The sequence below is a fragment of the Paenibacillus sp. OAE614 genome (assembly GCF_040546645.1).
In the GTDB taxonomy this organism is placed as follows: Bacteria; Bacillota; Bacilli; order Paenibacillales; family Paenibacillaceae; genus Paenibacillus_AQ; species Paenibacillus_AQ favisporus.
This window is the reverse complement of record NZ_JBEPOD010000001.1, coordinates 6096772-6212114: the sequence shown is the minus strand read 5'-3', so window position 1 is coordinate 6212114 and position 115343 is coordinate 6096772. Positions and strand designations below refer to the sequence as shown.

The 115343-nt window shown below is 55.1% G+C and carries 96 protein-coding genes, 3 pseudogenes and 1 riboswitch (1 of these 100 running past the window's edge); of the genes and pseudogenes, 72 read left to right on the top strand and 27 right to left on the bottom strand.

Annotated elements, in window-relative coordinates; genetic code table 11:
- From ABIE48_RS28500 to ABIE48_RS28485, 4 genes are all read left to right on the top strand, one after another.
- A protein-coding gene (locus ABIE48_RS28500; RefSeq protein ID WP_192715954.1) for a glycoside hydrolase family 31 protein crosses the window boundary here: on the top strand, nt 1-1496 show its 3' portion. 955 nt of this gene lie to the left of the window's left edge; 1496 of the gene's 2451 nt are visible here — the last part of the coding sequence; its start codon lies beyond the left edge, outside the window; the stop codon is at nt 1494-1496.
- Between the two features lie 375 nt (nt 1497-1871).
- Entirely contained in the window at nt 1872-4964 is a 3093-nt protein-coding gene (locus tag ABIE48_RS28495; RefSeq protein WP_192715953.1) for a DEAD/DEAH box helicase, read from the top strand.
- Between the two features lie 102 nt (nt 4965-5066).
- Complete coding sequence (locus tag ABIE48_RS28490; RefSeq protein ID WP_192715952.1) at nt 5067-5843, top strand: hypothetical protein; 777 nt, start codon at nt 5067-5069, stop codon at nt 5841-5843.
- Nucleotides 5840-6682: a M15 family metallopeptidase gene (locus ABIE48_RS28485; protein WP_192715951.1), complete on the top strand. Its 843-nt coding sequence runs from the start codon at nt 5840-5842 to the stop codon at nt 6680-6682. Before ABIE48_RS28490 ends, ABIE48_RS28485 begins: the two co-directional genes overlap by 4 nt.
- Before the next feature lie 132 nt (nt 6683-6814).
- On the opposite strand, the gene ABIE48_RS28480 is transcribed toward ABIE48_RS28485, so the two are convergent.
- The 3 genes from ABIE48_RS28480 to ABIE48_RS28470 all read right to left on the bottom strand — a co-directional run bounded on the left by ABIE48_RS28480 (nt 6815) and on the right by ABIE48_RS28470 (nt 10425).
- Nucleotides 6815-7555: a GTP pyrophosphokinase gene (locus ABIE48_RS28480; RefSeq protein ID WP_105445654.1), complete on the bottom strand. Its 741-nt coding sequence runs from the start codon at nt 7553-7555 to the stop codon at nt 6815-6817.
- Between the two features lie 241 nt (nt 7556-7796).
- Complete coding sequence (locus tag ABIE48_RS28475; protein WP_089549100.1) at nt 7797-8165, bottom strand: hypothetical protein; 369 nt, start codon at nt 8163-8165, stop codon at nt 7797-7799.
- Between the two features lie 133 nt (nt 8166-8298).
- Nucleotides 8299-10425, bottom strand: a complete 2127-nt coding sequence (locus ABIE48_RS28470; RefSeq protein WP_192715950.1) for an ATP-dependent helicase — start codon at nt 10423-10425, stop codon at nt 8299-8301.
- A 304-nt stretch (nt 10426-10729) separates the two neighbouring features.
- Between ABIE48_RS28470 and ABIE48_RS28465 the strand changes: the two genes are divergently transcribed.
- The 3 genes from ABIE48_RS28465 (at nt 10730) to ABIE48_RS28455 (ending at nt 12483) form a co-directional block, all read left to right on the top strand.
- Entirely contained in the window at nt 10730-11077 is a 348-nt protein-coding gene (locus ABIE48_RS28465; protein ID WP_354520120.1) for a zinc ribbon domain-containing protein, read from the top strand.
- Nucleotides 11017-11538 (top strand): hypothetical protein, encoded by a 522-nt coding sequence (locus ABIE48_RS28460; protein ID WP_354520118.1) that lies wholly within the window; start codon nt 11017-11019, stop codon nt 11536-11538. The genes ABIE48_RS28465 and ABIE48_RS28460 overlap by 61 nt, the downstream gene beginning before the upstream one ends.
- A gap of 84 nt (nt 11539-11622) precedes the next feature.
- A complete protein-coding gene (locus tag ABIE48_RS28455) occupies nt 11623-12483 on the top strand; it encodes a TrmB family transcriptional regulator (protein WP_163880496.1) in 861 nt (286 codons plus the stop codon).
- Between the two features lie 127 nt (nt 12484-12610).
- Here the strand turns inward: ABIE48_RS28455 and ABIE48_RS28450 are convergent, their stop codons facing one another.
- Nucleotides 12611-13246, bottom strand: a complete 636-nt coding sequence (locus ABIE48_RS28450; protein ID WP_145026768.1) for an NUDIX hydrolase — start codon at nt 13244-13246, stop codon at nt 12611-12613.
- 132 nt (nt 13247-13378) lie between these two features.
- Between ABIE48_RS28450 and ABIE48_RS28445 the strand changes: the two genes are divergently transcribed.
- Nucleotides 13379-13684 (top strand): hypothetical protein, encoded by a 306-nt coding sequence (locus tag ABIE48_RS28445; RefSeq protein ID WP_145026766.1) that lies wholly within the window; start codon nt 13379-13381, stop codon nt 13682-13684.
- Between the two features lie 129 nt (nt 13685-13813).
- Here the strand turns inward: ABIE48_RS28445 and mscL are convergent, their stop codons facing one another.
- Nucleotides 13814-14287 carry a large conductance mechanosensitive channel protein MscL gene (gene mscL, locus ABIE48_RS28440; protein ID WP_145026764.1) on the bottom strand — a complete coding sequence of 158 codons (474 nt, stop codon included), beginning with the start codon at nt 14285-14287 and terminating at the stop codon, nt 13814-13816.
- A 172-nt stretch (nt 14288-14459) separates the two neighbouring features.
- A riboswitch (purine riboswitch) is annotated at nt 14460-14559 on the top strand.
- 125 nt (nt 14560-14684) lie between these two features.
- Between mscL and ABIE48_RS28435 the strand changes: the two genes are divergently transcribed.
- Both ABIE48_RS28435 and ABIE48_RS28430 read left to right on the top strand, forming a co-directional pair.
- A complete protein-coding gene (locus ABIE48_RS28435; RefSeq protein ID WP_076172869.1) occupies nt 14685-15263 on the top strand; it encodes a xanthine phosphoribosyltransferase in 579 nt (192 codons plus the stop codon).
- 38 nt (nt 15264-15301) lie between these two features.
- Nucleotides 15302-16660 (top strand): nucleobase:cation symporter-2 family protein, encoded by a 1359-nt coding sequence (locus ABIE48_RS28430; RefSeq protein WP_192715948.1) that lies wholly within the window; start codon nt 15302-15304, stop codon nt 16658-16660.
- Nucleotides 16661-16809: 149 nt separating this feature from the next.
- Here ABIE48_RS28430 and ABIE48_RS28425 read toward each other — a convergent pair whose 3' ends face one another.
- The 4 genes from ABIE48_RS28425 to ABIE48_RS28410 all read right to left on the bottom strand — a co-directional run bounded on the left by ABIE48_RS28425 (nt 16810) and on the right by ABIE48_RS28410 (nt 19823).
- Entirely contained in the window at nt 16810-17751 is a 942-nt protein-coding gene (locus tag ABIE48_RS28425; protein WP_192715947.1) for a diacylglycerol/lipid kinase family protein, read from the bottom strand.
- Between the two features lie 140 nt (nt 17752-17891).
- Nucleotides 17892-18230, bottom strand: coding sequence for a DUF4870 domain-containing protein (locus tag ABIE48_RS28420; protein ID WP_076172872.1), 339 nt, complete (start codon nt 18228-18230; stop codon nt 17892-17894).
- Between the two features lie 185 nt (nt 18231-18415).
- The gene (locus ABIE48_RS28415) at nt 18416-18709 is read right to left on the bottom strand and encodes a transposase (RefSeq protein WP_076172873.1); all 294 of its coding nucleotides are present in this window, start codon (nt 18707-18709) and stop codon (nt 18416-18418) included.
- Between the two features lie 94 nt (nt 18710-18803).
- On the bottom strand, nt 18804-19823 hold the full coding sequence (locus ABIE48_RS28410; RefSeq protein WP_192715946.1) for a serine hydrolase domain-containing protein: 1020 nt from the start codon (nt 19821-19823) through the stop codon (nt 18804-18806).
- A 381-nt stretch (nt 19824-20204) separates the two neighbouring features.
- On the opposite strand from ABIE48_RS28410, the gene ABIE48_RS28405 reads away from it, so the two are divergent.
- From ABIE48_RS28405 to ABIE48_RS28335, 15 genes are all read left to right on the top strand, one after another.
- On the top strand, nt 20205-20393 hold the full coding sequence (locus ABIE48_RS28405; protein ID WP_036651115.1) for a hypothetical protein: 189 nt from the start codon (nt 20205-20207) through the stop codon (nt 20391-20393).
- Between the two features lie 222 nt (nt 20394-20615).
- A complete protein-coding gene (gene map / locus ABIE48_RS28400) occupies nt 20616-21368 on the top strand; it encodes a type I methionyl aminopeptidase (protein ID WP_192715945.1) in 753 nt (250 codons plus the stop codon).
- Nucleotides 21369-21782: 414 nt separating this feature from the next.
- The gene (gene coxB, locus ABIE48_RS28395; RefSeq protein ID WP_076172876.1) at nt 21783-22826 is read left to right on the top strand and encodes a cytochrome c oxidase subunit II; all 1044 of its coding nucleotides are present in this window, start codon (nt 21783-21785) and stop codon (nt 22824-22826) included.
- A 73-nt stretch (nt 22827-22899) separates the two neighbouring features.
- Nucleotides 22900-24750, top strand: a complete 1851-nt coding sequence (ctaD, locus tag ABIE48_RS28390; RefSeq protein WP_076172975.1) for a cytochrome c oxidase subunit I — start codon at nt 22900-22902, stop codon at nt 24748-24750.
- Nucleotides 24747-25373 (top strand): cytochrome (ubi)quinol oxidase subunit III, encoded by a 627-nt coding sequence (locus ABIE48_RS28385; RefSeq protein ID WP_145026736.1) that lies wholly within the window; start codon nt 24747-24749, stop codon nt 25371-25373. Before ctaD ends, ABIE48_RS28385 begins: the two co-directional genes overlap by 4 nt.
- A 4-nt stretch (nt 25374-25377) precedes the next feature.
- Nucleotides 25378-25698, top strand: coding sequence for a cytochrome C oxidase subunit IV family protein (locus ABIE48_RS28380; RefSeq protein WP_076172878.1), 321 nt, complete (start codon nt 25378-25380; stop codon nt 25696-25698).
- A gap of 98 nt (nt 25699-25796) precedes the next feature.
- Nucleotides 25797-26711, top strand: coding sequence for a cytochrome c oxidase assembly factor CtaG (gene ctaG / locus ABIE48_RS28375; RefSeq protein WP_145949704.1), 915 nt, complete (start codon nt 25797-25799; stop codon nt 26709-26711).
- A gap of 28 nt (nt 26712-26739) precedes the next feature.
- On the top strand, nt 26740-27204 hold the full coding sequence (locus tag ABIE48_RS28370) for a DUF420 domain-containing protein (RefSeq protein WP_105445641.1): 465 nt from the start codon (nt 26740-26742) through the stop codon (nt 27202-27204).
- A 402-nt stretch (nt 27205-27606) separates the two neighbouring features.
- Entirely contained in the window at nt 27607-28551 is a 945-nt protein-coding gene (locus tag ABIE48_RS28365; protein ID WP_354520111.1) for a DUF4850 domain-containing protein, read from the top strand.
- Nucleotides 28552-28759: 208 nt separating this feature from the next.
- The gene (locus ABIE48_RS28360) at nt 28760-29476 is read left to right on the top strand and encodes a hypothetical protein (RefSeq protein WP_354520109.1); all 717 of its coding nucleotides are present in this window, start codon (nt 28760-28762) and stop codon (nt 29474-29476) included.
- A gap of 52 nt (nt 29477-29528) precedes the next feature.
- The gene (locus ABIE48_RS28355; protein ID WP_116232716.1) at nt 29529-29939 is read left to right on the top strand and encodes a GntR family transcriptional regulator; all 411 of its coding nucleotides are present in this window, start codon (nt 29529-29531) and stop codon (nt 29937-29939) included.
- Nucleotides 29940-30878, top strand: a complete 939-nt coding sequence (locus ABIE48_RS28350; protein ID WP_192715943.1) for an ABC transporter ATP-binding protein — start codon at nt 29940-29942, stop codon at nt 30876-30878.
- Entirely contained in the window at nt 30856-31758 is a 903-nt protein-coding gene (locus tag ABIE48_RS28345) for an ABC transporter ATP-binding protein (RefSeq protein ID WP_192715942.1), read from the top strand. Before ABIE48_RS28350 ends, ABIE48_RS28345 begins: the two co-directional genes overlap by 23 nt.
- Nucleotides 31751-33040 (top strand): ABC transporter permease, encoded by a 1290-nt coding sequence (locus tag ABIE48_RS28340; RefSeq protein WP_192715941.1) that lies wholly within the window; start codon nt 31751-31753, stop codon nt 33038-33040. Before ABIE48_RS28345 ends, ABIE48_RS28340 begins: the two co-directional genes overlap by 8 nt.
- A gap of 84 nt (nt 33041-33124) precedes the next feature.
- On the top strand, nt 33125-34330 hold the full coding sequence (locus ABIE48_RS28335) for a TraB/GumN family protein (protein ID WP_192715940.1): 1206 nt from the start codon (nt 33125-33127) through the stop codon (nt 34328-34330).
- A gap of 126 nt (nt 34331-34456) precedes the next feature.
- Here the strand turns inward: ABIE48_RS28335 and ABIE48_RS28330 are convergent, their stop codons facing one another.
- The 3 genes and pseudogenes from ABIE48_RS28330 to ABIE48_RS28320 form a co-directional block, all read right to left on the bottom strand.
- Nucleotides 34457-35551, bottom strand: coding sequence for a sensor histidine kinase (locus tag ABIE48_RS28330; protein ID WP_192715939.1), 1095 nt, complete (start codon nt 35549-35551; stop codon nt 34457-34459).
- Nucleotides 35544-36225 (bottom strand): annotated as a pseudogene (locus ABIE48_RS28325) (response regulator). Before ABIE48_RS28325 ends, ABIE48_RS28330 begins: the two are co-directional and overlap by 8 nt.
- A gap of 123 nt (nt 36226-36348) precedes the next feature.
- On the bottom strand, nt 36349-36915 hold the full coding sequence (locus tag ABIE48_RS28320; protein WP_192715938.1) for a class I SAM-dependent methyltransferase: 567 nt from the start codon (nt 36913-36915) through the stop codon (nt 36349-36351).
- 323 nt (nt 36916-37238) lie between these two features.
- On the opposite strand from ABIE48_RS28320, the gene ABIE48_RS28315 reads away from it, so the two are divergent.
- A complete protein-coding gene (locus tag ABIE48_RS28315; protein WP_192715937.1) occupies nt 37239-38729 on the top strand; it encodes a glycoside hydrolase family 43 protein in 1491 nt (496 codons plus the stop codon).
- Nucleotides 38730-38818: 89 nt separating this feature from the next.
- On the opposite strand, the gene ABIE48_RS28310 is transcribed toward ABIE48_RS28315, so the two are convergent.
- Nucleotides 38819-39958 carry a GntR family transcriptional regulator gene (locus ABIE48_RS28310; RefSeq protein WP_192715936.1) on the bottom strand — a complete coding sequence of 380 codons (1140 nt, stop codon included), beginning with the start codon at nt 39956-39958 and terminating at the stop codon, nt 38819-38821.
- 433 nt (nt 39959-40391) lie between these two features.
- Between ABIE48_RS28310 and ABIE48_RS28305 the strand changes: the two genes are divergently transcribed.
- From ABIE48_RS28305 to ABIE48_RS28200, 22 genes and pseudogenes are all read left to right on the top strand, one after another.
- Nucleotides 40392-41777 (top strand): ABC transporter substrate-binding protein, encoded by a 1386-nt coding sequence (locus ABIE48_RS28305; RefSeq protein WP_192715935.1) that lies wholly within the window; start codon nt 40392-40394, stop codon nt 41775-41777.
- A gap of 88 nt (nt 41778-41865) precedes the next feature.
- Entirely contained in the window at nt 41866-42759 is an 894-nt protein-coding gene (locus ABIE48_RS28300; protein WP_192715934.1) for a carbohydrate ABC transporter permease, read from the top strand.
- A 13-nt stretch (nt 42760-42772) separates the two neighbouring features.
- On the top strand, nt 42773-43591 hold the full coding sequence (locus tag ABIE48_RS28295; RefSeq protein ID WP_076172898.1) for a carbohydrate ABC transporter permease: 819 nt from the start codon (nt 42773-42775) through the stop codon (nt 43589-43591).
- 65 nt (nt 43592-43656) lie between these two features.
- Entirely contained in the window at nt 43657-46413 is a 2757-nt protein-coding gene (locus tag ABIE48_RS28290; RefSeq protein WP_192715933.1) for an alpha-mannosidase, read from the top strand.
- A gap of 30 nt (nt 46414-46443) precedes the next feature.
- Nucleotides 46444-46719: pseudogene (locus ABIE48_RS28285) on the top strand (mandelate racemase); the annotation flags it as partial.
- 409 nt (nt 46720-47128) lie between these two features.
- Nucleotides 47129-47497: pseudogene (locus ABIE48_RS28280) on the top strand (enolase C-terminal domain-like protein); the annotation flags it as partial.
- A 12-nt stretch (nt 47498-47509) separates the two neighbouring features.
- Entirely contained in the window at nt 47510-47656 is a 147-nt protein-coding gene (locus tag ABIE48_RS28275) for a hypothetical protein (protein ID WP_354520785.1), read from the top strand.
- A gap of 26 nt (nt 47657-47682) precedes the next feature.
- Nucleotides 47683-48543, top strand: a complete 861-nt coding sequence (locus ABIE48_RS28270) for an NAD-dependent epimerase/dehydratase family protein (RefSeq protein ID WP_192715931.1) — start codon at nt 47683-47685, stop codon at nt 48541-48543.
- A gap of 210 nt (nt 48544-48753) precedes the next feature.
- A complete protein-coding gene (locus ABIE48_RS28265) occupies nt 48754-53100 on the top strand; it encodes a glycosyl hydrolase family 28-related protein (protein WP_354520103.1) in 4347 nt (1448 codons plus the stop codon).
- A gap of 255 nt (nt 53101-53355) precedes the next feature.
- Nucleotides 53356-54474, top strand: a complete 1119-nt coding sequence (locus tag ABIE48_RS28260; RefSeq protein WP_192715930.1) for an ABC transporter ATP-binding protein — start codon at nt 53356-53358, stop codon at nt 54472-54474.
- Entirely contained in the window at nt 54471-57422 is a 2952-nt protein-coding gene (locus ABIE48_RS28255; RefSeq protein WP_192715929.1) for an extracellular solute-binding protein, read from the top strand. Before ABIE48_RS28260 ends, ABIE48_RS28255 begins: the two co-directional genes overlap by 4 nt.
- Nucleotides 57419-58390, top strand: a complete 972-nt coding sequence (locus ABIE48_RS28250) for a carbohydrate ABC transporter permease (RefSeq protein WP_354520100.1) — start codon at nt 57419-57421, stop codon at nt 58388-58390. Before ABIE48_RS28255 ends, ABIE48_RS28250 begins: the two co-directional genes overlap by 4 nt.
- A gap of 4 nt (nt 58391-58394) precedes the next feature.
- A complete protein-coding gene (locus ABIE48_RS28245) occupies nt 58395-59261 on the top strand; it encodes a carbohydrate ABC transporter permease (protein ID WP_145161229.1) in 867 nt (288 codons plus the stop codon).
- Between the two features lie 26 nt (nt 59262-59287).
- Complete coding sequence (locus tag ABIE48_RS28240; RefSeq protein WP_192715928.1) at nt 59288-61303, top strand: YIP1 family protein; 2016 nt, start codon at nt 59288-59290, stop codon at nt 61301-61303.
- A 64-nt stretch (nt 61304-61367) separates the two neighbouring features.
- Nucleotides 61368-63521 (top strand): DUF5696 domain-containing protein, encoded by a 2154-nt coding sequence (locus ABIE48_RS28235; protein WP_192715927.1) that lies wholly within the window; start codon nt 61368-61370, stop codon nt 63519-63521.
- A complete protein-coding gene (locus ABIE48_RS28230) occupies nt 63518-64414 on the top strand; it encodes a carbohydrate ABC transporter permease (RefSeq protein ID WP_116234551.1) in 897 nt (298 codons plus the stop codon). The genes ABIE48_RS28235 and ABIE48_RS28230 overlap by 4 nt, the downstream gene beginning before the upstream one ends.
- On the top strand, nt 64411-65388 hold the full coding sequence (locus ABIE48_RS28225) for a carbohydrate ABC transporter permease (RefSeq protein WP_076172909.1): 978 nt from the start codon (nt 64411-64413) through the stop codon (nt 65386-65388). The genes ABIE48_RS28230 and ABIE48_RS28225 overlap by 4 nt, the downstream gene beginning before the upstream one ends.
- Before the next feature lie 120 nt (nt 65389-65508).
- Entirely contained in the window at nt 65509-66876 is a 1368-nt protein-coding gene (locus tag ABIE48_RS28220) for an ABC transporter substrate-binding protein (protein ID WP_192715926.1), read from the top strand.
- 265 nt (nt 66877-67141) lie between these two features.
- Nucleotides 67142-68695, top strand: a complete 1554-nt coding sequence (locus ABIE48_RS28215) for an extracellular solute-binding protein (RefSeq protein ID WP_192715925.1) — start codon at nt 67142-67144, stop codon at nt 68693-68695.
- 18 nt (nt 68696-68713) lie between these two features.
- Nucleotides 68714-70351: a response regulator transcription factor gene (locus ABIE48_RS28210; RefSeq protein ID WP_192715924.1), complete on the top strand. Its 1638-nt coding sequence runs from the start codon at nt 68714-68716 to the stop codon at nt 70349-70351.
- Entirely contained in the window at nt 70344-72161 is a 1818-nt protein-coding gene (locus tag ABIE48_RS28205; RefSeq protein ID WP_145026679.1) for a cache domain-containing sensor histidine kinase, read from the top strand. The genes ABIE48_RS28210 and ABIE48_RS28205 overlap by 8 nt, the downstream gene beginning before the upstream one ends.
- A 107-nt stretch (nt 72162-72268) precedes the next feature.
- Entirely contained in the window at nt 72269-73588 is a 1320-nt protein-coding gene (locus ABIE48_RS28200) for a family 43 glycosylhydrolase (RefSeq protein ID WP_222125614.1), read from the top strand.
- A 132-nt stretch (nt 73589-73720) separates the two neighbouring features.
- Here the strand turns inward: ABIE48_RS28200 and ABIE48_RS28195 are convergent, their stop codons facing one another.
- Together ABIE48_RS28195 and ABIE48_RS28190 are read right to left on the bottom strand one after the other, a co-directional pair.
- The gene (locus ABIE48_RS28195; protein WP_145026675.1) at nt 73721-74836 is read right to left on the bottom strand and encodes a GntR family transcriptional regulator; all 1116 of its coding nucleotides are present in this window, start codon (nt 74834-74836) and stop codon (nt 73721-73723) included.
- 90 nt (nt 74837-74926) lie between these two features.
- Nucleotides 74927-75805, bottom strand: a complete 879-nt coding sequence (locus tag ABIE48_RS28190) for an AraC family transcriptional regulator (protein ID WP_145026673.1) — start codon at nt 75803-75805, stop codon at nt 74927-74929.
- Between the two features lie 139 nt (nt 75806-75944).
- Between ABIE48_RS28190 and ABIE48_RS28185 the strand changes: the two genes are divergently transcribed.
- A complete protein-coding gene (locus ABIE48_RS28185; RefSeq protein ID WP_192715923.1) occupies nt 75945-76916 on the top strand; it encodes an alpha-L-fucosidase in 972 nt (323 codons plus the stop codon).
- Nucleotides 76917-76941: 25 nt separating this feature from the next.
- Here ABIE48_RS28185 and ABIE48_RS28180 read toward each other — a convergent pair whose 3' ends face one another.
- The gene (locus ABIE48_RS28180) at nt 76942-77772 is read right to left on the bottom strand and encodes a helix-turn-helix transcriptional regulator (protein WP_145026669.1); all 831 of its coding nucleotides are present in this window, start codon (nt 77770-77772) and stop codon (nt 76942-76944) included.
- Between the two features lie 157 nt (nt 77773-77929).
- Between ABIE48_RS28180 and ABIE48_RS28175 the strand changes: the two genes are divergently transcribed.
- Both ABIE48_RS28175 and ABIE48_RS28170 read left to right on the top strand, forming a co-directional pair.
- Nucleotides 77930-78685, top strand: a complete 756-nt coding sequence (locus ABIE48_RS28175; protein ID WP_192715922.1) for a sugar phosphate isomerase/epimerase family protein — start codon at nt 77930-77932, stop codon at nt 78683-78685.
- 18 nt (nt 78686-78703) lie between these two features.
- The gene (locus tag ABIE48_RS28170; protein WP_192715921.1) at nt 78704-79834 is read left to right on the top strand and encodes a Gfo/Idh/MocA family protein; all 1131 of its coding nucleotides are present in this window, start codon (nt 78704-78706) and stop codon (nt 79832-79834) included.
- 193 nt (nt 79835-80027) lie between these two features.
- On the opposite strand, the gene ABIE48_RS28165 is transcribed toward ABIE48_RS28170, so the two are convergent.
- Nucleotides 80028-81554 carry an FAD-dependent monooxygenase gene (locus tag ABIE48_RS28165; protein ID WP_192715920.1) on the bottom strand — a complete coding sequence of 509 codons (1527 nt, stop codon included), beginning with the start codon at nt 81552-81554 and terminating at the stop codon, nt 80028-80030.
- 325 nt (nt 81555-81879) lie between these two features.
- On the opposite strand from ABIE48_RS28165, the gene ABIE48_RS28160 reads away from it, so the two are divergent.
- Together ABIE48_RS28160 and ABIE48_RS28155 are read left to right on the top strand one after the other, a co-directional pair.
- Nucleotides 81880-82011, top strand: a complete 132-nt coding sequence (locus tag ABIE48_RS28160; protein ID WP_256993005.1) for a hypothetical protein — start codon at nt 81880-81882, stop codon at nt 82009-82011.
- A 473-nt stretch (nt 82012-82484) separates the two neighbouring features.
- Nucleotides 82485-82616 carry a stalk domain-containing protein gene (locus tag ABIE48_RS28155; protein WP_145027414.1) on the top strand — a complete coding sequence of 44 codons (132 nt, stop codon included), beginning with the start codon at nt 82485-82487 and terminating at the stop codon, nt 82614-82616.
- Nucleotides 82617-82755: 139 nt separating this feature from the next.
- On the opposite strand, the gene ABIE48_RS28150 is transcribed toward ABIE48_RS28155, so the two are convergent.
- The 10 genes from ABIE48_RS28150 to ABIE48_RS28105 all read right to left on the bottom strand — a co-directional run bounded on the left by ABIE48_RS28150 (nt 82756) and on the right by ABIE48_RS28105 (nt 92349).
- Nucleotides 82756-83829, bottom strand: coding sequence for a phage baseplate protein (locus ABIE48_RS28150; protein ID WP_192715919.1), 1074 nt, complete (start codon nt 83827-83829; stop codon nt 82756-82758).
- Nucleotides 83830-83873: 44 nt separating this feature from the next.
- Entirely contained in the window at nt 83874-84662 is a 789-nt protein-coding gene (locus tag ABIE48_RS28145; RefSeq protein ID WP_192715918.1) for a glycerophosphodiester phosphodiesterase family protein, read from the bottom strand.
- A gap of 42 nt (nt 84663-84704) precedes the next feature.
- Nucleotides 84705-86039 (bottom strand): ABC transporter substrate-binding protein, encoded by a 1335-nt coding sequence (locus tag ABIE48_RS28140; RefSeq protein ID WP_354520091.1) that lies wholly within the window; start codon nt 86037-86039, stop codon nt 84705-84707.
- Between the two features lie 47 nt (nt 86040-86086).
- Entirely contained in the window at nt 86087-86827 is a 741-nt protein-coding gene (locus ABIE48_RS28135) for a carbohydrate ABC transporter permease (protein WP_084204006.1), read from the bottom strand.
- A gap of 187 nt (nt 86828-87014) precedes the next feature.
- Nucleotides 87015-87893, bottom strand: a complete 879-nt coding sequence (locus ABIE48_RS28130; RefSeq protein ID WP_089549057.1) for a carbohydrate ABC transporter permease — start codon at nt 87891-87893, stop codon at nt 87015-87017.
- A complete protein-coding gene (locus ABIE48_RS28125) occupies nt 87890-88939 on the bottom strand; it encodes an ABC transporter ATP-binding protein (protein ID WP_145026659.1) in 1050 nt (349 codons plus the stop codon). Before ABIE48_RS28125 ends, ABIE48_RS28130 begins: the two co-directional genes overlap by 4 nt.
- Before the next feature lie 166 nt (nt 88940-89105).
- Nucleotides 89106-90194, bottom strand: a complete 1089-nt coding sequence (locus ABIE48_RS28120; RefSeq protein ID WP_260867085.1) for an alcohol dehydrogenase catalytic domain-containing protein — start codon at nt 90192-90194, stop codon at nt 89106-89108.
- A 112-nt stretch (nt 90195-90306) separates the two neighbouring features.
- Complete coding sequence (locus tag ABIE48_RS28115) at nt 90307-91068, bottom strand: DeoR/GlpR family DNA-binding transcription regulator (protein WP_076172929.1); 762 nt, start codon at nt 91066-91068, stop codon at nt 90307-90309.
- A gap of 86 nt (nt 91069-91154) precedes the next feature.
- Nucleotides 91155-91883, bottom strand: coding sequence for an MgtC/SapB family protein (locus tag ABIE48_RS28110; protein ID WP_076172979.1), 729 nt, complete (start codon nt 91881-91883; stop codon nt 91155-91157).
- 280 nt (nt 91884-92163) lie between these two features.
- The gene (locus ABIE48_RS28105; protein WP_354520726.1) at nt 92164-92349 is read right to left on the bottom strand and encodes a TetR/AcrR family transcriptional regulator; all 186 of its coding nucleotides are present in this window, start codon (nt 92347-92349) and stop codon (nt 92164-92166) included.
- A gap of 220 nt (nt 92350-92569) precedes the next feature.
- Here ABIE48_RS28105 and ABIE48_RS28100 point away from each other — a divergent pair, with 220 nt between their 5' ends.
- The 19 genes from ABIE48_RS28100 (at nt 92570) to ABIE48_RS28010 (ending at nt 115252) form a co-directional block, all read left to right on the top strand.
- On the top strand, nt 92570-92866 hold the full coding sequence (locus ABIE48_RS28100) for a hypothetical protein (RefSeq protein ID WP_076172932.1): 297 nt from the start codon (nt 92570-92572) through the stop codon (nt 92864-92866).
- 323 nt (nt 92867-93189) lie between these two features.
- Nucleotides 93190-93879: a VC0807 family protein gene (locus ABIE48_RS28095; protein WP_145026653.1), complete on the top strand. Its 690-nt coding sequence runs from the start codon at nt 93190-93192 to the stop codon at nt 93877-93879.
- A 3-nt stretch (nt 93880-93882) separates the two neighbouring features.
- A complete protein-coding gene (locus ABIE48_RS28090) occupies nt 93883-94476 on the top strand; it encodes a TetR/AcrR family transcriptional regulator (protein ID WP_192715916.1) in 594 nt (197 codons plus the stop codon).
- A gap of 162 nt (nt 94477-94638) precedes the next feature.
- Nucleotides 94639-96114: a spore germination protein gene (locus ABIE48_RS28085; RefSeq protein ID WP_192715915.1), complete on the top strand. Its 1476-nt coding sequence runs from the start codon at nt 94639-94641 to the stop codon at nt 96112-96114.
- On the top strand, nt 96107-97189 hold the full coding sequence (locus ABIE48_RS28080; protein ID WP_192715914.1) for a Ger(x)C family spore germination protein: 1083 nt from the start codon (nt 96107-96109) through the stop codon (nt 97187-97189). The genes ABIE48_RS28085 and ABIE48_RS28080 overlap by 8 nt, the downstream gene beginning before the upstream one ends.
- Before the next feature lie 19 nt (nt 97190-97208).
- Nucleotides 97209-98321: a GerAB/ArcD/ProY family transporter gene (locus tag ABIE48_RS28075; protein ID WP_192715913.1), complete on the top strand. Its 1113-nt coding sequence runs from the start codon at nt 97209-97211 to the stop codon at nt 98319-98321.
- Nucleotides 98322-98476: 155 nt separating this feature from the next.
- Complete coding sequence (locus ABIE48_RS28070) at nt 98477-98926, top strand: Dps family protein (protein ID WP_192715912.1); 450 nt, start codon at nt 98477-98479, stop codon at nt 98924-98926.
- A gap of 75 nt (nt 98927-99001) precedes the next feature.
- Nucleotides 99002-99421, top strand: coding sequence for a pyridoxamine 5'-phosphate oxidase family protein (locus ABIE48_RS28065; protein ID WP_192715911.1), 420 nt, complete (start codon nt 99002-99004; stop codon nt 99419-99421).
- Nucleotides 99422-100656: 1235 nt separating this feature from the next.
- Nucleotides 100657-101580 (top strand): ABC transporter permease, encoded by a 924-nt coding sequence (locus ABIE48_RS28060; protein WP_260869478.1) that lies wholly within the window; start codon nt 100657-100659, stop codon nt 101578-101580.
- 15 nt (nt 101581-101595) lie between these two features.
- Complete coding sequence (locus ABIE48_RS28055; protein ID WP_192715910.1) at nt 101596-102504, top strand: carbohydrate ABC transporter permease; 909 nt, start codon at nt 101596-101598, stop codon at nt 102502-102504.
- Nucleotides 102505-102545: 41 nt separating this feature from the next.
- Entirely contained in the window at nt 102546-104165 is a 1620-nt protein-coding gene (locus ABIE48_RS28050) for a type 2 periplasmic-binding domain-containing protein (protein WP_116234272.1), read from the top strand.
- 279 nt (nt 104166-104444) lie between these two features.
- Complete coding sequence (locus ABIE48_RS28045) at nt 104445-106745, top strand: glycoside hydrolase family 3 N-terminal domain-containing protein (protein ID WP_483312671.1); 2301 nt, start codon at nt 104445-104447, stop codon at nt 106743-106745.
- Between the two features lie 23 nt (nt 106746-106768).
- The gene (locus tag ABIE48_RS28040; RefSeq protein ID WP_186326069.1) at nt 106769-106936 is read left to right on the top strand and encodes a hypothetical protein; all 168 of its coding nucleotides are present in this window, start codon (nt 106769-106771) and stop codon (nt 106934-106936) included.
- Between the two features lie 211 nt (nt 106937-107147).
- Entirely contained in the window at nt 107148-107780 is a 633-nt protein-coding gene (locus ABIE48_RS28035; protein WP_145026633.1) for a TetR/AcrR family transcriptional regulator, read from the top strand.
- A 47-nt stretch (nt 107781-107827) separates the two neighbouring features.
- Nucleotides 107828-109309: a DHA2 family efflux MFS transporter permease subunit gene (locus tag ABIE48_RS28030; protein ID WP_145026630.1), complete on the top strand. Its 1482-nt coding sequence runs from the start codon at nt 107828-107830 to the stop codon at nt 109307-109309.
- Between the two features lie 200 nt (nt 109310-109509).
- Nucleotides 109510-110073, top strand: a complete 564-nt coding sequence (locus ABIE48_RS28025; RefSeq protein WP_145026628.1) for an NADPH-dependent FMN reductase — start codon at nt 109510-109512, stop codon at nt 110071-110073.
- Nucleotides 110074-110548: 475 nt separating this feature from the next.
- Complete coding sequence (locus ABIE48_RS28020) at nt 110549-111859, top strand: hemolysin family protein (protein WP_145026626.1); 1311 nt, start codon at nt 110549-110551, stop codon at nt 111857-111859.
- Between the two features lie 2 nt (nt 111860-111861).
- Nucleotides 111862-113037, top strand: a complete 1176-nt coding sequence (locus tag ABIE48_RS28015; protein ID WP_145026624.1) for an AI-2E family transporter — start codon at nt 111862-111864, stop codon at nt 113035-113037.
- Nucleotides 113038-113296: 259 nt separating this feature from the next.
- Nucleotides 113297-115252, top strand: coding sequence for an ATP-dependent DNA helicase (locus ABIE48_RS28010; RefSeq protein ID WP_192715908.1), 1956 nt, complete (start codon nt 113297-113299; stop codon nt 115250-115252).
- Nucleotides 115253-115343: the final 91 nt, after the last annotated feature.

Below are 115343 nucleotides of genomic sequence, written 5' to 3'. Positions count from 1 at the left end.
GCATGATCCGCGAGCTGCGGGAGATGGGGATCCGGATCGTGCCGATTGTGGATCCCGGCGTCAAGAAGGATGCGAAATACCCGATTTATCAGGAAGGGATCCGGGAGGACCATTTCTGCAGGAAGCTGGAGGGGGATCTGTTCTTCGGCGAGGTATGGCCGGGGACAAGCGCCTTCCCGGATTTCACCGACGACCGCACGGCGAAGTGGTGGGCGGATCAGCATGCCTTCTATACCGAACTCGGCATCGAAGATATCTGGAACGACATGAACGAACCGGCGGTGTTCAACGAATCCAAGACGATGGATCTGGACGTGATGCACCGCAACAACGGCAAGCCGCTGACGCATGAGGAACTGCACAACATCTACGGCCTGCTCATGTCCAAATCGACCTTTGAAGGGTTGAAAGAGCAGCTGGACCGCCACCGTCCGTTTGTGCTGACCCGCGCCGGGTATGCGGGCATCCAGCGCTATGCGGCCGTCTGGACGGGAGACAACCGGAGCTTCTGGGAGCATATGGCCATGGCCATGCCGATGGTGCTGAACATGGGGCTCTCCGGCCTGGCGTTCGCGGGTCCGGACATCGGCGGCTTCGCCCACCATACCTCCGCGGAGCTTCTGATCCGCTGGACGCAGATGGGCGTCTTCTTCCCGTACTGCCGGAACCACTCGGCGCTCGAAACGGTGCGGCAGGAGCCGTGGTCGTTCGGGGAAGAGGCCGAAGCTATCCTGCGGGAGTACATCGGCCTGCGATACCGCTGGATGCCGCAATTGTACAACCTGTTCCATGAGGCGGCCGTGACCGGGCTGCCGGTCATTCGCCCGCTCATTCTGGAGTATCCGCACGATCCGAACGTAACGAATCTGTGCGATCAATTCCTGCTCGGCGACAACGTGCTGATCGCGCCGGTCTATCGTCCGGACACCGACCATCGTGCCGTATACCTGCCCGAAGGGACTTGGCTGGACTACTGGACCGGCGAAGCGCATGAAGGCGGGCGGTATATCCTGGCCCACAGTCCGCTCTCCGCTTTGCCGGTCTACGTGAAAGCCGGCAGTATTATCGCGGAAGGTCCGCTGAAGCAGCATGCGGAAGACGGAGCGGATGATGCGGTGACATTCCATGTGTACGGCGCAGATGCGGAAGGTGACTTTGCGGCCTCTTACCGCCTGTATGAAGATGACGGGGTGAGCTACGGGTACGAAGTCGGAGCTTACAGTGAGCTGGAGCTGAAGGTGCGGGCCGAGCAAGGCCGGCTTGTCCTGTCGTATGCTTACCCGCATCGGCAGTATGAAGCGAATCGTGAAACCCTCCGCTTTGTGCTGCGCCGGCCGAAGTTCCGCCCGGCTGAAGTCGAAGGGCTCGGGCAGGTGACGCTTGAGCAAATGGAGCAGGGGGCGCTCGGCTGGGCCGTCGATGGCCAGAGCGGCGACCTGATCATTCAGGCCCAGGATCGGCCCGAAGGCGGACAGTGGGCGGTCATCTCCGCCTGATCAGCCTATATACAGATCCATGGTGGATTCAAGCCGGAACCGGTTCAGGGAGATTAGTGCTCCCGGGACGGTTTCCGGCTTTTTTAGTTTTTTTAGATATAAGAAAATTTAATTTTCCGAGAGTCGTCTTTCTGGTATTTCCAGAAAAACGGCGTTAAATGCGGTCCGGCTTCGTTGAATGCTCGTCAATGAGACGCTTTTACTCTGATGCTGCATGATCGGGTCAGGCAGAGGGCAGGCGGCACCATGGTGAGCAAAAAGCATAAAAAAATAGTGAAAAATGCCTAAAAAAGACCCGGATCTCGTTTTTAAATTCATGCGTTTTCGTATAAGATGGAAGTATATGTGTAATTACGGATACGACAGGAGACTACCATGAATCAACCGCTTTATGGCGTATGGCTTGGCGATGTGTTTTTTTGTTTTTCAGGAGAGATGTCCGAACCGAGAGTGGATGCATGGAGCAAAGTGGTCAAGCAGCTGACGCTGACGGACGGGACGCGCCCTTTTGCCCAGGCTGCGCTCAGGCTGGCCGAGCTCAAGTACCCGTCCGCGCATGCGGCTCAGCGTACGAGCCGCCGGGGGGAACGGCGCCAGCTCATGGGCAGAACGCTGGAGGGACTTGCCCTAAGCGCCGCAGACGCCTTCAGCCTGCTTCTCGCGTGGGATGAGCCTTATATCCGGCAGGCGGGAATGGAGCCCGGGGCGGAGATGGGTTACTGGGCCCAAGCGGCTCGGTTCGCCCTGGAGCTGATGCTGCGCGGCAGTATCGCGCCGGGTACGGCCCCTGTGCCGACAAACGGCACCCGCCGCAAATCGGGCGAGCAGGCGCTGACGGCGGAATGGAAGCCGAGCCTGAACCAGGCGCAGGACGCGGAGCGGTTCCTGCAGCTGGCGGCGGCGATGCCGCCTGTGGCGCTTGGAGTACCGGCGCTATCCGGCAGGGATGCGATGACCAAGGAGGAAGCGGGGGCATTTTTGCTGCATTCGTTTATGGGCGCCATGATCCATGCACAGGTACGGGAAGTGATCCGTGAGAACGAGAGCAAATTTTCCCGCTACCATGCCGATTACCGGAGAGGATATTCCCCGGTGGCGGAGCTGTGGTGGAACAGTACCCTGACCGCCAGCCGGATGATCCCGGTTCAAGGGAGCACGGAAGAGATGGAGGAGCTGGCGTCCGCGGTTGGTGAGACGGGGGGGACCTCGATTCCGGCCGTGGAGAACGGGGATGCTTCGGCACAGGGCCGGATGCAGCTGGGACTGCGGCTCGAGCCCTGCCATACCGAGGAAGAGGAACGCTGGTGCGTCTCGTTCTGGGCTGAGTTTCAGGATGAGTTCGGGGCATGGATTCCCATCCGGGCCATCTGGTCGTATCGGGAACGGGATATCAGCCGCCGCGGCCGCGTCTTTCCGAATGTGCAGGAGCAAATGCTCCGTGCGCTCGGCGATGCGTCGAGGCTGTCCCCGGAACTGGCCGAAGCGCTGAGGGGCCCGGCTCCGGAAAGCCTTGAACTCACTACGGAGGAAATGATCGCCTTTGTCCGCCTCTCAGTTCCCAAGCTGACGAAAGCCGGAATCACGGTCCAGATGCCCTCCCGGTGGAGCCGGAAGGGGCGCCGCCGCGTGGGATTGTCGCTGAAGATGCTGGCGGAAAATGCAGGCGGAGGCGCGCCCGGCCATCCGGTCATCGGCCTGGAGCAGCTTGTCTCCTTCCGGGTGGAAGCCGCCCTTGAGGGCCACACCCTCACCCGGGAGGAATTGGCCGAGCTGGCCGAGTCGACCCTGCCGTACGTGAAATTCCGCGGGGAATGGATCGAGCTGGATTTGAAGGAAATCCGCCAGGTGCTGCGCTATATCAAGAAGCATGACGAAGGCGAAATGAATATGTCCGACTGGATGCATCTCAGTGCAGGAGAAGACGGTGAACGCACCTGGAAGGGCATTCCGGTGCTGGAGCTGGAGACGATGGGCTACCTGCAGTCCCTTCTTGGCGAGGAGGGGCCGAAGAAGGTGCCTGTCCGCCCGGTTCCCGCTTCGCTGCACGGCGTACTCCGTCCTTATCAGGAGCGGGGCTACCAATGGCTGGCGGCGATGCGGGACATGGGCTTCGGCGTCTGTCTGGCCGATGACATGGGCCTCGGGAAGACGGTGCAGGTGATTACCTGCCTGCTGGAGCAGCACAAGGAAGGGAATCCTCCCGTGCTGATCGTGTGCCCGACCTCGCTGCTCGGCAACTGGCAGCGCGAAATGCAGCGCTTTGCCCCCGGGCTCGAGCTGTACATTCATCACGGCAACCGCCGCCTTCACGGGGACGAATTTCTGGAACAGGCGCTTCGGCATGACGTCGTGCTGACAACCTACCATTTGGCCGGAAGGGACGGCTCCGACCTGGCCTCGGTGCTGTGGTCCACCGTCGTGCTGGACGAAGCCCAGTACATTAAGAACTACCGGACCAAGCAGGCGCAGAGCGTCATGAAGCTGTCGGCGCCTCACCGCATCGCGATGACCGGGACGCCGGTGGAAAACCGCCTCGGCGAGCTGTGGTCGATTTTCCAATTCCTCAATCCGGGTTATCTCGGTTCTTCCACATCGTTCCGGCAGCGGTACACGACAGGGGAGGTCGCGCCAGGGAAGCTGCAGGAGCTGCATAAGCTTGTATCGCCCTTCATGATGAGACGCCTGAAGAGCGATCCCGACATCCGCAAGGATTTGCCGGAAAAGCTGGAAATCAAATCTTACTGCACGCTGACCGAAGTGCAGGGAGCGATGTACCAATCGGTCGTGGACCAGATGATGGGCCAGATCGGACAGCAGACGGGGATCGCCCGGAAAGGGCTGGTGCTGTCTTCGCTGACGAAGCTGAAGCAGATTTGCGACTCGCCGCTTCTGCTCGGCAGGGAAGATGTGCGGGGCGCCAAGGCCGAGTCTTCCGGGAAAATGGAGCGGCTCTTCGATCTGCTTGACAACATCCGGGAAAATCAGGAGTCAGCGCTCATCTTCACGCAATACGTGGCAATGGGACATCTTCTGGTGTCCAGGCTGAAGGAGCGTTACGGCAGGACGCCGTTCTTCCTTCACGGCGGCGTGTCCAAACAGGAGCGCGACGACATGGTCATGGCCTTTCAGGAGGGCGAAGGCCCGTCCTTCTTCGTACTGTCGCTGAAGGCGGGGGGCGTCGGTCTGAATCTGACCCGGGCCAATCATGTGCTGCATTACGACCGGTGGTGGAATCCGGCGGTGGAGAATCAGGCGACGGACCGGGTATTCCGGATCGGACAGCAGAAAAACGTGCAGGTTCACAAGCTGATCTGTCAAGGAACGCTCGAGGAGCGGATCGACGAACTGATCGAGCATAAAAAGTCGCTCTCCGAGCAGGTCGTCGGTTCGGGAGAAACGTGGCTGACCGAGATGTCGGATCACGAGCTGAAGGAATTGATCATGCTGCAAGGGGAAGACTGGATGTAAATGTAAATCGGCGGCTTAGGGCTTCCTTAAGCAGGCTGCGGCTATCATGTTGATATTCGACGCTTCTGATTTTTTGGGGGCACTCCAAGGAGGGAACAAGGGATGAAGGCACAAGGTAAAGACCGAACGGAGCTGATCGTGGAAGCGGAACCCGGGTTGATCCGGGCTAAAGGGAAAACTGCAGAAGGCCGCGAGGAATGGACCCTCGGCATTCCGGTGACGGTAGACGGAGCTGCTCCCTCAGATTCCATCGTGGAGAGGCTGGCTGATTGCCCCGCCGACCTTTATTTATTGCTTCAGGGAAGCCAGCTGCCTTGGCTGGATGAGCTGCTGGGGCAAACCGCCCTGACCTGGGGCGAGGCGGTCTGCAGCTGCGGCGCAGACGGATGCCCCCATGCTTCGGAGTCGATGCCAGCCATCCGTCAGCGCTTGGCGGAGGAGCCGCTTCAGATGCTGGCACTGCTGGGGCTTCCCCGCGAGGAGCTGCTCGGCCGGGTCTTCGGCGACTGGGCTGGTTCCCTGCCCCCGGGTGACGCCAAGCTTGCCGACGGCGACCTGTCCTCCCTGGAGGAGAAGGGCAAAGGCGGCCCGTCTCCCGGCGAATGGCTGGCGGAAGCGGCCCAGCAGGGCATGCTGCATGAGCCGGGAGCGCCGTACCGGGAGGTGGCCGTCCGTCTGAAGGCGGTGCCCGCCAAGGATATGCCGGAGGAGGATTGGTCGGGCCTCCTGCCCAAGGTGACGGCAGCCCGGCAGGTGATCCGCTCGATCAAGACGCAGACTGCGGCGAGAGCCAAGGAGCAGCTGAAGCGGGTACCACCGGCTGCCCCTGGGCTGGCCCCAGCCCCGACTCCGGCTCCGGCTTCGGAGAACAGAGCATGACGGGGCCGTCCCGCGCCGGAAGCCGGGGCGCCTGCCTTCTGGCGGCGCTGATCCTCTCGGCGTCCGCTGTGCTCAGCGGCTGCGAGCGGTCGGAAGGGGCAGGACGGGAGAGCGGACAAGCCCTTCACGCCCCCGGAGGTTCGGATGCGGGAGGGCAGGCGGGCCTTGAGCGGGTCGCCGATCCCGTACTGGCCAAGCGCAGCGAAAATTCGCTGCAGGCTACGGCCCGGACCGTGAACGGGAAGCAGGTGGTGACTAATCCGGATGCGGTTACCGTGGTAGTCAACAAGCAGCGCAGCCTTCCGGAAGGGTATGCTCCTCCCGACCTCGTGGAACCGGACGTGCCCTTTACGTTCGACGGGCACTATGAGAAACGGCAGCTGCGAAAGGAAGCCGCCGCCGCGCTCGAAAGGCTGTTCGCCGGGGCGTCGCAGGCCGGCTTGGAGCTTCGTGCCGTCTCCGGCTACCGCTCGTATGAGCGCCAGCAGGCCGTTTACGGGCAGCATGTCCGGACCAAGGGGGCGGAGGAAGCCGCCCGTGTCAGCGCGGTCCCGGGGACGAGCGAGCATCAGACGGGCCTGACGATGGACGTTTCGAGCCCCAGCGTCGGCAACGTGCTGGGGGCTGTATTCGGCTCGTCCGAGGAAGGGCGCTGGCTTGCGGCGCATGCCGCGGAACACGGCTTTATCGTCCGATATCCCGACGGAATGGAGAGCGTGACCGGCTACGTGTACGAGCCGTGGCACATCCGCTATATCGGAACGGACCTGGCACCGGACATCGCCCGGAGCGGGCTTGCGCTCGAGGACTATTTTGACGAAGCGAACATGAAGCTGTAATGGCGTTCCATCTAGATATACGCCAATAAGCCGTCCCCTTAGTTCGGGGACGGCTTTTTTTCACTATTCAATCGTTATATAACTCGATCCATGGTCGCTGGTCTTTTTCGCAACCTCAAATTTCACCCGGTATTAGCTTTCTCCCTCGTGCATTTCATGCAGGGCTCCCTCGATCAAATCGCCGTTCTCCGCAAGAATCTCCTGGCGGAGCCGGAGCATCTGGTGATCCAGCTTGTCGGCGGCCTGGGAAGCTTCTTTCAGCTCGGCAACCACATGGGGCGGAACCTGCTTGTCATATTTGTAGAAAATAATATGCTCCATGCTCGCCCAGAAATCCATGGCCAAGGTCCGCATCTGGATTTCAACCTTCATCCAGCGGGTGCCTTCGATCAGAATCAGCGGCACGGCCACGATGACGTGCAGGCTCTGATAGCCGTTCGGCTTCGGATGGGCGATATAATCCTTGACCTCGATCAGCCGGATGTCGTCGCGGTGGGTTAAATGGTCAAGCAGCCGGTAAATGTCCTGGACAAACGCGCAGACGATCCGCATGCCGGCGATATCGTGGATATGATTCAGGATATTATCCATCGTCAGCTCATATCCTTTGCGCTCCATTTTGTTCATGATGCTCTTGGGTTCCTTGATCCGGACCTTGATATGTTCGATGGGGCTGTAACCGTCCTGCAGCTTCAGTTCGGTCTTGATCAGCTTGATTTTGCTCTGAAGCTCCTCCAGGGCCAGTTTGTACAGCATCGGAAGCTTCTTCCACTCTTCAAATTGACGGAGCAGGTTGTTATCTATATCGAGCTGATGGAGGTCTTTCAACGTTACGGGACTTACGACGAGCTGTTGGTTCTGCTGTTCGTTCATGCCAATCTCCTACCTATCTGCAAATTGGGGTGCTGTATAGAATGAAAGAAATGGCTGCTTTAGTTCATTCTATTTATGTATACATTTTACCTGAAAATAGGAGGGTGAAGCAAAGCAAGACGGCAGTGCAGCAATCCTGTAAAGGCCGCAAAAGCCCCTGCCATCCGCCCGAATTCCATGTACCGGGGTACCAGAAAGTCAGGCGGCGCAAGGGCCGGAAAGGGATATGGAAATCATCCCTTTATTTGTTCAGAGGAGATCCTTCATACCCTTCATCGTGGTAGTCGGTATGCTGCATTTTACCTAAAATATTCATATCCTCGATCGTGCGCCGCGTTTTTTCGTCCCCGATCTCATGCAGATAAGCATACACGGCGATCAGTCTATCGTTATACTCATCAGCCGCATCATCATGGTCGGCCGATTTATACGGAACAAAGGTGCGCTTGAACGCATACTCGTCTTCCTTGGTGAGATCCTCCAGCAAATCCCGCAGCTTTGACACTTCCGTCTCGGTCATCAGGACCTCATACTCGGCGGAGTCATTGGGCACATCTTGAATCAGCTGATGGCTCACAGAAATATAGTAACGCTTCTTATCGGTATCCATAAGGCAGATTCCTCCCTTATCCATGGCATCCGCGCATCCCGTGTATTGCAAGTCCCGGTGGATGCTCCGGACAAGCATGAACGCTTTTACTGCTTTTTACACGGGACCAGCCGGTTTGAATCAGGAAATCACCTCAGCGTCTGGGTGAAACGGGCTTGGGCGAGTCCTGATGGGGCAGGATGCCGAAAGCTTCATGCAAAAAACGGGAAGGCGCCGACGGCTTGCCGTGGTAGTACGCGGGCGAGCTGATATACAGCCTCTCCTTGGCCCGCGTGACCGCGACATAAGCGAGCCGCCGTTCCTCCTCCAGCGCCGCGGCCGCCAGCTGCTGCTCGTCCGTCAGCGCTTGCCCGGCTTTGATATCGGCCGGAGGCTGCTTCTTCAAGGCGGAGCTGTGCGGGAGAATCCCTTCACTGGCGCCGATCCAATACACCTGGCGGAACTCCAGCCCCTTGGCCCGGTGGATCGTCATGAGCTGAACGGCGCTGCCGTTCCGTTCCTCCCGGGCCGCTTCCATCTGCTCATGGCGAGCCGTCAGCTCGTCCGCATAAGCCACAAACTCCTCAATGGTATCAAAGCGTCCCGCCGCGCTCTCGAACTCCTCCAGCGTATCGCTCACCATCTCTTTATACTGGGTATAAATTAGAGGATCGCCCGCCTGAAGATACTTGTCGTAGAACTGTCTGCGCATTTCCTGAATGGCATAGGCCGGTTTGAGGGATTTCAGCGACTTGATGAACCGGATACGCTCTTTGACCGCCTCCTGCTGAAAAGGCTGAAGCCGTTCCCAACGGGCGAGATGGATGAGCGGGTACTTTTTGGCCTGGAGCTTCTCCTGCTGCCGGATATAAGCCATACCGTCCTCTTTCGGTACATACAAAGGACCCAGCACGCTCTGCAGCGATTCCTTCCGCCGGGGCGTCAGGCTCAGCCGCAGGTGATCCATCAGCGGTTTGATCAATGTCTGGTCATAGAACACCGGTGCGCTGCCGAACTGGACAAAAGGAATCCCACACAGCAGCAGCTGCTCCAGTACGGCACGGCTGCTGTCGGACGTCCGGTGCAAAATGGCGATATCGCCATAGTCCAGCCCGTCCCGGCCGACATGCTCCTGGATATGCTGAACGACCCAGCGGGCCTCTTCATCCGGGGTTGCAGGGTTCAAGTACGCAGGCTTGAAGCCGCGGGCTCCTGCCGCTAGCAGCTCCTTGGGCCGGCGCTGACGGTTATGCCGGACGAGGGCGCTCCCCAGGCCGAGAATCCGGCTGTCGCTCCGGTAATTGATGTTGAGATTCACGATTTTGGTGCCCGGATAGACGCGGTCGAACTCAAGGATCGATTCCTGCCGGGCTCCGTTAAACGAATAAATGGTCTGGTCATCGTCCCCGACGACCGCCAAATTGTGCCGGGGCTCGGCCAGCCGCCGGACCAGGTCGTACTGGATCGCGTTGGTATCCTGAAATTCGTCGACCATCAAATAATGAAAGCGGTCCTGCAGCCGTTTCAGCGTATCCGGGTTGTCGAGCAGCTTCCGGGCATGCAGGAGGATGTCGTCAAAATCCCACTGGTTCCGCTGTGCCTTCCAATCTTCATAGCCGAGCAGAATGCGTTTGACGGCGGATTCTTCTTTGGTTGCCTCAGGCAGGTCAGCCGGCCATCCGCCCTGCATTTTCCAGGCGGACAGCGCCGCCAGCAGCGTCTCGGGCTGATAGGATCCGGTGTGATCCAGGCGGCGCAAAATCATTTTCATAATGGTGTGCTGGGCTGTAAATTCGCCAAAAATTTGCTCGGTATATCCATGCTGGCGGAGCAGCAGCAGTCCGAAGGAATGGAACGTCCTCGCTTCTACGGCACGGGCCGCGGCTGCGGAAATGCCGGGCATGCGTCCGATTCTTTCCTTTATCTCCTTGGCGGCCTTGCTCGTAAAAGTGACCAGCAAAATCCGGGAACCCGGAATGCCGCGGACCGCGATCAGGTAAGCCGTCCGGGCGGCCAGAACGGTCGTTTTGCCGCAGCCGGCGCCCGCCAGGGCGAGCATTGGCCCGTCGCCGTGGCGTACGGCATCGATCTGCGGCGCGTTCAGCAGGATGCCCATCCGTTCCAGTTCGCGAAAGAAAAACGCGTCCGCGTCGCCTGCGCCCACCAGCTCCCGGCTGGTGGAGAGGGATGCGGGGCGTGCTTGGGGAACCGGAGAGGAAGAGGGCACCTTCGCAGGCACGCTATGTATCGAAACATTCAGATGTATGGGGGGCTGAGCCATCGATAGGACCTCCTTTTATGGCTGTAAGGGATTGCCTTTTTCACAAGTGCACTGTAAATTTGGTATGATATATGCACATCCGGAAAGGATGCGCCTGCAGCCGCTCGATTCCAAGCTCCCAGATTCAAGTCCGTTTGACGGCAGGCCCGGATTTCACAGGAAAGCTCCGGCATGGTATCTTGGTAATAGGCAGCCCGGGCAGCGGCCTGGGCGGATGATATGAGCTCAAGGGCACAGATTACTATTGTAAATGATCATTTGGAATGAATAAATGGGATGACATGGAAACTGGAGGAGAGAACTCATGAACATTATTCAGCGCCTCAAAGAAGGGGCTAACCGCGCTACGGAAAAGGCTCAGGGAACGCTGGAGGTCAGCAAGCTGAACAGCCAGATTGCCGACATCGAACGGGAAATGGGCATTCACTACAGAGAGATGGGAAAAGTCTTCTACGAAGGCTACCGCATTGGCGATATGAGCAAGGCCGAGAAGGAAATGGTCGACCTGTGCAAATCCTGCGACCTGCTTCAGGAAGAAATCGACGAGCTGCGTACCCGGATTGCCGAGCTGAAAAACGAGCGGCTGTGCAAATGCGGATACGTCGCCACGCTGGATGCCAACTTCTGTCCGTCCTGCGGAAGAAAAAGCTGACGGATGATGGGGTGAAGCCGAGCGAGCCCGCCAAACCGGTCGGTTTTGCTTTTGATGAAGAAGCGATTTTCGGTAGCAAGGCTCAAGATGAGCCATCCTACCGGGAAGAACCGGAGGAGCGGGAATATTCCGGCCAGCAGGAAGCCGCAGCCGCGGTGGAACAGGACTACGACTATGAGCTTCCGATGAGGGAAGCGTGGGATGATCTTGACCTTACCGACACCGACGAAAATGATCCGGAAGCGGAGCGGGAGCGGCGCCAGGCCGAGGAACTCGAACGCGAGCGGGAACGCCAGCTGGAGCTGGACCGCCGCATCCGTTATTGGAAGGAAAACAGCGGAGACGGCGATACGGGGGCTCGTGAAGAAGGTCCGCGCGATACGGTGAAATGCCAGATTTGCCGTGCAGACCTGCCTAAGGGCTCGAAGTGGTGCCCGAGATGCGGTGCGGAACAGATTTAGGGGTACGAGAAACAAACGATTACGCTTAATAGAAGCTTTTTTGGCGGACAGCGGTTTTAGGCAGCTTTGGGAGGACAAAACGTAATGGAACAACTGCTACATCATCTGCGGAATCTGGGATTCACGGAGATGGAAGCGAAAATAATGGTGGAGCTGGCGGGCAAAGGCCCGTCCTCCGGATATGAGGTGGCCAAGGGGCTGGGCGTGTCTCGTTCCAATGTGTACTCTACGCTGCAGCGGTTATGCCAGCAGGGATATCTGCACCGCAGCGAAGGGGACCCGGTCCGCTACAGCATGCTGAAGACGGAGGAGCTCACCCGGATGATCGCCGGGCAGATGAAGGAATCGCTTTCGTTCATCGAGAACCGGATGCCGCGGGTGGAGCCGGATCAGCAGCCCTTCTACAACGTGGAGGGGGACCGGAACGTCATGGAGGCGCTGGCCCGAGAGCTCGAGCGGGCGGAGCACGAAATCGTCGTCGACGTTTGGCGCGAGGAAGCGGCTTTGATGCGCAGCGAGCTGGAGCAGGCCGAGCAGCGGGGAGTGAAGCTGCTCTGGTCCTGTATCGGCAGCGATACGGGCATGGAGCGGCTGCTTCCCTGGCCGGCGTGGAATCAGGACGCAGGGGATCGGCACACCTTGAAAGGCCGCAAGTTCTCCTTCGTCATTGACCGCCGCTGGTGCATGCTGGGCATGCGCGGGGAGGACTGCGCGACGCAGGCGCTGGTCACCGAGCATCCCGTGATGGTGGAGCTGCTGCTTCACCATTTTACACAGGAAATGGTGCTCTACGAGGTGGAGCAGGATCTGGGCGGCGAGCTTGCGGAGCGGTACGGTCCGGCTTACGAGCGGATTTACCGCAAGTATGTGGAAGTCGATCCGCGCGAGGCTGACTCGGAAGTCATCGGGGATTTTGACGGTACTGAGGATTCGGAGGAAGTATAAAGCAAGAAAACGGGTACCGTTGAGACGGGACCCGTTTTGTCTAATGAAGTCCAGCGTTAGATGGTTCATGGCATGAACGATTTTCTGCGACACCGGGGTCTCGGAGTTTTGGGATGTGCTAATCCCGTTACAGTTCGCGCAGTTTCATAAAAACGGTGTGATAATAATCACTGTTATGCGGTACAAATTGCTGTAAGCTCACTGTACAGGCAAAGGTTTCGGCGTCGGAAGCGGGCCGCGGTTCCGAAAGGATGCCGGTTGCCTGCATTTCCCTGATCTCGCCTTTCGCCAGTTTGAGGGCATCGTCCAGGTCCGCTTCGTAGAGACCAGTCAATTCCTCGGCCTGCAGCCGGTAGGCGGCTAACGGCAGATCCAGCTTGGCGCCGAAGATGAAGCATCTCTCCCTGTCGATAAAAGCCTTTCCCCCGGCTGTCCCCCGATTCTCGTAATCGGCGGTTCCGAGCGGGATCAGCTGGTCCAGGCTGACGGTAACGCCGAGTTCTTCCTCGAGCTCCCGGACTGCATCGGCGACGGTTTCTCCAGCCGCCAGATGTCCGGCTGCGGTAATATCGTAATAACCCGGGAAGGTGTCTTTGGACGTCTGGCGCTTCTGGAATAGAACCTTACGTCCATCCGGTGTATCTCGCACGATCCAGCAGTGGAACGTATGGTGGAGATAACCCTTGGCATGAACCTCTTCGCGCGGAGCGGTGCCGATCCATTCGTGGTCGTCGTTATAAATGTCGAAGAACTCTTTCTTCATGTGGCGAAACCTCCATTCATATTTTTGAATTATGGAGGATTATCGGAAAAGTAGCAAGACTGGAGACAGGCTGCTGAAAATAAGCTTTTAAGTATAGCGTTTTGATCAAAACAGAGAAAGGAGGAAGCATTGATGGAATGCATCGTTCGGTTTGAGATCAAATATCCGGAAGGGAACAAGCAGCTGCGAGGCTTGATCTGGACGGGGGAGGACGGACGCCCCACCGAAGATCAGCTCATTCAAATGTTTAAGGACATGAAATATAACGTGAGGGCCTCCGAAAGGGAACAGCTGCAATTTGTTCCGCTCGACCCGGGCGCGGGGTATACGTCGATTCGGATCACGGAGCTGGACACCGGAAAAGAAAAGTACACGGAAGACCGTGATTTGAAAAACGTCATCAGCACGCTGATGCCAAAAGGACCGCTCGGCCTCTGATTCCGGAAGTGAATTCCGAAAGGGGCTGGCGGTCTTTTTTATAGAAAAGTATAACACCTGCAAACCATCAGGAGAGCAAGCTCTCCATCAAGTCCGTTCGGTCTCGGTCTGTCTACCTGCTGGGCCCCCTCAAGCCTGCTGCGGCTCGGGATCGGTATCCAGCACAGAGGTACAGTGCGCACAGCGTGTAGCTGCTGCAGGAATTTCCGACAGGCAGTACGGGCACTCTTTGGTCGTTTTCTCCGGCTCGGGCTTTTCATGCTCCCGGTTTTTGATCCAGTTGATGCCCTTAACAAGCAGAAAAATACAGAACGAGATAATCAGAAAATCGATCACCGTGTTCAGAAACTGCCCGTAAGCAATGACGGGTGCTCCGACCTCTTTCGCCTCCGCGAGCGTGTTCACCTTGCTGTCGTCCAGACGGATAATGAGATCGGCGAAGTCCACCCCGCCAAGAAGCACCCCAATCGGCGGCATGATAATGTCGCTCACGATCGAGGAGACGATTTTCCCGAACGCTCCCCCAATGATGACCCCGACGGCCAGATCGATCACATTGCCGCGCACTGCAAATTCTTTAAACTCATGAATAAATCCTTTCATTTTTCACCAAACCTCCTGAGTGTCATGTATCTATTCTAGCAGATTTTCTATAGGGCATTGTAACATTGAAACTGGTATTTGTTTCTGAAATGTTTTCAAATTGTCCATCAAATACCTCTTTATTTTTCAGCCCATTATGCGTTATACTTCATGCATTGTCATTTCATCAGTCTATGAATGAATATAGGTTTCTCGTATATGTGCAGGAATCGGCCTGCATGTCTCTACCCGATCACCGGAATGATCGGACTACGGGATGAACGATATTTTTCGGGCGCTTGTCCGGAATGTTTGAGTTTGTCCTGAGTCCGTCTGTTTCCGCCGATCAAGGCAGGGGAAGAGACGGGCTTTTTTGTATTTTACAGAGGAATGGAACGTCATCAAAGGGGGAAGCAAGTTGCAATTACTTAAGCAGAAAGTACTGGATGAAGGGATCGTGCTCAGCAATCAGGTGCTGAAGGTGGATTCGTTCCTGAACCATCAGATGGATCCTGTTCTGATGAAGGAAGTCGGCCGCGAGTTTACGCGCCGGTTTGCCGGAGAGGCCGTGAACCGGGTGCTTACGATCGAATCGTCCGGGATTGCCCCCGGAATTATGACCGCCCTGGAGCTGGAAGTGCCGATGATCTTTGCAAGAAAGCAGAAGTCATTGACGCTTCGTGACGATATTTTCGTGGAAAAAGTATACTCCTTCACCAAGCAGGAAACGAACGAAATTACGGTGGCCAAAAAGTTCATCCAGCCGGGGGACCGGGTGCTGATCATCGACGACTTTCTGGCGAACGGCGAAGCGGCCTTTGGACTGGCCCGGATCGTAGAGCAGGCGGGCGCGACCGTTGCCGGAATCGGCATCGTGATCGAGAAGGCGTTCCAGCCCGGCGGGCGGCTGCTGAAAGAAGCCGGCTACCGTGTCGAGTCACTGGTCCGCGTAGCGGCACTGGATGACGGCAAAGTGACTTTTGCAGATCAAGACTAGCTCATTTATAAACAATACGCGGGAGGAATGAAACCGGCATGGAACAGAATCATCAGGCTGACACGACTCAACTTACAGGCAAACGCCATCCGCTTAAAACCTTTTCGCTCGGGATTCAGCATGTGCTTGCGATGTACGCCGGTGCAGTCCTCGTACCTATGATTGTAGGGAGTGCACTGAATTTTACGACCGAGCAGTTGACCTACCTGATCTCGATCGACCTGCTGGCCTGCGGCGTGGCTACACTGCTTCAGGTATGGGGCAACCGGTTCTTCGGCATCGGGCTGCCGGTCATGCTGGGCTGTGCGTTCCAGGCGGTATCGCCGATGATCGCCATCGGTCTCAAGGACGGGGTCTCGGCCATTTACGGCGCGATCATCGCGTCGGGGATTTTCGTTGTTCTGTTCTCAGGGATATTCGGCAAGCTGATCAAGCTGTTCCCGCCGGTAGTCACCGGCTCGGTCGTCACGATTATCGGGGTGACGCTCATCCCGGTCGCGCTGAACGATCTGGGCGGCGGCCAGGGGGCCGAGGATTTCGGCAGTCCGCTGAATTTGTGCCTTGGCTTCGGCGTATTGATCTTTATCATTTTGATGAACCGTTTTGCTACCGGATTTTTGCGTTCTATTTCCGTGCTGATCGGCCTGATCGCCGGAACGATCGCCGCGGCGATATTCGGCCATGTAGATTTGGGACCGCTGAAGGAAGCCGGCTGGTTCCATGCGGTCAAGCCGTTTAACTTTGGAAAGCCGACGTTCCATGCCTCCTCGATCCTGACCATGATTCTGGTGGCGATCGTCAGCGTGGCGGAGTCCACGGGCGTCTTTATGGCGCTTGGCAAAATCGTCGGCAAAGACATTTCCTCCAAAGACCTGGCCCGCGGGTACCGCGCCGAAGGCATGGCAATCGTACTCGGCGGGATTTTCAATTCCTTCCCCTACACCACGTACTCGCAAAACGTCGGTCTGGTTCAAATGAGCCGCGTCAAAACGCGCGACGTCATTGTCGTGGCCGGCGGCCTGCTGATCGTGATCGGGTTTGTGCCGAAAATTGCGGCGCTGACCCAGCTGGTGCCGACATCCGTGCTCGGCGGGGCGATGGTCGCCCTGTTCGGGATGGTCGTCTCCTCCGGCATCCGCATGCTGGGCGGGCAGGTTGACCTGAACCGCTTTGAAAATCTGTTCGTTATCGCCTGCTCCGTCGGTATGGGGCTGGGTGTCAGCGTCGTGCCGGATCTGTTCAAGGCTATCCCGGAAGATCTCCGCATCCTCGTGGATAACGGCATCGTGGCCGGCAGTGTGACTGCGATTGTTCTGAATTTGATGTTCAACGGTTTTAAAGGCGGGGTCTCCTCAGCGGAAAAGGGAGAAGCCGCCCGGAATGAGCATGCCGCCTAATTCCTCTAAATAAAATAGAAGTTCAAAAGGCCCGCCCCGTGTTCTTACGGGGCGGGCCTTTGATTGTGCATCGATAGACGGTTTTTTTAGATATCAGAAAGTATAACCTTCGGGAGCTGGGCTTCCTGATATCGAAACAAAAACTTCCTCTAAATGCGGTCTGGCTTCTTGGGATGTACGTCGATAGACGGTTTAAGTGCCGAGAATACCCGGATGGCGCCAGGATCCGCCCGGAAGTCCATCGGGAGGGCGGATACGTCTTCGCCGTCGCCCTGCGCCAGGCGCGGGCGGTCAAACCTGATGCCGACCGTGTCTCCGCGCAAGAGGGTCACGATCGGCAGCTTCACATGCGTTCCCTTCAGGACCGTTGGGAACAGGAGCAGCAGCTGCAGCCGGGAGCAATCGTGGACCACGCAGACGTCCAGCATGCCGTCATCCGTCTTCGCCTGCGGATTGATGACCAGTCCGCCGCCGTAGCTGGGCACATTGCTGACCGCGGTCAGCCAGGCTGACGGATAGCTGACCGTCTGGCCGCCGCAGGTCACGCTTACGGGACCTGGCTTGAACGTGACCAGCGTATGCAGAACGCCGATGACGTAAGCGAGGCGCCCGGCACCGACGGCGTTGCAGATCTTTTTGTACCGGCTGCCGTTTACGTTCTCGCTCACCTGCGCATCGAAGCCGGCGGCCACCGCCGTCATGACGGGCACGCCTGCGACCGAGATGAGATCGGCCGCTCGGGCGCTGCCGGTTAGAATGAGCTTCAGCGCGGCGAGCGGATCGCGGGGGATGCCAAACCCCCGGGCGGTGTCGTTGCCCGAACCGGCGGGAATCACCCCAAGCGGGATGCCGGTCCGCTTCAATACCGGCAGGAGGCTGTGGATCGAGCCGTCGCCACCGATGACGACGATAGCGTTCCAGCTGCCGTGCTGATCCAGCGTTTCCGTCACCATCGCATCAACTTCCTCCGCACTATCAGTAAACAGCGATGCGTATGCAATCTTTTTCAAATCGAGAGCCTCGCGCACCCTTTTCCAGGTACGGAGGCTCCTGCCGTTGCCGGACTTTGGATTAATGATGAATAAGTACATTGCTTTTCCCCCAACGCCAACGTAAACCCTTCTTTCTTATTGTAAGAAGTCCGGACCGAAAAGGGAACGGTTTAGTCGGGCCGTATCTATGCTGCATTAGACGGGGCATATTGATAGGGCTAGCTTAGCGATGGGGCATATTACAGGTGCCGCAGCTGTTTTTCCGCGATGTCGCCGATCCAGGGGAGCTTCAGCCATTTTCCCTGCAAGGAGGTAAACAGCATGACCACCCACACGACGAGCGTCAGGATGGAGAGCAGGGCGGCAATGACCGGGCCGATCAGCGGGATCAGGCCGGACAGAATGTGGGCGATCATAATCGCGCCAAAAGTCAGAACGGACTGTAAGGCATGAAAGAGGACGAAGCGGCTGCGCTTCTCAACGGCAAGGAAGACGATGCCTCCGACAAAAGCGAACAGGTAGCAGAGCGTGGCGGCCATATTTTCCGGCAGACCGGTGGATGATTTGAAAGGGGACAAGATAGACCACTCCTTCTATACGGCAGGATTGTCTTCTATCATATGAACCCCGGAGACAAGTTATGAGCAATGAAAAAGGCACCCGGCCGCCTGGAGTTCAGGTAGCAGGATGCCCTTAATGATCTGTCCATTCAAGAGTCGGATCGGCTTAATAAAAGAGAGGCCTTAAGCGAGTGGGGCTGCTCTCACGCTTGGCCTCCGTGGCCACCTTGGCCGAACTGGCGCCGCGGGCCGACGATTTTCTCGCGTTTGTTGGTGTCGTTTTCTTTGGGAACCAGGCGCGGGTCCGTACGGCCCTCATGATGGTTATCGAATGTAAATTCGCTCAGCTTCCACTCCGTCGAGCCCAAAATCAGGTCAGCCGGGAACTCGTCGCCCCGGTGAAGCACTTCCTCTCTGCCCGCTTCGTTGGTATATACGCCGTCGACCTCAACTTTATCGTGGGAAATCGGCAGCATCCGTTTATCTTCATTAGTCATGACAAGTCCTCCTTCGTTCCATAGGAAATCCTTCAACGAACTGATTCTCATTTAAGTTACCCGGACCGGGAGCGGATTATCCCGCCGGACCTAATCATTCCATGCTGCCGAGAATATGCTGCTGAAGGAGGGACCGCGGGTTTCTCCAGCGGCTGACCTTGCTGTCCGCAGTGAACACCACTACCGCATCCAGCTCTGGAAAAAGGTAAATTTGCTGCCCGCCGTGACCATGGGCACAGCTGAACGGCTGACCGCACATCCGGCCTGTCCACCACTGATATCCGTAGTCGCCAAAGACGGGGTAACCGTCGAGCTGCCGGGTCAGCGCCTGTTCGAGCCATGCTTCGGGAATGACCGGGCGGTTCTGCCACAGGCCTTTATTCAGGCAGCACAGACCGAACTTGGCCATGTCACGGGCGGTCAGATACAAGCCGATATGGCCCATCGTATGGCCTTCGGGGCTGGAAGACCAGGCGGCATACTCGATCCCAAGCGGTCCGAACAGATGCTGGCGGGCGTAGCTGTATGCATCCGTGCCGCAGCATTCCGAGATCAGCACCGAGATCAGGTGCGAATCGATGCTTCTGTATTGGAAGACGCCGGCCATGTGCGCATCTACCGGCAGCGAGAGGGCGAATGATGTCCAGGCACGGCTGCGGTGAAATCGGTGGATCAACGGTTCGCCGAGCGTTTTGCCCGTCTGCCAGCGGAACCCCGTCGACATTGTAAGCAGGCGCCGAAGCGTCAGCACCTCCTCTAAGAGCGGGGCGGTCACATTCCGCGCATAGTCCCGCAGATAAGGCATCAGCGGTTCGTCCAGGCCGGGAAGCTCTCGTCTGCTCACGGCAATCCCTGCAAGGGTGGACGTAATGCTCTTTGTCGCCGAGCGGAGATCATGCAGAGTACCGGGTCCGGCTTCATTATAGTACCGCTCATAAATAAGCCTGCCGTGCCTGACGACGAGAAAGCTGCGCATTTTCGGATAACGCCTCAAGATCTGGGCGTGTGCCTCTTCAAGCGGCTCAGGCCTGACGTCTTCCTGCTCCGGCGAGGAGGTGGGGAAGGCAGGCGTGTGAAGCGGCGGGGAGGATAACAGCAGAACGGGACGATTCATTGGGACCGGCTCCTCTCTTCTGGATCGTTCTCCGGTACGGGCGATGGTTGACCGGTATCATTAACTTAACCCGAAATGCCGATATCCAATTAAACGGGCAGTTTGGAAAGTACTTTAATCCGGCAGGACTGCACTCGAAAAAAAGTAATTCCTTACATTTTTTTGGAAAGCTGTTTTCGGCATTAGAATATGATACAATGAAAGGAGTGATTCAATAACATCCTCTTAGGGTATTCTTAGTGTCAGATACCTTTAGCGGCAGCCGGGAGCGTTCAGCCCAAACCTATAACTGCAAATGACGACTTCACAGATGTCAGGTAAGGTCTTTTCGGCATTCTCAAACTGGAGCAATCCATTCAAGTGTTTTGGGAGGGAACTATCATGGCAACGAAAGGTCACAATGAAGTTAAAGAAAGTCTGCGCGAGATGACACGAATTTTCCGGCCCAAGGATCCGAAGAAGTTTGTTAAGGAGTACGTCCGGAAATATCATATTATGGGGGGATACGAAGAGGAATTAACCTCGGTTGTGGAACATGAGTTAGGGCGGATGAATTCGTCTGTTTCCTGACAAAGCTGGCCGTAACGAGCGTATCGCTTATTGAATTGCAGTGAAGATTTGGACACGATTAAGATGAAGCTGAAGAACAGCCTGATAACATGACCGTATTCCGCGGAACCTGCGCGGGATACGGTTTTTTGTATTTCATGTACCTGCCTCTGCGACTCCGGGCATATACTAAACCACGGTCTGATTCATTATTCTTTAGCATGGGGAAAGGACGTGCGGCGCTTGGAGATTACGCTGAAGAGCAGGGAAGAGATCGGATACATGCAGGAAGCAGGACGCATCCTTTCGTCCTGTCATCGGGGAGTTGCGGACAAAATCACGCCGGGCATAACGACAATGCAGATCAACGACTGGGTTGAGGAATATTTGGCCAGGCAGGGAGCCGTTCCTGAACAGAAGGGGTTTAAAGGATATCCTTACGCCACATGTGCTTCGGTGAACGATACCGTATGCCACGGCTTTCCCGACGAGGTTCCCTTGGCGGAAGGGGACGTGGTCACCATCGACATCGTAGTCAACAAAGACGGCTGGCTGGCCGACTCCGGATGGAGTTATCCCGTCGGCAAGGTCGGCAAACCGCTGGAGCGTTTGTTGAAGCGCACCGAAAAGGCGCTGTACAAAGGCATCGCGCAGGCCGTCGCGGGCAACACGATCGGAGATATCGGCTATGCGTTGGAGAAGGTGGCCAGGCGGAGCCGATACGGCATCGTCAAGCCATTGGTAGGCCACGGCATAGGCCGGTCGCTGCATGAGCCGCCGGACGTGCCGGCGTTTGGGAATCGTCACGAGGGGCTGAAGCTTGTTGAAGGGCTGGTCATCACCATCGAGCCGATTTTTACCCTCGGGCCTTCGGGGGCGGTGCTCTGGAATGATGACGGCTGGAGCGTGCAAACGGCGGACGGAAGCAGGGGTGTGCAGTTTGAGCACACGGTTGCCGTTACCCGGGACGGCCCGTTGATATTAACGCAGCAGTGACCCGGAAGGATTCGCCACAATTTGTCATATTTCGATCGACAAAAAGAACCTGTCCCCAGGTTCTTTTTTGTTTGAATTTGACGATTCAAAAATTCCATAACAGGTAAAAATGAATGTAATCGTTGAAACTTGGGTATACGAAGGAGGATGAACCGGGTTGCACGTAAAGGGGCTGGCAAGCGGGATGTAAACCCGATGAAAACGATTGCAAAAGCTTTTGTGGCGCGACTTTCGGCACTTTTCGAACAATTTGTGAACTAGGTTGGAAACATTGACAAAATAGTACTGGAAACTTATATTTAATAGGTGATTGTTTTAATTGACAGTAGCAAATCATTCGTGATAGTGCAGGTGAATGGCCGTTGAATGTGCTTTCAGCGGAGCCTGCGAAAATGGAAAAAGTGGGGTAGATCAATGATGAAACGGTGGCAGGCTGTAAAGCGACTTCTTCCCTTGCTCGCAGTATTTTCTCTGCTTTTAGCCGGGTGCGGCCGCGAGGACTTGTCGGTTCTGAGACCACAGGGACCGGTGGCTCAAGAACAGCTGGGATTGATGAAGCTCGCAATCTCAATCATGATTGTGGTACTCGTAATCGTTTTCGCGATTGCGGCATACGTGCTTGTGAAGTTCCGCAGAAGAAAAGGGCAGAACGGTGTACCTGAACAAGTTGAAGGTAACTTCAAGCTGGAAATCATCTGGACAGTGATTCCGCTCGTTCTGGTTATTATTTTGGCTGTTCCTACCGTACAGCAGATCTTTGCTTTCGGTGACGATCATTACAATGATAAGGACGCCGTACAGGTTAAGGTTACGTCGCATCAATACTGGTGGGAGTTCGAGTATCCGCAGTACGGTGTGAAAACGGCCCAAACCCTGGTCATTCCGACTGGGAAGAAGATTGCGTTTGAGCTGAAAACGGCGGATGTACTCCACTCGTTCTGGGTTCCTTCGCTCTCGGGTAAGATGGATACCAACCCGGATGGTACCATTAACAGATTTAGCTTCAGCGCCGATAAAGAAGGCGTTTACCGTGGTAAATGTGCGGAGCTCTGCGGACCTTCCCACGGTTTCATGGAATTCAAGGTTAAAGCGGTTAACGGAGATTCCTTCAATAACTGGGTGACTGCTATGAAGGCACCGGCTGTGCTTCCTGAAGATCCGGCTTTGGCAGAAACCTTCAAGAAACAATGCTTGTCCTGCCATGCTGTTGGCGACCAAGGCGGACCTGTAGGCCCTAACCTTACCGGCATCGGTTCCCGTGAATCGGTTGCAGGTATCTTGCTGAACGAAGGCCAAGATGGCGGGAAGCCAGTCAAAGAGAACCTGAAAGAATGGCTGATGGATCCACAAGCCGTTAAGCCAGGCAACAAAATGCCTAATCCGAAGGATCTCGGTCTGACTGACGAACAAATCGATGGTATTGCCGATTACTTGGCCAACTATAAATTGAATTACTAGTAACAGCAAGATTGAATAAGAGGGGGTACCAACCTTGGCTCATGCTCACAGTGTCAAGCGTCATACGGGCTTGATGGACTGGCTCACCACCGTGGACCACAAGAAGATAGCCATCCTGTATTTGCTTGCAGGCGGCTTGTTCTTCGGATTCGGCGGCGTGGAAGCCTTGCTGATCCGTCTGCAATTGATTAAGCCTATGAATGATTTAGTATCAGCGCAAACCTTTAACGAATTGATCACAATGCACGGAACGACCATGATCTTCCTTGGTGTCATGCCAGTGATCTTTGCATTGATGAATGCGGTAATTCCGCTGCAAATCGGCGCCCGTGACGTCGCTTTCCCATTCGTCAACGCACTTGGCTTCTGGACGTTCCTGTTCGGCGGAATCCTGCTGAACCTGAGCTGGATTATGGGCGGCGCGCCTGACGCCGGCTGGACGGCCTATACGCCGTTGTCGACTTCAACTTACAGTACAACGCACGGTGTCGACTTCTATACGGTCGGTCTCCAGATCGCCGGTCTCGGTACACTGATCGGCGGCATCAACTTCCTGGCAACGATCATTACGATGCGCGCACCGGGAATGTCTTTTATGCGGATGCCGATGTTCACATGGACATCTTTCATTACTTCCGCGATGATCCTGTTTGCTTTCCCTGCCATTACGGTAGGTCTGGTACTGCTCTCATTTGACCGTATTTTGGGAGCGAATTTCTTTGAAGTATCCAATGGCGGTAACCCCGTTCTTTGGCAGCATATTTTCTGGATCTTTGGTCACCCTGAAGTATATATTCTCATTTTGCCTGCTTTCGGGGTCATTTCCGAAGTTATTCCGACCTTTGCTCGCAAACGTCTTTTCGGTTACAGCTCGATGGTGTTCGCGACCATCCTGATCGCCTTCCTGGGCTTCATGGTTTGGGCTCACCACATGTTCACAACCGGTCTCGGACCGATTGCGAACGCGCTGTTTTCGATCGCGACGATGCTGATCGCCGTTCCGACGGGGATCAAGATCTTCAACTGGCTCTTTACGATGTGGGGCGGACAGATCCGCTTTACGAGCGCAAACCTGTTTGCCATTGGTTTCGTTCCTACATTCGTCATGGGTGGTGTTACCGGGGTCATGCTGGCATCTGCGCCTGCGGACTACCAGTTCCATGATACTTACTTCGTCGTTGCCCACTTCCACTACGTAATCGTAGGTGGTCTGGTATTCGGTCTCTTTGCGGGTCTGCATTACTGGTGGCCTAAAATGTTCGGCCGCGTACTCAACGAAACGATTGGTAAATGGACGTTCTGGTTCTTTGCAATCGGCTTCCATTTGACATTCTTCGTACAGCATTTCCTCGGACTCATGGGGATGCAGCGCCGTATCTTTACGTATCTGCCTAACCAGGACTTCGATACATTGAACTTGGTAAGTACGGTCGGGGCATTCCTGATGGCCGTCGGCGTTCTGCTGTTCTTGTTCAACTGTTTTATAACAGCCGCCAAGCCAAAAGGCGTGGCCAACGATCCTTGGGAAGACGGACGTACGCTCGAATGGGCGATTCCATCTCCGCCTCCTGAGTACAACTTTAAACAAATCCCGCTTGTACGCGGACTTGACGCTTACTGGAAAGAAAAAATGGCAGGCAACAAAGAGATGACTCCTGCAGAACCGCTGGGATCCATCCATATGCCTTCGCCAACGATTTTGCCTTTTGTAATGTCTGTTGGTATTTTCATCGCCGGTCTCGGACTGATGTTCAGCAGTGAGAAATTCAACAATTCCTTTATGAGCATGATCTTCAACAACTGGATCGTCGTCATTATCGGACTTGTCATTACGTTCGGATCGATGCTGCTTCGTTCGCTGTTTGACGATCATGGCTGGCATATCGAACCGGAAGAACTGGAAGAAGAGGGGGTTAAAGCATGACATCGGCACACGCAGAATCGGTAAACGGCTCATTGCCGCATGAACCGGAGAAAGCAACCCTGGAAGGCCGCAACAAAGTGCTTGGCTTTTGGCTCTTCCTTGGCGGAGAGTCCGTGCTCTTCGGTACCCTGTTCGCCACGTTTCTGGCGCTTCGCAACCAGACCAATGACGGCCCGACAGCCCATGAGCTCTTCTCGCTCCCAACGACGGCTGCAGCCACGTTGATCCTGCTTGTCAGCAGTTTGACGAGTGTATTCGCCGTACAGGCGATGCACCGTCATAAAGCAGCTGCACTGAGATTGTGGTTGATCATTACGGTTATTCTGGGCCTTGGCTTCCTTGGCCTCGAGGTTTACGAGTTCCACGAGTATGTCACCGCTGAGAAATTCGGCATGACGACAAGTGCTTTCAGTTCGGCGTTCTACACGCTGGTCGGTTTCCACGGAGCTCACGTTGCATTCGGTGTATGCTGGATCGGTATTCTCATCGGCCAGCTGTACAAAAAGGGGTTAACGGTCGTAACGGCTCCGAAGGTTTACGTGTCGGCCATGTACTGGCACTTTATCGACGTCGTATGGGTCTTCATCTTCTCGGTCGTTTACCTGCTTGGAAAGGTGGGCTAAGATTATGACTACGGTTGAACAGCATCAAGATGATACGGTAAAACACGGTCATCGTCATGAAGGACCGCAAAAGCATGTCATCGTATTTATTTTCTCCATTATCCTGACCGCCATCGCTTTTGCTTCGGTTATGGCTGGCGGGGTGAACGTCGCCTTCACGGTTATACTTCTCGTCGTGATGGCGGTGCTGCAGGCACTGGTTCAGTTGGGATACTGGATGCACTTGAAGGATAAAGGACATTTGATGCCGATTATCTTCATGTGCGGTGGCGCCTTTGTCGCATTTACTGCGATCGTCACAGCATTGTATTGGGTTTGGTGGTAAAATAAAAAGAGGCGGGCCAGATGCCCCCTCTTTTTTTAAATGGCATTAAGGTGTCACAATATCGACAGAAATTCCGCCCGGCGGGAGGAGGTTTTCATATGCTGGGGTTAGAATATTTTAGCTTTGCCGCCTTGTTCAGTCCGTTGTTTCTGGCGTTTATGCTGCTGGTAACGGCCGCGTATTTTGTTGTTATCGGCCCGCTCAGTGAGAAGTTCGCGGATGCCGAGCCCGTATCGATCGGCAAAAAGATCATGTTCGTCAGCGGTATGTTCTTCCTGTATCTCGCTCAGGGCGGACCGGTGAGTCTGCTGGGCCACATTATGTTTACGTTCCACATGACATCGATGGCTTTGTCTTACCTGGTGGCTACGCCGCTTATTATGCTGGGGATTCCAACCTGGCTGTGGCGTGCTTTTGACCGGATTAACCCGTTCAAGAAGCTAGGTTTTCTGGCCAAGCCGGTGGTCGCGGCTGTCGTATTTAACGGATTGTTTTCGTTCTACCATATCCCTGCGATCCACGACTATGTCATGCTGCATTTTGCGGTGCACCGGCTGTACTATATTGTTTTGTTCATCGCTGCCGCGCTTATGTGGTGGACGCTCATTAATCCGCTGCCCGAGAAAGACCAGGCATCGGGCCTTGCGAAGATCGGGTTTATTTTTCTGAACATGGTGCTGCTGACGCCTGCTTGCGGCCTGATCATTTTCTCGACGCATCCGATGTATGCGACATACAGCGATCCCAATACGTGGGCCAAAGCGATGGGATACTGCGTATCGGGCGATACGTCGGCTCTGCTGCAGACTTTCGGCGGACCAAGCTTTTTCTATGGGCTGAGCACCAAGGTCGACCAACAACTGGGCGGCATCGTCATGAAGTTCATTCAGGAATTTATATTCGCTTCGATGCTGGCGAGGGTATTCTTCCGCTGGTACAAGAGCGAAAATAAAGAGGATGACGACGATATCATTCCAACCGATCTTTCTGACGGTTCTTTGAACCGGGCATGAGTTGGTCTAAGCGTTAAGGAGGATTTTCATGGATTTGTATATGCTGTTCCCTACGATCAGCACTTCATTCATCGTCATCAGTGCGATTCTGGTGGCCATCGGATGGGCCTTGATCGTTCAAGGCAAACGGGACGCCCATAAAAAAGTGATGATCTGGGGCGCGATCGCAGCGCTGCTGTTTTTCATTATTTACGTGTCCAGAACGGCCTTTGTCGGCAACACCTCATGGGGCGGCTCGGACGAAATGAAGATCTACTATCAGATCTTCCTGATCTTCCATATCGTTCTGGCGACGGTTGCCGCGGTATTCGGGATTACAACGCTGGTTCTGGCATTCCGGGAAAGGTTTGCGAAGCACCGGAAATGGGGCCGGGTTACGGCAAGTATTTGGTTTGTCACAGCCATCACCGGGGTTGTGGTTTACGTGCTGCTGTACGTCCTGTATCCTGGCGGGCATACGAAGCCGGTATGGGATGTTATTTTGGGAGCATAACCCAAGTGGACCGGGTAAAAAGAAAGTCCGGCGGATTAATCCGCGGGGCTTTTTTTTATGAATAGCCGCTGATCCCGCTGAAAGGCCAGGTTTCAAGTGTTTGTTTAATAGGATGAAATAACGCCTAGTTTTCATCGCCGGATGCCAGTTCCGAAGTGCTGTACTGCATTTTTTAGGGCACAGGCGTCAGGTACAGTTAAAATGGTTAAAAAGTTTTAGAAAGACGAGATATATAGATTGAACCAGAGTTATGCATTGAACTTCTTGTTATAACGGTCCCATACGGCCCTATAACAATTATTTCTTTAGTTCATTCAATCAAGCGGAAACTTTTGTGCTTCTTCAAACGTTATTCATATATAAGGTTCAATGAACGAAGCTAAGAAAAGGTATGGGGATGACATGAGGCGAAGAAGGTATTTTATACATAGTAAAAAAATGGTGTGGGTCTTAATCATGCTGCTCTTCTGCGGCTTCATTGTCATGTTTACCACTTCGCTCATCCCGAAATACATACCGGCAGTGACCGACGGTGACCGTACGGCCCAGGCCGACGGAACAAACAGGGATCCGGCAGCGGGTCAAGGGGCCGGCAGTCCCGGCGGCGGACCCGCCGGCCAGCAGCAGGAAGCTGGCTTCAAACCAAGTAGCGTTCAATGCGGCGTGATGAAGCTGAAACATGGCGCTCGAAAGCCGCAGGATGATCAAATCCCGCTGTACTGCATCGAAGGGAAATATCATGCCGGAGACACACCCATGATGCAGCCGGCAAGCCCGCTTCAGGTGAAGATCGACACCGTCCTCCCGGAGAAGATTCTGTCGGATCTGGGAGCGTTCTGGTTAAGCGATTCTTCCGGAACCTGGGGGCATCTGCTCCTCGCCCCGAGACACTGGGAAGTCGTCCGGGCCGATACCGGAGCCAACGGATCGGTGGGCCTTGAGCTTGCTGATCCGCAGCACCCGGACCGCAGGGCCGTTTACTTGGACGGCGGCCCCTGTCAGGGCTGCAACATTGCGTTAATCGGTTCTTATTTCACGGCATTAAAGAATTGGGCCGAAGAAAAAGGCTTTCCCGGGAAGACGATGAAGTTCCTGCATCATGCTTACGTTCGGAACCATGTCGTTACGTATGTTTTACCACCGGGCAGCACGGCTTATAAGACGGTCGGCGCTGCGTTTGAGCGACATGAGCCCCAGGATGCGATGTTTACCCGTTACGAAATAAGCGTTCCGCCGGAGGATTTGGATATGGCGAACGTCATGCTGGATTTCTTTGCACGCTTTCCGAGTTCCGTTGCCGCCGATCTTTCGGTTCAGCCATACTTGGGAATTCCAAGCGTTTCCTAACTCAACATGCACTGCTTCAAGCAGCACCCAATGAGGGGGTGCTGTTTTTTTGTTAATATTTTCATTTCGCCGTTGCATCTCCGGCGAGCACACTGTATACTGTGTATAAACATATACACAGTATACACACTGAGTGGTGAATAAGCACAGTGAACCTGTGCTGTATATACACCCTTATGGATTACGGAAAAAGCGAGGGCGATTGTTGTTGAACACAATAAAAGACGCTTGGATGATGGTACGAAAGGATCTGCGCAGCGAGAAAAGGTACCTCCTGTGGTCTATCATATTTGCTGCCTACATGGGAGGAACTACAGGGGTCATGATGCTGGGGCGCGAAGAGGCACGGTCTCTTGGTCCGGTAGCTGATTTCATCCTGCTGATGTTAGTTCCGATGCTGGGGTTTTACTTTTCCCGAAGATCCTTCAAGTATTTAACGGAAGATTCCTATACGCGAATGCTGGCATTCTTCCGGGTGCTTCCGATCTCTAACGGCCTGGTCCTGGTATATCGGGTGATACAATCGGTGCTGGCCTTTGCCGTGAACGGCATCATTTTCTTCGTGATTATGTATTGCGTGCAGGGGACCTTGCTGGATCATATGCGGTTTGACCATTACCTGGCTTTTGCGCTGACGTGGGTCGGTTACGGGCTTATGATGACTGGACCCTATATCTATTTTGAGTTTTCCAATCATGGCAAAGCTTATCTGCTGTCGACCCTCATTTTCCTCGTTGGCTCCGTAGTGGCAGCGGCAGCCGTTTTTGCGGCTGGAGGGAACCTGCTGGTGTACACGGTGGAGGTATCCAAACGATGGAGCCTGCTATCGCCGGCGATGTGGGGAATGCTGCTGGCCGGAGTCATCAGCCTCGTGCTGTGCTCGATCGGAACGCTCCGCAGGCTGGAATCTAGAGATCTGGTGTAAGCTTTGAAACCAATAAGAGGATTGACGAGTATAGCAAGGTGAGGTGCGAAAGGTGTGGATACCTATACAAGTGAATGAGAACAGCGCTGAACCGCTCTATCATCAAATCGAATCCCAATTAAGATCGTTGATCATCAGCGGACAGATCGAGGAGGGGACCCTTTTGCCGTCAATTAGAGAGTTTGCCAACGGGCTGAACTGCAGCGTAATTACGGTTCGAAGAGTGTATCAGGATCTGGAGAGCGAAGGACTTCTGCGCACGAAGCAGGGAACCGGCACATTTGTCGCCAAGGTTGGTACTTCACAGCGTGAAGTATTCCGGCGGGAGGCGGTAGAAGAGGCGCTCAGCCATGCGGTGGATGTCGGGATGTCTGTCAAATGCGAGGAAGATGAGCTGAGGGAGCTGTTTTTATCGATACTGAAAAGAAAGTACCATCCGGAGAAGGGAGAAGGTGAGGCATAAATGGAACAGCCCATCATACGAATGGAAGGCGTGACCAAGCAAAGACGGCATAAAACGATCGGACCGATCGACCTGGCCCTGCCGAAAGGCTATGTGTACGGGCTGATTGGCGAGAACGGCTCCGGCAAGAGCACACTGATCCAGATGCTGCTGCAGACCGTGTTTCCGGATTCGGGGCGCATTTCCTGGTTCGGCCACGCTTACAGTAAAGGCATTCCTATGGAAGTGCGCAGACAGATCGGGTATGTGGCGGAAAAATCCAACCTGGAGGAGGATAACCTGACCGCCGAGGAAGCCGCTGCTTTTCGGGCGTACTGGTATCCGGAATGGGATCAGCCTTATTTTGAAAAGCTGTGCGATCTGTTTCAGGTACCGAAAGCGACGAGGCTGCGCAAAATGTCCAAGGGGGAGCGCCGCAAATACGAAATCGCCGCGGCCCTTGCGCCGCATCCCAAGCTGCTGCTGCTGGATGAACCATCGTCGGGTCTGGACCCTTTTGCCTGGAAAATGATGATCGAGGTGCTAAGGGAATGCCTGCAGACCGAAGATACGACGATTGTACTGTCCACGCACATTATTGATGAGGTGAAAAGGCTGGCGGACTACGTCATGCTGATTCACAACGGCAAGTGGATGGGGATGGCGGAGAAGGACAGTCTGCTGGATAACTGGAAGGAAGTGTGGGCAGGGTGCCCCGAGGCCGATCTGGCAGAACTGCCGAACATTGTGCAGACGCAGCAGGAATCCCATGGCGTTACGCGCGTGGTGACGACGTCATGCCGTGAGCTGGAACAGATCCTGTACGATTCAGGTATCAACGTGCTGAAGACACGGGCTTTGGAGCTGGACGAGATTTTAACGTTGTGGGTGCAAGGATATAAGCCTGCCGGCGTGCAGGAGGGGGAGGAGCAGACACATGGAACCATTAAAACTAGTTAACGTGGTAAAACAATACGGAGACAAAACCGCAGTCAACCAAATCTCGCTGGAGGTCGGGAGAGGAGAAATTTACGGGCTGCTTGGGGCGAACGGTGCCGGCAAAACGACGACGATGCGTATGGTGCTTGGCCTGATTTATCCGGACGGGGGAGAGATTCTGTACAACGGCAAGCCATATCATGCGGGGCTTCAGCAAATCATGGGATACCTGCCGGAAGAAAGAGGGCTGTATCCGAAAATCAAGGTCAGCGAGCAGATCGTCTATCTGGCCCGTCTTCGGGGCATGTCGCAGCAAGACGCGGATAAGAGCCTGCGCTACTGGCTGGAACGCTTTGACGTTCCGGAGTATTACGATAAGCGGATTGAGGAGCTGTCCAAGGGCAATCAGCAGAAAATGGGCTTTATCGCGGCCATCGTGCACAAGCCGCAAATCGTCATTTTGGATGAGGCGTTCAGCGGACTGGACCCGGTCAACGTTGAACTGCTGAAGGCGACTGTCAAGGAACTGCGGGATCAGGGAACCAGCATTCTATTCTCCACGCACCGGATGGAGCATGTCGAAGAGCTGTGCCAGCGCATTACGATTTTGCACAAATCCAATACGGTCGTTCAGGGAAATATCCGGGATATCAAGAGCCGTTATCCGCGTGAGGAAGTGCTGCTTCATACGATAGGCGATGTCGGCTGCCTGGATGCGATCCCGGGAGTGACGGCAGTGGAACGCATCGATCGGGGATACCACATCCGGATCGCTGCGCCGGAAACGGCACAGGCCGTTCTGCAGAAGGCGATGCAGGAAACCACGGTGGAGCGCTTTGAAATCAAGGAGCCGACGCTGAACCAAATCTTTATTCAAGAGGTGGGTGATTCGCATGAATAAGCTTGGGACGATTATCGGCTTTACGTTTAAAAATAAAGCCAGAACGAAATCTTTTCTGATTACTACTCTGATCCTTGCACTGCTCATTACGATCGGCATGAACGTGCCGTATATCATTAAGCTGATCAAGGGTGACGACGCATCCAAGGCCGAGCAGATCGGAATTCTCTACGGCTCGCAGCCGGTCATTGCCGCGGAACTGGAGAAGTATGCCGCGCAGTCCGGCAATAAGGACTATACGTTCGTCAAATACGAAGGGACCGCTCCGGATCAGGCGAAAAAGGACCTGGAAGATGGGAAGATCGAGGGTTACCTCTCTTTTGACGGCGGGGAGGGGGCATTTCCTGCTGTCACCTTCACCGGCGGTGAAGACGGCATGGGGCAGGGAATCAGCAGCTTTCTGATGCCCGCGCTGCAGACGGTCAAGACGACCGTAATCGCCAAGGATGCGCTGTCCGCGGAGCAGATCGCCGCTCTGAACGAACCGGTCAAGCTCGATACGGTGCGGATTAACGCGGAGGGTAAGACGGAGGCGGGGGGAGACACCCACCGCGAAGACATGCAGAAAGCCATGAACTATGTGGTCGTTTATGTGCTGCTGATTCTGTTCTTTACCTCCAATATGATGACAGGCAATATGATCGCAGCCGAAGTAACGTCGGAGAAAAGCTCGCGGATCATGGAAATCCTCATCACCAGCGTTTCGCCGCTGGCCCAGATGTTTGGGAAAGTGATCGGTATTTTCCTGGTCGGGATCGTGCAAATTGCAGTGTTTGGCGTCGTGGTCGGGGCGAACCTGATGCTGCCGCATAACCAGGACATTCTGCAAGGATACAGCCTGAGCATCTCGGATATTAACCTGCCGGTGCTGTTCTACGGACTGCTGTTCTATATCTTGGGTTACTTCCTGTATGCGGTGCTGTACGCGGCCATCGGATCGATTGTCAGCCGTACTGAGGATCTCGGCCAAGCCGTGATGCCGATTACGATGCTGGGTCTGGCCTCGTTCTACATCGGACTGTTCAGCATTACTGCATCGGGCAGCATGCTGATCAAGGTGACGAGCTTCATTCCGTTCACCGCTCCTACCGCGATGCTCGTGCGGATCGGGATGGGGACGGTGCCGACCTGGCAGATCCTCATATCGCTCGTTTTGCTGCTGGTATCCATTCTGTTTTTTGGCTGGCTGTCCGCGAAAATCTACCGCACCGGCGTCCTGATGTACGGCAAGCGCCCATCCATCAAAGAGCTGCGTAAGGCCATGAAAGCTTACAAGATTTAGGCACGGATTCTCATACGGCGGCGGCAAGCAGCAGCAGAGCAGTAACAGTCCAGTCTATAAACTACAATAAGGGGAATTTCTTAAATGAAAAGTTGGAAACGAACGCTCTTATCTCTTATGATTTCTGCAGGAATGCTCGCTACAGCGGCTCCGGCCATGGCTGCTCCGCTGCAGCCGGAACTCAAGGTCAATAACAAAACCATCGATTTTGCCACGAGTGCACCTATTGTCGATCAGGGCACCACGCTGGTTCCGCTGCGCACGACGCTTGAAGCACTAAACGTAAAGCTGACCGATGTAGAGAACGGAACCATTCATGCCGTTGCGGGTGATCAGAAGATCACGCTGAGCAGCAAGACGACACAGGTTAACGGCGTGACTTACGTGCCGGTCCGGACCATTGGTGAAGCCGCCGGTTACACGGTCTATTGGGATCCGGCAACCCGCACGGTATTCTTGCTCTCAAAAGCAACGAAGGAAGCCGGCCGCGGCTTCATGTGGGAAGTGCAAAATAACGGGAACACGGTGTACCTGGTAGGGTCCATGCATATTGCGGACGACAGCTTCTACCCGCTTCGCCCGGAATTCGAGCAGGCCTTTGCCGAAGCCGATTATTTGGGCGTTGAGATTGATCTCAGCAAGGCAGCCGACGAAGAGCAGCAGAACATGATCATGAAGCTGGGCATGTATCAGGACGGTACGACGCTGAAGGACCATGTGTCCAAGGTAACGTATGCAAAAGTGGGGGACATTCTGGAGCAAAACGGAATGAAACGGGATGCACTGGATGCATTCAAACCGTGGGTCGTGGAGACGACCATCAGCAGCCTGAAATCGGTGATGGCCGGATATGAGGCAACGGAAGGCATTGACCTGTACTTCATTCAAAAGGCGCTGGAGCGCAAAATTCCGATCGTGGAGCTGGAATCCTACGAGTCCCAGCTGAGCATGTTCGATCAGTTCTCCAAAGAGCTGCAGGAGAAGAACCTCAATGCAGCACTGGACAATTTCGACGTCCTGGACGACGGCGTTGACCAAATGGCGGACATGTGGAAAAAAGGGGACGAAAAGGCGCTGCTGGAGCTGACGAACAGCATGGCAGGAGACGCGGAGTATAACAAAGCGATGCTGATCGACCGCAACATCGGCATGGCCGATAAAATCGACGGATACCTGAAAAGCGACAAGAAAGCGGAGTACTTCATCGTCGTCGGCGCAGCCCACTATCTGGGTGAACATGGCGTGATTAAACTGCTGGAGGATAAAGGTTATACGGTTGTACGTAAATAATCATCCTGTAATGCGTGTTTCATGCGGCGACATTGCCGGTAGCCGGTTAGTCTGGAAAAGAAAAAACTTAAGCCGGGGACTCCTGCGTCCCTACTGGCTTAAGTTTTTTTAATATACCTAATTGACCTATTCATCTGTGTTATCCCTTAACGGCAGTGTCAGATGAAATGTAAACAATCGATTCCTATGCAGGAGCGTCAAAGTTCCTCCGTGCAGTTCCACAATGTTCCGGGCAATGGAAAGGCCAAGACCGGCGCCGGATTGAATGCCTTCACTGCTTCGGGAATGGTCTACCTTATAAAAACGTTCGAAGAGTTTATGTTCTTGCTCTTCAGTAAGGGGCGTTCCTTTATTTTCGACTTCAATGATGATATGCCGATGATCCGACTTCATCATGACGCGCACGGTCCCCGGTTTTTCCGAGTATTTCAAGGCGTTCATCAGCAGATTATCGATGGCTCGGGCTATCTTTTCACTGTCAATGAGGGTAATCGCAGGAGAGCTGCCAATCTCTTTCACGATGGTGATTTCATTCTCCAGGGCAATCGGCTCAAATTCAAAAAGAAGCTGATCGAGAAGCTGAAATATATCGATTGGCTTTAAGTCGAGGCGAGGCTCAGTTGAGGTCAGCCGGGTATACTCAAACAGATCATCGAGCAGTTTTTTTAAATGTACAGCCTTGTTATAAGTGTTTTGCACAAACCGCGTATACTCATCTTGATCCTGGAAGGAATTTGTTCTTAAAAGCTCGATATAGCCGATAATGCTCGTAAGCGGCGTACGCAAGTCGTGGTAAATTCCCGTGATCATCTCCATCTTGGAGTTCTCCAGTTCCCGCTCCTTTTCAATCTGCTGCTGCAAACGCTGCGCCATCAAATTGATGTTGTGTGCAACCCTTCCGAGCTCATCTTTTCGCTTCACATCCACTCGATAGTTTAAATCGCCCTCAGAGATCTTTTGCAGTCCGTGTTCCAGATGAACCAGGTCTTTCACGATCCGCCGTGTCAACATAAAAAAGGTAAGGATAAAGATGATAAAAAAGAGGGGGGTTAGAAAGTAAGGAAAGATATCTCGGAGAACGTTCCATTTCAATATCTTTAAGAATAATAAAATGCATAGATCATTTATGGCCGTAGCGATGATCAAACTGATCACCATTTGGATTAACATATGGATCTGGATCTTTTTCTTTCTTTTTGGCTCCTTTACGTGTTCATTCAATTTTATAGCCAACTCCCCAAAACGGTTTTAATATATTTTGGCTCTCTTGGGCGATCCTCTATTTTTTCCCGTAGATTGCGAATATGAACCATCACGGTATTGTCCGAATAGCCGTATGGCTCTTTCCATACGCTTTCGTAAATCTTCTCGGAGCTGAATACCTGCCCAGGATGAGTCGCGAGCAGCTCCAGAATGGAAAACTCCAGAGGAGTTAGCGAAATGTGGTTTCCTTTTAAGGTGACGGCATGCTTAGCCTTATCTATGACAAGGTCTTTAAGGATGATCAGAGAATGAAATTCCTCTTTTCCGATTAAGGATTGCCGCCGCAGTTGAGCTTTGACCCGTGCAAGTAATTCCAGCGGATTAAAGGGCTTGACCATGTAATCATCCGCTCCGGTCGTCAGCCCCGTAATTTTATCGATATCTTCTTCTTTGGCCGACAGCATGATGATGGGAGTGCTGGATATTTCCCTGATTTTCATGCAAGCTTTAATCCCATCCATTCGCGGCATCATCACATCCAGGATGACCAGATGAACCGGGGTTGTTTGGATGATACTCAGCGCTTCCAGACCATCTGCCGCCTCCAGAACATGGTATCCTTCATTGCGTAAATAAACGTGGATGACGTCTCGAATTTCCGGATCGTCGTCTACGACAAGCACAGTGTTCATGGTATGCTGCTCCTTTATTTTCGGATTACGGGTACTGCAGCCGTTCAACATTTGCGCCCATATTAATTCTACATAACGGGTTGGCCGAAACCAATTTCCAAGCTGATCCGGCGCCAAGATGTTTTACAGCATCTCCTTTTTGCGGCAGGTGTAAACAAAAGCCGGAGGGAAGTTGAGGGGGACAAACTCGATGTTTTCAATGGTGAATGCCTTGGCAAACTGCTTTTTCATTTGCAGAGAGTACTGGAAAGCGACAAAGACGCCTCCTGGTTTTAGCGCCTCAACCATTTGATGAAGCAAGGTTTCGCGCATTTCACTCGTAAAATTAAAAAAGGGTAAACCGCTGATAATACAGTCAAGCTGGCCGATGCCTTCTTGATGGATGATTTTAACGAGCTGGCAGGCATTCGAATAACACGGGAAATCCGGGTACTCGATCCTTAAATGATTTCTCATCTTTTTATCTCTTTCGAACAATAACACTTTTGCAGATTCATGTAACTGCGGCTTTATGAAACGTGTGATCGCGCCTGTACCTGATCCGAGTTCCGCAACAGCCTTTACCTCGTTCCAGGGTACGGACTGAACCATTTTAGCGGCAAGGAAGCGGGAACTCGGGTTGACGCTCCCTACCCGTTTGGGCTCTTTAAAGAATCCCTGTAAAAATAGCAGATGTTCATTGATGTTCATGCGGTGTTCCCCCCAATAAAGTGATCGGACAGTTATGAAAAGTTATGATTCATCAAGCTGTATCGCTTGTTGTTGGCATGAACCATCATAACGAAAAAATCTGAGGACTTTATGGGGGGAAATCTAAAGAAAATCTGAAGATTGCAAAGAGGGCGTTATTTATCCCAATGTTCTCCGGCATCCTTTGAGCTCTGAACAAGTGACAGGATAATCATAAAGTTTTAATTTGACATGATTTTTCTGCTGATTTTTTGGGTATTTTTGTTCTTCGCGGTAAGGTAAAATTCAAACCATCTATGCAGATCTCATACAGAGGTGAACCCATGAAATATGATAACCCGGTCATCAAAGGGTTTTATCCCGATCCCAGCGTTTGCAAGGTGAACGATACTTATTATCTCGTTTGCAGTTCGATGCAGTATTTTCCCGGCGTCCCTCTATTTGAAAGCAAGGATTTGATCAACTGGACCCAGATCGGCCACTGTCTGACGCGTAAGAGCCAAATTCAGCTGGACAAGGTCAACAGCTCAGGCGGTGTATTTGCTCCTACCCTGCGGTATAACGGCGGACGGTTCTACATGACCACGACCAACGATACGACGCGCCAAAACTTCTATGTATGGACGGACGACATCTACGGAGAATGGTCGGACCCGATCGGTGTGGATCAGGGCGGAATCGATCCGGATTTGTATTTTGAAGACGGCAAAGCTTATTTTATGAGCAACGGCGTGGACGATGATGGTATCGGCGGCATCGTGCAGTGTGTAATCGACATCGAAACCGGACGGAAGCTGACGCCAAGCCGCTCCATCTGGCAGGGGACGGGAGGACGCTATCTCGAAGCCCCGCATTTATACAAAATCGACGGACGCTATTATTTAGTAGCCGCAGAAGGGGGCACCGAGTTTGGCCATATGGTGACCTACGCGCGGGGAGATTCTCCTTCCGGACCGTTTGAACCGTATTCCCATAACCCTGTGTTAACCAACCGGAATATGGGCGGCTATGAAGTGCAGGCGGTGGGCCACGGCGATCTCGTTCAAGACGAGAAAGGAAACTGGTGGCTGCTTCACCTGGGATTCCGGCAGATGGGACAGTGGATTCCTTATCATCATCTGGGGCGCGAGGTATTTTTGACACCGGTTACGTTCGGCGAGGACGGCTGGTTCACGGCAGGACATCATGGCACGACGCTGTCGTCCTTTGAAACCGACCGCATTCCGGATGAAGTCGTTCAGCAGGAGAAGAAGCGCTATACTTTTGAAAATATGGAATGGGACAAGGACTGGTGTTATCTGCGCCATCCGGATCTTGGCAACTACTCGTATGAGCAAGGCGTGCTGGAGCTGAGAGGCACCGAGATAACGCTCGATCAAGCGGATTCTCCCACTTTCATCGGAATTCGCCAAAAGGATTTTGAAGCGGTGATTTCCTGCGACGTAAGCCTCACTCAAGGCGAAGCCGGCATTACACTCTATATGGACGAGAACCATCATTACGATTTGGCGATACGTCAAGGCGGAAGCAGATATGAAGTCATTGAGCGCCTGAATGTTGGGGATATCAAGTCCATCGAGAAGGCTGTCGATTTGAAAAATAGCAGCCGCGCCTCCCTGGTGATCCAGGCCAGCCCTACGCACTACCGGTTCATTCTGCGAGCGGACGGCCAGGAAATACAGCTTGGCACCGCACAGACGAAATACCTTTCATCTGAAGTAGCGGGAGGATTTACGGGTGTCATCATCGGTTTGTACGCACGCGGCAAAGACGCTGCTGCCCAATTTTCGAATTTCACATGCGAATATCTATAATTTTTCAATCGATAGGGAGGGCCGTAAGGTTCTCTATCTATTAAAAAACCGACGTGAAAACGTCGGTTTTTTGCTTTTTAAATGCGTCGTCACAGCCCTCTTGGGGAAACGGAAGCGCCGGCATGCACCGACGTCGAACGGCGCGGAATGAGGCGGGTCGGCAGCTTGATCTGCCTGTACCCGGGTGCGTCGTTTTCGATCTGCTCAACAATGAGCTTTCCGGCCTCCCGGCCCAACTCCCGTTCCTGCTGCACCACGGCCGTCGGGGGAACGATGCTGAAATCGGGGTATACGACGTCGTCAAAGAAGACCACGGAGAGATCCTCAGGTACCCGCAGTCCCATAGCCAAGGCAGCCTGGATGACATGCGGGCTGAAATTCGAAGAAAGGGCCGCGGTCATATGCGGGTTGGCCTGCAAAAACTGCTGGATCATCTCGATGACCTCTTCGTCGCTATTGTCCATCCCCAAACGGGTCATCTGCAGGCTGCGGTCGATGAGAATGTGGCGGTCTTCCAGTGCCTGCTCGTATCCGGCAAGCCGATCCTCAATACTCGAGGTTCCTTCCGATTTGGTGGAGATAAATCCGATATGCCGATGCCCCAGATCGTACAAATGCTGAACGGCCTGTTGGCCTGCTTCGTAGTTGTTGGAGCTGACCGAGTTGGTCTCCACTCCTTTCAGCAGCCGGTCCAACAGCACCAGCGGAAATCGGTTCAGTGTCAGCGACAGAATTTCGTTATTGTAATTTTCGCCTTCTACGGGATAGATGATCAGTCCGGCGACGCCGGCCTGCTTCATCTCGCGTATTTTCTGGATTTCACACTCCTGGGAGTCATTCGTTTTGGAAAAGAGCAGATGATAGCCTTTCTCCGCTAAGGAATCCTCAATACCGCTGAGCAAATTGGCGGTAAAACGGTTGTCCAAGCGGGGCAGCAAAAAGCCGACGGTCTTGCTTGACGGCAGTGCCGCTTCGGTCGACAGCGGGGGAAACAGAGCTTCCGTTCTTTGTTCCGACACGAAGGTACCTTTTCCCTGCATGCGGTATACGATGCCTCTGTCCACGAGGTCGGACAGCGCATTCTTGACCGTAATCCGGCTTACTCCGAATTGATCCGAGAGCTCATTCTCCGAGGGGATCCGGTTCATCGGCTTCCAGTTCCCGCTGCGGATCTGCTCCAGGATATAATTTTCGATTTTTTTATACATGGGAGTAAACTTTTTCGTCATGTTTGGCGCTCCATTCGAGAATAGGTCTGTTTAAAATATATTACAATTATCCAACCCGAACAAGTATAAAATACAAGTTAATATATCGAATGGTATGTTTTTGTAGTTCCTTTCCCTAAATAATCTAGTGAAAAATACGAGTCGTTTCAATGGTTATTCGTGATATTGATCTTATCTCTAATTAAGTTGTAATAAAAAAATAAACATTTACATTAAAAAATAAGATGTTTATATTGTTATCATAAGTTGAGTCGAACATCGTGAAGGCATCGTGGAAAGAAGGCTGGAAGCGATGCGGGGCAAGGGTGGCACTTGTCATATTTTAACAAGGGGGTGGTATCCAAATCCGCCATATTGAAAGGGATTGCAATCCGTAGGGTCCTTCAGAAATAAAAACCCATATTAACCGATTAAGCGAAAAGGTGGTTATCCCATGAAAAGAAAAGCAACCTTGATGGTAACGGTGCTGTCCGTTCTTTGCTTGTTTGTAAGCGCTTGCTCAGGCGGACAGAAGCAGGAGGGCGGCAGCAGCGCGGAAGGCAGCAAGCATTTGACCATGTGGACCTGGAAGGTCGCTTACACGCCGGGAATCGAAGCGGCAGCCAAGCTGTACGAGGAGAAGACCGGAGTGAAAGTGGATGTCGAGACCTTTACGCCTGACGATACTTACAGACAAAAGTTTCAGGCGGCGGCCAACTCGAAAAATCTCCCCGACGTCGTCAATTGGTGGGCGACAGCGGGCGACTCCATCGAAGGCTCCGTGCTTGAGCTGTCGGGCGAAGTCGGCGACGACGTGCTGAGCAAGTATTACGGTACGGCCATGGATCCGATCAAAGTGAGCCAGAGCCAAGTCGATTCCTGGCAGAAGGACAAAAACGCCACGACAGTACAAAAGTCGCTGAAGGCGGGGCAGTTCTACGGACTGCCGCTCGATATCGGCGGATTCTTTACCTTTTACGGCAACAAGCAGCTGATCGAGAAGGCAGGGCTTACCGCCGAAGCTCCGAAAACGTGGGAAGAGTTCGTCACGATGATGGAAACGATCAAGAGCAAGACGGGGACACCGGGACTTGTCTTTGGCGCTAAAACGTCCGACCTGTGGGAGAACTGGGCCGGATCCGCGCTGGCGATCATGTATGGCGGGCCTCAATCGTATATTGACCTGCTCGAACGAAAAGCGAAAATGAGCGACCCGGAGCATCTGCCGGTTGTTCAGGCGGTACAGACGCTCGCTGACAAAGACTTGCTTATGCCGGGCATTTTGTCAACGGATATCGACGGCGCGGACCAGGCGTTCGCCGCGGGCAAAGCCGCATTTGACCTTGGCGGTTCGTTCACGATGTCCACGCTGCTCGCGATGGGCATGAAACCGGAGGATATCGTCACGTTCCCTGTGCCGCCGATTGACGGCTCGAAAATCACTTCCTGGACGACAGATCCGTTTACGCTGACGATGCTGTCCGTGAATAAAGATTCGAAGAACAAGGATGCCGCGCTTGATTTTATCAAGTATATGACCACGGATCCGGATGCGGCCGTTGCGTTCGCGAATGCGGCCTATACGGTTCCGGCCCTGAATTTGGGCGACCGTGCCAAAGATCTCGATCCGAACCTGAAGGCGATCGTTGACTCGTTCGCTACCGAGCCCGGACCGTATTCGGAAGCACAGCCGGCTATCAACGCTTACCGGGGCAAGAACAAGGAGTGGGAAGTGTATGCCCAGTCCATCCAATCCATGATCGAAAAGAAAATGACGGCCGAACAGGCTGCGAAAAAATTCGACGATACGATGAAGAGCCTGCAGGCCAGCGGCAACTGATAATCGGCTCTGGCTGTATGATGCAAACGGCGGCAGGGACACGCGCCTTTCCGCCGCTTGCTTAATCCAAATCCAAAGGTGATGGAAGATGATAACAACTAGAAATAAATGGGTACCGTATCTGTTTTTGCTGCCGGGTGTTCTCCTGTTTCTCGCCGTTGGCGTCTATTCGGTCGGCTTCTCGATCCTGCTCAGTTTTTACAACTGGTCGGGGATCGACTTTTCGACGGCCCGCTTCGAAGGCCTTGCTAACTTCAGGCAGTTTCTGCTCGGGGATGACCCGATCGTCACTCAGAACTTTTACAACTCACTGCTGCATAACGTCCTGATCGGTGCAGCCCAGGTCGTTATCGTCATCCCTATCGCGATTGTGCTGGCGTTCGTCCTGCAGAATACAAAGATGGCGTCGCTGTACCGCACGGTGTACTTCCTGCCGATGATCGCATCGGGCGTGGCGATTTTTTACGTATGGAAAGGACTGTTTGAGCCTACTGGCGCTTTTAATTCCCTGTTTCAAGCGATCGGACTCGACTTTCTGACCGTACCCGGGGGGATGCTGGGGAGCTCGTCCACGTCGCTGATCGGCATCATTATTACCTCGATATGGGGCGGCCTTCCGGGCACGCTGATTCTGTATTATGCCGGATTAACCTCGATCGATCCTACCTTGTATGAGGCCGCGAACGTTGACGGTGCCAGCAAGCTGACGATGATCACGAAAATCACATGGCCGCTTCTGAAGCCAATTACGCTGATCGCGGTCATTCAGATGGTCAACGGCGCGTTCCAGGCGTTCGAGAACGTGTTCATCATGACCGGCGGCGGACCCTCAGGCAGCTCGGAGGTCATCGGGACGCTCGTGTACCGGACGGCGTTCCTGAATAACGATTACGGGCTGGCCAGCGCGATCGGATGGATATCCTTCCTGATTACCGGAGCCATTGCCATGTTCAGTATCCGGTCGTTCAAAGTCGACATTTAGAGGAGGACCCGAGATGGTCAAGACTATCAAACACATCATTCTGGTTTTATACGGGCTGACCTGCGTGTATCCTTTCTTGTGGATGATCGGCACTTCTTTGAAAACATCCCAGGATGCACTGGCCAATCCGCAGTCACCCCTCCCCAAAGGGGCGCCTGAGTGGTCCACGTTTGCAGAAGTGTGGAACAAGCTGAACTTTTACCGCTTTTTCGTCAACAGTGTGGTCGTCAGCATCATCGTCATTATTGGAGTCGTTCTGATATATACGATGATGGCGTATTCGTTCGCCAAGTTCAGATTTAGAGGCAAAAAATTCGTGTATTACACGTTCATCGCGCTGCTGCTCGTTCCTGGCGTGACGACGCTCATTCCGCTGTATATCAACATGACGAATCTCGGCCTGCAGAATACGTACGTCGGCATGATCCTGCCGATGATTAACGGGGCTGCGCCGTTCGCCATTTTCCTGTTTACGAGCTATTTCCGGACCATATCGCATGAGCTGTACGAGTGCGCCGTTCTGGACGGCTGCGGCAACTTCAAGATTTACTGGCGGGTCTATCTGCCGCTGGCCCTGCCGGCGATCGGAACGATTGCCATCCTGAACTTTATCGGAAGCTGGAACAACATTCTATGGCCGATGATTATCGTCGACAAGCAGGAGATGTTTACGCTGCCGATGGGGCTGATGTACCTGGATTCCTCCTCATTTAAAAAATGGAACGAGCTGATGGCCGGAGCGCTGATCACCGTCATACCGATCCTGATCGCGTTTCCGTTTATGCAAAAGATGTACGTTAAAGGCATGACCGTCGGTTCGGTCAAAATGTAAAACGCATCATTCATGCCGTACCCTCGTTAGCGCACTAGAAAACATACAAGAATGGGATGAAAGAGATGACCATAAAAACAGCGCATATTATTGCGCATTCGCATTGGGATAGAGAGTGGTATTTGCCATACGAAAAACACCGGCTGAAGCTGGTCCGCCTGATGGAGGATTTGATCGAGGCCTTCGAGCGGGACCCGGAGTTTGCCAGCTTTCATTTGGACGGCCAATATATCGTCCTGGAGGATTATTTGCAGATGATGCCGCACCGGGCGGAACAAGTGCGTTCGCTGGTCGAACAGGGGAAGCTGATCGTCGGCCCCTGGTACATTCTTCAGGATGAATTTCTGGTCAGCAGCGAAGCGAATGCGCGCAACCTGCTGATCGGGATCCTCCTTTCGAAAAAGATGGGGGGATATGCGAAAATCGGTTATTTTCCCGACTCCTTCGGCAATATGGGGCAGGCACCCCAGCTTATTCGCCAGGCGGGCATCGATGTGGCCGTATACGGGCGCGGCGTCAAGCCGGTGGGCTTTAACAACGAGGTCCAGTCCGGTAACGAACATACGTCAAAATACTCCGAGATGTACTGGGAATCTCCCGACGGCTCCCGGGTTTTGGCGATCCTGTTCGCCAACTGGTACAACAATGGAATGGAGATTCCGACGGACCCTGAAGCCGCGAAGGCGTATTGGGCGGAAAAGCTGGCAGCCGCCGAAGCGTTCGCCTCGGGACCGGAGCTGCTCTTCATGAACGGCTGCGACCACCAGCCGCTGCAGAAGGATCTGTCCAGGGCGCTGCGCACCGCCGCCGAGATGCTGCCGGACGTGGAGTTCCGCCATTCCAGCTTCCCCGAGTATATTGAAGCGCTTCGTCAGGCGAACCCGGATGCCCTCGATGTCGTGCGCGGCGAGCTCCGAAGCCAGTGGACGGACGGGTGGATCACGCTCGTCAATACCGCGTCGGCCCGGGTGTACATCAAACAGCAAAACGTGCGGAGCCAGACCTTGCTGGAAAAGGTGGCCGAGCCGCTCGCCGTCATGGCCCATTTGACCGGTACGGCCTATCCGCGGCACGAACTGCTGTATGCGTGGAAGACGCTGCTGCAAAACCATCCGCATGACAGCATTTGCGGCTGCAGCGTTGACGAGGTGCACCGCGAGATGATGACGCGCTTCGCCAAGTCGCAGCAGGTGGCGGAGTCGATCGCCGCGGACAGCGCCGCGGCGGTAGCTGCTGCCGTGGACACCTCCGGCTTTGACCCGGAATCGGCGCGGCCTTTCGTCGTCTTTAACACGTCGGGCCATTCCCGTTCCGGCGTGGTTCGCACGACGGTGGACATAGAGCGCCGCTATTTCGATCATCAGGCTCCGAACGAGAAATACGAAGCGTTCAAAGAAGAGTACCAGGCTTTTGATCCGGAGGAATGGATCGTAACGGACGAAGGAGGCAAGCCCGTTGAGGCTAACATCGAGCCACTCGGCCCGGTATTCGGCTATGACCTCCCGGATGACCGATTCCGTCAGCCTTATTGGGCTTTTCAGGTGGATGTGGAGCTCTATGTCAAGGACGTTCCAGGGATCGGTTATCGGTCCTACGCCCTTGTCCGCAAGGATTCCCTGGCCAAAGCCGAGTCCGTTTCGCCTGCTGCAGGCGGCGTGAACGCAGGCGGCAACGCGATGGAGAACCGTTATCTTCGGGTGGAGATCGCGGAAGACGGCTCCTTTACGCTGTTGGATAAAGTGAATGGCCGGAAGTATGAAGGGCTTGGCATTTACGAGGACACGGGCGACATCGGGAACGAATACATGTACCGGCAGCCGGATGGAGAAGCGCCGCTGACGACGGAGGGCCTTTCGGCGGGTATCCGGCTGGTGAAGCATACGCCGCTGGCCGCCGTATACCGGATCGAGCGCGTCTGGAACCTGCCGCTTGGAGCGGATGCGCTGCTGGACGAAGAGATTCGCTCCATGGTCCCTTTCCGGTACCGCAAATCCCGCCGCGTTAGCGAGACGGCCGGGGTGAAGATCGTCACGGAGCTCACCCTGGGCAAGGACAGCCGCTGCGTCGGCATCCGGAGCATGATCGACAACACGGTGAAGGACCACCGCATCCGTATGCTGTTCAAGACCGGACTGGCGGCGGCTCATGTGATGGCGGACTCCATTTATGAAGTGACGCGGCGCCCGATTCAGCCTGAAGCCGCGTGGAGCAATCCGAGCAACGCCCAGCATCAGAATGCGTTCATCAGCTTGAGCGACGGCAAAGCGGGCCTTACCGTCGCGAATCAGGGACTGAACGAATACGAAGTGCTTCCGGCGAATAACACGATGGCGGTCACGCTCGTGCGCGGCGTCAGAGAGCTTGGGGATTGGGGCGTATTCGCTACACCCGAAGCGCAGTGCCTGGGAGCGCACATCCTGGAAATGAAGCTGATTTCCCATGATGCCGATGTGGTTGAATCCGGCGCATTTATCGAGGCTTATCAATTCCCGGTTCCATGGACGGTTCGGCAGACGGGAGTTCACGGCGGCAAGCTGCCGGGGAATCATACGTTCCTCGAATGGGAAGGCGACCGCCTTGCCTTCAGCGCACTCAAACTGGGCGAGGAGAACGAGGATCTGATGTTCCGGGTATTTAACGTCTCAACGGCTGAGCCGTCTACTTTGTCGGTCAAGCCTTCATTCCAGGTGAACGGCGTCTATGAAAGCACCATCATTGAACAGCGCGGGGAAGAGATGGGGAGAAACGAGCAAAGCCGGTATACGGTAGAACTGGGGCCGGCAAAAATTCAGACGATCGGCATTCGGCCGGCTCTGCGTTAATATAGTCCATTTTGGGGAGGGGAAAGCGGTATGGCCAAAATAACGGCAGTACGCTGCATTCGAACGAGACATGATGGAAGCTGGGTCATCGTTAAAGTCATGACGGACCAGGACGGATTGTACGGCATCGGCTCGGCCAGCGATATCTACCAGCCGGGAGCTGTGGTCAGCATCATTGAGGAACTGCTGGCACCGGTGCTTATCGGACGGGACGCAGGCCAGATCGAGGACCTGTGGCAGACGATGTATACGAGCGGTTATTGGCGCAACGGCTCTACGCTTCATACCGCCATGGGCGGTATCGACATGGCGCTGTGGGACATCAAGGGGAAGGAAGCGGGGATGCCCGTGTACCAGCTTCTGGGCGGCGCGGTCCGTTCGGCCGTTCCTTGTTATGCGCATGCCAACGGTGCCACCTACGAGCAGCTGGAAGAAGAGGTGCATGCCTTCCAGGAGCAGGGCTTCGGCGTGATCCGCTGCCAGCTTGGGGGCTACGGCGGAGGCGGATTCGTCACTCCGCAGGGCGTATCGAAATTCCCTCCTGCCAGCGTGTTCGAGGAAGCGAGCTACATCACGGCGATCCCGGACATGTTCGAGAAGCTGCGTGTACGGTTCGGCATGAGCCTGGGCTTTACGCATGACGTTCACGAGCATCTGACGCCCTTCCGGCGCCGTCAGCTTATCGAGAGCGCTGGACCCTTACCGCCTGTTCTTCGTGGAAGACTTGCTGCAATCGGAGCATACGGGATGGTACCGGCGGGTCAAAGAAACGAGCACCACGCCGCAGGCCGTCGGCGAATTGTTTGTTCACCCGCAGGAGTGGCTCACACTGGTGCAGGAGCGCTTGATCGACTTTGTCCGGATGCGCGTCTCCAAGGCTGGCGGCATTACCCCATGCCGCAAAATTGCCGCCGTCTGCGAAGCTTTCGGCGTTCGCACCGCGTGGCAGGAAGGCGGGGAGAACGACCCGGTCAACCAAATCGCGGCCGCGCATCTGGACATGGCGATCATGAGCTTTGGCGTACAGGAGATCAACCATTTCCGCAGCGAGGAGAAGGAGGCCTTCCCGGGCCACGCGGTTTTGGAGCACGGGCATTTGAAGCTGAACGATAAACCGGGGCTTGGCATCGATATCGACGAGCATAAGGCGGCAGCCCTGGTAAAGGATCAAGGTTCCCTGGCAGCATACCATCACCCATACAAGCTGGACCGCAAGCCGGATGGAACGCTGATTCGTCCGTAAGGTCCGGCCGGAAGGAGGAAAAGATCATGAAACAAATCGTCGTGACCGGCTCGGAAGGAAAATTGGGCCACTACGTCGTTCAAGAGCTTAACCATGCAGGATACCGGGTCATCGGAACGGATGCCCGCCCGGCAAGCGGGAGAAACCGTTATGCCCGTTATGTCCAGGGGGACTTGACCCAGCTTGGCGAGGTGTACGGTATTTTGGCGGAGTCGGATGCGGTGGTTCACCTGGCTGCCGTGCCGAATCCTATCAACTTTTCGCCGGAGCGGATCTTCGCCAACAATGTCATGGCGACATACAACATCCTGGAGGCTTCTTCGAAGCTCGGCATCCAGCGCGTCGTATTCGGATCGAGCGAATCGGCCTATGGATTCTGCTGGGCGAAGCATCCCTTTCCGCCGCATACGCTCCCCGTTGACGAGGAGCATGTGCTGCTGCCGCAGGAAAGCTACGGGCTGTCCAAGCAGGTGAACGAACAGACGGGCGATATGTTCGCCCGCCGTACAGGTATGGAAGTCTATGCCCTCCGCTTCTCTTTGATTCTGGCGCCGAATGAATACGATCGGGAGATTGCTGCCTTCAGTGATACCGCCAGACATCACCGCATTCTATGGAGCTATGTCGACGCGCGCGACGCCGCTTCAGCCTGCCGGCTTGCGCTGGAAGCACCCGTGCAAGGACAGGCGGAGGCATGCCGCCTGAACGTCACATCCAGCGACTTGCTGAGCGATGCAAGCGTCAGCGAGCTGGCAGCCAAGTATTATCCGCAGGTGCCTTTTCCAGGCAAGGACCCAGGTAAGTTGACGGCGCTCGTGTCCAACGCCCGGGCGAAGTCAATCCTGAACTGGGAGCCTGCTCATTCCTGGAGGAACACCGGCCAGTAAGGCCGGTGTTCCTTAAGGTTCATAGGTGAAGCAAGCCGCCTGCTGAAAGGGGGAGATGCCGCAAGCTAAATTGGATACAGGACAAGCTCGGGTGTATTGCCGATGGTTATTTTGCTGCAAAATTGAAAGCGAATACAATCATGATCCCACAGCGAAGCAGCGTTGCTTTCGTGCAGCTTGATAAGCAAATCAAGCATGGGAGGAATAATCGTGAACAATCGATTGAGCTTTAGGCGCTTTATCGCGCAAATGACCGTCATCGTGATGGTCGTCTCCTTATTCTGGATGGCCCCGGCTCCACTTAGAGCCGCCGCCGATGGCGAGGATGCAGATGGCGGCAGCCAGCTTCCGCCATCCGCCCCGGTAACGGTCACCGATTCCGTATACATTACGCTCGGGGAAACGCCGGAAGGACAAGGCGTAACCGCCCGTCCGGGGGACGGTCCGGAGGAAGGCCTGCAGGTGGGTGAAATGGACGGTAAAACGTACTGGAAGACCAACCGAGAGGTCGATCCGAGTCAACCTGGAGAGAACATCCTTTATTTTTATTTCAACGTGGATGACGACTTCGCGGGAGATCTTAGCGACCAGGACGTTTTGGTAACGGCCGAATATTATGACCAAGGCAATGGGGACATGGTGCTTCAGTATGATTCCAAGCAGTCCGCTTTTAAGGACGCCCCGTTGTTTTCGTACGAAAATTCGGGGACCTGGAAGACGCATACCTTCAAGCTGAGCGACGCGCGCTTTGAGAACCGCACAAACGGTGCGGATTTCCGCATCGGCGTCACCGGCGCCGGAGCGAAGGCGCAGAATCCCGAGCTGTATTTGGCGAAGGTGACCGTGACGAAGCAGATCCGTGAACCGTCGGGGACCCACGAAACCAAGGTCTATGACACGGTATATCCGACGGACGATATCGTCATTGCCGACCGCAGTGTGACGGATTATGGTGCCAAAGGGGATGGGAGCACGGATGATACCCGCGCCTTCCAGGAAGCGCTGGCCGATGCGGGAAGCCAAGGTGGGGGCGTCGTGTACGTGCCTTCAGGCATGTACAGGCTGACAAGCGAGCTTGTCGTCCCGACAGGAGTCACGCTCCGTGGCGATTGGGCGAATCCGGAAGCGCAGGGCGGCAAGGTTCTGGGCACCGTTCTTGCCGTCTACGCCGGTAAGGGACAGGAGACAGGCACGAGCTTCATCAGGCTGCAGCCTTCCAGCGGCGTGACGAACCTGTCCATCTGGTATCCGGAACAAAACGCATCCGATCTGTCTCCATATCCGTGGACGATCGAACAGCTTCCCGGCGACAGTGCGACCGTCAAGAATGTCACGCTGGTCAATGCTTACCAGGGGATCAAGATCGGACCGGACTGGAACGAGCTGCATTACGTCAAAAATCTCTATGGTACCACGCTGAAGACAGGCATTTTTCTCGATTATACGACGGATATCGGACGGCTGGAGGGGATTCATTTGTCCCCGGATCTCTGGTCCGGCTCGGGCCTGACGGGATCGCCCGAACGCGGCGAACTGCATGATTACATGACGGGCCACGCCGAGGGCATCGTGATGGGCCGCTCCGACTGGGAATACATGTCGGACATCCATATTTCCGGATATGAGACGGGCATGCGGATGACGACGAGAACCGGCAGCCTTGAATCGGCCAATGCGCAGCTGTACAAGATCCAGGTCGAGGATTGCCATGTCGCGCTCAAAATTGAGGGCGTCAACAATTACGGCCTGCTGATTTCGGACAGCCGGTTTGAAGCCGGAGCCGGGCAGCATCCGATTGCCATTTACGCGACGCAGGGCTTCAATTCCATTGTTCAGTTTAACGGCGTTACGGTTGGCGGGCACCCCGATCAGGCGGTTCTGAACGAGGGCAGCGGCACCTTATCCTTCGAAAACAGCTCGTTCGAAAACTGGGGGGACGGCAGCGAGAACTATGCGATTGTCGCCCGTAGCGGATCGTTGATTCTGGGGGCTTCCAGCTTCGCCAAACCCGATCGCCATCTCCTGCTTGAAGGGAATGTCGGAACGGTAAATTCCATCAACTCGGGATATGACGGCAAGCTGTCCGTAACCAATCACAGCCAGTCGACGGACCTGAATATCCGCCAAGACGACAAGTATGTCCTGGACCGCCTTCCTGAGGTGCCCTCCGTGGATATCGCCGCACGTCCCAAACCGGCGACGAGCGGATTGTTTAATGTGGTGAATGCTCCGTACTCCGCCGATCCGACCGGGAATGAGGATGCCTCCCAGGCGATCCAGCAGGCTCTAAGCGATGCCGGTGACGCTGGCGGCGGCACGGTGTATATGCCGGCCGGGATCTACCGGGTCGAGCAGCCGCTCGTCGTGCCGACCGGCGTAGAATTGCGCGGCAACTTTGATGTTCCGCATCATACGATTGGCGGCGGCACGGTCATTTTTACGAACTACGGGGAAAATAAACCGGACTCCCCGGCGTTGATCCAATTGAAAGCGTCGGCGGGCCTTCGCGGAATATCCGTATATTACGACCATCAATCATGGACCGAAGCGAACCCGGTCAAGCCGTACCCATGGACCGTCCAAGGCCAGGGGAAGGACGTTTACCTGATCGATACGACGCTGGTCAATCCGTATCAGGCCGTCGATTTTGGATCCTACGATACGAGCGGGCATTACATCGATTACGTGGCCGGTTCCCCGCTGAAGGAAGGGATTTACCTGGGCGGAGGTGCGCAGGGCGGATACTTGCGGAACGTCCAGTTCAATCCGCATTATTACGGGCGCAGCAACTACCCGAACCATCCATCCACCGGCGCGGACTCCGACATGGTCTGGAATTACCAGAAGGACCATCTGGATGCTTTCCGCATCGGCAACGTGAAGCAGGAGACCATTTTTAACACATTCGTCTTCGGTTCGAAGTTCGGCATCCATTTCGAAGGACAGGACGGGCAGGGCCCTGAAGCCGTCGTGATCGGCCACGGCACGGACGGAAGCAAAAAAGGAGCCGTGCTGGAAGGCGCGGACAAGGCGGGACTCCAGTTCATCAACACGGAGCTGGTCTCGATCAGCACGACCGACAAAGTCTACGTTGAGGTCGGCAAAAACTTTAGCTCCAAAGCGGTGTTTTTCAATTCTTCGATGTGGGGCGATACGAACCGCTCCTTCGACATCTTCGGGGGTACGGTGCGGATTCAGCAGGCCAACTTTACGAAAGTCGGCGACATCGGCATTAACGCCGTCGGCGGTGACATCGGACTGTACGATTCCTATTTCCAGCAGTCCCAAACGACCCATGTGTATGCCGGGCCGGGCATCGACAAGATGGTCGTATCCAACAACCTGGCCAGCGGGGGACTTCAAATTCAGAACGATGCGCCGGGCAAAGTGTCGGGAAGCAATCTCTATCCTGTGACGCTGAAGTTAGAGAAGGGGCCCTTCGATCCTTCACACCCGGAAAATACAGGAACGGTGCTGTCGATAACCAATGCGGCCGGAGATGGAACGCTGAAGGGACAAATCGAATGGGTCAGCCCCGGCATGTATGAAAAAGCGCTGAAGCCGATCCGTTTTGACAATCTAAAAAAGGGCGAAACCCGCAGTGTGGCCATCCCTTACTTATCAGCCGATTCCCTGAAGTTCAGGGTTGCGCTGGATAACGGGGAACGTTATGAAACGTCGGTCAAGCTGTCCCAGTCCTTCGCATCGCGAAGCGAGACCGCGGACCACACGCCAACCATTGAAGTGTCCGGTCCGGAGCATTACTACAGCGTTGGCGGAAGCTGGGGAGGCGCCGATGATCTCGGGCTCACCTCCAAGGTCACCTGGGATGAAGCCCACTTGTACGTTAACGTAGATGTCAAGGACAACGTCCACAGCCAAACGTTTACAGGCGGCGATATATGGCAGGGCGACAGCCTGCAGGTCGGTATCGACCTGGCGAAGGAAGACGGCGCGGTCAGCCGCCAGGTGAACGAGCTCGGGTTTGCGCTGAACGAGGACGGCAGCGTGCAGAAATGGAGATGGCGTGCTCCGGATGGGATAACGCCGGGTCCGCTGGAATCCGTTCAGGCAGTCGTTACCCGCGACGAAACAACCAAGGTGACGCATTATGAGCTGACCCTTCCGTTTGAGGCGCTTCACGGTGCAGGCTACGATTTCCGCGCAGATAAACCGATTGGGCTTGCACTCCTTGTCAACGAAAATGACGGGGAGGGCCGGTCCGGATTCATGGAGTTTAACGGAGGTATCGGCACGAGCAAGGATGCCGGATTATTCGGCAATCTGTACCTCCTGCAGGACGATTATGTGAAGCTGCTGGAGAAATCCGCCCAAGCCAGTGTGAAGTCGGCCATGCACAAGAGAGAAGTCAGCACCGTCGATGCTGCTGCCAATTTCGTGCTTCTCCTGCCGGATGGGGGACTGAAGACATCCTTGCAGGCCCGGCTCGCTGCCATTGGTTCGAAACTTGGGACAGTTCCGGGCGGAAAGGGGCATCCGGGAGGACCGGGATCGAATGGAGGAGGGAATTCCGGTTCTGGTGTACCGCTTGTATAATCTGCTGCCCTAGGACAAACTGGCATGACATGCCTGTGCAAAGCATCGCTTTCGAGCGATCGTGCACAGGCTTTTTTTGCGTCCTAGCCGATTGCGATGATAACAGCCTAAGGTAAATTCGGGGGCCAGACGCATTCTAAACGCAGGACACGTTAAAAATGGACTGCAAACATTAATTCCGCCTCATTTTGGCCCTGTTATGAATGCGCTACCATTGAAGTAGAAACGGCAGTTAGATAGCGTGAGGTGAGAACGGTGGGAAGCATCACATTTAATCATGTATTCAAACGGTACAAGGGCGAATCCCGCCCCGCCGTGAACGACTTCCATTTGTCCATTGAAGAAGGGGAATTTCTTGTCCTGGTCGGTCCATCCGGCTGCGGCAAATCGACGACGCTGCGCATGCTGGCGGGGCTTGAGGAGATCAGCAGCGGCGAACTGTATTTGGACGGCAGATTCATCAATTACGTCTCCCCGAAGGATCGCGATATCGCGATGGTTTTTCAGAATTATGCCCTGTATCCGAATCTGTCCGTTTATGAAAATATCGCGCTTGGCCTCAAGCTCCGCAAGACGGCGAAGCATGAAATCGATGTGCGCGTGAAGCGGGTGGCGTCCATCCTGGAAATCGCCCATCTGCTGGACCGCAAGCCAAGTCAGCTGTCCGGCGGCCAGAAGCAGCGGGTCGCGCTCGGCAGGGCGATCGCCCGCGAGCCTCAGGTGTTTCTGATGGACGAACCGCTGTCCAATCTCGATGCCAAGCTGCGCGCGCAGACCCGGGCTGAGCTGATCAAGCTGCAGAGCGACCTGAAGCGGACGACAGTGTATGTCACCCACGACCAGGTCGAAGCAATGACGATGGGCACCCGCATCGTGGTGATGAAGGACGGGGTCATTCAGCAGGTAGCCGCCCCGCGCGCATTGTACGACGAACCGGCCAATGTGTTTGTCGCCGGATTCATCGGTTCGCCCCAGATGAACTTTCTAAACGGTACAATCGAGAAAAACGACGGAGACTACTATTTTTCCAACAAACGGATGAGGCTGCTCCTACCTGAGGCCACTGGCAGAAATTTGGAGCGGGCCCCGAAAGCCGTCCGGAACGTCATCTTGGGCGTACGGCCGGAACACGTCATCCTGAAGCGCGGCAGCTCGGAGGAAGCCGGCTTCATTACCGGGCTTGTGCAAATGACGGAAGCCACCGGCGCGGATTCCTATGTTTACGTGCAAATCGGTTCTTATCAAATGATCGCCCGTACCGATCCTGAACAGACGTACGCAGCCGGAGACGTGGTCTCTGTAGGCTTGCAGATGCACAAAATCCACTTTTTCGATGAGAGTACGGAGGAATTGGTGGGGAGAGGTGAGGCATGAAGAAACGTATCTTGCCCCGCTTCGCGCGCATTTCCCTGAGACTGCTGATCGTTGCCGCGCTTCTGTTCGGACTCGTCCGCTGGCTGTCAGCAGACGAACCTGCGGTTTACTCCACCAGCGTCACCCCCGCCGACCTGCTTGATTTGGCAAGCAAGGAAGGCGAGCTTTCTTACGCCCAGCTCATGAAGGGGCAGGAAGGCAATGCCGCTTCGGAAGAGAGGTCCATTCGGCTCGATCCGGTCAATTACAAGGCGGCATCCATCGATGCGGACCTGGCCAAGGAGGCCGAGAGCGGTCGAAGCATGCTGAGCTGGAGCAACGAATCCGGCTGGGTAGAGTGGACCTTTACGGTCCCCGAGGCTGGCTGGTATGAGCTCCATTTGGACTATAAGGCGCTGCCGGGCAGCGGAAGCTCCGTGATCCGCGGGGCCATGATCGACGGAAAATACCCCTTCGCGGAATCGGAGCGCATCGAGCTGGAGCGGATGTGGAAGGACGCGAAATATCCGTACGAAGTCAACGAAATCGGGATGCAGGTCCGTCCCCAGCAGATTGAACTCCCCGAATGGACGGACAAGGCGGCAAGCGATTATTCGGCTTCTTCCCGGCCGCTTCTGTACCGGCTTGAGCCCGGGCAGCACACGCTCAGGTTGACCGGAGAGAGGGGGGCAGTCGCGATCCGGGACATTTATTTCCGGACCCAGCAGCCGATCGCGGCCTATGCGGAATACGTCAAGCAGCAGCCTGCGATGAAGGCCCAAGAGAGCTGGTTCAAGCAGACGGAAGCCGAGCAGTTCCAGCGCAAGTCAAGCCTGTCCATTCAGACGGACCGCTGGTCGGAGCCGTACATTTCACCGGATCCCAAGGGCCGTATCACCTATAACGTGCTCGGAGGGAACCGTTGGAAGCAGCCGGGCGAGTGGGTGGAGTGGAGCTTTGAGGTTCCAGCCGACGGCTGGTACATCATCGATCTGAAAAACTTCCAAAACTACAGATCGGGGTTCAAAGCCTATCGGACGATCGAAATCGACGGAAAAGTCCCGTTCGAAGAGCTGCTTCATTACGGTCTGGCGTATCACAAGGAATTTGAAATATCGGCGATAGCGGATGCGGAAGGCAGGCCCTATCAGTTTTACCTGAACAAAGGGACCCACACGATGCGAATGACAGCCGATTCAAGCACGATGCAGCCGATTCTGATCGCGTTGAAGGATACCCTTAAGCAAATATCGGATTTCGACCGTCATATCCGGCTCATCACCGGCAATTACAGCAAAAGCGCCTCGGATGCCAATCTGGATGCCAGCCGCACTTGGGATATGAATAAATACGACCCCAATGCGGGCAAAACGCTTCAATCCTTGATCGGCCGCCTGAAGCTGATCCGGGACTACATTAACCGCGTCAATGAAGGCAGCTCAGACCTGTCGCAAGCGATCGCTTCAGCGGTGAGCATGCTGGAAGAGATGACGGCCGACGTCAACAACGTTCCGAACAAGGTGAACGATTTCTCTACGATCCAGGCCAACATCGGCACATGGATGTCCACGCTGACCCAGCAGCCGCTGATGCTCGATTATTTCGTGGTACGGACGCCGGATGCCAAAACCGGCCTCAAGGAACCTACGGCGCTCTCCCGGATTCCGTATTCCATCGCCGACTTCGCCCGTTCCTTTACGATGGATTACGACCTGGACGGGGAGAAGAAGGACGGGGCGCTAGAGATCTGGGTCGGCCGCGGCCGCGATTACGTCGATGAGCTGCGGGAGCTGGTGAGCCAGGATTTCACGCCGAAAACGGGGATTCAGGTCAACATCAATCTCATGCCGAATCCCAACATGCTGATTCTGGGCAATGCTGCCGGCGACGTGCCCGACGTGGCGCTCGGGCTGGCAGAGGCCACACCGGCCGATTATGCGATGCGGGACGCCGTTCAGGATCTGTCCTCATATCCGGGATTTGCCGATGTGATGAAACGATTCATCCCGGGCGCGTCGAGAGCCCTGACCTACAACGGCGGCACTTACGGCCTGCCGGAGGTGCAGAACTTCCAGCTGCTGTTTTACCGCTCGGATATTTTCGAGAGCTTCGGCTTGAAGGCGCCGGACACTTGGGACGACGTGTTTGACATCCTGCCGACGCTGCAGGAGAACGGCATGACGATGAATGTTCCGAAGGCGGATTTCGCCACCCTCTTTCTCGAAAACGGCGCATCGCCGTATACGCCCGACGGGCTGAAGTCCAGCCTGTTCAGCGATTCGGGGCAAAAAGCGTTCAAGCAGTGGACGCAGCTGTACACCAAATTCAACCTGCCGATCGACATACCGGCTTTCTTCCAGCATTTCCGTGACGGGGATATCCCGATCGGCATATCCGATTTCAACACGTATGTGCAGCTGCAGGTGGCTGCGCCTGAGATCACGGGGCACTGGAAAGTCGCGCCCCTGCCGGGGATCAAGCAGCCGGACGGTCAAGTGGCCCGCTGGTCGCCGCAGGGCCTGTCCACAGCCATGATCATGAAGAAGAGCGACAAAAAGGATGCGGCCTGGCAGTTTCTGAAATGGTGGACTTCCGCGGATGTCCAGTCGAGGTATGCCGGGGACATGGAGTCGTACTACGGCATCGAGTACCGCTGGAATACGGCCAATGTCGAGGCGATGAAATCGCTGAGCTGGCCGTCCGAAGACCTGAAAGCGATCCGGGAACAGGCCCGCTGGGCGGCGAACCTGCCCAATGTCCCAGGATACTACTTTCTGGCCCGTGAAATGGACTTCGCCTGGAACAAGACAGTATTTGACGGCGTGCCGGCGAGCGAATCGCTGGAAGAGGCCAGCCTGTCGCTGCAGCGGGAGATGGACCGCAGGCAGCGGAACTTCGGCATTGCGGGAGGAAACTTGCACGTGCCGCAGATTACCGAACCTTTTAACTGGGAGGAGGCTAAGCCGTGAAACCAGAAGTTACGCCCGCTTTGCCCGCCGCGAAGCCGCCATCCCCGGCAGCGGTCAAGCTGAAACGGTTTGTGCTGGATTTGAAGAAGGATGCCTTCTGCTACGCGTTCCTGGCTCCTTTTCTCATCTGCTTTCTCGTCTTTATCGTCATTCCGGTCGTGATGGCTGCGACGCTCAGCTTCACATCCTACGACGGATTCAGCAAGCTGCATTTTATCGGCTTTGACAACTTTATCGCGCTGTTTACACAGGACATTATTTTTCTGACCAAGGCGCTTCCGAACACGTTCGTGTTCGCGCTGATCGTCGGGCCGGGCGGGTATCTGCTGTCTTTCCTGTTTGCCTGGCTCATTCATCAGCTGCCGATGAAGGTGCGCGATTATTACACGCTGGTGTTCTATGCGCCGTCGATGGCGGGCGGCGTGGCGCTGACGGTCGTCTGGATTGCCGCTTTCAGCGGCGATCGCGTCGGCTATTTGAACAACTTCCTGCTGAATATGGGCTGGATCGATTCCCCGGTAACTTGGCTGCAGGATCCGAAGTACCTGCTGAACATTATGGTTCTGGTATCCCTCTGGATGAGCTTCAGCGTAGGATTTCTGGCGATGCTGGCGGGTCTGCAGACGGTCAACCGGGAGCTGTATGAAGCTGGACGGATTGACGGGATATCGAACCGGCTGCAGGAAGTGTTCTACATTACCGTGCCGTCCATGAAACCGCAAATGCTGTTCAGCGCCGTCATGACGATCGTTTCGACCCTGAAGGCCGGCAGCATTTCAACCCAGCTGACCGGGATGGCGATTACGCCGCAGTATGCGGGGCACCTCATCATCAACCATGTCGACGATTACGCGTTCATCCGGTTCGAACTGGGCTATGCTTCAGCGGTTTCGGTCATTTTGCTGCTCCTCAGTTACTTCGTGATGAGGTTTGCCTACCGGATGTTTAACTCGAAGGAGGAACTGTAAGCCCATGATGCCCAAATTGCGCCGGCTCCGCACGGCGTCGCCCTTTCAGGTCATTTTGATCACGCTTTTTACCGCCTTGGCCTTGTTCATGTCGCTGCCGATCGTCTTCATCTTCAACCATGCGTTTAAGCCGCAAAACGAGCTGTTCCTGTTTCCGCCGCGGTTTTTCGTCCGGCATCCGACCCTGCACAATTTCGAAACGCTCTTTCTGCATGCGTCCAATGCGACGGTGCCGTTCACGCGGTATTTGTTCAACAGCCTAATTGTCGTTTCGCTGACACTGGTCAGCGTTGTGGTGGTCAGTACGATGGCGGCTTATGTTCTGGCCAAATACCAATTCCATTTCAAACAGCTCATCATGTCGCTGATTACCTTGTCCTTGATGTTCGCGCCCGAAACGGTATCCATTCCGAGATATCTCGTCATCAACGGCATCGGGCTGAACAATACGTATCTCGGGCATATCCTGCCGTCGCTGGCATCTCCCGTCGCGGTGTTTATGCTCGTCGGCTTCATCTCGCAAATTCCGAGCGATCTGATGGAGGCGGCCCGGATCGACGGCGCGGGTCATGTCGGCATCTTCGTGCGCATGATTCTGCCCCTGTCCGTCCCGGCGATCGCGACCATCTCGATTTTGACGTTCCAGGGCGTATGGGGTGACGTGGAGACTTCAACCCTGTTCATGCAAAAGGAGACGATGCGGACGCTCGCTTTCTACGTCAACAGCCTGCTGAGCGGCTTGCAGAACAACGTGGCGGGGCAGAACATGGCGGCGGCGGCCGGGCTGCTTATTTTCATCCCGAATCTGATCATTTTCCTGCTCTTTCAGCGCAGAGTGCTTGAGACGATGGTCCATTCCGGTATCAAGTAATGTCATCAGCAAAGGAAGTCGGAACGATGAAAAAATGGTTTCCATTACTGCTAGTCTTTATGGCCGTCTTGACGTCCCTGCCGGGTACCGCCATGGCCAAACCTCCATATATGACATCCTACTATGACTCGAACCAGTCGTCCTGGTTCCGCATCCAGCCGATATACCGTCCGGCCGGGGCCATCTCCGCCGATTTCGGTGAACCGGCCGATCTCGATATCGCCGCCGACGACCGGGTCTATATCGCCGACAAGAAGAAGGACTGCATTGCGGTGCTGAATCCGGACGGCACGCTGCTCCGGACGATCGGCGACGCCGAAGGCAAAGGTCAGCTCTCGGGACCGGAAGGCGTATACGTTACTCCGGACAACGAGGTGTACGTGGCGGACTCCGGAAATCAGCGGATTGCCGTGTTTGACGGGAGCGGTCGCTTCCAGAGGGAGTACAAGAAACCGGATACCCCGCTGCTCGGCTCGGAGCATTTTGTCCCTGTCAAGCTTGTCGTAGACCGACGCGGCGTGATGTACATCCAGCTGAACTCCTCGTATCAGGGACTGGTCCGGCTGAATCCGAAAGGCGAATTCATGGGCTATTTCGGTGCGAACAAGGCGGATCAGTCGATGCTGAACTGGCTGAAGAAGCTGGTGCTGAACAAGGAGCAGCTGTCCAAGGAAAAGGGCGCGCTTCCCAAGCCGATTACGAATGTGGCGATTGATCCGGACGGATTTGTGTACACGGCCACCGCCGGCGGGGAAGGGAAGGGAGCGATCCGCAAGCTGAATGCAGGCGGGGTGGACGCTTTTAAAAACAAGACGCTGGTGAACGGACACGGCATCGTCGACGTTGCCGTTGATCCGGAAGGCTTTCTGTACAATATCGACCTCGACTCCATGAGCATCAATCTTTATGACCGCAGCGGTGAGGCCATGTTCGAGTTCGGCGACATCGATAAGGAGACGCAGCAGTACGGCGTGCTCGGTTATCCGACCGGGATCGGCATCGACTCGGACCATGCGATCTGGATATCCGACAGCGGTACCAATAGGGTCCACAAATACGTCCGTACCGCTTTCGGCAGCAGCGCGCTTCAGGCGCTCGCACTGTATGCCGACGGGAAATACGAAGAGAGCAAGCCGTACTGGGAGGCGGTCTATGCCCGCAATGATATGTACAACTGGACCTTTCAAGGCTTGGGCAAAGTGTTTTTGCACGAGGACCGCAATGACGAAGCCTTGAGCTACATGAAAGCCGCTTTCGATACCGGCGGCTATTCGAAGGCTTTTTGGCAGATCCGGATGGAATGGCTTCAGCGCCATTTTGTCGCCCTGGTGGCCGGACTGGCCGCGGTGATGCTTGCCCTTTACTTCGGCTATCGTCTTATCCGCTGGTTCTTGCGCAGGCGTCCGCTGCCGGCATCCTGGAAGGAGCCGCTGGCGTACATCCGTAATTTGGGCTACGTCCTGATTCATCCTTACGAGGGGTTCTACAAAATCAAGGAGGCCAGGATTCCCGCCTGGGTCACGATTTCCCTGCTGCTCCTGGTCATCGGCATCAAGCTGTGCAGAGTTTATCTCACCGGTTTTTTGTTTCATCCCGTCGACCTCTCGGAAGTCAATCTGATGAAGGAACTCGGCCTGTTTGCCCTGCCATGGGTCACCTGGATTATCGCCAACTACCTGGTTTGCAGCATCAAGGACGGGGAGGGCCGGTTCCGGGAAGTCATTCAGGGCAGCGTCTATGCGCTGTCGCCTTATGTGTTCTTTTCGGTCCCGACGATCCTGCTGTCCAACATCGCATCGCTGGATGAGGCGGTCATCATTCATGCATTGAACACGATCATGACCGTATGGCTGCTCGTCATGTTCATCGTGATGACGCAGGTGATCCACAACTTCGATTTCCTGGAGACGCTGAAAAACTCGGCTATCTCGGTGTTTGCAATTCTGACGATCTGGATGTTCGGCTTCATCATTTTCGGATTGTCCTATAACCTGTATGACTTTTTCTATGAGCTTTACAAAGAGGTGAACATCTATCATTAACGCTGCCAAACGACGATTCCGCCAAGCAAAATGGCCTGCCGCCATCGTACTGGCCCTTCTGATCGTGCTTCTGCTGCTGGTGTTCAAGCCTTGGGAGCAAACGACAGCCGAACGATTCTCCCAAACGGGCATCGCCGCGAACCTTCCGACTCCGACCGCCCTGTATGAGGGCGATCCCTGGAAACCGGCCGCAGGGGCTGACGGTTATGCGCTGGCGCTGGAGAACGAACATTATGCGCTGTACGTCCGCCCCGATAACACCCAGATCGCCGTGCTGGATAAGGCATCCGGCTACCGCTGGACCAGCAATCCGACCAAGGAGGAGCTGGCCGGTGAGACAGTCAAAGGACAGCTGCTGGCCAACCTCCAATCGCCTTTTCTTCTGACCCATGTCCGGACACAGGGAGCCGATCAGACGGTCAGGGAGACGCTGAGCAACCAGACGGCCGGCATGAAAATGGCCATGATTCGCCAGCCGGAGGGGCTGCAAATCGAATACTCGTTTCCCGCCAAACAGCTGGGGTTTGTCATGCAGTATGAGCTGACGGACAGCGGTCTCAAGGTCAAGGTACCTGCGGCCGGCATTCGGGAGGAAGGAGCGTCTGCGCTGTTCTCGCTCGACGTTCTGCCTTATTTTGGAGCTGCACCTGCCAAGGAGAATGGTTATGTGTTCGTTCCCGACGGCCCTGGAGGACTCATCCGCTTCGATCAGGAGCATGCGAGCCTTACCCGAGGCTATTCGCATCAGGTTTACGGCAGCGAGGTGACCAATGAGGAGAATGGGACGCGCACCGGAGAACGGAGGGAAGACATCGCTTACCCTGTGTTCGGATTGAAGAAGGGCGACCATGCCTTTCTGGCCGTCATGACCAAGGGGGAAGATTCCGCCAACGTATCCGCCATGGCGCCCGGACTCAAATCGTCATTCTACCAGGTATTTTCCAGTCAAATCTATCGCGAAGAATATCTTTACCGGATGAGCCGGCTGGCCGCGCCGAGCAAGGCCGTTCAGAAGGAACGGCTGAACCGGGACCGGGAGGTCGAATACCGGTTCCTGAACGGTGCGGACGCGGATTATGTCGGTATGGCGGGAGCTTACCGGAGCTATCTGCAGGAGACCGGCCGTTTTACCGAGGCGCTGAAGCCGGTGGAGCATGTGCCGCTGTACCTGAAAATCATGGGCGGCAATTACGAAAAGGCCTTTGGCCGAATCCGGTATGTGGCCGCCACGACCTTCGAGCAGGCGGGCGATATCGTCAGTACCTTGCAGAGCAAGGGCGTCGCTTCGTTACGCACCATTTTCTACGGCTGGCAGAATGAAGGCGACTACAACATGGAGAAGCGGTTTCCGATCGATCCGGCGCTTGGCGGCGAAGCGGCCGCGAAGACGTTCATTTCCGGGATGAAGGAGCGGGGCGTCCCTGTCAGCTTCAGCGAGGACTTCCTCTGGGTCGACAGCCATTCCTCCTTTTCCGGCAAGACGGACGCCATCCGGGGGATCGACGGGACCGCCTATGTCGACGACGGCTGGTATATCGCCAAGCCCGCCTATACGGCGGTAACGGCGGCAGATACGGTAGACAGGCTGAAGAAGCTTGGCGTGGACGGCATCCATTTCAGCGGAATCGGCGAGATGCTGCTGAACGATTACGAGCCTTCCGGCATCCAAACCCGGGAATATGCAAAAACCGTCTACGACGGGCTGCTGAAAAATACCCGGGAGGCACTGGGAAGCGCGTCGGTCAACCAGGGGGATGCTTATGCGCTCGGCCAAACAGATTACATTGATGGGCTGCCGTCCGAATCGAGCTACGATTTCATGATTGACGAGACGGTTCCCTTTTACCCGATCGTGCTGCATGGCTTCGTTCCTTACACGTTCGGGGACGGCAACCTTCGCGACGATGAGGATACCGAATTTTTGCGGGCGATCGAATACGGGGCGCTGCCCTCGTTCTTTGTGACCCATGACGATTCCCGCAAGCTGAAGGACACTCCCTCGAACTTTTTGTACAGCAGCCGTTTCGATAAATGGGAACGACGGATCGAGGAGGAATACGCGAAGTTTGATTCATTGAGCCAGCTGTATTCCATGAAGATCATCGGCCATGAAAAACTATCCGGCCAGAAATATGCCACCACTTATGAGGACGGCACGAGGGTTATCGTGGATTACGGAGTCAAGGACTTTACCGTGGAGAAAGGAGCGGGGAAATGAGCAGCGTTCCGGATTTGAAACGAAAGGCGGCCCAATATCATCTGAAGCGCTACGGCGTCGGACTGCTGTTTATGCTCCCCTGGATCATCGGGTTCTGCGTGTTTGTGGCGATTCCGATCGGCTGGTCCATGTTCATGTCCCTGCACAAGGTCGCGGTGGTGCCGGGGGGATTCAAGTATACGTGGCTTGGTCTGCAAAATTACCGCGATGCCTTTCTCAAGGACAATGTGTTTCCGATCGAGCTGATCACCTACTTTCAGGAAATGATCCTGATGGTGCCGATTATCGTCATCTTCGCCCTGCTGATTTCCCTGCTGCTGAACCAGCAGTTCCCCGGCCGGTTCGTGTACAGGGCGCTGTTCTTCCTCCCGGTCATCTTTGCGACGGGGCAGGTGCTGTCCGAACTGTTTACGCAGGGCGCGGGCGATATACCGTTTCTGGACCAGTACAATCTGGAGCCTGTCGTCCGGCAGTATGTCGGGGGAGAATTAGCCAAGACGGTCATGGAAGTGCTTGGGCGCGTCGTTCTTATTCTCTGGTATTCGGGCGTGCAGATTCTGATCTTCATCGCTGGCTTCCAGACGATTTCCCCGTCAATTTATGAAGCGGTGCGCATCGACGGCGCTTCCCCATGGGAGAGCTTCTGGAAGATTACGCTTCCGGCCAGCGTTCCGTTTATCAGCCTGAACGTGCTCTATACCATCATCGACCTGTTCACCTTCCCGCTGAATCCGGTGCTGAAGCACATTAAGGACAACATGTTCAAAGTCGACACCGGATATGGCTACGCCAGTGCGCTCGCTTGGATTTATTTCGGTTTTATTTTTGTCCTGCTCGCGCTCGTGACGGGACTATTCAGCCGCAGCATGCGGCTCAAGGGAGGAAGACCATGAATACGGAACCATGGGTTCAAAGGGCCAGAAATTACGCCACGAGCTTTTTGTGGAGCCGTAAGGCGCAGAAGTACAAGATGGTCATGCTGGGCAGAAATCTGTCGGACGGTCTCCTGGCGAAAATGGTCATTTATGTGCTGCTGTCCATCGTGGCCTATCTGTACTTGCAGCCGCTGCTCTATATGATCAGCACGATGCTGAAGACGGTCAGCGATTTGCTGGATCCCAGCGTTAAATGGATTCCCCGGGTCGTCACCTGGGAGAATCTGACCAAAGCCTACAAAGGGCTGCAGTATCCGGAAGCCCTCCGGAACACCGCTCTCATCGCCCTGAGCTGCTCGATTGTTCAGGTACTGATATGCTCGATGACCGGCTATGCGCTCGCCCGGCTGGCCGTTCCGTTTAAAGGGCTGATCACGGCGCTGGTGCTGCTGACGTTTCTGATTCCGCCGCAGGTGATCATTATTCCGCTGTATGTGATTTTCAGCAAGCTGGGCCTGCTCAACACGCTGTTTGTCTTCCTCGTGCCGGCGATTTTCGGGCAGGGGCTGAAGGGAGCACTGTTTATCCTTATTTTCCGCCAGTTCTTCAGGGCGCAGCCGCCCAGCCTGGAGGAGGCCGCCAAACTGGACGGGGCTTCCGCTGCCCGGCTGTATTTCCGGATCATGCTACCGCTTGCCCAATCGGCCTGTCTGGTCGTCTTTCTGTTCTCGTTCATCTGGTACTGGAACATGTACTATGAGCCTTCGATGTTCCTGGCCAAGGGCTTCACGCCGCTCTCCATCCGGCTGGACCAGCTGGAGGATGTGCTGAACCCGTCGCTGCTCGGCAGCAAAGACCTGGTCAGCAATCCGGTGACCGAAGGCACCAAAATGGGTGCCGCCTTCTTGATCATCCTTCCGCCGCTCGTGATCTTCATGTTTCTGCAGCGCTGGTTCATTACTGGCATTGAACGGACGGGGATCGTGGAATAAGCCTTGGCATGCCGATCTGCCGAAAGCATTGAAAGGGGGAATGCCGACCTAGCAGGTATAGCTTAGGAGCAAAGGGGTATCGTCAGCATCCGATGAAATCAAATTGGGGAGGAATAAGGATTGAAAAGAAAACGCATCGCGTCATCCATTTTATCGATGGTCATGCTCATGACCTTCACCCTTGCCGGGTGCAGCAGCAGTAATGACAGCGCTTCACCGTCCGGAACAGGCAATGAACCTGCACCCACGCCTGCGCCAAACCAGCCGGCAGCAGAGGAAAAGCACGATCCGGTTACGCTCAAATTCATTTCCTGGAAGAACGGCACCTATGACGAGCTGTACGACTTGTTTCATCAGAAATACCCCTGGATCACCATTGAGCAGGTACCGGTGACCAATTCACAGCCGATCATGGAAATCATCGCATCGCTGGAAGCAGCGGGCACGCCTGCCGACGTGACCGAAATCGACAGCGATCTGATCACTTTCGAGCAGAACAATCTCATCGAAGATTTGACGCCTTACATCGATAAGAGCGATATTTTCAAGAACGCCAAATTCCCTGACGGCTTCTTCGAAACGATGATGTTCAACAACAAGAAGCTTGCCGTGCCGATGGTTGACGTTCCGATGTGGGTGCTGGTGAACAAGGATCTGCTGGCCAAACACGGCGTGGATATGCCGGCAAACGACTGGAGTTACGACGACTTCCGAAACATCGCCAAGCAGGTGACCGACCCGAGCGCCGGCGAATACGGCATTACGACGCAGCCCGAAATCCAAATGCGCCTGCTGTCCTCCAAAGCGATTGCCGACGGCCACGCGGCGAACCATCAATACATGAACGAGGACCTGACCCAGAGCATGCTCAGCACGCCGGACGTCATGAACGATGTGAAATGGTTCCAGGAGCTGGTCACGAAGGACGGGTCGATGCAGAGCAACGCAGCCGCGGAAGAAGGCGGCAACGTGACGAAGGATTTCATCAACGGAAAAACGGCCTTCGCTATCGGCGGCGACTGGGTCCTGCCGACCCTGAAGGAAAAAGCGACATTCGACTGGGACGTTCTCCCGTTCCCGAAAGGCAAGGTCAGCCAGCCGGGGTATTCGATTTACGGACCGCTGGCACTTCTGTCCGGTTCGAAGCATAAGGAGGAAGCTTTCCTGTGGCTTAGCTTCCAATTCACGCCGGAAGCCCAGAAGTGGAAAATTGACCAGGGAGCCAATGCTTCCGTCATCGATCCCGAGCTGACGAGCTACTACGATCAGGCTCCGATCTGGCAGGGCAAAAATATCGAAGCCGTCAAGATCGCCCAAAAGAACGCCAAAATCCAATCCGGCCTGACCGTGCCGGGGTGGAACGACTACAATTATAACAACATCTTGAACGACATTATTTTCGGCGACCGGGATATCAATGACATCATTCCGGAAACGGAGACATGGAATAAGAAGACGCAGGAAGTGAGAGCCACCTTAAAGCAATAAGAGAAGGGAAGCTGCCGGACGGACATCAGTCTGGCGGCTTCCTTTTTGAAGATATAAGAGAGAGCCTTCGCTCCACTTTGTGGGGCTGTTTGCTGTGGGCGGAAACACCGGCCAATATATGACGGGATTGTTTAATATCGTCCCGTTGTCCATTGACAGCACTTCGTTTATATTAATCTTTGTAGATCGGAGAGAGAGCCGTGCAATATATTTGGACTCTTTTGTGAAAACGTTTACAAAACAGATGCGGAAAGGAAGAGTAGCCATGTCCTTTTGCCGAATTCCGGGATGGTTCGTCGCCTGTCTGCTGTGCATCATGCTGGTATCCGGACTGGCGGGCTGCGCAGCCGGCGGCGATGTCCGCATGGACGGTCCCTCTCTTTTCGGCGATGCGGCCGCCACGTCCGGAGAGCCGGAAGCGACGCTGAAGTTTTATTTCGGCGGCGAGAAAAAGGCGGCGACGGATGAAGTTTGGGCGGCCGTGAGCGATTACGTCAAAGCCAAAGGATTGAACGTCAAATTTTCCGTCAATTTCATTCCCTGGCCGGAATATTCGGGGAAATTGCTGGTCATGGCAGCGGGAGGGGACCGGTGGGACTTGAATTTCGATTCGGAAGGCTCGTTTAAGCAAATGGCGTCCCGGGGTTCCTATTTGAGATTAAATGATCTTCTTCCGGTGTACGCGCCCCACTTATATGACCGCTACCGGCAGCAGCATAATCTGCCCTCTGCCACGATTGGCGGGGATATCGTCGGTTTGCCTTGGTCGATCAAGATGAATCAGCGGCCCTATGCCGGATGGCGGGTGGACCTGGCGGAGAAGGCAGGAATTTACCGCGAACCTGAATCGGTACGGACTGCCGAGGATGTCGATTCACTTCTCCACGACCTGAAGAAAGCCTATCCCAATCAGAAGCTGAGCCGGATTCCGGCGCTGCCTCTATATGTTGTCCGGGACGAATGGGTGGACTTGGGCTTTCACGGCCTCGGTTTTTATCTGAATGACCCTCATTACAAGGTGCAGGCGATCGAGGATCAGCCTTTTTACACGGATGCCGCCTTCATGAGCAAGGCATGGTACGAGGACGGAATTCTAAATCCCGATTCAAAGATCGATACCGAAGACGCTGCGGATCAATGGCGCAACGGAAAAATGCTGTTCACGCTCACTTCCCACGAGTGGGCCTATGCAGCCGATCCGGGTTTTGCCGATGCAAGCTACCGGCAGCAGATGTCGCTGTTGTACCCCGACAAAAAAACGGTCAACCGCAGCCCGATCGCAAATGTCGTGGCCATCAACCGGAATGCTGAGCATCCGGAGCTGGTGCTGCGGTTTCTTGATATGCTGGAGACGGACGAGAGGTTGTTTGATCTTGTCGTGTATGGAATTCAGGGGAAAACCTATGAGCTGGACGGAGGGAAGGTCAAGTACCCGGATAACCTGAACTTTTCCACCAGCAACTACATGGACTGGGGAGGACAGTGGGCGCTGTGGAAACCGCAATTTTTGCGCCCCACCGAGACGTACCCGGGGGACTTCTGGAAGGAGGAAGCCCGCTTTGCGGAGCTGCCCGTGAATGTGGATTCTCCCGTGGAGGGACTGCTGCTGAACGATCAGTCGATCAGCCCGCTGCTTGAAGAGCGCGACCAGATCTATGAGGACTACGGCAAATCGATCGAGTACGGCATGGTGCCGGATGTCGCCAAGGCGCTGTCGGATTACCGTATGCTGCAAAAAGATAATGGGCTGGATACGATTATCCGGGAAGTGCAGCGTCAGGTCGACCAATTCCTGGCGGCACAGCATCAACATTCATGACAAGGGGAGGATGCCTTTATGATCAGCGTATTAATCGTGGACGATGAATTTGAAATTCGCGAGGGGCTCCGCAAGCGGGTCCCCTGGAATGAATACGGCATTAACGCCGTCATGGCGGCTTCGGATGGGGATGAGGCTCTGCAAATGGCCCGTCGCCATCAGCCGAATCTGATCGTGACGGACATCAAGATGAACCGGATGTCGGGACTTGAGTTTCTGGCGGAGCTGCATACTTTACCGGATTACCTGTGGAAAGCGGTGTTGATCAGCGGTTACGACGATTTCAGCCTGGTCAAGCAGGCGATCCAGCTTGGAGCGATGGACTATATCCTGAAGCCGATCAAACTGGATGAACTGGAGCGGATCGTCCGTAAAGCGGTGGATGCGATCGAACGGGAACGGCTGCAGCAGCAAACGCAAGACCGCCTCACGTACCAGGTGCAGTTTGCGGAGCCGAAGCTTCAGGAGGAGCTGCTGCGCGAAATGGCGGAGAACGAATACGATCCGTATCGCGAGACCCGCATCTCCCACCGCCTGCAGTCGTTGAGACTGGACTGGGTGAGCCGGATGCCGCTGCTGCTGATGGCCATTGAAGGGGACGATCTAAGAGCGCTTCCCGCCCGGCCGGGCATGCCGGATGAGAAGGAGCTTGTCCTGTTCGGCATCGGCAATGTCGTCAGCCATACGCTTGCCGAGCAATTGAACATGCCGTCGGCCCTGTTTAAGGATACGCACGAGCGGTGGGTGGCCGTCATCGGCTGCCCCGATCCCGAGATGCTTGATTCATGCCGCACCATCGCTGAGACCTGCCTGCTTCGCATCAACCAATTCGTGAAGGTCAAGGCCAGCATCGGGATCAGCCCCGCACCCAAAGAGCTGAACAAGCTGCATCAGCTCTACGTGGATTGCACCGAGTCCCTGGAGCAAAAGGTGGTCTGTGGGGGCAACCGGGTCTTCACCGGCAGCGTTGAGGACGGAGCCGCAGAGGTCGGCAGGCTGACGATCCGGGAGCCGGGGGTGGTGCTTGATCTGGTGAAGTACGGAACGGACGCCGACATTTCGGAATCCATGAGCGACTTTGAGGATATGGTCAAATCGTGGGAGCTGCCCAATCTAAAAGATATCCAGCAGCAGTTGTTCAAATGGCTGATGGGAATTTATCGTACGGCCGCGTCGGCCGGATGGCCCGACCGTTCCTGGGAGCAGGACCCGATCGGTCTGTGGGAGCAATTGGAGCAGTACGACACGCTGCAGTCGCTTCAGGATCAGGTGGAGAGCCGGCTGCTGTCCCTGGCCGGAGACTTCCGTAAAATGGCGACTTCCTCCAGCCAGATCGTTCAGGAGGCCGAAAAGATGATCCGTACCCGCTACGCCGAAAATCTGTCGCTGCAGTCGGTGGCCGCGGCCGTTCACGTAACGCCGATCTGGCTCAGCAAGCTGTACAAAAAGGAAAAGGGACGCACCTTCATCGAGGAGCTGACGAGCGTCCGGATTGCCAGGGCCAAAGAGATGCTGGGCGACACGAAATATAAAATTTATCAGGTTTCCCATCAGGTGGGGTACAAGGATCCGGTCCATTTTACGAAGCTGTTCAAAAAGCTGGTCGGCGTTACGCCCAAAGAATTCCGCCGTCTGCAGGGGATTCTGGATGATTAGGTCTTTTCTCCGGCTGGCCTCCTCGCTGCGGAACCGGATGATACTGATCTTTCTCGCGATTACGATCGTTCCGTTCATTTTATTCTCGGCTTACGCACATACCAAGTCGGTGGAAGGAATCCAGCAGGCCAATGCTACCTTCTCCATGAGCTACCTGGAGCAGTCCAAGATCAATCTGGAGGCATACTTGGCCAAATTGAACGACCAGATGAACGAGCTGATCGGCGACAAGCAGCTGCAAAATTTGCTCGAGCAGCCGCCGGCCAGCAGCCAGGATGAAGTGTCGGCCTCGGTGGATCTCCTGAACATCGTGTACCAGAAGAAAAAGCAGATGGATGCCCTTCAGCTGCGCGTCTATCCGCTGAATTCCGAGGCTTACCCCACCTATTTGAGGGCGCTCGAAGTTACGACATCGACCCGCAATGAAGACTGGTTTCAGAATGCGGCGAACAGTACGCTCCCGATCTGGCATCTGTCGGTAGATGGAGGGCCGAACCGCGGTCCGCTTCTATCCTATGTCAAAACGTTCACCAGCCTGCATAATCGAACACCGAGGGGGCTGGTGGTGGCCGATCTGGCGGATAACCATTTCAGCCGCTTCTTCTCGCCGACCAAACGGCTGCAGGGGCAGAAATTCCTGATCGTCGACGAAACGGGGAAAATTGTATACGATTCGGCGGGAAGCGAGTGGACCGGAGAGCAGCTGCCGTCCCCCAAATTACTGGCGATGCGGAATGTCCGCAAGGAGGGCGTTGAGACGCTGTCCATTTATGACGAGAAAAATTTGATCGCCTTTGTCCGCATGGACAGCCTGCCCTGGACGATCGTCAGTCTGACGCCGATGCACGCTTTGACGGAGCCTATTACGGCGATGCAGAGACTGCTGATCTTTTTTCTGATCGCTTATATGCTCTGTGCCGTTGGGGTGGTCATCTATCTCACACGGAATTTTACCCAGCCGGTCTTCCAGTTGGTCCGGCTGATGCGCAAGCTGGAGGAAGGGGATTTCAGCATGCTTATTCCGCATCAGAACCGCAAGGACGAGATCGGCTGGCTGTACCGCGGCTTTGGCAGCATCGTCCGGAAAATCGAAGATCTCATCCTGCAGTCTACGCGAGCCGAGCGAACGAAAAGGGAGCTGGAATTTCAGGTGCTCAGTCACCAGATCAACCCGCATTTTCTCTACAACACGCTGGAATCGATCCGCTGGAAAGCGGAAAACCACGGGCGCAACGACATCGGGGAGATGGTATCGGCGCTCGGGAATTTGCTGCGGCTCAGCTTGAACCAAGGCAAAGACATTACGACCGTCGGACGCGAAGTCGAGCAGGTGAAGGCCTACGTTCAGATCGAGCAGGCACGCATCGGCATGCCGCTGCGCGTGCTGTATTTTTTTGACGAAGAGATGCTGGATATGACATTCATGCGCCTGCTGCTGCAGCCTTTGGTCGAGAATGCCATCCAGCACAGCATCCGCGGCAATTTCGAGAAGGGCAAGGTCATCCTCTCCGGCCGCGTGGAAGAGCAGGATCTGGTCATCGATATTAGCGATAACGGCAAGGGAATTCCGGAAGAGGTGCTGAAGGAGTTGAACGATACGGCCGGCAATCGAAAAATGGCGGGCAGATCCGGCGTCGGACTGCGCAATGTGAACGAACGGCTAAAAATTTATTTTGGCGCTGATTACCAGCTGCGGATCGAGACCCAGGAAGGCAAGGGAACCAAAATTACGATCCGTCATCCGATTCTCCCGCCCGGCGGGGAAGAGAGGACGACGTCTGAACGGGGTGCGGATCAGGAAGTCAGCTGAGCGATAAATCCGGTATTGCGGCATGGGGAGGCGCCGTGTACAATGTGGTTATATATATATCAAATAACAAAATATGATATATCATACAGATGAGGGGAGAACATACCATGACCACTCAGGGAATTCCAAAAGCCTTGATCAAACCGGCCGGCCATAATCCGGTCATCACCAGCATTTATACGGCGGACCCTTCTGCCCATGTGTGGGAGGACGGAAGAATATACATATACGCCTCCCATGATATCGATCCGCCGCGGGGATGCGATCTGATGGACGCTTACCACGTATTTTCCTCAGATGACCTGGTGAATTGGGTCGACGAAGGCGAGATTCTCCATTCACGGGACGTGGCCTGGGGGCGCCAGGAAGGCGGATTCATGTGGGCTCCTGACTGCGCTTACAAGAACGGCACGTATTATTTCTATTATCCGCATCCGAGCGGATCGGACTGGAACGATACCTGGAAAATCGGCGTGGCGACCAGCGATAAGCCGACCAGCAGTTTTGTCGACCAAGGATATATCGAAGGGCTCGGCGGATTCGCCATGATCGACCCTTGCGTCTTCGTCGATGACGACAGCAGGGCGTATATGTATTACGGCGGCGGCAGCAAATGTCAGGGCGGAGAACTGGGCGAGGACATGATGTCCATCAAAGGTTCGATGCAGGACATGACGGGTCTAGAGGACTTTCATGAAGCCGCCTGGGTGTTCAAGCGCAATGGACTGTACTACCTCACCTATGCCGACAATCTGGAGGACAACAACCGGATGAGATACGCGACAAGCCGGCATCCGCTCGGTCCGTGGACCTATCAAGGCATTTTCCTGGAACCGACCGGCTGCTCGACGACGCATGGCTCGGTGGTGGAGTACAAAGGACAGTGGTACCTGTTCTATCATAACCAGGACATTTCAGGACACGGGAACCTGCGCAGCGTGTGCATCGACAGCCTGCATTTTAACGATGACGGGACCATTCAAACGGTGGTTCAGACCAAGAGCAGCGTCAAGTCTGTCGGTGAAGCGCCGGAAGCCGAAATTTCGGCCTACTATGCGGCATCAGTAAGCACTACGGGAGGGGGTGCTGAAGTTACGGGCGGATCTGGAGCAGAAGCAGTCGTCCGCGGACTGGACGCCGGGGGGGCTTACTGCGAATTTGGCGGCGTCGACGGCGGCAGCGGCGGACGGGCCGCACTGTACATCCATTACAGTACGGAAGAAGCCCTGGCCAAGCTGAACTTAACGGTCAACGGCCATGATTACACGCTGATCAACGCCCCCGGAACAGGAAGCGGCGAGGAAGCGGTGGGCGTCGCGTCGTTCACGGTCCGTCTGCAGCCTGGAACGCAGAATACAATCCGGCTGACGGGCGGGCACGGCCGCATTGCTGTAGGCGGACTGTCGGTCAGCCTGTTCGAAGAATAAGAGATTTAGGCTTAGCTTAACCAAGCGGCCCCTGTACACCGGTCAGCTGTTAAGCTTATCGGCGGCAGGGGCCGTTTATGGTTGTGCCAGGGATTTAGGAAACCGCGTCTCCTGGGCGCTGCCTTCCTTCCGTTAATCCGCCGTTGCAGGCCCGGTCGAGGCCCTGGGAACGAGGCTTACGGGGACGGTCGTGATGACGGGGCGACGGTCTCCGTTCAGAATGAGGTCGGCGATCGTTTCGCCGATGACGCTGAAATTCTGGTCGATGGTGGTGATTTGCGCGCTGCCGGTCACCGCCCACTCGATATTGTCGAAGCCGGTAATACTCATCTGCTCGGGTACCCGGATCGACAAACCGAGACAGCACATGTATACGTTAAAGGCGACCTCGTCGTTCTCGCACTCGATGGCGGTGACGCCCGACCGGTAAAACCCGTTAATGATATGCTTCAGCATATGGTAATCGGGCGTGACATTAAATTTAACGTACTCGGAGACCACTTCGAGCCCGTGATCGTTCATGCATTTCGTAAACCCGCTGAAGCGTGCGGACAAGCTGGACATGTCACGGGGCGAGAAGCGGGAGACGTAGGCGATCCGGCGGTGCCCGTAATCGACCAGATGCCGGGTCAGTTGGTAGCTGCCCCCGAAATTGTCGCAGACCACGCTGCTTAAATAAGGAATATCATGCGGCTTATCGAGAATGATGACCTGCTTGCCCTGCTCGGTAAACTTCCTGAGCACGTCCAAATGCAGCTCGTTGCCTGCCGGATATAGTACGAGGGTGTCCACGTCTTGAGCAAAGAGCCGGAGCAGCAGGTTTCTCATCTTATCCGGATCCGGCTCGCAAATATGGATTGCCAAATGAACATTGGCGCCGTCCAGCCGTGCGGTAGCCGCCTCGACGATGCGAAAGAATCCGCCCTGGTTGACGGCGAAAGGCAGGATGACCGGTATGGTCCTCCCCGGTGCCAGTTCGTCCGGAAGGGAAGTGACAGAGCTGGCCGGCTGAGCCGATAGAGGAATGCGCCGCACGAAGCTCCCCACCCCGCGTTTGCGGTACAGGATGCCGGCCTGCTCCAAATCCTCGATAGCCCGCTTGGAGGTAATGCGGCTGACGCCGTACTGCTCGGACAGGCTTTTCTCCGTACAAATCGGCTTATCGTATTCGAACTGATGATTTTCAATTCTGGCGAGGATGTCGTCCTTAATCATTTGATATAACAATTTTGATGGGTCTTTCGGCATTATTATTCTCCGATTCTCGTTAACGTTCTTTGAAATGTGCACGCAAGCCTTGTTCAACTTTCATTTAGTATATCAAACCAAGCCAATATTTCAATCCATCCGGAACACCTGATACCGTTTCCTGTACTCGCCGGGGGTAAACGAGGTTTGGCGTTTGAACAGACGCGTAAAATAGTTGTTGTCCCGAAATCCGCATTGTTCGGCGACTTTGACCAGGGGCATCTCCGAATGCGCCAGCAGCCGCTTGGCCCGCTCCATCTGCAGATGATGCCGGTATTGAAGCGGACTCATCCCCGAATATTGTTTCAGGCAGCGCGCCAAGTAATCGAAATGGTAATGCAGATCACGCTCCATGCCGGCGGAGTCGAAGGGAGCTTCAAGGTTGTCCGCCAAATAGGCTGCGACCTGCTCTCCAAGGAAAAAAGAGCGGGCATGCGGGCTGCCTTTTCTCATGCTTCCCTGCAGCTCGATCAGGAACCTGCCGAATAACATGTGCAGTTCGTAGACTCCGTAGGGTGTAAGCATACCGTGCACTTTCAGCATGTCCTGCAGGATCGGCACCATCGTGCGTAAATCCACCTCGGCAAATTTGGGGATGTCCACCAGGCCCGGCTGGGCCTGGGTATCCTGATCCGACCGGTTCAGCAGCGGCTGATGCCAGTGGTTTTTCTCAGTCAGAACCGGCTGCTCATCCGCCGGGTATTCGAAATGGATCCAATACACCTCGGTTTCACGATCGGTCGGACGGCAGCCTCGGTGCGTCTTGCCAGGCTCCAGGACGAGCATCGTTCCTTCCCGGATATCATACGCAATCCCGTTCTCCTCCATATATAGCGTGCCCTTGGCGCAAACGATCAGGTCAAAGGCTTCGAATTGGCGCTCAGCATGCATCACGCCCGCCTGCCACACCGTATGGCCGACCGCGGCCAGCAGCGGAAACGGCGGCACCTTGAGTTCAAGTACGAGCATATCGCTAAAGCTCCTTTTCGAAAAACGAATGTAGAGATTGTACTATAAGAAGTCGCCATTGTCAGCTGTGTCAAGGGAGATGATCCTGTAGAGTGGTAGATATTATATGATTTAAGTGAAGTCAGGGAGGCAGTGAGTTATGGATCAACAGGCACTCATCCAAAGGCAGCAGTGGTTTGTGAATCAGCGGTTCGGGATGTTTATCCACTTCAACAGCGCGACGTTTCAGTTTGCCGATTCGGACATTATCGATTGGGAGTACGATCACGAGAACGGGGATGAGCCCCGCCGGTTCCCTTTTGACCCGAACGACTGGAATCCGGAGCAGCTGGACTGCTCGCAGTGGGCGAAGGCCGCCAAATCGGCGGGGATGAGCTTTGCGGCATTGACCGCCAAGCATCATGAAGGCTTCAGCTTGTGGCCGACGAAGTACACAGAGCATTGCGTTCGCAACGCAGCGAGTCAGCGGGATGTCGTCAAGGAGTACCTGGACGCGTTCCGGGCGGAAGGGATTGAGGCGGGACTGTATTTTTCCATGCTGGACCTGCATCACCAAATCGGCCGGAGAAAATGCACGCCGGAGGATAAGCAGTTCATTAAAAACCAGCTTGAGGAGCTGCTGACGAACTACGGCGAGCTTCCGTTCCTCATTATCGACGGCTGGAACGCCCATTGGGGCGGCCCTTCGTACGACAATCTTCCGTTCGAGGAAATCGACGCATGGGTCAAGTCGCTGCAGCCCCAGTGCTTGCTGATGAACATCAGCTGCGAGACCAACCTGAATCATACGGACGTCGTGTTTTATGAAAATGCCGCAGGGCAGGAAGTGGAAGACGGCTTTGTGGGACCGGGCGCGAGCTGCAACGTGTTAACGAAAACCTGGTTCTGGAGAACGACGGATACGGCCAGGGAGCTGAAAACAGTGGATTGGGCGCTGGACATGATTCAGGACTGCAACCGCCAGAACGTGACCTTTCTATTAAACGGAGCTCCCAACCGGCAGGGACTGCTGGACGCGAACGTGCTGGAGCGCTTCCGGGAGATCGGACAGCGGTACCGGAAACCGGAAGACCTGACCGTCATTCCCGAAGGATGGCTGACCCGGGGGTAAGGCTGCTGCAAGCCCTTGAAGCGATTTAATGGAGCAGCATGGGATGACGTTTGGCGGACGGAGCGCAGCCCAGCACCTTTTTATACGCGCGGAAAAAAGAAGAATAATCATGGAAGCCGACGGCGGCGGCCGCCGAACTCGCGGTATGGCCTTGAAGCATCAAATTTTGCGCCATCACGACCCGTTTATGGATGATATAATTGCCGATGGTCGTGCCCGTCGCTTTGCGGAACATTTTGTTCAAATGATGCTTGCTGATGTAAAAGGCGGCGGACAGATCGTCGAGCGAGACCGATTCGGTGATATGGTCGTTGACGTAAGCAATAATCCGCGGGACTGAGGGACCGGAGGAAGAGGCATCCGAGGTGCCTTTCAGCGCATAGCTGTGGATTAGAATCTGCGACAGCAGCGCCTCGAGGCGCACCCGGAGCGCAAGATCGCGAATGGCGGCATCGGCGTGCCGGGCATCCATCAGCTGCTTGAAAAAAGTAAACATGACGCGGTTACCGTCATCCTTATAATAGATCCCTGCCGGACCATCATCGGGATGGAAGGGAGATAATAAGGCGGACTGGTTTTCGGGCGGAAGAAATCCGGGCACAAAATGGAGCGATATCCTTTCATAAGGGATGTCGCTTTCGATTTTTACGCCGTGGAACACGTGTGGGGCGATGAGCAGCAGGCTGTGCGGTTCCGGTACGTAGCGCTTGCCCTCGACCAGATAGCTGACTTCTCCGGCGATAAAATAGTACACCTCGTAAAAATTGTGGCAGTGCAGCGCATATTGGTCCGTTTTGCGCCGATCGGCTGCATGGTGGAAATTCAATGAGTCGGTATGGATATTGGCGTACAGCATCCGTTCGCCCCCTCAAGCTTTTGTTGGGTTTAGTCTAACGAATGACCGCTATATTTGCAATGTTATGGCTTCGATTTACAATGGCGATTCCGGGTGCCGGGACTATAATTAAGGGGAGAATGCACTTTTGGAAATCTTGAAGGAGGGGCCATATTTCATGATTTTAGGCGCACAATTGTACACCGTCCGATCCTTTCTCCAGACGGAAAAAGATATTCGGCGAACATTGCAAAAAATTGCGGCTATGGGATATACGTCGGTCCAGATTTCGGCCATCGGTTCCATCCGTCCCGAGACGCTTCGCGCCATTTGCGACGAGCTGTCGCTCCAAATCGCGCTGACGCATACGAGCCCGGACCGGATCCTGAACGAAACGGATCAAGTCATTGAGGAGCATCATATTCTGGGCTGCGATTACATCGGCATTGGATCGATGCCTGATAAATACCGCGGCCTCGACTGGTACGGGTATTTCGCGGAAGACTTCCGGGAAGCGGCAGGGCGGATCGCCAAGGCAGGCAAGCTGTTCATGTACCACAACCATCATTTTGAGTTCGAAAAAATCGGCGGCAAGCGCCTCATTGAGCGGCTGGTAGAGGATTTCGCGCCGGAGGAGATGGGCATTACGCTCGATACCTATTGGGTACAGGCGGCAGGCGCCGACGTATGCGAATGGATCGGCAAGTTGAAGGACCGCCTTCACTGCGTGCATTTGAAGGACATGGCCGTCCAGGGAACTCAGCAGCTGATGGCCCCCGTCATGGAAGGGAACATGAATTTTCCGGCAATTTTGAAAGCGCTTGAACAAGCGAATTCAAAATATTTGCTGGTCGAGCAGGACGTGTGCCAGACGAGTCCGTTCGACTGCCTGCAGACGAGCTACAACAATTTGGCTTCCCTTGGCTACCGCTGAGGAGAATGGAGGGTCTAGATGTCAAAATTACGGATCGGCGTCATCGGGATGGGCAATATGGGGTCGGATCATGCCAAAAAATTAAACAAGGGCATCGTGCCGGAGGCTGAACTGACTGCGGTGTCGGAAATGGACGGCATGCGGCTGGAGAACGCCAAAACGTATTTGCAAGGCGATATCGGCTACTTTGCGACGCCGGATGAGTTGATGGACAGCGGCCTATGTGATGCCGTGATTATTGCGACGCCGCACTACGACCATCCAAGGCTCGCCATTATGGCTTTCACCAAAGGGCTGCACGTTTTATGCGAAAAGCCGGCCGGCGTCTACACGAAGCAGGTCCGGGAAATGAACGAGAAGGCGCGGGAAAGCGGCCGCATCTTCGGCATGATGTTTAACCAGCGGACCAATCCGATGTACCGTAAAATGCATGAGCTCGTGCACAGCGGCGAGCTTGGCGCGATTAAGCGGGTGAACTGGATCATTACCGACTGGTACCGGTCGCAGGCCTATTATGATTCGGGAAGCTGGCGCGCCACCTGGGCCGGGGAAGGCGGAGGCGTGCTTATCAACCAATGCCCGCACAACATCGACCTCCTCCAATGGATTTGCGGCATGCCGGCCCAAGTTCGCGCTTTCTGCCATGAAGGCAAGTGGCATAACATCGAGGTGGAGGATGACGTTACGGCATATATGGAATTCCCGAACGGAGCTACGGGCGTATTCGTCACGACAACGGCAGATCTGCCGGGAACGAACCGTTTGGAAATTATGCTGGAAATGGGTAAGCTGGTGTGCGAAAACAATACGCTGACGCTGCACAAGCTGAGCCAGAACGAGCGTGAATACTGTTTTACAACGAAGGACGGCTTTGCCACGCCTCCTGTGGAAGTGTCCGTCATCGAGACGCAAGGTGACAACAGCCAGCATACCGGCGTCATCGCTTCGTTTGCCAAGGCCGTCCTGGACGGTGCGCCGCTGATCGCTGACGGTGAGGAGGGCATCAACAGTTTAATGCTGTCCAATGCGATGCATCTGTCGAGCTGGACCGGCGACACCGTAGCGCTCCCCATCGACGAGGATCTGTTTTTGGAGGAGCTGAATAAGCGGATAGCGGCGTCGAAACATAAGGTGACTGCTGGTATCTAACGATAGATAAGGCACGGCGAGTTGGAAACTGCGGAAGGAATGGACAATGTATTGTGATCCGGACTGAATTCCAGCTGCCGTACCTCGCTAAGAGTTCAAGCAATATCCAAGCGATAAGCCTAATCCGCTATAGCTTCAGCATGTTTCGAATACAACCGCATCCAGCAACAATCGAAAAGAGCCGACGCCAGCGTCAGCTCTTTTCGTGTGTAAACGGAGCAATATGAAATCGATCGAGGTACGCCTGAATCGCACCGGTATCCTGGTGAGGTTCCGCTAACGCGACGTATCCGTCCGGCCGGACGAGAAATGCCGTATCGGGATGCATGCCGGCTGCTTTCATAGATGGCGTCCATCCCATTTCATGCAAGGGGATGCCTGTCGTTTCGCTGAGCTGGCGCAGACTTTGCGATGCCTGGCCATACACATGCAGCTGCCAATCGACGGATTGCAGCGGTTCGAAGTTGTCCCCATGGGCAGTCTGAATCCAGGGCAGACGGTCGCCGCCGTGAACGGAACCGGAAGCACCGCTGCTCAGCATGCTGTCCCGGTAACGGATTTGCGTTTGCGACAGCCGCTCAAAGGCCATTTTTCGTATAGGCGGGACGTCCAGAAGCAGGGGAACGATATGGGGAATCACCATGTCCTGAACCAGAGAGGTCATAATTCCGCCCCCTACGAGCGATTGGAACAGCCGGTCTGTGGTGGCCACGAGCGTCCGGGCAAAAGCAATCCGCTCCGTCTCGTAGGAATCGAGAACGCCGGCGTCCGCTTTGTCCAGAAGAACCGCGGCAAGCTTCCAGCCCAGATTCACGGCGTCCCCAATGCCGGTATTCATGCCTTGCCCTCCGACCGGGCTGTGCACATGGGCCGCATCCCCGGCGATAAAGACCCGCCCTTTGCGGAAGTGCTCGCATACCCGGTGATGGCTTTTATAAGTCGAATACCAGTTCACCTGGCTGATGTGCACTCCCGTATTTCTTTCCACATAAGGAATCAGAGGCTCCAAATTCGCGGGAATTCCCTGATTCAGGATCTTGGGCGGAATCAGTCCGATGAGCCGGACCTGTCCGCTCGTGCGGATCGGGAAGACCAGACAGAAGCCTTCTTCAAAAAAGTTCATTGTCACGTTTGTCACGGGCTCTTTACTCCCCACATCAGCCACGAAAAACATCTGCTCATACGTTCCCCCGGGAAACTCCAGTCCCATCTCCTTGCGGACCGTACTATGCGCCCCATCGCATCCGCACGCATAGGCATACGCTTGTTTCTCTTCGATCCCTTGCCGGGTCGTGACGGCATGCACCGCTTCATTCCCTTCCTGAAGGGAAACGAGCTCGGTATTCCATTCTACATGGATTCCTTTGGAGTCGAGATGCTCGATGAGAAGGGCTTCATGCTCGTCCTGGGGCAGGCTGAGTACATAGGGATAGGGGCTGATTTCTTCTCCAAAATCACCAAAGTTGATGGTTCCCTTAAGCTTTCCGTTCTTCATAATTTGGCCGGTATGCATGGGGATGCCGCGCTGCACAAATGAATCCGCTATGCCGAACTGCTGGTAGAATTCCAGGGTTCTGGCATGAACGACCATGGCTCTGGAGGCTTCTCCCGGTCCGGACCGTTGATCGATGATCCGAAAAGGGATTCCCTGCTTCTCCAGGGCCAGAGCCAAAACGAGACCGGTCGGACCGGCGCCGACAATCAAAACCTGAGGTTGCATGATCGCTGCCTCCTTTTTTTGGAGCTTATGTGTACATTATAGTTTTTATCCTTCGAAACGCCATCAACAAAAGGGCTGATTGTGATCAGTAAGCGGCACAAACCGGTGGAGTGTTCAGGGAGCCGGGGAATATGGTTTGGAAGCTGGGGCTGTTAAATCAGATGATATCGGAAGAGAGAGGCATTTTTAATGTGAAATGAGAGGATCAGGTGTCCGGATAAGTGAGAGAATTAGCAATTAGCAAATGGTAGATTGTGGTATAATCGAGAAGACAAAGTAACCGGTGGGAGGACGCGGCGAAGCGAACCCGAAAGGGGGTGACGCCGTGTCCATTCTTGAAGTGGCCTTAAAGCTTTTGGACGGACTGCTGAAGCTGGTCGGTATTATTACTGGCCTGAAAACTTTGGTCAGTGCCTGGAAGCAAGCGCGGCATAACAAGAAAAACCACCGGGATTAGGTTAGGACGCCTTGAAATCCGGTGGTTTTTCATAGCCTTATGAAATTCTCGCCGTGGTCGCCCGCCGGCCTTTGTCAAAAGTCACGATGTTACCAGCATCGTGGCTTTTTTAGTTTACGCTTGATCTATTTCAAGTATACCACAAAAAGCGGATCGCTACACAGTTAAGCCTTAAGGTAACGGAGGTACAGATCGCAGAAGTTACTCACCCATTGTGATTTTTTGGTTTTAGGAGTAGTTACATATAAGATGGTAAATCCGAAACAATTAAACTTTTTCTAGTAACAGGGGTTTTAAATATGAACGAAAAAGTGAGCGAAGTCTGCTGTCCTTCGTGACCATGGTTAATGATCCTAATTAGAAATGGGGTATGAAAATGACCTTTAAACGAGTGGTTGTGGCGATTAATGTGATGGTGATCCTCTTGCTCGTTGCGTTCCTTACTTTGGAAAATTTCGGCAATCATCTGGGGAATGTTATGGAGCAAATGGATTAACAGCCGAGTCATGGTGCCCATCAGATTTGTCTCTGAAGTGTTAGGGGCGACCGTCAATGCATCTGCCAAGGATGGCGCGACGTATGTTGATATTTCCTTCAAGCCGTAAAATATCAAAGACATGAATATTTTCTTTACATTTGCTATGGGCATAAGCATCTTGAAGAATAGTCCTTAGAACCTCCCCAGAATACGGCTTCATATAAAAAGGAAGGCGACCATACTCGGCCGCCTTTCTCATTTTAACTTCAATCCTGCAGCGCCTGCTCGGGCAGGAGCCGGTCAAAGGCGTAGATGCTGGCGAGCCGGTTAGGCGTAAAGGCGGACGCAAAGCCGAAGCACAGCTCGGCTTTCTGCGGGTGCCTGATGTCCGGAATCCGGATCGACATCCCCTCAGGCTCCCGGTACGTCAGTTCCGGCGCGGTAAGGATCAGCTGCCGGTCCACGACCTCCCCGGTGCTCAGCTTCACGACAGTGATGTACGTATTGCCGGTGCCTTCGACTGAGCCGGCCGAACCGTAGGCGCTGCCCTCCAGGAGATACAGGTAACCGCCGTAGGAGGCGAAGCCCTGGAACGTGCCGAGGGAAGGCTGGAGGACGTCGGCCACCGGCTCGTAGATGTGCTGCTTAACTTTCTCCAGCTCATATACGCCAAAATGGAAGGCTCCGTTCAGACGGTAACGCATCGTCAGCAGCCCGTTCGCCTGGTCGATATGGACCGTCGTCCGGTCGGCACCGGGGATCAGCCGGTACTTCTCAAGCTCCGGCGACTCCGGCGTCAGAATGGCGCCGTCCTGGAAGGCGAACCGGGTCAGCTGGGTTCCCCAGCCGCTGCCCGACTCCGTCACCGAGTCGGTCTCCGTCCATAAGTAGGCCTGCGACCCGTCCGCCTCCACACCGATCTGCACGCCGTGGCCAAATCCCTTCAGGAACATGTGCCCCAGCTCGTTTCCGTTCATATCCAGCTGGGTCAGGGCCAGATCGCCGCTGCTGGAGCGGGCGGCTCCGCTCACTGGCGCGGTTTCGTCGGGGAGCTGCTGTCCGCCAGCCATGAGCTGAACGGTATAAATACGCCCGTTCGCATTATCGATGGCAAAGGACTGAAGCACGGTCCCGTTATGCAGCGGCTTCTCGCGGATCACTTCCTTCGCCTCCTGCGACAGGTCGAACATTTTGGACTTCAGCGGCGATGGCTGCGCATAAGCGCCGGAAGCGGAGAGAGGCAGAAGGGCGGCGATCAGGAAGCCTGCCGTTAATTTTATGAGTGTGCGGCGGGCCAATCCCTTCACGGCTGAGCGGCTGTTAAATTTCGAATGATCCATGGACATCAAATCCTCCAATCAAGGGTTGGGATGAAACCGGACATTCACGGCTGCGGCATGAAACTTGTGGGGGAGAGATCCATCTGCTCCCGAATCCGCATGGCGGGGAGCGGGTTGTTCACCGTCATCAGCAGGGAACCGCAGCCAATCGCGTAGTAGACCTGCTGATCGTCATCCGGGCAGTAGCACCACGGCAGGATGCCCAGATCCTCGTATTCCTTCACCCGGGCAGGCGTCAGCAGCTTCATGCTGAGTCCCACCGCCCACATTTTCGAAATCGTCCCCTCGGGTCCCGGCACATAGTTGTGCATCTGCTCACCGGGAAAGCCCTGCGTCTTAAGGCCATGCTTGTCGTGGATATGCGCCAGAACCGTGGCGTCAAAGCTCGTAAATACGCACCGGTGAAGCTCCCCGCGGGATGCCAGCTGGACAATGGCGGCGTCCGCGGTTTCCAGAGCCCGTTCGTCCGGTTTGATCTCCACGTTCAGCAGGACGTCCGGATAAGGGGCGATCAGCTCGCAGAATTCCTCGAAGGTCGGAACTTTAAGTCCCTCGAACACTTTGCCGAACCAGCCGCCGGCATCCAGCCGCTTCAGCTCCTCCAGCGTATAATCGCCGACCGGGCCCGATCCGTCCGTCGTCCGGTCGACGGTGGCGTCGTGGATGACCACCACGACGTCGTCGCGGGTTATGCGCAGGTCCAGCTCCAGCATATCGACGCCGAGATCCAGCGCCTGTTGAAACGACAAGAGCGTATTTTCCGGATAAGCGGACTTCCAGCCACGGTGTCCGGACACCACGATGGACTGCAGCTGCTGCAAATGCTCTAGCATAAGACAGTGTACCTCCTTGTTATTGGCGGGAATAGGATCACGTTAATTTTTCAAGATCCGGTCCACTTCTTCCTTGTAGCTGTTCAGCGTGGCATCGACGTCCTTGTTATCGTACATGATCGCTTGGATCGCCTTGTTAAACTCCTGCTCGACCTGCGGCCACTGGACGCTCTTGTTGGTATCAACGGCATATTGGAGCTGCTCAAAAGCCACCTTCCGGTTTGGCTCCTTTTCCCACAACTGCTTGATGGCGTCCGATTCGACCATCTGCTTCGTGAAAGGCAGGTAGCCCGTATCGATAACGAACTGCTGCGCGCCTTCCGGACTGGTCATCAGCCAGTGCATGAACTCCCAGGCCGCATCCTTATGCTTGGAGGCCGCCATCATGGCCACGTTGCCGCCCCCGGTCGGTGTAGCGTGCTGCTTATCCTGCGGAAGGAATGCCGTCACGTAATCGAACTTCGCACCTTGAGTCAGGCCGGAGATCGAACCGGTCGATTGAAAAAGAATCCCCACCTTGCCGCTCGTAAACATCTGGTTCGTAATGTTGCCGGAGTCCTGGCTTGGCGGATAGTAGAGGGCGCCGGCATTTTGCAGCTCCTTCAGATACTTGAATGTCTTGGACGCTTCGGTCGTATAACCGACGGACGTGCCTTCATCGTTGAAGAACTTGCCTCCGGCCTGCGTAATCATGGCGATCGGATACCAGGTATCATAAGGCATCGTCAGCCCGTAGCGTTTCACCTCGCCGTTTTCCTTGACGACCAGCGCTTCGGCTGTTTTTTTCAATTCGTCCCAGGTTGTCGGGATGGACAAGCCTTTTTCGTCCAGCATCGACTTGTTGATGTGCATCACCGGCGTGGAGCGGTTAAACGGAAGGGAGACCAGCTTATCGTTAAAATAGGAATGCCCCATCAGCCCCTCCTCAAAATCGTCCTTGCTGAGGCCGGACTTTTCCATGTAGGGGGCCAGGTCTTCCAGAACTTCCGCGTCCGCGAACAGCTGCACGTTGGAACGCTCAAGCATCGTCACGTCCGGCGCGGTCTTGGCCGCAACGGCCTGCTGCAGTTTGGTTACCGTTTCCTGGTAGCTGCCCTGGAACGTTCCGACGACTTCGATTTTGTCCTGGGAGCTGTTGAACCGCTTGATCATGGCGTCCAGAAACTCACCGTTCTTGCCGCCGATCGAGTGCCAGAACTGGATGGTCTCCTTGCCGGAGCCGGAATTACCGGAATTGCTGGATGCCTCTCCCGAAGCGGCCTTGCTGTCCGTGCCAGCCGTTTCGCCTTCGGACCCGCTTCCGCCTCCGCTGCATCCTGCCAATAAAGTCATGATCAGCGCCAGGGTCAGCGCGATGAATGGAAACTTGTTCTTCACAGAAACTCCTCCATTTTTCAGGTAATTTAAATAGTCATAGCGACAGCTTATTTAATACCGGAGTATACAAAAGCCTTGACGATCTGCTTGGAAGCAAACAAATACACGATCAGGATCGGCAGGACAAGCACAACGTTGCCCGCCATGATGATATGCCAGTTGGATACGCCCTCGGATTCCCGGAGCATGGCGATCCCGATCGTCAGCGGCCGGACGGCGGTCGAGTCGGTGACGACGAGCGGCCAGAAGTAGTCGTTCCAATGGCTCACAAAGCTGAACAAGGCGACGGTGGCCAAGGCGGGAACGGCCATGGGGATCATGATCTTCTGCATGATTTTGAACTCGCTGGCATTGTCCAGCCGGGCGGACTCAATGATCTCCTGCGGGATTTGCATAAAATACTGTCGGAGCAAGAAAATTCCGAAGGCATTGGCCATGAACGGAATGATCTGAGGCAGAAGGGTGTTGTTGATGCCCCAATCCGCCATCATCAGGTAGACGGGAATGAACGTCACCTGCCCTGGAATCATGAAGGCGAGCAGCACGATGCCGAACAGCAGGTTCCGGCCCCAGAAGCGGTATTTGGCAAATGCGTACGCCGCCGGGATCATCACGATCATTTGCAGCACGATGACGGAGACGGTGATGATAACCGAGTTTTTCGCATAGGTCACGAAGGGAGCCGACCTCATGGCCTCGGCAAAGTTATGCCACTGCGGCGCGGCGGGAATCCACGTCGGTGGAAAGGCCAGCGTCTCCTCAAAGGTTTGCAGCGAAGTGGATATCATCCACAGGAACGGGAAAATAAACACGATCAGCACGGCGAGCTTGGCCACGAAGCCCAGAAGCCGTTTCAGAAGCCGGAGGGACGCATGGTCCCGGATCCGGTAACGCAGCTTCCCGCCGACTTGTTTCTTTTCCTGGATCAGCACGGGAAAAGCACCCCCTCAGGTTGTTGTCTGCCCATGGTGCGGCTCACTGGTAGTGAATCCGCTGGGCAAGGACTTTGAAGTAAACAAAGGTCAGCACCGCGATTATCGCCATCAGCACGACGCCGGTGGCTGAAGCGAAGCCGATGCTGGTCGTTCTGAACTCGTAGATGTAGTACACGAGCGTCGTCGTTGAGCCGTTGGGGCCGCCCCCGGTCATGATTTTGACGGTATCGAACACCTTGAAGGAGCCGATCGTCATGATGACGAGGATGAAAAACAACTGCGGCGAGATCAGCGGCAGCGTAATTTTCCAGAACACCTTGAACCTGCTGGCATTGTCCAGCGCAGCGGCTTCGTAGATGGTCGGGGGAATGCTCTGCAGCGCCGCCACCATAATGAGGGCGTAATAGCCGATGCTGTGCCACACCGAGACCAGAATCACGGAGATCATGGAAGTGCTGGAGCTCTGCAGCCAGGGTGATCCCGGAAGTCCGAAGGCCTTTAGCACATAATTGAGCAGACCGTGCCCCGGCTCCATCAGCCACATCCAGACGAGCGCAATTGAGACGATCGAAATGATATGCGGCGTGAACAGGCCGGCCTGCAGAATGGCGTTGAACCGCGACCGCTTCCGCAGCCATACGGCCACGCCGAGCGAGAGCAGCATGGTGCAGAGCACGACGCCCACCGTGTAGACGGCGGTGTTAGCCAGGGCGTGATAGAAATCGTCCCGGGTGAAGATTTCCCGGTAGTTGTCAAGACCGATGAACTTGCTTTTGTCCTTATTGAGCAGGTTGTATTTATACAGGCTTAATTTAATGAGGTAAAAGACCGGGTAGACCACGAACAGGAACAAGGCGATCATCGCCGGCAAAATGAGCGCGTACGGCCTGGTCGTCTCCCATACTCTGCGCCGGTTCATTGGAAACGTCCCCTTAGCGCATGAAGGTAGGTGTTATGCCGTCGGTCATCGCGGTAAATCCGCTTTTCATCCGCTCCGAAGAGAAAGAGCTTGGATTCGTCCACCGAGAGATAGATGTCCTGGTCCACGCTGAACAGGTCTTCGGTGCATTTGATCATAAAGGAATGGTCCCGGGTACGGACCTGGTAGATGGTCTCTGAGCCGAGCATTTCCCGGGTGGAGATGACGCCCTTGGCCGTAAAATGGGCATCCGCCGGCTCGGTGGACAGCAGCCCGTGCTCCGGACGAAAGCCAAAGCGGACTCCGTCCTGCCCCATGTCGCCGACGTTCATCGGGGGCACCCCGATAAACTGCGCGGCAAACAGATTATCCGGTTCGCGGTAAATTTCAGCTGGCGAAGCCTCCTGCTGAATCTCCCCCTGATTCATCAGCACGATGGTGTCGGCCATGGACATCGCTTCGACCTGATCATGCGTGACGTAGACGAAGGTGGAGCCCAGCTTCTTGTGCAGCTCGATAAGCTCGACGCGCATCTGCACCCGAAGCTTGGCGTCCAGGTTGGACAGGGGCTCGTCCATCAGGAACACCGAAGGTTTCTTGACCATCGCCCGCGCGAGCGCCACCCGCTGCCGCTGGCCGCCCGAAAGGGTGGAGGGCTTGCGGTCGAGGTACGGGCGGAGTCCGACCGTCTCGCTGATGCTTTCCACGAGCCGTGTCCGTTCCTCCTTGGGTACTTTGTTGTTTTTCAGGCCGAATTCGATATTCTCGCGTACGGACATCGTCGGGTAAATGGCGTAGTTCTGAAACACCATCGCGACACCCCTTTGGCCCGGGGCAATGGCGGATACGTCGCTGCCGCCGATCAGAACCGCCCCGGAAGTCTGGCGGTCGAGCCCGGCGATCATGCGGAGCAGGGTGGTCTTGCCGCAGCCCGAAGGACCGACAAGGACGGTGAATTTGCCGTCTTCGATCTTCAGGTTCAGACGGGGGATGATGGTGTTTTTGTCAAACGATTGGGATACATCGACCAACTCAATGGATGCCACACGGATTCCTCCTTCACCAGCGGTTGCTATGTGTTGTTTGGGTTCATCGTCCACGGCAAGCGCTTTCATATGATGAAGAACGGAGGGAGGAATGCCTGGGCATCCTCCAGCCGTTTTTACTTCAACCCGCTTGTGTGGTACACTATTGAACAAGATTTTCGCTCTCTCACCAGCGAAAATCGAGGTACATCTTCTTCCAGTCTCTGTGAGCCAGGGCAGATTCCATTGCGCCCGCAAAGTCTTCTGCCTTGCTCACCGGGATATAGTCATCCGGCACCAACTGCCGGAGCGTCTCCTGACATTCCTCCTGCTGCATCACTTCAAGCACCTTCCGAAAATCGCTATGCGAGCTGCGGCTGCTGCCGTGGATCGTAATGCCTTTCTCCAGCACATCCCGCGTATTGATAGGAACAAGCTCCTCACTGACGCCCATGGCGATCAGATGGCCCCCAGGGAGAAGTAAGTCGATCCCTTGATTGATGGCGCTTTCACTAAATCTTCCGCCTGTGCATTCCAGCACGACATCAACCTTCCAGCCGCCTTGAAAATCGTATTCCTGCACCATTTCGGTCCGGGCAAACGTGAAATGCTCCAGCTTTTCCTGGATGGCGCCGAATACCGTCAGGCGCTCCGTGCTGACGCCAAAGGCATAATGGAGCATGGCGGCGGTCAGGAAGCCGACCGGGCCGTCTCCGAATACGGCGACCTGTGCGCTGTCCAGCAGATCGGCCACGGGGCGGATCGCCCGGTAGGATACGCTGCACAGCTCCGCCAGCACGGCAATGTCATCCGGAATCGAATCCGGGATCGGAATGGCGCATGCCTCCGGAATGACGAGCCGGCTCTGCGCGATACCGTCGATCGTACTTCCGAGAAACTTGCCGTTGTAGCAGTAATTCTCCGGAATGTCTCCCCGGCAGGCCGGACAGCACTCGTCGTGCTTGACGCCGTTCAGCAGATAGCCCGGCAGGTTCGGCACGATGGCGACCCGCTGTCCCGCTTGAAGCTTGGAGGAGCCGCCGACGACTTTCCCGATGCCTTCATGAAGCAGGGCCATCGGCAGCTTGCGGGCAAGGACTTCGGGTTTCCGAAGGCCTCCGAAATACCGCAGATCGGCATGACAGATGCTGGCCAAAGTGGGTTCAATGACGACGAATCCTTCCGTGACGGTCCGATCCATCGTCATTTCTTCGACATGGTGGGGGTGGGTGAGCCGGAGCGACCGGGAGTCCACCGTTTGCGTAATCGTACTCAAATCAGGGAACACCTCCATGTGAGCGTTATTTGGTTTTTTTAATACTGGATTTCCTTATCATTCGATCGGGCCTGACGTCATCGTCAGCTACCCTGAAAGGAGCTGCGTTCCGTCAGACGGTTAAAATTTGAATGCCGGCATCCTGAAACTGCTTAATGTCGTATTCCGCAACCTCGTTGCCCGTGATCAGGGTATGGATCGAGCTATTGGGAGCGACGTTGTACAGCGAGATTTTGCCGATCTTCGTTTCGTCGGCGACGACGATGACTTCCTGGGCAGCCGCGATCATGCCCTGCTTGGCCACGACCAGTTGGGCTTCCGGAAGCGTAAGGCCGTATTTGGGATGGATCGCGGTGGTCGCGATAAATGCTTTGGATACGTGTACTGACCGCAGCACGTAATCCGTAAACATGCCGTTCAGCATGAAGCTGGACGGATACAGTTCCCCGCCGGTGACCGTCACTTTGACGCCGGGAGCGTCCCGAAGCTCGGCCGCCACGTTCATGTCGTTGGTAATGACGGTGATGTTGGAGCGGTGGACCAGGTTGCGGGCGATGTGCAGCGTGGTCGTGCCGGAGTCCAAAATGATGTGATCCCCGTCTTCCACCAAGCTTGCCGCCTTCTGGCCGATGCGTTCCTTCTGATCGAGCTGGATGCCCGATCTTTCGTTGAACGAAGGCTCGTGATGCGTGAGCTGTTCCACAATAACGCCGCCGTGCGTCCGTTTCAGAAGCCCTTCCTGCTCGACCTCGGCAAGGTCGCGCCGGATCGTCGCTTCATGAACGCCGAATTCCTTGGCTAACGTGCCGACAGAAGCCGACCGATGCTGTCTGACAAATTCGACGATTCTCATTTTTCGTTCAGCTGCCAGCAATATAACCATCCTTTCCGCCAAATCGCATATACGATTGCTTACATTTGTTCATTTTTGCTCATTTGTCAGGCTTGCCGTCAGTTCGATTACATCTTGAAATTGGAATACTTGTTGTTTGCGGAAAATTTTTGTGCGAATTCTGAGGAAATTCCCGACGATTCAATGCCAAGCACGTCGGGCAGGGAAGATATTTTGTCCATGGCGGCAACCACCTGCATCGGATTTGGGGAGCGGATATGGAATTTCAGTTCGACCATGGCATCCGCCAGCCCGTCGGGCGTGCGGATTTCGATATTGTTGATCTTGATGCCAAGCACATCCAGCTCGCTGGCGACCGTCACAAGCATGCCCGGCTTGTCGGGCACCCGGATGAGGAAGTCGAAGTTCCTCTTGCGGTGCATGATGAGCTTTTCCCATTTGTTTAGGGCAAACAGGCTGATAAAAGCAAGACCGGTCGTCAGAAGGGCCGAGTAGAGAAATCCGGCGCCGATCGACAGTCCGATCGCGGCCACGACCCATACCGAAGCGGCGGTCGTCAGTCCGGATACCGTCTGTCCCGAGCGGAGAATGGCTCCCGCGCCGAGAAAGCCGATCCCGCTGATCACCTGCGCAGCGAGCCGCGCCGGATCCAGGCGGACGTTCGTTTCGTCCACGAAGGCTTCAAAGCCGTACATGGACAGGATCATGATGGACGCCGAGCCGAGACAGACCAGGATATGGGTCCGAAAGCCGGCGGCGTGATTGTTCCATTCGCGTTCCATGCCGATCAATCCGCCCATGGCGACCGATAACAGCAGCCGGAGCGTCAAATCCATATTGCTGATATGCCACACACTGTCGATTCATCATTCCCCCTTAACTCAAGCGAAAATGAACATTCAATGCCCAAATCAAACATAAATGAGTATTATTTGCGTAATATATGCTCGTTTATGTTCACAATTTGTTCATTTGTCGCTATATTAACACGCGAATTTGCGGAAGACAATATATCTGGAGGAAATTTTTGAAATATTTTTTTAGAGGAGGGCGTGCGATGATGTGGCAGCTGAGGTTAGGGGCAGCATTTTCGATTTGCTCGAGAGGACTGTTTCTCTACAGCGGCCCACGCTTTTTCCTCCATCCCGGCCATTTCCAACTCCAGCAGATCCAAGTACATGGCTTCCTTGCGTCGTAAAAAGCGTAAAAGGTGCTTTTGGCGATCCCGTTTGCGGCCGTTAATTGTTCCAGTGAAGTTTTTTTAAGACCCTGTGCCGCAAACAACCTTTTACCGGCATCGATTAAATCACGAAGTTTTTCTTTTTCAGCTGGAGAGAATTAAGGCACCTTGAAACCTCCTATAAAAACAAAATGTATTTTTGTTTTTTAGTAATTTCGCTTCTTTTTGTTTGTCAACGATTTCCACCAGAATACTTTGCTCTATTCCATCCATAATAAGGAGAATGATCGGGTCCAAGTATGCCACGCAGTACGGAGCCGAAAACGCAGGGAGGAATCGCCCATGAGTCAAGAAATGAAGGATGAGAAGCGGGCCCTTTCGACAGACCTGTCGACCGTGGAGTCGCAGCGCAACGATCTGGCCTTCGAGGAGTTTCCGGACGGGCCCTACGGGTCGCCGGTCAACGCCGAGCAGCTGGGAAAAAGCACGCCGTGGCGGGTGGATCAGCGCAGCTCAGGCCGATTCGACTACGAGAATCATGAGCTGCACGAAGGCCATGTCCGGGATTTCCCGGGCCAAGACGTTTTCGATGAGCGGATTCCGGATGACGTGAATAAGCCGAGGGTTCCGGAGGAATGAGCTTGGGGATGAAATAAAAAATCATAACAAAAGCGTTAAAAATGACCGGTGCATCATGTACCGGTTTTTTCGTATGCATCTTGCGGACTGCGGACTGCGGGCTTTGGATTGGTTCAAGGAAAACAACCGGATAGAGGGGGATTGCAAGTTTGATTTTGATGTTGACATACCTACCGGAGGTAGGTATATTAAAGTCATAGAAAATACCTACCGAAGGTATGACTAGCGAAACAGCGGCCTTATTATTGCAGTTCCTAATATTCCGATTGGATTTCACAACCTGACACAAACGAATTATTTATTGGAGAGGACGGTTCAAACCAATGATCAAATCGAGAAACGCCATTATCGTGACGCTGATTGTCAACATCGTGCTTCCTTATGTTGTGTATACCTTGCTGCTGCCGCACACGAGCAGCCTGGTGGCCTTATCGGCCGCCGCCATTGTACCGCTGATCGATACCGTGTACAGCCTAATACATACCCGCAAAGTCGATATGTTCTCCGGCTTCATTTTCCTCGGGCTTGTTCTCGGCATTGCCGCGGTTCTGCTGGGCGGCGACGAACGGTTCATCTTGCTGAGGGAGTCTTATGTTACAGGGATCATGGGCCTGGTATTCCTCGGATCCCTGCTTGCCGCACGCCCGCTGATCTTTTATTTTGCCGAACGGTTCGCCGGCCGCGATCCGGAAATGCACGACAAGTGGAACCGCCTGCCCGCCTATCGTCAGACCTTTCGCCGCATGACGGCGGTGTGGGGCGTCGCGCTTTTGCTCGAAGCTTGTGTTAAAGTAGGATTGGTGTACACTTTGTCGATTCCTGCCTTTCTGGCGGTTTCCCCATTTGCCACATACGGCATCCTGGCGCTTACGATCTGGTGGAACGTCACCTACGTGAAACGGGTCAAGCGGGAAGCTGCTTTAAACCGTAAATCATTCAGCAATACATTAATCAGCAACGTAAATCATTCAGCTTATGAATCAAATAATAACCCAAGCGATATGGAGGAATAGATAATGGACGACAAGTCGATGAATCCCAGCCTGAAGCTGCTGCTGGACACGGCCGAAGAGATGATCCTGGAGAGGGGATGCCGGGCGACGACGCTCCAGGATATCGCTGACCGCAGCGGTCTGACCAAAGGAGCCATTTATCATTATGTCAAAAGCAAAGACGAACTGTTCGCCCTGATCCTGCAGTCAGGGATGCAGAATACGAATCGAATCTTCTACGAGTCGGTATCCCGGGCGGTCGGAGAGGATGCGGGCCTTCAAGGGCCGCTGTCCGCCCTTTCGGGAAGGATGCAGCATATGTCCAGCACGGAGACCGCTTCGAGCCTCATTTTTATTTACCTGCTGAGTCAAAAGGATAAGCCCGCCGTGGCCGACATCCTGAAGCGATACCAGGAGACAGCCATTCAAAATTCGGCTGAGTGGATCAAGGTTGGGCAGGAGCACGGCGTGATCCCGGCCCATGTGGACGCCGAGAAGGCAGCGCGGCTGCTGTCCATCTTCAAGAACGGCCTGCAGGTACAGCAGATCGTGTCCCCGGATGTGGCGGAAATGAGCGAAGAAGATATTTTTAGGTTTATGAAAAATGCGCTGAGCTAAATCGATGGACCCCCAAATGAGCCGATACGGACTGCCGGCTTTCCTTGGGGGTTCTTTTCGTTCTATTCCGTGAGCTGCACCCGGGAAAAATGAGGTATGTTTTGACCGGGCGCCGAACATAATGGGATCTATGCTCATTTTCTCACAGGAAAGGAAATCGTCATGAAGCCTGATGCACCCAAGACCCTCCGTGAAATATTGGAGCAAGCCGCCAAGTCCAGCGATTTTCGGCAGTTTTCACCCTTTGCGGAGGACGACCGGATCCGGATCAGCTACTATTCTTCTCTTGTGGATGCGGAGAAGATCAACCGTTATCTTATCGCTGAAATCCAGCAGCATGATGATGACATTCATCGGCTGGTGGACATTCAGAACCGCATCCCGTTCGATGAAGCGCAAATCACCGAGGATACGTCGGAAGTCGAGTCCAAGCTGGTCAAAGGGTATGTGATCCTCCGGATCGCGTCGGAAGAGCCGGCTTTTTTGATCGTTAATATCAACCAAACCGAACAGGGACACCGCCAAAGCAACGAGACCGAAAATGAATTCAGCGTCGTGGGGCCCAAAATCGGCTTTGTGGAAAATATTCATGTCAATGTTCATTTACTGAGACAGCAAATCGCCGTAACGAAGCTGGTGATCGAGGAGGTTTCGGTCGGCAGCCTGTCCAATACGAAGGTCATGATCGCTTACCTTGACGGGGTGACGAATCCGCAGCATATCGAAACGATGAAACAGCGGCTCGGCAAGATCGACTTCGAGGTCGTATTCGACACATCGATTCTCGATCAGATTATATCCGATCATACCAACTCCCCGTTCCCGCTTTTTCTGTCGACGGAAAGGGTAGACCGGGTTGCTTACGCCATTACTTCCGGACAGGTCGCGGTGTTCGCGGACGGATCACCCTATGTCTTTACTGGCCCTTCCACGTTTTTGGACTTTTTCGTATCGCCGGAGGACTATTATTTGCCCTGGATTATCGGGTCTTTCTTTCGCATCGTCCGCATTCTGAGCGTCATTTTCTCCATTTTTGTCACGCCTGTCTATGTCGCCGTATTAACGTATCATTTCGAGGTTATTCCGGAAAATATACTGGAGCCGTTGATCATGTCCCGAACCCATGTCCCGCTTCCTCCCGTGCTGGAGGCGCTCTTCCTGGAAGTGACCATCGAGCTGCTGCGGGAAGCCGGAGCCCGGCTCCCGACCAAAATCGGCCAGACGCTCGGCATCGTAGGCGGGATCGTCATCGGCCAGGCCACGGTGGAAGCCGCCTTGGCGAGCAGCATCCTGCTGATCATTGTGGCGTTGTCGGCGCTGGCCTCGTTTACGACTCCGATTTTTAAAATGGCCAATACGATCCGCCTCCTGCGTTTCCCGCTGATCCTGCTGGCCGGTCTATGGGGCGGGCTGGGGATTGTGGCCGGGCTCTTTTTGCTGCTTGGCCACCTGCTGCGGCTCAAATCCCTCGGCACCCCGTACTTGCTGCCGCTGTTCCCGCTGCGGACCGGCAACTTCGGCGACAGCTTCGTTCGGCGATCGTACCGGTATATCACCAACCGGAACATTTACCTGAGGCCTCTGGATTCCAAGCGGTATACCCCGAGTGAAGACAAGGAGGATATTGAGCATGAGTAGCCTCGCAAGATGGCTGGGGATATTCGGTATCGTCTTTGCGCTTGGGGGATGCGGCAACGACCGAATGGTCGATAATATCCGTATCGTCACGGTGCTCGGATTTGACGACGGCCGCCCGGGATATATCGGGACTGCTCTCTACAGCGATTTTACGCAGAGGGGGAAAGTCGGCACGCTGCAGGGGCGGGCGGGGCAGACCCAGCTCGTCCTGAACGAAATGAACGGCCAGTCGGCCCAGCCGGTCAAAATCGAGAAGCTGCGGCTGCTCCTGTTCAGCCGGGAGCTCGCGGAGAGCGGCCTTTCGTATTTCATCAATTCGATCTGCCGCAACCCGCTGATCAGCAATTATTTGACGGTGGCCGTATCGGAGGAGCCGGTCACGTCCCTGGCCAAGGTCATAGCCGAGCAGGGCAGCCGGGAGCTGCCGTACCATCTCATTGAACAGAATATGAAATCGGGGAATATACCGAGATCCAACCTCTCGATGATGCTGTTTGATTACCATGGCGCGGGAAGGGACGTTTCGCTTCCGGTCATCCGGTTAAACGGTGCGCGCAGATTGCAGGTATCGGGATATGGCATTTTCAAGGAGGACCGGTTAAAACTCACCTTGAATCCGGAGGAAATGTTCTATTATAAGCTTCTTCAAGGATATTCCATGCGCGGGGAAATTCCGTTCACCCTGAAAAAGAACGGGCAGGAAGGAACGGCCCTTTTTTCGGTGAGCTATGGAAGGGAATCCAAGCATGCGGTCATGAGAGCAAATGGCTTGCATATTCAAGTCCAGCTCGCGATCAGCGGGATGGTGAAGGAATATCCGAGATGGATGGACTTAAGAAAGGACTCCAATGACCGCGAGGTAGACCGCCAGCTGGAAAAGCAGATACGGGAACGCCTGATGTCGCTGCTCGCCAAACTGAGGGACAGCGGTGTGGATCCGCTGGGCGTAGGGGATATGGTCAGGGCATATTCCCGGGACTGGGATGAGAAGGAATTTTACGAAAGGCTGTATCCGAAAACGGCGTTCGATATCGCTATCAACCTGCAACTGACCAAATCGGGAATCGGAGAATGACAAGGACAGGTGGTCGAAGATGCCCAGACAGATCAAAGAAAGCTTAACCGTATCCCCCTATCTGCTGTGGTTTATGATTCACGGAACGCAGACAGGCATTGCCATGCTGAACTTTCAAAGCCGGAACATCAAGGGGGCGCAGCAGGACTCCTGGTTATCCTTACTGCTCGTCGGCCTCAGCCTGCATGCGGTCGTGTGGATCATTTATGCGATCATGAAGCACGCGGACGGAGGCGATATCCTCCACCTGCATCGGCAGTTGTTCGGCAAATGGCTGGGAGATGCGATGAATCTCCTGTTCTACGGTTATATGCTGCTGTTTATCGTCTATCAAATCCGGTCTTACATGGAGGTCATCCATATTTGGGCGTTTCCCACGACGCCGCTCTGGTTCGTATGCCTGCTCATTTTGCTGACCGCCGTATATATCGTGACCGGGGGGCTGCGGGTGATCACGGGAATCTGCTTTTTCTGCGTCGTCATTCCCACCCTGCTCCTGGTATCGATTTATTTTCCGCTGCAGTATGCCCATTGGACGAATCTCCTGCCGCTAATGAATCATACGCCGCGTGAATATGCCCAGTCGGCGTTTCATTCGCTCAATTTATTTTATGGGGTGGAGTTTCTGCTTCTGCTGTATCCCTTTATCAAGCATCCAGAAAAGTCCCGGAAGTGGGCTCATATCGCCGTAGCCCATTCCACAGTACTTTACTTGGTCGTCGCTCTAGTCACATTGGCGTTCTTTAACGTTCAGCAGCTGGAGCATACGATCTGGCCGACGCTGATCCTGTCGAAAGTGGCCCGGCTCCCGTTCATCGACCGGTTCGATTACGTGTACGTGTTCAATTGGTTTATCGTGATTCTGCCGCCGGTATGTATGGCCATGTGGGCAGGAACCCGAATTTTGAGACAGGTCACCCCATTGAGATCCAAGCCGCTGGTATGGTTCACATGCGGGATGTCGTTTGTCATTATCGCCGTATTACAAGGACCCAAGACGATCGACAAGCTGGATTCTGTGGTAACCTGGGCCGGACTGGTCCTGTTGTACGTCTATCTTCCGCTGCTGTGCCTCTGGGTGCATATTGTCCAACGGTATCAAAATCGAAGGGCGGCAGTAGAAGGGGGGTGAAATCGTACCCATGCCTGGTTGGGATTAAAATGATAGAAATGGCATATTGATTTACTGTAACTAAATTGTGTACAATTCAGTTACAGAAGAAAGCTTACGAACCGAAAGGCTTGCCGAAGGCCTTCACTGACTGATAAAAAAGGATGGGATAAATGATGACAAACACAACGACATTAACATTGGAACAGGCATTGAACCAGCAGGTGGCAAACTTCAGCATCCTTTACGTGAAAATTCATAACTATCACTGGTATGTAAAAGGAGAACAGTTCTTTACGCTGCATGCGAAATTCGAGGAACTGTACAACGACGTTACGCAAAAAACGGACGAAATCGCCGAACGCCTCCTGGCGATCAAGGGCAGACCGTCTGCTACATTGAAAGAGTACCTGGAAATCGCCTCAATTGCGGAAGCTACAGGAAAAGAGGACGCACGCGGCATGGTGCAGTCGCTCATCCATGACTTCTCGGCGGTAAGCAAGGAACTGCATGACACCATCAACTTGGCGGAAAGCGCCGGTGACCACCCAACCGCGGATATGCTGATCGCGATGCAGGCAGACTTGGATAAGCATGTATGGATGCTTGAATCCTACCTTGGCTGATTTCAACGATTTCCAATGAACGAGGGGCTCGCGCCCTTCGTCGGTTATGTCAGAAGAGAAGGGGTGTGATTATTAATGGAAGCTAAATTCGCCATGGAGCATGAGGTTGCCAAAATTCTGGATCACCACGAATACGCCGCCGTTGCGACGGTGGAGAATCAGAAGCCGCGGCTGCGCCGGATGCCGAAGTACAACAAAGGACTGAGCATCTATCTTGTCGCAAATCGGAAAAGCCAAACCTGGGACCTGGAAAACAAGACGCCGGTGTCGCTTCTGGTAGGGCATGGGGAGAACGATTCCCGGGAAACGGTGGAGATCGACGGAAAATTATCCGTGAACACAGAGGAAGCTCTCCGCCAGCAGGTTTGGCGGGAAGAGTTCAGCGCGGACTTTTCCGGCCCGGATGATCCGGATTATGTGATCCTTCAGGTTAAGGCCATTCGTGTGGAGTTAACCGACAAGGACGGACAGAAGCACGAGTGGTTCGATTATTGATTGAATCCCGCGGCAGCGGTGAGAGCCGCCTCGTCAGATTGAAATCTGATGAGGCGGCTTTTTGGTGTGCGCAAATAACTTCGAAGGAGTGTTAAGGATGTTTGATATGTCCACCTGGCCGAAGTGCACCGGCGATGATGATAATCAGGCTGCAGCATCCAAAAGGTGGAAGTGAAAATGACCGAACGCCATTGTCAAACGGTTGTGCCGGCAAAACAGATGTAAACGCATACATGTTATTTTTGACCTGCCGTAAAACCGCGCCCCATAAGGGCTTGTGCGCGAATTGTCATTTTTGATATATACACCTTAAAAGCTATCCAAATCATCAAAAATGACATATTCGGCTCCTGAATCACAAGTGAATGTAGCCACCGGAGCCGGATTTCAAGCGGATTTGATAGGGGGACGAAAACGACATATTTACGCAGGGCGGGGGCTCCGATATGTTTAGTGTAAGCGTTATCACCCGCCGCTGAAGCGAGATGCGGGGGAAACAGGCAGGTAGCTAATGATCAAAACCCGCGGCCAGAAACAGGGACATTTGGTGGAGGATCGGCCCGCAGATAGATGCGTTGAAGATGGAAGCTTCACTGAAAAAGGATGTTTCATTTAAGGAGAAGTCTTCATGGAAGAGAGATGTTTCTTCATTGTACGAAACCATCGGAGCCGACCGGAAGATCTCTCAGGATCCTGTTCGGAACGAGTACGCTTAGCTGCTTGCCTGGTTTGTTTAACTCCCCTAATGAGGATGGGCTATCGCCTAGATGCTGGTCAGCCGAAATTTTTGTTCCCTTAGTAAAAGGGAGAAACAACGCGAGACAGCTGGCAGGGTACATCGTCATGGGGCGCACAAGAGGAAGTTTAAACAAAACTCTTCCTCGTTCAGGTAATATACCACACATTATTGTGTGATATAAATTATCATTATAATGTTAAGTATTGCTCGATTCACCCGAATTCGATGCAAAAACAACATATTCCTCTGGCCAAAATCGGTCGATTTTCTTCTTGTTCGTACGGGTTTTGCCCTGAATTTCAGGGACATGTGGAAAATGACATATTTACGAAGGTTTTACCGATCGAATACGTTTAGATCACAAACCTTGTTCACCCGCCTTTTTCGGGCTTTACCCTCCGTCATCACGGAGAGATAAAGGCAACAAAGAATCTACCAGAGAAGGAGTGATACGATGCATGATACAAAAGCTGCCATCGCTGGCCGTCCGGCTGTGATGCCGAAAAAGAAAACCCACAAAAGCTTGTGGAAGCGCATCATTCTGAACTGGGAGCTGTACCTGTTTATTGCGCCGGCCTTTTTCTACTTTCTTATTTTCTGTTACGGGCCGATGTACGGCATCCAGATCGCGTTCAAAAACTTCATTCCGACAAAAGGAATTACGGGAAGCCCGTGGGTCGGCTTCGACCACTTCGTCCGCTTCTTTCATTCCTACTACTTCTGGGACCTGCTCTGGAACACGCTGAGCATCAGCTTGTATTCGCTGGTCGTCGGGTTTCCGATCCCGATCATTCTGGCGCTGGCCTTCAACGAAGTCCGAAATGGCTTCTTCAAGAAGCTGTCCCAGACGGTCACGTACGCACCGCACTTTATTTCCATGGTCGTCATGGCGGGGATGATTATCACGTTCCTCTCGCCGTCGACGGGGATCGTCACCCACATGATCGAGGGGCTGGGCCTGAAATCACCGGACTTCCTCACCGACCCGCGCTGGTTTAAGACGATGTACGTCTTCTCGGACGTGTGGCAGAGCGCCGGCTGGGGCACGATCATCTATCTCGCCGCGCTCTCGGGCGTCGATCCGGGGCTGCATGAGGCGGCGATTATCGACGGGGCTTCGCGCTTCCAGCGCTTGCGGCACATCAACATCCCGGTGCTGGTGCCGACGATGACCATCCTGCTCATCCTGAATATGGGCAGCCTGCTCGGGGTCGGCTTTGAGAAAATCCTGCTGCTGCAAAACCCGCTGAACATGAGCTCATCGGACGTCATTTCCACCTTCGTCTACCGCTCGGGTCTGGTGGATGCACAGTACAGCTTCTCGACCGCCATCGGCCTGTTTAACTCGGTCATCAATGCGGTATTGCTCATCGTCGTCAATCAGATCGTCCGCCGTACGAGCGAAAACAGTTTGTGGTAGAGAGGAGGGGCTTCGATGTTATCCGGAGTCAGAGAAACCCGGCGGGATAAAGTCTTTCTCGCCTTCAATTACCTGTATGTGTTTCTGGCATTTCTAATCGTGTTCTACCCGCTGGTGTACATGGTCAGCGCCTCCATCAGCGACCCGAAAGCGGTCGGGTCCGGGGAGATGTGGCTGTGGCCGAAAGGCATTACGTTTGACGGCTACAAGCGGGTGTTCGAGAACACGAGCATCTGGACGGGGTACGGCAACACGATTTTGTACACCGTGGTTGGGACCGCGATCAACCTGCTCGTGACGCTGCCGGCGGCGTATGCGCTGAGCCGCAAGGACTTTGTCGGCCGCAATTTCTTTATGGGCATGTTTATGGTCACGATGTTTTTCGGGGGCGGCCTGGTGCCGACATACCTCCTGGTGAAGGAGCTGGGCATGGTCAATACGATGTGGGCGATCGTCATTCCGTCGGCCGCGTCGATCTGGAACATCATCGTCTCGCGGACGTTCTTCCAGAGCTCGATTCCGAAGGAGCTGCAGGAAGCGGCGCAGATCGACGGATGTACGAACATGCGGCTGTTCCTGAAGATCATCCTGCCGCTGTCGATGCCGATCATCGCGGTGATGGCCCTGTTCTACGGGGTGGGCAACTGGAACAGCTACTTCTCGGCGCTCATTTACCTGAACGACTCGGCGAAATACCCGCTGCAGCTGGTGCTGCGCCAGATTTTGGTGCTGCAGGAAATGGCGGCGCAGGGCGGAGGAGCGATCGATGCCTCCACGGCGGCCGCGATGAACAACAAGGCGGAAATCGCCGCCCTGGTGAAATATTCCGTGATTATCGTCGCTACGATTCCAGTTATTGTCATTTACCCGTTCCTTCAGCGTTATTTTGTGCAAGGTGTCATGATCGGTTCGGTTAAGGGCTGATCTTGCCATAGATCAATAACTTTAAAAGGGGAGTTGTTGTCATGAAAAATCTTCGCAAAGCATCATCCATTCTGCTCTGCCTGACGATTTCCGCCAGCCTGCTTGCAGCCTGCGGATCTTCTAAGGGAGACGGAGGAAGCGGATCCGCATCATCCGATAGTTCGGCGACCGCGGAGGGAGTCAAGAAGGAAGGCTTTCCGATCGTGGATAAGCCGCTCACGCTAAAAGTGATGTCCCAGGACGCGGGCGTGGCCGACTGGAACAAAATGCCCGTGCTGCAAGAGATGGAGAAATTGTCGGGCATCCATCTGGAATACCAGCTTTCGCCGATCGACAGCTTTGAAACGAAGAAGAATCTGATGTTCGCCAGCGGCGATCTGCCGGATATGCTGTATGCGGCCGACCTGAAGCCGTCGGAGCAGGTTACGTACGGAACCCAGGGCGTCCTGATTCCGCTCGAAAAGTACATCGACGAAGGCTATGCGCCGAACATCAAGAAAATCCTCGACGAGCACCCGGATGTCCGCAAGTCGTTTACGACGCCTGACGGTCATATGTATGCCCTGCCGTTTATCGATACAGCCGCGGTATGGTACCGCAGCCCGATGTGGTATAACGGCAAGTTCCTGAAGGCGCTGAACGTAACTGAGCTGCCGAAGACGACCGACGAGCTGTACACGCTGCTCAAACGCTTTAAGGATGAGGATCCGAACGGCAACGGCAAGAAGGATGAAATTCCGCTGACTTCGGTTAAGCTGGATGATTTGCGGATGTATTTCTTCGGATTCTGGGGCATGTACGACGAGAAGATTTACGCAGACAAGGACGGCAAAGTACACTACTCCCCTCAAGAAGAAGGCTACAAGGGTTACTTGACCTTCATGAACAAGCTGTGGAAGGAAGATTTGCTGGATCACGAGACGTTCTCGCAGACGGCCGACCAGAAAAAGGCCAAAGGACAAAACAACCAGATCGGCCTGTTTAACGACTACTTCCCTTACTTCACGCTGGGCGGCGAGCCAAGCTCGGACAACCCGCTCATGACGCCGGTTGCCAGCGAAATTGCGGGAACACCGGTTTACGGCAAGCACCCGGGCATGTCCGCCAACGGCACGTTTGCGATCACGAGCAAGGACCCTGCGCCGGAAGCGACGATGCGCTGGATCGACTACCTGTACAGCTACGAGGGTTCGACGCTGTTTAACCAAGGACCTGAAGGCGTGCTGTGGAAATACAAGGACAAGGAAAACCACGTCAAAGAATGGCTGCCGGTACCGGGCGGCGGCGACCGCGAAGAATACCGCGGCAAAATTACGCCGAACTTCGGCATCCTGACGCCTGGCGTCAACGATCCGGAAGTGACCAAAGGCCTCAGATCCGAGTTCGACGACTGGATCGACAAGGAGAATGCAGAGAAGCTGACGCCAATCGGCAAATCGCCGTTCCCGAACGTCTATCTGACCAACGAACAGCAGAGCGAAGCATCCGCCTTGATGTCTGACCTCGATACCTACGTGCAGCAGATGGAAGCGAAGTTCATTACCGGGCAGGAGCCGCTTTCCAACTGGGATAAATACGTGGCACAAGTGAAAAAGATGGGGTCCGACCGCATCGTGGAACTGTACCAAGCCGCATACGACCAGTGGAACACCGGCAAATAAGCCGATTCATACCAAAGTGCAAGGAGCCAACATATCCCGGCCGCGAGGCCGGGGGTTGGCTAATTGTCATTTAAGACGGGACGAGGCAGCTTGCCCCATCATCCATTTCAATTTTCCACTTATATAAATACATAAAAAACCGAAGCATTTCTGGAAGAAGGCCAATGAGGCGCTGCAGCTTGCGACCCAACGATTCCGTTTACGGGTTTGGTGCAGCCCTTGGTAACCGTCCGGAACCCGGAGGGTGAAACGGGATCAAGGGATATGGAGGGAGATCCAGTGAGTTATCAAGATTCTGCTTTGAGCAGCGAGGCGAGGGCGGAGCATCTGCTCAGCCTCATGACGCTGGAGGAAAAGGTCGGGCAGCTTGTGCAGCTGTTCGGCTGGAAAACGTACCGGCGGGAGGAAAATGGCGTCGCGCTGGACGAAGCTTTCAAGGAGGCCGCTGAGCGAGGCGGCATCGGTTCGCTGTACGGCGTGCTGCGCGCCGACCCGTGGACGGAAGTGACGCTGGCGACAGGACTGTCGCCAAAGGAAGGCGCGGAGACGATCAACGCGATCCAGCGGTACGCGATCGAGCGCTCGCGCCTCGGCATCCCGATCCTGTTCGGGGAGGAGTGCTCGCACGGTCATATGGCGATCGGGGCGACCGTGTTTCCGGTGCCGCTGACGCTGGCCAGCATGTGGAACCCGGCGCTGTATGAAGAGATCTGCCGGGCGATCGCCCTGGAGACGCGCAGCCAGGGCGGAGCGGCCACGTATTCCCCTGTGCTCGACGTCGTCCGGGACCCCCGGTGGGGGCGGACGGAGGAGACGTACGGGGAAGATCCGTGGATCGCTTCCGTGATGGCGGAAGCGGCGGTGCGAGGGCTGCAGGGCAAGCGGCTGGACGCCGACGACAGCGTCATAGCGACGCTGAAGCATTTTGCCGGCTACGGCAGCTCGGAAGGCGGACGCAACAGCGCACCGGTTCATATGGGGCTGCGCGAGCTGCACGAGGTAGACCTTCGGCCGTTCAAGGCAGCGGTCCGGGCCGGCGCGAAATCGGTCATGACCGCGTACAACGAAATCGACGGCGTGCCATGCACCTCCGATAAATATCTGCTTACGGACCTGCTGCGCAAGGAGTGGGGCTTCGATGGATTCGTCATTACCGATTGCGGCGCCATCAACATGCTGGTGTGGGGGCATGACACGGCAGCCGACCCGCAGGAGGCGTCAGCCATGGCGGTGAACGCCGGCGTGGATATGGAAATGTCCGGCGACATGTTCCGCGCGCACTTGGCAGCGGCTGTGCAGAGCGGGCGCATCGAGATGCACACGCTGGACCAAGCGGTACTTCGCGTACTGAAAGCGAAGTTCGAACTGGGTCTGTTCGAGCAGCCATACGTCGACCCGGAACGGGCAGCCCGCGTCATCGGCAGCGAGGAGCACATCCGGCTCGCCCGGCAGGCGGCCGTCGAAGGCATCGTCCTGCTGAAGAATCAGGAGGGCACGCTGCCGCTGTCCAAGGAGTCGGGGACGGTCGCAGTCATCGGCCCGAATGCCGACAACGTGTACAATCAGCTCGGAGACTATACCTCCCCGCAGCCGCGGGAGCAGGTGTCGACCGTGCTGGACGGCATCCGGGCCAAGCTGGCGCATGCGCCGGATCGGGTGCTGTACGCGCCGGGCTGCCGGGTCAAGGATGACAGCCGGGAAGGCTTCGACTTGGCGCTGAAGACGGCAGCCGCCGCCGACACGATCGTGCTCGTGCTCGGCGGGTCGAGCGCGCGCGATTTCGGCGAAGGCACGATCGACCTGCGCACGGGTGCGTCGGTCGTGACGGACCGCCCGCACAGCGACATGGACTGCGGCGAGGGCATCGACCGCTCCACGCTGGGCTTGTCCGGTGTGCAGCGGGAGCTGGCGGAGGAGCTGGCCAAGCTCGGGAAGCCGCTGGTCGTGGTGTACATCAACGGCCGGCCGGTTGCTGAGCCGTGGATCGACGAGCATGCCGACGCCATCCTGGAGGCATGGTACCCGGGACAGGAGGGCGGCCACGCGATCGCCGATATCGTATTCGGCGACGAGAATCCTTCCGGCCGGCTGACGGTCTCCGTTCCGAAGCATGTCGGCCAACTGCCGGTCCGCTATAACAGCAAGCGTACGACCGGACGGCGCTACCTGGAGACGGATTTGGAGCCGGCCTATCCCTTCGGGTTCGGGCTCAGCTACACCGAGTTCAAGTATGGCCCGGTCACCGTCTCGCCGGCGGAAATTACGCCGGAAGGACGGGCGGAGGCTGCGGTAACGGTGACCAACACCGGCAGCCGGGCCGGAGCGGAAACGGTCCAGCTGTACATCTCCGACAAGGTCAGCACGGTGACCCGGCCGAAGAAGGAGCTGAAAGGCTTCGCCAAGATTTGGCTGCAGCCGGGTGAGACGAAGACGGTCACGTTCGGGATCGGGCACGAAGAACTGTCTTTCATTGACCGTGATCTGAATCCGGTTGTCGAAGCCGGCGAATTTGAAATTCAGATCGGCCGGCATGCCCAAGACGTGCAGTCCGATGTACTGACGGTCCGGGGAAAAGAGTAAGGCCGTGGGAAACAAGCCCTTGTTTGCTGGATGACCCGGGCAAGCTCTCAGAAGTGCCGAGCCGGATCGCGTCGCGGCTGAACGGAAGCCGCCGGTTCCGGCTGGATCTTCAGGCCGATGAAGGCGGGATCGCGCTGTATGGCCGGCATGCCGGCCGTTATCCGCTGGATATCGTGATCCACTGCCAATAACGCAGTCACTTAATAAAGCAATCGCACGATGAAATAGTCGGGAGGCCTGGCGGCATGATGCTGCCGGGCCTTTTTTTTGCTCCCGAGATCCCCGGTTCATCCTTATGTATTTTTTTACAGATAAATATTGACAAAGGGGGGCGGCCGAGAGTAAATTAAACAACGTATTAAACACTGTTTAAATTTGCTGCATGACAGGAGAGGGGGGCAGGTGAAAGAACCGATGAAGGAAGACACCACAGGGCATACCTCAGGAACCGACACCAAACACGATATTTTAAAAGCCACCGTTGAGCTGATTCGGGATGAAGGCATTGAGTGTGCCACCTTGCGCCGGATCGCGACCAAGGCGGACACCAACCTCGCGCTGGTCAATTATCACTTCGGATCGAAGGAAAAGCTGATTACCCAGGCCATCCGTTCCCTCGTGCTGACGTTCGAGGACGTGTTTAACGCGCTGGAGGACGACTCGATGCCGGCGAGGGAAAGACTGAAGCAGTTCTTTTACCGCTATGTCCGCCATCTTCAGGAATACCCGGGGCTGGTGAGACAGATGATCGATCAGACCCGCGTTATTTTCGAGTCGCAGCATGAGTACTCGCATTATTGCAAGGTGATGAAGACCCGGCGGCTGATCGGGACGGTCCGGGAAATTACCGGGGAGGAAGACGACGATAACATCCGGAAGATGCTGATGCAGCTGTACGGGGCGATCTTTTTCCCGGTCATCATGAAGTCCTTTTTGGCCGAAGGCGACGAGGATATGGCATCAACCATCCATATCGCGCCGCTTGAAGAGCAGATTGACACGTTGTTTGAGCACTATTTTCACCAATACAGCTAGAGTGGAACGGGAAACCAAACTATATATAGAAATGAGTGGAGAGATTTATGTCTAAAACCTTGGCGGGCACTTCCGCCGCAGAAGTTCCATTCTCGCTGAAAAAGATCATTCCGCCCATGCTGGCCATTATCGTCGGTATGATCATGGTCATTCTGGACAGCACCGTGGTCAACGTGGCGGTGCCGAACCTGGTGAGCTACTTTCACACCGACCTGAAGACCATTCAATGGGCGATTACCGGCTATACGTTGGCTCTATCGGCTGTTATTCCGCTGGCGGGCTGGATGACCGATAAATTTGGCTCTAAGCAGGTCTTCCTGGCCACCATCATTATGTTTGTTATCGGATCGGCGCTCTGCTCCATGGCGCAGACGTCGACCCAGCTGATTATTTACCGCGTCATCCAGGGGCTTGGCGGGGGCATGGTCGCGCCGATCGGCATGGCGCTGGTCTTTAAGCTCGCTCCTCCGGAGCGCCGCGGCTCGATCATGGGGCTGCTTGGCATTCCGATGCTTCTCGCGCCGGCGCTTGGCCCGATTCTGTCGGGCTGGCTGGTGGAGTATGTGAACTGGCACTGGATCTTCCTGATTAACGTTCCGATCGGGATCGTCGGCGTCATCCTGGGCGTGAAGTTTCTGCCGACAGCGGATCGGCAGCAGACTCCGCACCTCGATTTGATCGGCATGATTCTTGCCCCGATCGCCTTCGCCATGCTGGCTTACGGCGTCAATGAGGGAGGCAGCGTGAGCTGGTCCTCGGCCGGCGCATTGACCGGGCTCATCGTCGGCGGGGCAGCTCTGCTGATTTTTATCGCTGTGGAGCTTCGGCAGAAGAACCCGCTGCTGGAGCTGCGCGTCTTCGGCTCCTCAGATTTTACCCGGGGCATCATTCTCTCCTGGATCATGCAGGCGGCCTTGTTCGGCTCGATGCTGTTCGTTCCGCTGTACCTGCAGCAGATCCGCCAGTTTACGCCGCTGGAGACCGGCTTCATCCTGCTGCCACAGGCGCTGGCTTCCGGGATCGGCATGCCGATCGGCGGGAAGTTCTTCGATAAATACGGCGCCCGTCCGGTGGCGATTATCGGCCTTCTCCTCATTTCGGCAGCGCTGTTCAGCCTGTCGCATATTACGGCCGACACATCGCTGTGGAGTATCATGCCGCTGCTCTTCATGCTCGGATTCGGCATGGGCTTGTCGATGATGCCGCTCAATACCCACGTGCTGAACGCCGCACCGCGCAAGCTGGTGAACCGGGTGACGCCGCTGACCGCCGCTGCCCAGCAGGTCGTCGTGTCCTTTGCGGTCGCCGGCATGTCGGGCTACCTGATCAGCCGCACCACCGCTCACGCGAGCCATGGAGGCAATCCGCTGAACGCGGCAGTGCAGGGTTTTGACGATGTGTTCTTCCTGGCCTCCTGCTTTGCGATCGTCGGCGTGGTGCTGTGCCTCATTCTGCGCAGACCGAAGCCGGCCGCCGCGGATGCCACAGACGGAAGCCAGCCGGATCCGTCGCTGATGATCAGCCACTGATCGGCAAATCTTCGAATACATGCCTATACGGGAACCCGGAATCCTTCTTGATGGAGAGAGGCCGGGCTCCCTCTTTTTTGGAAAAATTTGATGTTCACCCGTCGAATTCTGTCGTATCATGAAGCTAGGACCTTTACGGGCACGGAGCGTGCTGCCATATCCCTTACTTCTATACTTACGATAAAAAGGAGAAATCGATCATGTCTGAACGTTTTCATATCGTGGGGATTTCCGGAAGTCTCCGCAAGCATTCCCACAATACACAGCTGCTCCATAACGCGGCAGCGCTTTTGCCGGAGGATTTTCGCTTCACGCTTGCCGATATTTCCGTACTTCCTTTATACAATCAGGATTTGGAAAGTGAACTGCCGGAAGCGGTGAAGCAGTTTGCTGAGCTGCTGCATTCGGGGAATGGCTTTTTGATCAGCTCGCCGGAATATAACGGGCAACTGTCAGGCGCGTTGAAGAATGCGCTGGATTGGGCTTCAAGACCGGCCCTTCAAACGCCGCTTGCCCAGAAACCGGTAGCGCTCATGGGCGCCACGCCGGGCATGGGGGGTACGGGCAGAGCCCAGGTTGGCATACGCTCACTTTTGTTTGCGCTCAATATGGATTCGGTGAACCGGCCGGAATTTTTGCTCCCGCAATCGCATACCAAATTTGACGAATCCGGTGCGCTGACGGACCCGATGGCCCAGCAGATTATGCAGCAGCTCGTGGACAATTTGGTCGCCAAAATCAAGAAGCATGCCAACGAGCAGTAAGTAAAGCCAGCCGGCCTTGCACGTTGATTGCAAGCAAGCTGATATCGGCCTATTCCCGGTCAGCCTTCCCGTTCAACGGGGGCTTCGGCTTTCTACGCTGCGGTCAAGCATCGGGAACAGATTACTTAACAACGGGCCGCTGACAAAGGCCTGTCCAACAAGGGATATGGATGAATTGCTTCGTGCACGCCGTAGGGGCGTCCGCTTACAGGGCGGGAAAGGCTTCGGTACACGGGAAGCGCCGTGATGGCTGGAGCCTTTTTTTAAGAGTCGGTTGAAACCTGAACCCGGACTTTTGCGTATTACCTAGTTATCCAGCATTTTGCGATGGACCTGTTTCGGCGGGCCGCCACATGGTAAATGAATGGGAGGGCATAGTTCTGCCCCGTTTGCTGCCTTAGCGGCAGAAGGCGAAGCTTCCTGCGGGATGCCGGATGGAATCATCGAGACTACTTTATAAGGAGAAGATGTAGAAGTGGAAAGTGACAGGTATGTGTTAAATTTGGTTTTGGTTGCATTACTGATCGGTTTGTCGGCCTTTTTCGTTGCGGTGGAGTTTGCCGTGATTCGTGTGCGGGGAAGCCGGGTCGATCAGCTGATCGCCGAAGGGCGCAAGGGCGCAAAGGCTGTGAAGAAGGTTATCGACAATCTGGACGGATATTTGTCCGCGTGCCAGCTCGGGATTACGATTACGTCACTCTGTCTTGGTTTCCTCGGGGAGCCGACCGTGGAGAAGATTCTTACCCCGGTGTTTGAGAAGTGGCATATGCCCGAAGCGTTAGGCCATTTTCTGTCCCTGCTGATTGCTTTTACGGTCATTACGTACCTGCACGTCGTCATTGGCGAATTGGCGCCAAAAACAGTGGCGATCCGTAAAGCGGAAACCGTTGCCCTGCTGACGGCGACACCCATTATCTGGTTTAACAAAATCATGTACCCGTTCATTTGGCTGCTGAATGGATCCGCGAACCAGCTGGTCCGATTGTTCGGCGTAAAGCCCGCTTCCGAGCATGAGGAGGCCCACTCCGAAGAGGAACTGCAGATTATTCTGAGTGAGAGCCATGAGAGTGGAAAAATCAACGATAACGAATTCGGTTATGTCAGCCGGATTTTCGCGTTCGACAACATGCTGGCCAAGGAAATTATGGTACCGCGTACCGACATGATCTGTTTGGACAAAGACAAGTCGCGGTCTGAAAATATGAAAATTATTAAAGAACAACAGTACTCCAGGTTCCCGCTCATCGACGGAAGCAAGGATAATGTCATCGGCATCATTAATACGAAGCAATTTTTCCTGGCTTATGAAGAAAACGAAGAACTGGATGTGGCGAGCCTGATCCATCCGGTGATGGCGGTATCCGAAGTGACGCCGGTCAATGTGCTGCTGCAGCGGATGCAGAAGGAAGCGACGCACATGGCGATCCTGATCGATGAATACGGCGGGACCTCCGGTCTTGTTACGATTGAGGACATTATTGAAGAGATCGTCGGCGAAATTCGCGACGAGTTCGACAAGGACGAAGTTGAAGACGTCCAGGAGATCGGCGAACAGCATTTGATCGTGGACGGCAAAGTATCGATTTCAATGATCAATGATTATTTTTATATGGATCTGGATACAAAAGAATGGGATACGATCGGCGGCTGGCTGTACAGCCAGATCAGCGAAATGGCCGAAGGCGAGACGTTTGTGTACGAAGGAACGGCCTTGACCCTGCTGGAGCGGGATCATAACCGCTACTGCCGCATCGAAATCAAGAAGATCAAGATGAGCGAGGAATAAATATGGACAATCCGGTGAATTGGGCAAGCCGTTTTAAGCGGTTTTTACTAAATAACAGATTTGTATTGTTTATGCTGGTGCTGCTGCTCCTGGGACTGAATATTCTGGTTCTCACCAAAATTTCATTCGTATTCGAGCCGGTGATCGTCCTGGTCAAAACCGTCGTGCTGCCGCTCATTCTCGCCGGAATTGCGTATTATTTGCTCAATCCGATTGTGGATTTTATGGAAAAGCGGAAGGTGAAGCGCCTGCACACCATTCTGCTGCTGTACGTCTTCATTATCGGCATGCTTGCCGCGCTCGTGACGTTGGTCATCCCGGTCATCCGGGAGCAGATCATGGATTTGGTGAACAATTTCCCGGGTTACGCCGAGGTTGCTCGCATCAAGGTCGAAGAACTGATGGGAAGCAATCTGGTCAGCAAGCTGCAGGAGACCGTGTCGTTCGATCCGCAGGAGCTGATGAAGACCGTCTCGGAGAAAGGCTCGGAATTTCTGAACCGCACTTGGACGGGGCTTGGCGGATTCGTGGGCGGGCTGATTGAAGTGGTTCTGGCTGTCGTGACACTGCCGTTCATTCTGTTCTATCTGCTGAAGGACGGCAAACGGCTGCCGGGTTACATTTTACACTTTGTGCCGACGCGGCTGCGCGGGGAAACCTCGCGGGTCATGAAAGAAATGAATCATCAGATCAGCTCTTATATCCGCGGGCAGATCATCGTCAGCTGCTGTATCGGGGTGCTGCTGTTCGCCGGATATATCATTATCGGCTTGAAGTATTCGCTGATTCTGGCCATCATCGCGGCATGCACCAGCGTCGTCCCGTATTTGGGACCGGCGATCGCCATTACGCCGGCGCTCATCGTCGCAGTCGTCACCTCACCGATCATGCTGCTCAAGATGGTGATCGTCTGGACCGTCGTCCAGCTCATCGAAGGGAAGTTCATTTCCCCGCAAATTATGGGCAAGACGCTGAAGATTCATCCGATCACGATAATCTTCGTCATTTTGACGAGCGGTAACTTGTTTGGCATCGTCGGCATTCTGCTTGCGGTGCCGGGATATGCCGTGCTGAAGGTCGTCGTATCCCATTTGTACCGCTGGTTTCGGGTGCGCTCGGGGCTTTACGAGCCCGAACCCCCGCCGGCGGTTGCAGCGGGCGACTCCCGGGAGCCGTGATGGCGAGAGCCGCTCGAGAGCCGCAATAGAGAAGATCGAGTTCTGCTGCAGATGACGTGCGTCATAAGGCGTGGAGCAATCTTGCTTGCATAAATCAAAGAAATTGGCCGTCCCCCGGATGTATGGGTCCGAAGGGGGCGGCTTTAATTTTTTGACCGCCCCATTGTAATTCGGGAGGGAGCATGTGATAATGGGTTGTTCGCCTTCCCGAAAGTGGGGGCGGCTGCATTTATGAGTAGCTTGGAGGGAACCAAAAGACGTGGAGCGGTATCCTTTTACGTATGATCCAAAGCGGCCTTTCGTCCAGCAAGCAGGCGAATGGGTCGCCGATGTGTTTTATGATGTTCTGCCGGAAGCGGGATTTGAAATCCGCGACGAGCAGATTTATATGGCTTTTCAGCTGGAGAAGGCTTTTGCCGAGAAGAAAACGATATTTGCCGAGGCGGGGGTCGGGACGGGCAAGACGCTGGTGTACTTGCTCTACTCCGTATGCTACGCGCGGTATACCCGCAGACCCGCGGTTATCGCCTGCGCCGACGAATCGCTGATCGAGCAGCTGGTGAAGCCGGAGGGGGATATTGCGAAATTGGCCCGTCACCTTGGGCTTCACATTGATGCCCGGCTGGGCAAGTCGCCCGACCAGTACCTGTGCCTGCGCAAACTGGACGACGTCCGGCTGCGGGACGAAGAAGGGGTACGCTGGGACGACTTGGCCGCCGGCCTGCCAGATTTCGTGTATTCTACCGCGCCAATGCAGTCCTTCCATGCTTACGGGGACCGGAAGGGATACCCGGAGTTAACCGATGAGGAATGGAACCGGATTAACTGGGATCCGTTCCAGGACTGCTTCACCTGCGACCGCCGCCACCGCTGCGGCCAGACGCTGTCGCGGGATCACTACCGCCAGGCGGCGGACCTGATCATCTGCTCGCATGATTATTACATGGAGCATGTATGGACTTATGAGGGGCGGAAGCGGGAGGGGCAGCTGCCCCTGCTGCCGGAGCATTGCGCCGTCGTCTTCGACGAAGGGCATCTGCTCGAATCGGCCGCCATGAAGGCCCTCAGCTACAAAATGAAGCATGTCGTGTTTGAGGAACTCATCACCCGACTGCTTCAGGGCGAGATCCGCGAATCGCTGGCGGTGCTGATCGACGAGGCGATCGTGCAGAGCGAAGCGATGTTCGCGGCATTCGGCCGGCAGAGCCGCAGCGTGGCCGGCTCCGACCGGAAGGAAATCGTGCTGGACGGCGCGCTGCTCGCCGAGGTGCACCGGTTCCGCTCGCTCCTCACCTCGATCGAGGAGGAGCTCGTGTTTGAGAGCGAGCTGTACACGCTGAACGAGTACGAGCTCCGGATCGTAGAGGAGCACCTGGAAATGATGCAGAAGGCGCTCCATCTGTTCGAGCGCTCCGAGGCGCTGATCTGCTGGGCCGTCGACGGACCGGACGGGCTGACGCTGTCGATCATGCCGAGAACGGTCAAGGAGGTACTGCAGGAACAGGTATTCGGCGCGAAGATGCCGATCGTGTTCTCCTCAGCTACCTTGTCGGTTCAGGCCTCGTTCGATTACGTGGCGGACAGCCTTGGCATCGAGAGGTTTCTCTCCTTCTCCGTACCGTCCCCGTACGATTACGCGGATCAGATGAAGGTGCTGACCCCGGCGGACTCCAGGTCGACGGCCGATTTTAACGGCAAGCTGGAAGCCGCTGCCCGCCTTCTTCGCGAATCCGGGGGCCGGGCGCTGATCCTGTTTAACGGCAGGGAGGAGCTGCGGCGGTTTAAGCAGGAGCTGGCCGCAGGCACGGTCGAGGTGCCTGACGTTCCGTTTTACTTCGAAGGGGATCAGGAGATCAGCCATCTGATCTCTGCCTTCCAGCGCGAGGAGACCAGCGTGTTGTGCGCGGTCAGCTTGTGGGAGGGACTGGACGTGCCCGGCCCGGCGCTCTCGAACGTGATCGTCTGGTCGCTGCCGTTCCCGCCGCATGATCCGGTGTTTACGGCCAAGCGCAGAGAATCGGCAGCGCCATTCGAAGAGGTGGACATGCCGTATATGCTGCTACGGCTCCGCCAGGGCATCGGCCGGCTGATCCGCTCCCGCGAGGACCGGGGCGTCGTCGCCATCCTGGGCGAAGAGCTTGCCGGCAGCAAGCCTGTACGGGAGCAAGTGCTGGCGGTGCTGCCCGAAGGCGTGACGCTGCAGGCGTTGTCTTAACCCGCCGAGTCTCAACCGGGTTCAAAGACGCTCAGGAAAACGCCAGTTGCCTCATGTTGTTGATCCCGTTAATTTTTCATGAGGTGAACCA

What these genes read in the sequence shown, in the direction of transcription:
- ABIE48_RS28455 (WP_163880496.1), top strand. Translation starts at nt 11,623, where the DNA reads ATGGAACAACTGCTACATCATCTGCGGAATCTGGGATTCACGGAGATG.
- ABIE48_RS28305 (WP_192715935.1), top strand. Translation starts at nt 40,392, where the DNA reads ATGAAAAGAAAAGCAACCTTGATGGTAACGGTGCTGTCCGTTCTTTGC.
- ctaD (WP_076172975.1), top strand. Translation starts at nt 22,900, where the DNA reads ATGGACTGGCTCACCACCGTGGACCACAAGAAGATAGCCATCCTGTAT.
- ABIE48_RS28255 (WP_192715929.1), top strand. Translation starts at nt 54,471, where the DNA reads ATGAAGAAACGTATCTTGCCCCGCTTCGCGCGCATTTCCCTGAGACTG.
- ABIE48_RS28110 (WP_076172979.1), bottom strand. Translation starts at nt 91,883, where the DNA reads ATGGATTTGACGCTCCGGCTGCTGTTATCGGTCGCCATGGGCGGATTG.
- ABIE48_RS28200 (WP_222125614.1), top strand. Translation starts at nt 72,269, where the DNA reads ATGACCACTCAGGGAATTCCAAAAGCCTTGATCAAACCGGCCGGCCAT.
- ABIE48_RS28295 (WP_076172898.1), top strand. Translation starts at nt 42,773, where the DNA reads ATGGTCAAGACTATCAAACACATCATTCTGGTTTTATACGGGCTGACC.
- ABIE48_RS28385 (WP_145026736.1), top strand. Translation starts at nt 24,747, where the DNA reads ATGACATCGGCACACGCAGAATCGGTAAACGGCTCATTGCCGCATGAA.
- ABIE48_RS28320 (WP_192715938.1), bottom strand. Translation starts at nt 36,915, where the DNA reads ATGAACATCAATGAACATCTGCTATTTTTACAGGGATTCTTTAAAGAG.
- ABIE48_RS28245 (WP_145161229.1), top strand. Translation starts at nt 58,395, where the DNA reads ATGATGCCCAAATTGCGCCGGCTCCGCACGGCGTCGCCCTTTCAGGTC.
- ABIE48_RS28190 (WP_145026673.1), bottom strand. Translation starts at nt 75,805, where the DNA reads ATGCTCGTACTTGAACTCAAGGTGCCGCCGTTTCCGCTGCTGGCCGCG.
- mscL (WP_145026764.1), bottom strand. Translation starts at nt 14,287, where the DNA reads ATGAAAGGATTTATTCATGAGTTTAAAGAATTTGCAGTGCGCGGCAAT.
- ABIE48_RS28345 (WP_192715942.1), top strand. Translation starts at nt 30,856, where the DNA reads ATGGAACCATTAAAACTAGTTAACGTGGTAAAACAATACGGAGACAAA.
- ABIE48_RS28085 (WP_192715915.1), top strand. Translation starts at nt 94,639, where the DNA reads ATGAAGCCTGATGCACCCAAGACCCTCCGTGAAATATTGGAGCAAGCC.
- ABIE48_RS28145 (WP_192715918.1), bottom strand. Translation starts at nt 84,662, where the DNA reads ATGCTAGAGCATTTGCAGCAGCTGCAGTCCATCGTGGTGTCCGGACAC.
- ABIE48_RS28370 (WP_105445641.1), top strand. Translation starts at nt 26,740, where the DNA reads ATGGATTTGTATATGCTGTTCCCTACGATCAGCACTTCATTCATCGTC.
- ABIE48_RS28095 (WP_145026653.1), top strand. Translation starts at nt 93,190, where the DNA reads ATGATCAAATCGAGAAACGCCATTATCGTGACGCTGATTGTCAACATC.
- ABIE48_RS28050 (WP_116234272.1), top strand. Translation starts at nt 102,546, where the DNA reads ATGAAAAATCTTCGCAAAGCATCATCCATTCTGCTCTGCCTGACGATT.
- ABIE48_RS28100 (WP_076172932.1), top strand. Translation starts at nt 92,570, where the DNA reads ATGAGTCAAGAAATGAAGGATGAGAAGCGGGCCCTTTCGACAGACCTG.
- ABIE48_RS28380 (WP_076172878.1), top strand. Translation starts at nt 25,378, where the DNA reads ATGACTACGGTTGAACAGCATCAAGATGATACGGTAAAACACGGTCAT.
- ABIE48_RS28300 (WP_192715934.1), top strand. Translation starts at nt 41,866, where the DNA reads ATGATAACAACTAGAAATAAATGGGTACCGTATCTGTTTTTGCTGCCG.
- ABIE48_RS28090 (WP_192715916.1), top strand. Translation starts at nt 93,883, where the DNA reads ATGGACGACAAGTCGATGAATCCCAGCCTGAAGCTGCTGCTGGACACG.
- ABIE48_RS28470 (WP_192715950.1), bottom strand. Translation starts at nt 10,425, where the DNA reads ATGGCTCAGCCCCCCATACATCTGAATGTTTCGATACATAGCGTGCCT.
- ABIE48_RS28310 (WP_192715936.1), bottom strand. Translation starts at nt 39,958, where the DNA reads ATGACGAAAAAGTTTACTCCCATGTATAAAAAAATCGAAAATTATATC.
- ABIE48_RS28460 (WP_354520118.1), top strand. Translation starts at nt 11,017, where the DNA reads ATGCGGATACGTCGCCACGCTGGATGCCAACTTCTGTCCGTCCTGCGG.
- coxB (WP_076172876.1), top strand. Translation starts at nt 21,783, where the DNA reads ATGATGAAACGGTGGCAGGCTGTAAAGCGACTTCTTCCCTTGCTCGCA.
- ABIE48_RS28180 (WP_145026669.1), bottom strand. Translation starts at nt 77,772, where the DNA reads ATGCTGTACGCCAATATCCATACCGACTCATTGAATTTCCACCATGCA.
- ABIE48_RS28340 (WP_192715941.1), top strand. Translation starts at nt 31,751, where the DNA reads ATGAATAAGCTTGGGACGATTATCGGCTTTACGTTTAAAAATAAAGCC.
- ABIE48_RS28215 (WP_192715925.1), top strand. Translation starts at nt 67,142, where the DNA reads ATGTCCTTTTGCCGAATTCCGGGATGGTTCGTCGCCTGTCTGCTGTGC.
- ABIE48_RS28365 (WP_354520111.1), top strand. Translation starts at nt 27,607, where the DNA reads ATGAGGCGAAGAAGGTATTTTATACATAGTAAAAAAATGGTGTGGGTC.
- ABIE48_RS28205 (WP_145026679.1), top strand. Translation starts at nt 70,344, where the DNA reads ATGATTAGGTCTTTTCTCCGGCTGGCCTCCTCGCTGCGGAACCGGATG.
- ABIE48_RS28425 (WP_192715947.1), bottom strand. Translation starts at nt 17,751, where the DNA reads ATGTACTTATTCATCATTAATCCAAAGTCCGGCAACGGCAGGAGCCTC.
- ABIE48_RS28015 (WP_145026624.1), top strand. Translation starts at nt 111,862, where the DNA reads ATGGACAATCCGGTGAATTGGGCAAGCCGTTTTAAGCGGTTTTTACTA.
- ABIE48_RS28290 (WP_192715933.1), top strand. Translation starts at nt 43,657, where the DNA reads ATGACCATAAAAACAGCGCATATTATTGCGCATTCGCATTGGGATAGA.
- ABIE48_RS28405 (WP_036651115.1), top strand. Translation starts at nt 20,205, where the DNA reads ATGGCAACGAAAGGTCACAATGAAGTTAAAGAAAGTCTGCGCGAGATG.
- ABIE48_RS28465 (WP_354520120.1), top strand. Translation starts at nt 10,730, where the DNA reads ATGAACATTATTCAGCGCCTCAAAGAAGGGGCTAACCGCGCTACGGAA.
- ABIE48_RS28055 (WP_192715910.1), top strand. Translation starts at nt 101,596, where the DNA reads ATGTTATCCGGAGTCAGAGAAACCCGGCGGGATAAAGTCTTTCTCGCC.
- ABIE48_RS28480 (WP_105445654.1), bottom strand. Translation starts at nt 7,555, where the DNA reads ATGAACGAACAGCAGAACCAACAGCTCGTCGTAAGTCCCGTAACGTTG.
- ABIE48_RS28445 (WP_145026766.1), top strand. Translation starts at nt 13,379, where the DNA reads ATGGAATGCATCGTTCGGTTTGAGATCAAATATCCGGAAGGGAACAAG.
- ABIE48_RS28135 (WP_084204006.1), bottom strand. Translation starts at nt 86,827, where the DNA reads ATGATATCCACTTCGCTGCAAACCTTTGAGGAGACGCTGGCCTTTCCA.
- ABIE48_RS28070 (WP_192715912.1), top strand. Translation starts at nt 98,477, where the DNA reads ATGACAAACACAACGACATTAACATTGGAACAGGCATTGAACCAGCAG.
- ABIE48_RS28075 (WP_192715913.1), top strand. Translation starts at nt 97,209, where the DNA reads ATGCCCAGACAGATCAAAGAAAGCTTAACCGTATCCCCCTATCTGCTG.
- ABIE48_RS28240 (WP_192715928.1), top strand. Translation starts at nt 59,288, where the DNA reads ATGAAAAAATGGTTTCCATTACTGCTAGTCTTTATGGCCGTCTTGACG.
- ABIE48_RS28430 (WP_192715948.1), top strand. Translation starts at nt 15,302, where the DNA reads ATGGAACAGAATCATCAGGCTGACACGACTCAACTTACAGGCAAACGC.
- ABIE48_RS28185 (WP_192715923.1), top strand. Translation starts at nt 75,945, where the DNA reads ATGGATCAACAGGCACTCATCCAAAGGCAGCAGTGGTTTGTGAATCAG.
- ABIE48_RS28155 (WP_145027414.1), top strand. Translation starts at nt 82,485, where the DNA reads ATGTTATGGAGCAAATGGATTAACAGCCGAGTCATGGTGCCCATCAGA.
- ctaG (WP_145949704.1), top strand. Translation starts at nt 25,797, where the DNA reads ATGCTGGGGTTAGAATATTTTAGCTTTGCCGCCTTGTTCAGTCCGTTG.
- ABIE48_RS28495 (WP_192715953.1), top strand. Translation starts at nt 1,872, where the DNA reads ATGAATCAACCGCTTTATGGCGTATGGCTTGGCGATGTGTTTTTTTGT.
- ABIE48_RS28225 (WP_076172909.1), top strand. Translation starts at nt 64,411, where the DNA reads ATGAATACGGAACCATGGGTTCAAAGGGCCAGAAATTACGCCACGAGC.
- ABIE48_RS28175 (WP_192715922.1), top strand. Translation starts at nt 77,930, where the DNA reads ATGATTTTAGGCGCACAATTGTACACCGTCCGATCCTTTCTCCAGACG.
- ABIE48_RS28025 (WP_145026628.1), top strand. Translation starts at nt 109,510, where the DNA reads ATGTCTGAACGTTTTCATATCGTGGGGATTTCCGGAAGTCTCCGCAAG.
- ABIE48_RS28150 (WP_192715919.1), bottom strand. Translation starts at nt 83,829, where the DNA reads ATGGATCATTCGAAATTTAACAGCCGCTCAGCCGTGAAGGGATTGGCC.
- ABIE48_RS28060 (WP_260869478.1), top strand. Translation starts at nt 100,657, where the DNA reads ATGCCGAAAAAGAAAACCCACAAAAGCTTGTGGAAGCGCATCATTCTG.
- ABIE48_RS28195 (WP_145026675.1), bottom strand. Translation starts at nt 74,836, where the DNA reads ATGCCGAAAGACCCATCAAAATTGTTATATCAAATGATTAAGGACGAC.
- ABIE48_RS28170 (WP_192715921.1), top strand. Translation starts at nt 78,704, where the DNA reads ATGTCAAAATTACGGATCGGCGTCATCGGGATGGGCAATATGGGGTCG.
- ABIE48_RS28475 (WP_089549100.1), bottom strand. Translation starts at nt 8,165, where the DNA reads ATGGATACCGATAAGAAGCGTTACTATATTTCTGTGAGCCATCAGCTG.
- ABIE48_RS28350 (WP_192715943.1), top strand. Translation starts at nt 29,940, where the DNA reads ATGGAACAGCCCATCATACGAATGGAAGGCGTGACCAAGCAAAGACGG.
- ABIE48_RS28335 (WP_192715940.1), top strand. Translation starts at nt 33,125, where the DNA reads ATGAAAAGTTGGAAACGAACGCTCTTATCTCTTATGATTTCTGCAGGA.
- ABIE48_RS28270 (WP_192715931.1), top strand. Translation starts at nt 47,683, where the DNA reads ATGAAACAAATCGTCGTGACCGGCTCGGAAGGAAAATTGGGCCACTAC.
- ABIE48_RS28485 (WP_192715951.1), top strand. Translation starts at nt 5,840, where the DNA reads ATGACGGGGCCGTCCCGCGCCGGAAGCCGGGGCGCCTGCCTTCTGGCG.
- ABIE48_RS28030 (WP_145026630.1), top strand. Translation starts at nt 107,828, where the DNA reads ATGTCTAAAACCTTGGCGGGCACTTCCGCCGCAGAAGTTCCATTCTCG.
- ABIE48_RS28080 (WP_192715914.1), top strand. Translation starts at nt 96,107, where the DNA reads ATGAGTAGCCTCGCAAGATGGCTGGGGATATTCGGTATCGTCTTTGCG.
- ABIE48_RS28210 (WP_192715924.1), top strand. Translation starts at nt 68,714, where the DNA reads ATGATCAGCGTATTAATCGTGGACGATGAATTTGAAATTCGCGAGGGG.
- ABIE48_RS28490 (WP_192715952.1), top strand. Translation starts at nt 5,067, where the DNA reads ATGAAGGCACAAGGTAAAGACCGAACGGAGCTGATCGTGGAAGCGGAA.
- ABIE48_RS28230 (WP_116234551.1), top strand. Translation starts at nt 63,518, where the DNA reads ATGAGCAGCGTTCCGGATTTGAAACGAAAGGCGGCCCAATATCATCTG.
- ABIE48_RS28165 (WP_192715920.1), bottom strand. Translation starts at nt 81,554, where the DNA reads ATGCAACCTCAGGTTTTGATTGTCGGCGCCGGTCCGACCGGTCTCGTT.
- ABIE48_RS28450 (WP_145026768.1), bottom strand. Translation starts at nt 13,246, where the DNA reads ATGAAGAAAGAGTTCTTCGACATTTATAACGACGACCACGAATGGATC.
- ABIE48_RS28415 (WP_076172873.1), bottom strand. Translation starts at nt 18,709, where the DNA reads ATGACTAATGAAGATAAACGGATGCTGCCGATTTCCCACGATAAAGTT.
- ABIE48_RS28130 (WP_089549057.1), bottom strand. Translation starts at nt 87,893, where the DNA reads ATGAACCGGCGCAGAGTATGGGAGACGACCAGGCCGTACGCGCTCATT.
- ABIE48_RS28315 (WP_192715937.1), top strand. Translation starts at nt 37,239, where the DNA reads ATGAAATATGATAACCCGGTCATCAAAGGGTTTTATCCCGATCCCAGC.
- ABIE48_RS28065 (WP_192715911.1), top strand. Translation starts at nt 99,002, where the DNA reads ATGGAAGCTAAATTCGCCATGGAGCATGAGGTTGCCAAAATTCTGGAT.
- ABIE48_RS28410 (WP_192715946.1), bottom strand. Translation starts at nt 19,823, where the DNA reads ATGAATCGTCCCGTTCTGCTGTTATCCTCCCCGCCGCTTCACACGCCT.